Below are 115,343 nucleotides of genomic sequence, written 5' to 3'. Positions count from 1 at the left end.
TTATGATTCTATTGAAGAGATCTGGCCAGATTATCCAACAGATGATGACTACCTCTGGAATGAGGACGAATATTAAATTGACAACACGCAAAAAATAGGGAAAAGTCTCATTCATGAGGCTTTTTTTTTGCTTAAATTTGAACCCCTTTAAATAAAAAAACCAATATGAGTTTTTTAGATTCTGTATTAAAAGCTTTCGTCGGCGACAAGTCGAAGAAAGATGTTAAAGAAATACAACCCATAGTAAATAAAATCAAGGCTCTTGAGTCTGAATTTGAAGCGCTTAGCATTGATGAACTTAGAGCTAAGACTTCTGAATTCAAAGCAAAGATCGCTGAAGCAACCAAAGAAGTAAAAGAAAAGATAGCTTCTTTAAATATAGAGGCAGATGAAACTGATGATATCACCCGAAAGGAAGATATCTATGCTGAAGTTGATGCTCTAAAAGATAAATCTTACGAGATCTCTGAAGCTGTTCTAAATGAGATCCTTCCAGAGGCCTTCGCTACAGTAAAAGAGACCGCAAAAAGATTCGTAAATAACACTGAACTTAAAGTAAAAGCTTCAACTTTTGACCGTGAGATCTCGGCAGAGAAAGATTATGTTACTTTAGAAGATGATTACGCCATATGGAGTAATTCCTGGGATGCCGCAGGAAAGCCGGTGACCTGGGATATGATACATTATGATGTTCAGTTAATTGGTGGTGTTGCCATGCATCAGGGTAAAATTGCCGAAATGCAAACTGGGGAAGGTAAAACCCTTGTAGCTACCTTGCCTATGTATCTTAATGCACTAACAGGAAATGGGGTTCACCTGGTAACAGTTAACGACTACCTTGCAAAACGTGATAGCGCATGGATGGCACCAATTTTCCAGTTTCATGGTTTAAGTGTAGACTGTATAGATTATCACCGTCCTAATTCTGCGGCACGTAGAAAGGCTTATAATGCCGATATTACTTACGGTACCAACAACGAGTTTGGTTTCGATTACCTTAGGGATAATATGTCTCACGCACCAGATGATCTGGTACAGAGACCGCATAATTATGCCATCGTCGATGAGGTCGATTCTGTACTTATTGATGATGCTCGTACGCCCTTGATCATTTCCGGACCTGTGCCGAAAGGTGATACTCACGAATTTATGGAGCTTAAACCTGCGATAGCAAATATCGTAGAAGTGCAGCGTAAATACCTTGTTAAGGTTCTTGCAGATGCCAAAAAGCTTATTAAAGAAGGTGACACTAAAGAAGGTGGTTTTCAGTTATTGAGAGTTTATCGAGGTTTGCCTAAAAACAAGGCCCTTATTAAATTTCTGAGTGAGGAAGGTGTAAAGCAATTGCTTCAGAAAACCGAAAATCATTACATGCAGGACAACAACCGTGAAATGCCAAAGGTTGATGCCGAATTGTATTTTACTATTGAAGAGAAAAGCAACCAGATAGATCTTACCGATAAAGGGATTGAATTCCTTTCTGGTAAAGATGATCCGGATTTCTTCGTAATGCCTGAAATTGGAATGGAAATTTCCAAGATCGAGAACGAAGGCCTTGAACCTGAACAGGAGGCGGAAAAGAAAGAAGAACTTTTCAGGGAATATAGCGTTAAGAGTGAGCGTATTCACACTTTACGACAATTGCTTAAATCTTATACTCTATTCGAAAAGGATACCGAGTATGTGGTGATGGACAATAAAGTAAAAATTGTCGATGAGCAAACCGGTCGTATCATGGAAGGTCGTCGTTACAGTGACGGACTTCACCAGGCGATTGAGGCAAAGGAAAATGTAAAGATCGAGGATGCTACCCAAACTTTTGCTACAGTAACCCTTCAGAATTACTTCAGAATGTATCGCAAACTATCCGGTATGACGGGTACTGCGGTTACCGAAGCAGGTGAATTCTGGGAGATCTACGAGCTGGATGTTGTAGAAATTCCAACGAACAGACCTATTGCAAGAAATGACAAGGAAGATTTGGTTTATAAGACCAAAAGAGAAAAATATAACGCAGTTATAGATCATGTATCCGACCTTTCCAGCAAGGGAAGACCGGTACTTATTGGTACAACTTCAGTAGAGATCTCAGAATTACTGAGTCGTATGCTGAAACTTAGGAATGTACCTCACAATGTTCTGAATGCGAAAATGCATAAAAAAGAGGCTGATATTGTTGCCGAAGCTGGTGTATCTGGTATTGTAACGATCGCTACGAACATGGCAGGTCGTGGTACCGATATTAAGCTAAGCAAAGAAGTGAAGGAAGCCGGTGGTCTTGCGATCGTTGGTACAGAGCGTCACGACTCCAGACGTGTAGACCGCCAGTTACGTGGTCGTGCAGGTCGTCAGGGAGACCCAGGTAGCTCTCAGTTCTATGTGTCGCTGGAAGACAACCTGATGCGTCTCTTTGGTTCTGAAAGAATCGCTAAACTTATGGACCGTATGGGTCTTGAGGAAGGTGAAGTTATTCAGCACTCGATGATCTCAAAATCTATCGAGAGAGCGCAGAAGAAAGTTGAGGAAAATAACTTTGGTGTTCGTAAGAGGTTGCTGGAGTATGATGATGTGATGAACGCGCAGCGTGAGGTGATCTACAAACGTCGTTACCATGCATTATTCGGAGAAAGACTGCGTGTGGATCTTGCTAATATGATCTTTGATATTTCAGAATCTATTGCAGAAACGAACAAAGCTGCAGATGACTACAAAAATTTTGAATTTGAGCTGATCAGGAATTTCTCTATGAGTTCTCCTGTTTCAGAAGAAGAATTCAAAAAAATGAATGCTCAGAAGCTAGCTGGTGAGGTTTATAAAGCTGCCTATAAGCATTATGATGAGAAAATGTCTCATAATGCTGAGCGTGCCTTCCCGGTTATCAAGCAGGTTCATGAAGATGAGAGAAACAATTTCGAGAGAATCTCAGTTCCATTTACCGATGGCACTAAAACGCTTCAGGTTGTTACAAATCTTCAAAAGGCCTACGAGACAGAAGGTAAGCAACTTATCAAGGATTTCGAAAAGAATATTACTTTGGCTATTATTGATGACGCCTGGAAAACTCACCTAAGAAAAATGGATGAGTTGAAACAGAGTGTTCAGCTGGCCGTGCATGAGCAAAAAGATCCTTTATTGATCTATAAGTTTGAGGCTTTTGAATTATTTAAAGCTATGCTTGAAAATGTGAATCGTGATGTGATGTCTTTCCTTTTCAAAGGAGAAATTCCGTCAAGCGGAGCACCAAGTATTCATGAAGCCCGCCAGACGAAACAAAAAGAAAAAGTAGAAACCACTAAGGAAGATATACCTAATCTTGACGAAAGAGCTGCTCAAAGCAGGGCTGCGGGGAACACTCAGCGCCAGCAACCTGAGATCACGGAAACAATCGTAAGAGACCGACCAAAGATTGGTAGAAACGATAAAGTGACCGTCAAGAATGTGATGAGTGGTGAAAACAAGACCATGAAATTCAAACAGGCTATTCCACTTCTGGACAAAGGAGATTGGGTACTTGTAGATGAATAGACATTAGATATATTATAAAATTAAAAAGTCCTGAAGTTCATAGCTTCAGGACTTTCTTTATTCCGTCTAAATGAAATCATATTAAAACCGTCATGCTGAACTTGATTCAGCATCTTTCGTAAGACCCTGAATCAAGTTCAGGGTGACGTTATTCTCCTAAAATTAAAGCCGATAAATAAATCGGTACTAAACTAAGTATTGATAGTATTGATATAGAGTGTTTTTCTCAAACTAAATGCAGGACTGAGCCTGTCGAAGTCCGATTTGAATGTTCAATCTGGTTTGCCGAACTGAGTATAATTTCTAGAATACTCTTTCAGTTTTTCCCAATCCTTTTTTATAAGAGCCTCCTTCTTTTTTCTGCTCCAACCTTTGATTCGTTTTTCCAGATCTAATGCTAATTTAGGATCTGTAAATTGTTCTATCCACATCAACTTCACTGGTCTTCTTTTATATGTATACGCTTCCGGAAATTCACCCGAATTATGCTGATTCATTCTCTCTCCCAAATCTGAAGTCATCCCTACATAGTAAGAAGCATCACTGCACTTAAGAATATAAACCGTATACAATTTCATAATAATCCGTCAACTAAGCACTTCGACAGGCTCAGTGCTACAAATTCCTCTTTTTTACCATCCTGAACTTAAATAAGCATCACATATAGAGATCTTTAAATAAATTGAGGGTGAGGTTGATCATAAACCGTCATGCTGAACTTGATTCAGCATCTATCATAAGACCCTCAATCAAGTTCAGGGTGAGGTTATTCTCCTAAAATTAATTTAAATAATTAAATCGGTCCTTAGTTAAGTATTGATATAGAGTGTTTTTCTCAAACTAAATGCAGGACTGAGCCTGTCGAAGTCCGGTTTGAATTTTCAATCTGGTTTGCCGAATTGAGTATAATCTCTAGAATACTCTTTAAATTTTTCCCAATCCTCTTTTATTAAAGCTTCTTTCTTTCTTCTGCTCCAACCTTTGATTTGTTTTTCCTGATCTAATGCTAATTTAGGATCTGTAAATTGTTCTATCCACATCTTCACTGGTCTTCTTTTATATGTATACGCTTCCGGAAATTCCCCGGCATTATGCTGATTCATTCTCTCTCCCAAATTAGAAGTCATCTCTACATAGTAAGAAGCATCACTGCACTTAAGAATATAAACGAAATAGAATTTCATAATTATCCGTCAATAATGCACTTCGACAGGCTCAGTGCTACAACTTCCTCTTTTTACCAACCTGAACTTGGTTCAGCATCTATTTCGAGACCCTGAATTAAGTTCAGGGTGACATTAAAAAAAATTTAATCACAATTTGATTATCGTACTAATCTTCGGTTAATTCCTTACAACCTATACTCCCTGTCCATAAACCTTTTCAAAAAAGGAACCTGTAAAAAGAACAGCGCTACAAAGGCAATTGCATATTGCATAGTTCTGGAAAGATTGATCTTAGGCATATCAAAAAGATGCGGAAATTCGAAATCCAGGTAACTGGTAAAACCAGCAAAAGAAATGTCTGAATTCATATAAAATACTCCTATATTGGTAATAGCAAATACTGCCGCTATGGTCCACCAGACAGATTTTGAAATAAGAGGCTTATAAGGTTTGATCTCCGCATTTCTAGCCTCCACCTTCATCATTATTCGACTTTTAAAGTCTCCTGACGGCTTTTCAGTTCCTGCTTCATTCAGCAAGCTTTTCATCAGCCGGTCTTCCTTGTTAAATTGCTTTTCCATTTCTGTCTGATATTTCTGGTTTGATGTAGCTTTCTAATAACGAAAATAGCTTCTTCCTGCTACGATACAATTTAATTTTAATATTGTCTTCTGTAAGATCTGTCACTTTTGAGATCTCTTTCACAGATTGTTCTTCAAAATAAAATAAGGTAATGATCACTGCATCCTCTGCAGGTAATTCTGAAATGCATCTTTTAATAATCCCGGTCCTTTCTTCACTTAGCATGAATTCCAGTCCATTCTCAATATGATTTAAACTATCATCTGTGATCTCTTCATTAATCTCATACGCTCTATGACGTTTATTCATCTTAACCCTGTCTAAACTCTTATGGTAAACGATCCTGTATAACCAGGTGCTAAACTTCGCATCTCCTCTAAATGTTTTCAAAGAATCATAAGCCTTTATAAAACTATCCTGTGCAACCTCTTCAGCTTCCTCACTAACCTTTAAAATCCTGATCGCAATGGTGTACACAAAATTCTGATACCTATCTACCAGCTCTCCAAAGGCGCTGGTATCTCCTTCCAGAGTTTTATCTATTAAATATTGGTCAGAGTTTTTGATCATTATGTACTGTGACGACACTAATCGATGGTCGGTTACAAAAAGTTTCAAAATAAATTTACGCTTTTTTGTAACCGGTCTGGTACTCGTGGCGTCCTAATAGCAAACGAACATTATTTTCACATTAAAAACTAAGAAATCATGGGATCAGAAGTCATTGTATTACCAATCATTTTCGGAACAATTTTCGGAATATTTTATCTATACATTTCCGCTAGGAATCGGGAACGTCTTGCTCTTATAGATAAAGGAGCAGACGCAAGTATTTTTTATAGCAAAAAGAAACATGTAACTCCCATCTGGAAAGTTATTGTTTTAAATCTGGCTTTATTACTTGCTGGAATAGGTATTGGGATTTTTATTGCCAATTTACTCGTAATGAATATGGGTGTAGATGATGAGGTAGCATACCCGGGAACGATTTTTCTTTTAGCAGGTCTGGGATTATTCGCCGGGTTCTTCGCCACAAAAAAATTGAACGAAGACGCATAATCTACTTTTTAGGAATTTCATCACAGGACCGTTTGAAAAACTTTTTCAGACGGTCTTTTTTATTTTTTAATACGCTATAAACTTATTTTGCTAATTTTAACATTCAAACCAATCAATCAAACCAATGAAAAAGTATTCTATTGAAATTAAATGGGGGATCATCTTCAGCCTTGTATCTCTTGTTTGGATGTTCCTGGAAAAAGGCCTGGGATGGCATGATGAGAACATAGCCCAACACGCAATTTATACCAATTTCTTTGCAATAATTGCTATTGCACTGTATGTCCTGGCGTTACTGGATAAACGTAAGAATTATTTTAACGGAACAATGACCTGGACTCAGGGATTCATTTCGGGGATTGTGATAAGCATTGTAGTAGCTATTTTATCACCCCTGGCTCAATATGTAACTCATGAATTTATCACGCCAGATTATTTTGACAATGTGATAGCTTATTCAGTTGAAAGTGGTGCTATGACCCAGGAAGCAGCAGAAGAATATTTTAATCTAACTTCTTATGTAATCCAGTCTTTTTTCTTTGCTCTTGTGGTTGGTGTTGTTACCTCGGCTATAGTTGCATATTTTGTGAAGAAAAAATAAAACATATGAAGTTCGTCATGCTAAACTGGATTCAGTAGTTCAAATGTGAGACCCTGAAATAAATTCAGGGTGACGACTAAAACTAAAATTAAGCTTTTTCAGAATTTAATATAAACTCCTAAGAGATTTCTCAGTCGCTTTGCTTCTTCGAAATGACAAAAGTTTCGTAATCAAGAATCTCATCTTCAACACGTCATGCTGAACTTGTTTCAGCATCTCTACATATAGACCCTGAAATAAATTCAACGTTACCTAAAAATTTTGAAAGATTTAAAAGTAAAACCCAGGAGACTTCTCAGTCGCTTTGCTTCTTCGAAATGACAGTACTTTAATTAATGAGGTCATTTCGACCAACGGGAGAAATCTGATATGCAAGATTATTTTGTTTATATCGTCACTAATGAAAAAAGGTCAGTTCTATATATAGGAATTACAAATAACCTAAACATTCGGCTAGATCAACATTACAGGGATAGCGTCCATTCAAAACTTTCTTTTGCAGGTAAGTACAATTGTTATCATCTCATATATTTCGAAAAGTTCAACAATGCATCTGAAGCTATAATCAGAGAAAAAACGATTAAGAAGTGGAGAAGAGAAAAGAAATTAAATTTGATCGGGGACTTTAATCCTGAGTGGCAGTTTTTAGAAAGAGACATTTTATAAGGTAGATTTCTCAGTCGCTTTGCTTCTTCGAAATGACAGTACTTTTTACACCACTTAGGTCATTTCGACCATCGGGAGAAATCTGATGTGAAAGAATTTTAAATAATATACAGTAAAACTCCTAAGAGATTTCTCAGTCGCTTTGCTTCTTCGAAATGACAAAAGTTTCGTAATCAAGAATCTCATCTTAAACACGTCATGCTGAACTTGTTTCAGCATCTCTACATAAAGACCCTGAAATAAATTCAGGGTGACGTTGAAACCTGACTTAATAATCTTTAAATCTTCAGTAACAAATTAGGATCTGGACAGTTCTTTAAATAATTGTCCAGATCTTCTTTTTTTACCACTCCGGGAAAATCACCCGTAATACCTTTCATATTTTCCATGATCTGAAAATGTAAGTGTGGTGCATAATCACCATTTTCATCAAAATCTCCAAGCTCGGCTATCTTTTCACCCGCTTTCACTTCGTCACCTTCGTTTAGATCTACTAGTGAATTGCGCGAGAGATGTCCATAAAGCGTAAAAAAAGTTCTCCCTTTTTCTAAATGTTCCAGGATGATGGTTGGCCCGTAATCGCCAAAATTATCGTTATCCCTGAAGCTATGGATTGTACCCGACAACGGACTTATAATATCAGAAAAGGCAGGAACCCAGACATCAAGGCCTATATGTATATTACGATTAGCTTCAGTATTATTGAATAATTCGCTCCGGTTGTAAAGGGTGCGTAGTTCATTATATCCTCCATAGGCAGCTTTCGCCTTTCTATTCTTCAGGAACTCCCCTATGAATATGGAAAATGCTTCCGAAGAAGCAACCTCTAATCTTAGTAGATCTCTATTATTTTCTGAAAGATCTATATAAGCGTAATCCTCATTCTTATACTCCCCTCCTATTACCGGCGTGAAGCCTATCGTCAATTCATTAATAAAATCAGAAAAACTTTGCATGTCATTCAGCTTAAGGAGCCAAATGTAATGGCTAAGTTTTAATTTATCAATACATCACTAAAATTTGCTTTTATAGTGATATTAGAATTCCCTTCCCTGGATTTATTGTACCCATTAAGGATCTCATTATCATAAGACTTGGTAGATTTTAATTTCAAACCTGAAGGATGTTTAATTGAACTTTGCATTCCATTAAAATTGAAATTAAAGGCCGTATCTGGTACATTCAGCTCCAGATCACTGTTCTCCAGACTTATATTTAGAGTTTCAAACCCAGAACCAAGATTTTTGATATCAAGTTTTCCGAAGGACCCTGCAAGAACTCCAGTTTTCTGAAGTTCATTGATCACAACGTCACTGGAATTAGATTCCAGTTTGATGCTAACTACTTTATCCAGATTACAATTCTTAACGAAATCAGTAGAAAGCACACCGTAGTCCCAGTATGCTACCTTCACCGGAGTATAAGCCGCTTTTATATTCGTGTTTTTTCCAGAGATTCGGTTAGCTGAAAGCCGACTGTGAGAAAGGTCGGCCTTCAGGTTCTTTATATTACTCCCAAGTTTAAGCTCTCCATGGCGAACATTAAGTTCCAGTTTAGCATCTTTTGGGATCTTAAGTTTAATTGTCTTTTTAGATTTAACTCCTTTTCCATCTTCCATTATAAAGACGCGGTTTTCTCCACTTTCCATCTGAGCTTCAAATTGTTTTCCAAATTGCTCACCCCAGGCTTCCATTTTCTTACCGAACTCTTCACCCCAGGCCTCCATATCTTTTTCAAAATCTTTACCCCAAGCTTCCATCTTTACTTCATATTCTTTCTCCCATTTTTCAGAGTTCTTCTCCATTTTTTCAGCCCATTTCTCCATTTTCACTTCATATTCCTTTCCGAATTTCTTTTCAAAATCTGCTTCCCATTTTTCCAGGTATTTATCGCCATCCTTTTTATAAGCTTCGTAATCGAATTTCATACCCTTCATATCTTCTGCAAAACCAGGAGGAAGCGGGTTTTCAGCAATATTATTCAGAATAGGCCCAACCAGATTTTCCATTAAAGGCCCTAACATATCTGGCAATTCTGATAAAGATCCTTCAAGTGCGGCCATGTCTATATTCAAATCCATGTCCATATTATAGGTGCCACCACCAGATTCAATTCTTACACGATCGTTAGATGATGAAGTTTTGAGCTTCCAGTAGTCGAGTAATTTCTTAGTATTCTCTTTATCACCTGTATCCCCTTCGAGATAAGCTTCTATTTGTACCTCGTTCCTATCCCAGTTTTCGATGATGATATTGGTATGACGGGAATCGAGTTCTACATTCACATTAGCAGAGGTTTTATAGGTTTTACTCAACTTCTTAGTCTGAGCAAAACTACCCGCAGTGATAAAAAGCAGTGATAACATCACATATTTAAGCTTGATAGTTCTCATGTCTATTGTCTTTTGATTGTTCAATTTCGTTTAATTTCGTTTTCAATTTTTTAAGAAGATCCAGTCTCAGCTGTAAGTTCGCGATCATAGCCTCAACAGTTTCTTCATTAATACCGGTATCCTGAATTTCCGCATTCAATGCGATATATTCTTGATTCAGGGTTTCCAGCTTCTTCATAAATGCATCTATAAGTTCTTTGTTCTCTGGGGTCATATCCAGTTTAGCAAGTTGAATATTTACACTTGCCATATAATAGTCTTCTATCTTTTTAAATTCAGGAGAAACATCGCTCAACCTGTATTCATTAATTGGAACATTCGCTTCGTTCACAGGTTCTTCAGTTGGAGTTTCAACTATCTGATTTGTATTCTGAATCGGGTTATCTCCATTATTGAACAGGAAAAATGCACCAATTCCCAGGGCTACAACAATTACAGCAGCTATTTGAAGGAAACTGCTTAAATTCCTTTTCTTGCGCTTAACCGGTAAAGCTTCATTCAATTTAGCTTCAAACCTTTTTTGATGCCCCCTGCTAAGCTTTTCTTTTCCCACATGCTCCTCATTTCGAAACATTTCTCTAATATCCTGTCCCATTGCTTAATGTTTTAAGTTCTTCCTGTAGTTTTTTCTTTCCTCTATGTACTAATGTGCGCGAGGCTACCTGTGTTATATTCAATATTTCACTAATTTCCTCATGATCATAACCTTCTACCAGATAAAGCATCAAAGGATACTTATACTTCTCGGGTAGATTTTCCATTTTTTCTTTAACCTCTTCCACACCAATTCCGTCTTCAACCTGCCAGTTATTCTCATCTTCCTCCGTTCCCAGCGTTTGTTCGTTAATTGCAACCAGTTCCAGTTTCTTAGCTTTCAACTTATCTAAACACTTATTGATGACGATCCTTTTTAACCAGGCCCCGAAGGTAACCTCGCCATTAAATTGATGTAATTTTGCGAATGCCTTAATAAATGCTTCCTGCATTGCATCCTCTGCCTCCATAGAATCTTTCATGAATCTTAAGGCGACATAATACATCCCGTCACAATATTTGTTGTACAGCTTTAGTTGAGCCCTCCGGCTGTTCTGCTTACAAGCTTCTATTAGCTTATGCTGTATCAATTTTTTAGTTTTTGATGGGTTAGTTCACTTTAAAGACGAAACGAAAAGTCTCGCGTTGCAGAAATTCCGAAAAAAATTTCAGATTCAATACATATTCATACATTTAATGACAATAATCGGCTGATCATTTCGTTCTGGCCGGGTATTTGAAAAGCTAATTCAAAAAACATGAGCCGAAATACAAAGCTTATACTGAAAATTGGTGGAGCCATAATCTTTATTGGTCTGCTGGTAGGTTTTGTCTTAAGATATACTACAAAAGCTCACAGTCCTGAAGATACTTTAACCTACCAGAAAAAGGGATTGGAACTTGAAGTTTTTTATAATCGTCCCTATAAAAAGGAGCGCGAAATATTCGGGAATCTTGTCCCTTATAATGAAGTGTGGAGAACGGGAGCCAACGAAGCAACAACTTTTGAAACCAATAAGGATATACTCGTTGATGGCAGTGAATTAAAAGCGGGAAAATACACATTGTGGACGATACCAATGGCAGATAGCTGGAAAGTTATTTTCAATTCTAAAATGTATCCGTGGGGAATAAACCTGGATGAAGAAGCTTACCGTGATCCCCGGTTTGATTCTCTGGTACTGGAAAGACCAGTAGAGGAAATTGATACAAGCCTGGAACAATTCACCATTCTATTTGAGGAAAAAGGTGAATTTGTAAGTATGATACTCGCCTGGGATAACACCAGTGTTAGAGTACCTATAAAAAAAGAAGAGGCGCAAATTAGCACCTCTCCAGATCAATAATTTGAATAAAATTACTCGTCTAGAAGTAAGTTTAAAGTAACGTCTATATTGTCTCTTGTTGCCCTTGAATAAGGACAGATCTCGTGAGCTTCGTTTACCAGTTTCTCACCAGTCTCTACATCTACTCCTGGAATATATGAATCCAGGGTTACTGAAAGTTGAAGGTTACCAGATTCGGTTTGCCCAAGCTTAACTACCGCAGTAACGCTATAATCTCCAAGGTCTACTTTATGCTTTTTAGCAACAACTTCTAAAGCACTTCCATAACATGAAGAGTAACCAGCCCCGAAGAGTTGCTCAGGATTGGAGTAATCTCCACCTTCACCGCCCATACTCTTAGGCATTTTAAGTTCCATATCTATTATACCATCTTCACTACGTGTGCGACCGTTACGACCACCATGTGTAGTTACTTTAGTTTTATATAAATTCTTCATTGCGTAAAATAATTTAAGTAATTTAGTTTGTTTCAATATACCAAGCATTTAATGATGCCTGAAACAGCAATTCATAAATTTGTCATAAATATTCCACCCTATTTTGAGTAAAGAACAGCAAAAATCGGCCTTGAGCGAGTCTGAAAGTAAACCTACTTCAGGTAATGTAAATCCGGAATCTGCTAAAAAGATCAGGAATTTCAGAAAGAATAGATCCTCTGAGCAGGATCTACTGAAAGACCTGCTAAAGGGTAATAAAACAGCTTTAGGAAGAGGAATCACATTAGTAGAAAGCAATCAAAAATCTCATCAAAAACAGGCTGAATTTCTAATTGAAGGTGCTTTACCGCACGCGCATAAGTCTATTAGAATAGGGATAACAGGAGTGCCGGGCGTTGGAAAAAGTACTTTTATAGAAAGTTTTGGATCCTACCTTATAGACAAGGGTAAAAAGGTGGCTGTACTTGCCGTAGACCCTAGTAGTTCTGTTTCTCACGGAAGTATACTGGGAGACAAGACCAGAATGGAAAACCTGGTTACCAGGCAAAATGCATTTATCAGGCCTTCACCTAGCGGAGACTCTTTGGGTGGTGTTGCAAGAAAGACCAGGGAGAGCATTCTGCTTTGCGAAGCTGCCGGATTTGATGTGATCCTTATCGAAACTGTTGGTGTGGGCCAAAGTGAGACCACGGTGCATAGTATGACCGATTTTTTTCTATTATTAAAACTAGCCGGAGCCGGAGATGAACTACAGGGTATTAAACGTGGAATTGTTGAAATGGCAGATGCCATTGTGATCAATAAAGCCGATGGTGATAATCAAAAACCTGCCCGGGAGGCAAAACTTGAATTCAATAGAGCCCTACATTTATATCCTCCAAAAGAAAGTGAGTGGAAGCCCGAGGTAAAACTCTGCAGCGCACTTTATAATGAAGGTGTTTCTGATATCTGGCAGATGATCTCCACGTTTAAAAAGAAGGTAGACGAAAATGGATATTTTCAACATAATAGGCTGGAGCAGAACAAATTCTGGATGTATCAAACTATCAATGACTACTTGAAAAGCAGGTTTTATGAGGATCCTAAGATCAAAACTGCTTTAAATGAGCAGCTTGATTTGATCGAAAATAATAAGACTACCGCCTTCGCTGCTGCGAAGCATTTACTGAGCCTGGCCTAGGTCTTTCTTCAGGATTTTCTCTGTGAGATACTTTCTAAGTAAATGAAACAGGTATCCAAAAATTGCACCTATAAATATTCCAGTGATCACATCTCCTGGGTAATGCACTCCAAGGTATATTCTGCTATAAGAGACTACTACCGCCCAAATTAGTAGAAATACGAAAAGTTTGGGATAATGCTTTTTAAATAACAAGCTCAGGAATACTGCAACTCCTGTTGAGTTGGCAGCATGAGCTGAGAAATAACCAAATCTACCACATCTTTCAGCTACGAACCTGGCATATTCCATAACTCCTTCCTGCCGGCATGGCCTTGGTCTTTCAAAACCGTGCTTGAATAAATTTGCAAGCTGATCTGTTGCTGTGATCAATAAAGTCACCACTACCATGGTGATCAAAGTTGGTTTCCATCCAAATTTTCTGAATATCAGATAGAGCAATAATGCATAAAGTGGGATGGCCATCCATTTATCGCTTATTGCGACCCATAACCAGTCCCATGGCTCTGAACCAAGATTATTCAGAAATAAAAAAAGTTCCCTGTCTAATTCGGCTAATTTTTCCATTTAGTCGTCTTCGTATCGGTTTACCTCACGATCGTAAAACTCACTCGCCTGAATGATCAAACCTTCAGTCTCGCTGGATAATTCTTTCTCGTCTTCTTTATCGAAATCTTCGAGCCACTCTACCTCATCATCTTTCAGGTCAATAATAAAACGAGGGAATTCTGTATGAATCACGAAAATAGATTCCGGAAAATCTGTATTATCGCCTAGTATAAACTTTGGAAGTTCCATATATATGTTATTATGCTATTAATGTTTCTTTGGTTCGAATTAGTTTTCTGGTCAAATAATTAAAACGGAAATATAGTAATATTGCAGAGGATGTCAAGCCTGCCAGTAAACCAAGCCATATACCCATACTTCCCAATCTTTCTGCCTGTCCAAAATAGTAACTTACCGGGAAACCAATGATCCAGTAAGCAATGAAACAGATCACCGTAGGGATCTTAACATCCTGTAAACCTCTTAATGCGCCAAGTATCACTACCTGCATTCCGTCACTTAGTTGAAATATCGCTGCAATGATCAATAGCTGCGCGGCCAGGCTTACTACCTCAAAATTGTCTATATAAAACGCTGGCAAAATATCTTTTAGCAAAATAAACAATAGAGCAAAAACAGCCATTATAAGAAAGACCAGTAAAAAGATCGAAAAACTTATTCTTCTTAACTCTCTATAGGCTCTTAATCCCACCTGATTTCCTACTCTAATGGTTGCAGTAACACCAAGACCAACCGCGATCATAAAGGTCATGGAGGCGAGGTTTAAGGCTATTTGATTCGCTGCCTGCGGATTCGTCCCTAGATTTCCGGCTAAAAATACGGTTGCCGTAAAAATGGCCACTTCAAAAAGCATTTGTAAAGCAGTTGGAAAACCAAGTGATAGGATTCGCTTAAAAATTGACCATTTCAGCATTTCCTTTTTAGACCATTTGAAATATTCCACAAATTTGGATTTCCTTCTTAAGATCTCCCAAATGAACCATAGCATAAAGAATCTGGAGATCAAAGTTCCCCAGGCGGCTCCTTCAAGTTCCAGTCTTGGAAAAACCCATATCCCGTAGATGAGTAAATAATTGAATACTACATTTACAATATTTGCCAGTAAGGTTGCATACATGGCGTAGCGAGTTTGAGACAGCCCATCTGCGAATTGCTTAAATGCCTGAAATGCCATTAAGGGTAACATAGAAAGAGCAACAATATTAAGATAGGGAACAGCTAGTTCAACCACCTCAGCCGGCTGATCCAAATAATACAGAAGCGGTTTCGCAATTAATAACAAAATGAACAGCAACAATCCATTAATAGTGCTTAGAATAAGCCCATGATGAAAGTAACTTCTCCCGCCCTCAAGATCATCGGCACCATCGGCTTCAGCAATTAATGGAGTGATAGCGAATGAGAAACCTATTCCCATAGACATGGCGATAAACACCAAAGCATTACCCAGAGAAACTGCGGCAAGAGGAGCAGCTCCTAACTGCCCAATCATTAAATTATCTACCAATCCTACCATGACATGACCCAACTGGCCAAGCATTACAGGATATGCGATATTAAGATTTTTTCCGAATTCTTTGGTATATGCCGAAAATTGCAAAACTAAATTTTAAGTCTGCAAAGGTAGCCTCTTTAGATTTCTTTGAAAGCGATAAACTATAAATTCTTTAAGAGATGAAATAGTCTAGTCGGGCATCTCTACCGTTTCATTATTGATATTATCCAGACCGTACTTATCTACCAGATATATCAGGGAAGTCATCGTGGCAGCACCTAATTCAAGTTCCCTTTTATTCACCTTGTCAAACGTATCATTAGCCGCATGATGATAATCAAAGTATCGCTGAGAATCTGGTCTTAAACCGGCAAGAACCATGTTTCCACCTTTTAAAGGATTAATATCTGCTCCACCACCGCCTCTTTCAAAATAATGGATCAGGTAAGGCTTAAAAAGCCTTTTCCAGGACAGGATCTTTTTAAATTGAGTATCATTTGCTGTTATGCCAAAACCTCTTGGTGTAAATCCACCGGCATCACTTTCTAAAGCAAATACATGGTCTTCAGATTTTAACTTAGCAACTTCAGCATATTTGTTACCTCCTCTTAGTCCATTTTCCTCATTCATAAAAAGTACTACTCTAATACTTCTTTTAGGTTCATACCCCGTTTCCTTTAATAATCTTAATACTTCCATAGACTGAACCACACCTGCTCCGTCATCATGAGACCCATCTCCTAGATCCCAGGAATCGAGATGACCTCCTACGATCATGATCTCATTAGGGTATTTTGAACCAGTGATCTCTCCAATCACATTATAAGACTGAACATCCTCGTGTATTTCACAACTCATTTTAAAATATAGATCCAGGTCATTTTGAATCTTCAACATTCCACTTAGATATTGAGCATCGTTAGTTGATACTGCTGCTGCTGGAATTCTTTGATCATTTGGTAAATCTCCATAGCTCATCGCACCAGTGTGAGGTAAATCGTCCATTCTTAAATTCATTGACCTCACGATCACGCCTACTGCACCGTATTTTGCTGCTTCTTCGGCACCAGAATATCTCTGATCAACGCAGCCACCATAAGCTTCAAAAGTCTGGATATGATCCGCACGCATTGGCCTGTTATAAAAAACGATCTTTCCTTCAATATTCTCACGTCCATATTCCTTTAGCTGTTCAATCCCCTGAACCTCGATCACTTTGGCTTTTGTACCTCCGGCAGATGTCGCGATAGATCCACCTAAAGCCGTGATGTTTAAATTTCTTGTTTCTCCTGGAGCAGTTTGTACATAAGCAAATTCTCTTTCTCCACGAGTCCATTTAGGAACCATGACCGGTTGCAACCAAACCTTATCCAGTCCTAGATTTTCCAATTCTGCCTTTGTATATTCCACGGCCTGTTCAGCTCCATGGGATCCTGAAAGTCGACCACCAATTTCATTTGATAAATGATCTAACCAGGCATAGCTTTTACCATTTAGTAAAGACATGTCATAGATCTTTCTAATATTTAGAGAATCGTCAATTGAATTGGTTTGTGCAGAAATAGATATTCCAGAAAAAAGCAGAATAATGGCTATAAAAAATGATCTCATTAAAATTTCTTTTTGCTGCTAAATAACAGGTTTTTTTTTAGTTATGCGAATTAGATTTTTAATTCTTCTCCTGCTTTAGTTGCTCTCTATATTCGGCAATATTCTTTTTGATGGCAGGATCTAATTCAGGCTCTTTCACTTCCTTATATTTAGTCAACTCTTCAAATAATATAGTAGCCACCAAATGCCTGGCTGTATCTTTATCGTCTGCCGGGATTATATACCATGGAGCTTTGTTGGTAGAAGTTTTATTGATGGCTTCCTGGTAGCATTTTTGATATTCACCCCAAAGTTTTCTCTCCTTTAGATCACCTGGCGAGAACTTCCAGTTCTTACTTGGTTTATCAAGCCGTCGTAATAATCGTTGTCGCTGTTCTTCTTTTGAAAGATGAAGAAAGAATTTAAAAATGATCATTCCGTTATCGGCAATATGATCTTCAAATTCTCGTATATTCTCAAATCGCTGTTTCCAGAAATTTTCATCTACATCCTCTACCTTATCTATTCCCGGTAGATTTTCATTTAACAAATATTCAGGATGAACCCGGGTAACCAGAACATTTTCATAATGAGTTCGATTAAATACTCCAAATTTACCCCGCTCTGGCAAGGCTATATAGTGTCTCCATAAAAAGTCATGTTTCAATTCCTTTTCAGAGGGAACCTTGAAACTGTGCACAACTACTCCCCTACTATTAAAGTCTTTAAAAACTTCCCGAATAAGACTGTCTTTCCCTGCCGTATCCATACCCTGAAGACAGATCAAAACTGCATATTTCCCGAAGGCATACAATGTATCCTGCCAGTCACCAAGGTCCTTTCTTACCTCCTTCATCTTATCCTTGATCTCATCTTCAGATGCCTCAAGGTCTATTCTGGTTTTAGCTTTGGAGAGTTCAATTCTGGAAGTGACTTTAAATTGTGAGAGATCTATTTGCTTCATGATTTGATTTTCTAACACTAAATATACAATCTTTATAAAAGTTAATTTTTTTTATCTTCGCGATAAATACAATCAGCTTGGACAAACTAGAGAAAAAAGATATCGTCGATAAGGTAACAACGCTTCTAAAGGAGATTCCGTCTTCTATGGATATTGTAAAAAAAGGAGGGAATCGCGACGCCAGGTTTAGATATCTTGCTAATCATATGGTGGACAAGGCTATTGAAAAAGATGCGCTTATCGTCTCTGAAAATGGCCAGGGAATTGCCATTTTATTCAAAACCAGTAAGAAAGACGATAATATCTGGAAGGATCTCTGGGCTCAGCTTAAACTCGTAGCAAATGTTACCGGGATCAAGAATGCTCTTGACATCTTGAAAACTCAGAAATATATTAAGAATCAACGCCCACAGGAAGGTGAATACTTATACTGCTGGTTCTGGGGAATTCTTAAGGAATATCGCGGTGCAGATACGCAGGTAGGAAAAGAAATGAAAGATGTTTTCTTTAGAACTGCACATGACACCGGGCTGGAACTATATGCAGAAACCCGCGGTAGAACGAATGCTGTCGTTTACCAACGGGTTGGTTTTGAACTTTTCCACGAATGGGATCATCCTAGTGGTGACACTATGTATTTTTTAAAGTATGATCCTAAAAACCCTAGAAATTACAGGCCTTAAAATCTGCTTCCGAAGAGTTTTACATCATCTTCAGTGATTTCTTTACCTCCAAGTATGAAAAGGCGTTCCACTACATTTCGTAGTTCACGAACATTACCTCTCCATTCGCTTTCTTTAAGTACGTTTATTGCGTCCTGGGTGAACTCCTTTTTATTTGTACCCTGTTCACTGGCAATCTTTTCACTGAAATAATCTACGAGTAACGGAATATCATCTTTCCTATCTTTCAATGCAGGAACCTCTATAAGAATAACTGCCAACCTGTGGTAAAGGTCTTCTCTGAAGTTATTTTCTTCAATCTCCTTTTTGAGATTCTTATTGGTAGCAGCTACTACTCTAACATCCACTTTTATATCCTTATCACTACCAACCCTGGATATCTTGTTTTCCTGAAGAGCGCGCAGCACTTTTGCCTGTGCAGAAAGACTCATATCTCCAATTTCGTCAAGGAAGATCGTACCCTTATTGGCAGCTTCAAATTTCCCGGCTCTATCTTTGTTGGCTGAAGTAAAGGCGCCCTTTACATGACCAAATAATTCACTCTCAATCAATTCTGAAGGGATTGCAGCACAGTTTACTTCAATCATTGGCCCTTTAGACCTGTCACTCTTTTGATGTAACCAGTGGGCTACTAACTCCTTTCCCGTACCGTTTGGGCCAGTAATTAACACACGGGCATCTGTATGAGCTACTTTTTCTATCATATCCTTGATAGTATGGATAGCTTCAGATTCACCGATCATCTCGTAATTCTTACCTACTTTCTTCTTCAGCCTGGTATTTTCTACCACTAACTCTTTACGATCTAAAGCGTTTCTAACTGTATTAAGTAGCCTGTTTAGATCTGGTGGTTTTGAGATATAATCAAAGGCGCCAATTTTCATAGTGTTCACGGCTGTATCAAGATCACCATGACCTGAGATCATTACCACGGGGATTTCCGGTTTTATCTTCTTAACCGCCTCCAATACCTCAACACCGTCCATTTTCGGCATTTTGATATCACAAAGGATGAGGTCAAAATCTTCGTTTTTCACCAGTTCCATTCCGGCGAGACCATCTTCGGCTTCGGTTACTTCATAATCCTTACTTTCTTCTGAAAGTATTTTATTTAGCACTCTCCTTATGGAGGCCTCGTCTTCTATCAATAATATTTTTGCCATTAGAATATTGTAAATTTTAATCCGCTTCTACCGTAAAACGTATTGGTTTCATTTATTTTATAAACATCATCCTGATTTCTGTCTCTTAGCCTGATATCATTTCTAATCGTGTGCCCACCGTACACATAGAATTTTAAGTGATCTGTAATACTATACTCGTAGCCTATACCACTTAATACTATTGTCATTGAGATATTATCTACGATATTATCATTCCTGGTATTAGACGGAGTGGCATCAAAATTATTCTGAACATTGGCAAAAAAACCATCCAGAGTTACAAAGAGCTGAAATTCATGTTTATCGTTAAGGTAATATTTTAAATTAGATTTCGGTGTTCCTACAGCATAAGACCATTTTTCATCCCATCTTTTGTAATAATTTATAATAGGTAAAGGAAAAGGAAATCCAGTGGTAGTGGAATATTGCAATCCAAGGATTAGTCGCCAGGCATCATCATTAACCTCATCCTCCTTCGATTTTATAAAAATTACAGATCCTGTATATATAAGATCATCATTATCTATATAGCCTTCAGAAAAATTCGATGCGATCTTCACGCCACCATTGGTAGCAAACCTCCAGTCGTTTCCGAACTTAAAAGTATAACCCAGCGTAGCTGTGAACGATTGGAATCTATCGAGATCACTAGTATCAAAAGCTTCGGGATCTTCATATTTAAAATGAACATTCCTGTATTCTAAACTTGGAACCAGGTAAGACCCTTCTTTTTTCAACCTTACGGGAAGCGCTGCGAAAGCCCTTAATCTTCTAAATGAATTATCTGAATTTTTCTGAGGAAAATATGTGTACTCTAACCTGGCCAGGTCTGTAGACTGGGCAGCGGTACTCCACCCAATAAATGTTAACAGGCCAAGGATTATAAGATTACGCATTATCTTCATTTTCAAAATCGTCTGAATTCTGAGCATTATTAGGATAGAACATATGTACATCTCTTTGTGGGAAAGGAATAGTAATATTGTTCAACCTGAATTTATTATTGATCTTAAACCTTAGTTCACTTTTCACCTTAGGATCCACAAAACTGTCTGACACATAAAAATGAAGACCAAAAAGCAATGCCGAATCACCAAAATCTTCAAATAATACAAATGGTTCAGGTTTTTTAAGAATTCCTTTCTGTTCCCTTGCGCATTCTAACAGCACCTCCCTTACTCTTTCTACATCGCTCCCATAAGAAACTCCAACCTTAACCACTTCTCGCGTAGTTTTATGATTCTGAGTATAATTAAAAACGGTATCGCTTATGAATTTATGATTAGGAATAATCATTACTTTATCATCCCTGGTCAACGCACGAGTTGTTCTTAATTTTATTTCAAATACTCTAGCTACCCGACCATCCATTTCTATAACGTCACCCACTAGTAGTGATTTATCAAGAATAATAAATATGCCACCAATTACATCCTGGAAGAGTTCCTGTAATGCTAATCCAAGACCTACGAATAGTGCCGCAGAAGCGGTTAATAAAATAGTAACATCTACGCCGGTAGAACTTAAGGTGATAAGGATCACTACCACATAGACGAAGTATTTGATGAATTTAAAGACACTAATGAATTTCATTTTGTCTTCTTCCATCAGTTTTGAAGTGATAAAAGATCTAACGATCCTAAGTACTACACTTGTTACTAAAAAGGCCAGTACAATGATAACAATGAGACCAACTGTTATTTTTATTTCTTCACTACCTATGTTGTAACTAAATCCAGCATTCCAAATATCTTGAATTAGCCCCCAAATGTCCTGCTCAATTACCTCTGTAACTTTCTCTTTAGTTGATTGATCGTCCTGCATTCCTAATATTTAAGCCATTTATACAGTTCTTTATAAGTTGGTTTCTTACCATACATCAAAATTCCGACTCTATAGATCTTTGCCGATAACCATAATACTCCAAAATTAGTAGCTATTAATACGCTTATTGAAATAGCGATCTCCCACCATGGCACTCCAAACGGAATACGCATTAACATTACAATTGGCGAAGTAAGGGGAATAATTGAGAATATAGTCGATACAGTACCATGTGGATTTTCGACTACCGAAAAGAATCCTACATAAATTCCTAAAATCAAGGGTAAGATAATAGGAAACATAAATTGCTGGGTATCTGTTTCACTATCTACGGCAGCACCAATTGCCGCGTAAATGGCGCTATAAAGAAAATATCCGCCTATAAAGTAAATTAAAAAGAACCCAAGTAAACTTCCATAAGGTAATTTAAGAATATCAATTACCAGTTGATTAATTTCGGGTTGTGCGGCACCGTTAATAGCAGACGAAGCCGGTGTTTGAACATTCGTAGGATCTATACCTAAAAATGAAGAGACCCCAATTAGAAGTACTGTTCCCAGGATCACCCATACAGTAAACTGGGTAATACCAGCCAGTGAAGTTCCAAGCACCTTACCTAATAATAATTGAAAAGGTTTAACTGAAGAAACGATAATCTCAATGATCCTGTTTGTTTTTTCTTCGATTACACTTCGCATCACCATATTACCATAAATAATAATAAACATCATAAGAAGATAACCGGCTGCACCCCCAAAAAACATCTTGATATAATTAGACATTTTTGAACTCTGTTCCCCGGCGAAATTCTGAATGGCGACACTCACATCTGCTCTCGCTTTATCAATTTCTGAGACATCAATACCTTTAGCTATAAGCTGCTCCCGGGTTAATTTATCTGAAATGGTTTTTTCAATGTTTTCTATAGTTCCAAAGCCTGGCGTATCCTTTCCAAAGAACTCCACATCTGGTTTTCCAAATTGAGAATTTATTTCTGATATATGAATAAGACCGAAATACTCATTCTCTAATACTTCCTGCCTGGCAGATACTAATGATTTATCTGAATAATCCAGATATTGAACCTGCTCCCCATCTTTAAATTCTGCGGCGAACATTCCGCTTTCGTCATGTATACCTATGATCTTTTGCTCCGTACTGTTGAGCATGCTCAAATAAGCAATCAAAAGGATCATCCCAACGAAAATAAGCGGGCTCAAAAAGGTCATGACTATAAAAGTCTTGTTTCTAACCCTTGCCAGGTATTCTCTGTTTATTATTAGCCGGAGGTTACGCATTTTGAGTGACTGTTTTTATAAAAATATCGTTTACTGAAGGGATCACCTCTACAAAATGGTTGATCCTAGCCCTGGACAGCAGAAATTGTATCAGGTCGTTCGAGTCTTCATTTTCCCTCAATTTTATCGTTAGCTTAAGGTCTTCCTGAATGCTTTTGAACCTGGCGGGTCCGGTTTGAAACTTATCTTCCAATTCATTCAATAGGGCCAATTCATCTGCAGCATTTATTCCTACTTCATAGGTATTGGACTTATATTCCTTTTTGATCTCAGAAACTTTTCCATCCAGCAATTTATTCGACTTATGAATAAGAGCAATATAATCACATAATTCCTCTACACTTTCCATTCTGTGCGTCGAAAATAATATGGTTGCACCTTCATCTCTTAACTGAAGGATTTCATCTTTGATTAGATTGGCATTTACCGGATCAAATCCGCTAAAAGGTTCATCAAATATTAAAAGTTTAGGCCGGTGTAAAACGGTAATGACAAATTGTACCTTTTGAGCCATACCTTTAGAAAGTTCCTGGATCTTTTTATCCCACCATTCCTCTATATCCAATCTTTTGAACCAGTAACTTAATCGTTCTTTAGCTTCCGCCTTAGTTAATCCCTTAAGCCTGGCCAGGTATAAAGCCTGCTCACCAACTTTCATGGACTTATATAAGCCTCTTTCTTCAGGCAGATATCCAATATGAGCAATATCATTTGGGTGCAGCGGTTTACCATCAAGATAAACCGTACCCTCATCTGGCATGGTAATTTGATTAATTATACGAAGAAGTGTGGTCTTCCCGGCTCCATTGGGGCCTAGAAGTCCAAAAATACTTTCTTTGGGAATATTTATTGAGACATTGTTGAGTGCAGTAAAATTTCCGAAGCGCTTGTAGATATTCTCCGCAACCAAAAGATTTTCCATATAGTCATTTGAGAAGTGTTAAAGATATAGAAATACGAAGAGAGTTAAAGTCGATTAAGAAGATTTTATTATTTACAAAATATCCTAAAAAACAAAACCCACCCTTAATTAAATTAAGGATGGGAAAAAAATTGCTATGAAAAAGAAAAATTATCACTAAAAGACTTAGTGATTCTCAAATATATAAATTTTTTCTTAAAATTGGGTTTCTAAGAAAACATATCTTTAACTTTTTCAAAGAATGACTTATCGCTTTTTTCGGGATTTGGCTGGAAATTTTCATCCTCGGCCATCCTTTCAAAAAACTCTTTTTGCTCTCGAGACAGCGTTTTAGGAGTCCATACATTCACATGGACTAAAAGGTCTCCTTTACCGTATCCATTGATACTGCTTATCCCCTTACCTCTAAGTCTTAAAATTTTACCAGACTGCACACCTTCTTCGATCTTGATACGAACCTTGCCAGTTACAGTGTCTATTTCTCTGGAAGCTCCCAGTGCGGCTTCAGAATAACTTATATATAGGTCATAATGTAAATTATCACCTTCTCTTTGCAGGCTTGGATGTTCTTTTTCCTCTATAGCTACAAGAAGATCTCCGGGAATTCCATTGCCTGGAGCATCATTACCTTTTCCAGAAACCTTTAACTGCATACCATCTTCAACACCTGCAGGTATTTTAATCGAAACAGTCTCCTCTTTCATTACCAGACCTTGAGCATCTGATCCTTCAGGTTTTTGATCTATCATCTGGCCACTACCACCACAGGTTGTACATGGAGATGCTGTTTGCATCCTACCAAGAATGGTATTAGTAACTCTGGTTACCTGTCCCGTACCATTACATGTACTACAAGTCTTGTAAGTAGTCCCTGAAGCCTGTAGCTTACGTTTAACCTTTATCTTTTTCTCGCAACCATTGGCGATCTCTTCAAGATTAAGACTTACTCGTATTCTTAAATTACTACCCTTGGCACGTCGCTGACCGCCACCAAAGCCTCCAAAACCGGAGAATCCGCCGCCGCCAAAGCCGCCACCACCAAAGATATCACCGAACTGGCTGAATATGTCATCCATATTCATACCACCTCCGCCGCCGAAGCCACCGCCATCAAAGGCCTGGTGACCAAAACGATCATATTTGGCTCTTTTTTCCTGATTTCCTAAAACTTCATAAGCTTCAGCAGATTTCTTAAACAAATCCTCAGACTTAGAATCACCTGGATTTTTATCTGGGTGATGCTTTAAGGCCATTTTTCTATAAGCCTTCTTTATCTCTGCTGCTGAAGCGTCCTTACTTACGCCTAATATTTCGTAATAATCTTCTTTCATGTTGGGTTTTTACAAATTTTGTAAAAGCGATTCTTATTTTCCGGTAACTACTTTAGGATATCTAATGATTCTTTCACCTAGCTTATATCCAGGTTCCACCACATCAACTATCTTGCCTTTAAGATCATCTGAAGGTGCGGGCACCTGAGTAATTGCTTCATGTATCTCTGAATCAAAATCACTTCCCTGCTCCACTTCCATTCTCTCTAAACCTTTAGCCTTAAGAGTTTCCTTGAATTTATTATGGATTAATGCAATCCCTTTAAGTAGATTTTCATCACCAGATTTATTCAACTCATTCATTGCTCTGTCAAAATCATCCAGAATAGGCAGCATGGCTGTCATTACTTCCTGATTGGCAGTTTTAAACAACTCCAGTCGTTCTTTAGAAGTACGTCTCTTATAATTTTCAAACTCAGCAAAAAGTCTCAGAAACTTATCTTTTTCTTTCTGAAGATCTTCCTTTATAAGTTCCTCTTCAGTAAGCTCCTGTGCTTTCGTATCTACTTGCTCATCTGCATTTTCACCTTTTTCATCTACTTCATCGATGGCATTATCCATAACCTCTTCTACCTGGTCTTTAATATCTTTATTATCGTCTTTAGCTTTATCTTCTTTTCGACTCATTTCTTTTAAATTTACTTACACGCACTTCTGGTCAAATTCACTGCCAATTCATTTAAAATGTCAAAATGTCACAAGATTATTTTTAGTAAAAGTTTATGAATTGACGAACAGAAATCCTGTTACTTTTGCCGAAACTTTTAAAATCATTAATCTAATGAAAAGAATTTTTCTAAATGCATTTGTAATTGCAGGTCTGGGACTTGCAGTAACCGGATGTAAGAACAACAATAACGAAGCTGAAGTATCTGAAGAAAAAGAGGCAGCTATGGCTCAGGCTGAAACTATGGAATTCACGGTAGATACAGCTGAATCTATAATTGAATGGCAAGGTGAAAAACCAACAGGAACTCACACTGGTGTGATCAAAGTTGCCAACGGATCTTTTAAAGCGAACGATAGCATTATTGAAAGCGGAACTTTCGTGATCGATATGCAATCTATTGAAGTTACAGATCTTGAAGGGGATCAAAAACAAAACCTTGAAGCTCACTTAAAAGGAACAGTAGAAGGTAAAGAAGGTGACTTTTTTAATGTTACTGAATTTCCAAAAGCTACTTTCGAAGTAACTGGTATTACTGAAGAAGAAGGTCAGGCAATGCTACAGGGAAATCTTACTATAAAAGAAGAAACTAAGAATATCGCTTTTCCAGTAAGTATTTCTAAAGACGGTGAGAGCCTGCAGATAACTAGTGAAGAATTTACAATTGATCGTACAAAATGGAATGTGAACTACGGTTCTAAATCTGTATTTGATGGTCTTGGTGACAAATTCATCAATGATGATATTGCTTTAAAGATAAACCTGAAAGCTAAAAAAGCTTAGTTTATAATTTGAATCAAAGAAAAAAGACTGCCAATTGGCAGTCTTTTTTTATGTCTTTAAGTTAGATCTCCGAGGGCACGGGCTAAATTAGTATATTCAAAATTATAGCCGACCTCTTCTATTTTTTTACTACTCACAAGCTGACTTGAAAGTACTATTTGTGACATTTCTCCCAACAGAGCTTTAAGTGCAAATTTCGGAACATTTGGAAGCCAAACGGTTTTACCCATTTTTTTTGCCAGTTCGTTAGTTAATTCTTTATTAGTAACAGGATTTGGAGCTACGGCATTAAAAACCCCGGTTAGTTCATTTTCAATGGCATAAAGGAAAATTCCGGCGAGATCATTAATATGTATCCAGGATTGCCATTGTTTTCCGCTCCCTAAGGCAGCTCCCATGTTCAGAGAAATAGGTTTTTTGATCTTTTCAAGCATTCCGCCATTTTCTGCCAGAACCAAACCGACCCTAATTTTAGCAACATCAAGACCAAGGCCTTCAAATTTATCTGCAGATGCCTCCCATTTTCTAACAACCTCACCAACAAAATTATCTGCTTTCTCATTATTATCTTCGAAGTATAACTTCTCCAGAGAACTAGGGTAAACTCCAATGGCGCTGGCCGAAATGAAATTTTCAACCTGATTCATGTTAGCCTCTAAAGTTTTGTAAAGGAGAGCTGCAGTCTCGGTTCGACTTTTAATTATTTTACGTTTGTAGGATTCAGACCAGGGTTCTGCGATACTGGCCCCGGCAAGGTGAATGATGATTTTCACTCCTTCAATACAGCCTTTTTCAATTTCCTGAGTTTTAGGGTCCCAGTAAAATCCCTGGTAATCATCTTCCTTTTTGATCTTGGATTTACTGGTTGTAAGATAATTAACCTTGATTCCCTTATCACGACATAACTGACTCAGTTTGGAGCCGATAAGTCCCGTTGCACCTGTGATTAATACCCGCATATTTTTTCCTGTTAAGATACATAAGACATTACGGGTGCGCTGTATTTTATTAGAGGTTTAACTGGTTTGAGCCTGTTTTTTAACAGCCCTTAACATTTCTCGCTTGCCCGGTGGGCCGGGAAGTTTTTCAACCTGAAAACCTGTTGCAATCATTGCTCTCCTCACACTACCTTTTGCTGCGTAAGTAACTAATACTCCATTAATTTTAAGCGCCCTGTACATAATAGAGAATATATCTTCTGTCCAGAGTTCTGGTTGAACCCTGGCACCAAAAGCATCAAAATAGATTATATCAAAGGTGGTTATATCTTCTATTTCATCAAACTTCTTTTGCTGTTTTTCAAGACTGAAAAATTCTGAAATCTGAGAAATAGTTTCCCATGGTACCGTATGGATCTTTTGAAAAATCGCTTCCTTGTTTGTGGCCTGCGAAGCTTCCGGATAATTTAATTGCAAAACCTCTTCTGAAGATACTGGGTAAGCTTCTACTCCGGTATACCTGATTTTTTTTGATAATCTTTCAGATTCAAGAAAGGTGAGAAAAGCATTTAGACCCGTTCCAAAACCTATTTCTAAAATAGAAATTTCTTCAGTCTGAAAATTTTCTAAATAAAAATGAAGTCCCATTTTCAGAAAAACATGACGTGCCTCCTGAACTGCCCCATGCTTGGAATGATATTGCTCATTCCATTCTGGCAGGTGGATGGTCACCGAACCATCGTTGGTCTTTATGATCTTTCTTTCCAATTTATTGTTTTAGAAGAACACCATCAGCTAAAAATCCATAACTTTTACTAGGCTGAGATATAGCTTCGATCTCTTCTTCAGTTTTGCCTGCATCTTTGGCATAATGCTTCTGGTCTTCTACAGTTGTTTCCTCAATAAAGGCAAGACCTTCAACGATCACTTTATTCCCTTCAATATCTTTAGGAACAAAGAATCCATAATCTTTAAACTTTACCATTGGGTCCTCGTCTGTTTCTGGCAGATCAAGAGTCATCCAGCAACCTTTCATCTTGCAAACGCTGTTTACACTGGTAGTAAATTTTGCTGCAATAGTATCTCCAACCTTCAGCGAAGCAAATTTTTCTTTCATCTCCTCAGCGGTCAAACTATTTTCGGTCGTCATCTCTTTACCAAAACTCTTATATTGTTCTTGAGTTTCTTCCAACTGAGCCAGGTCTGGGTTTTTATCTGTTTTATTCTGTTTACATGAAACAATGCTGAAAACAAAAGCAAAAATAATTAGGAAGTTTTTCATAGTTATAGATTGTATAAGCCTTTAAGCTTCAAATTTACCAAAACTTTAGATTTTGATTCTGCTATTAATTAGGTAAATTTGTAGCTAATCTTAATTTTATGAAAAATCTCACTTCAATGATAGACATACAAAGATCTCCCAATTCTAAAATAAGCAATACTAATTTTGACAATCTTGTATTCGGGCAGGTTTTTACAGATCATATGATGGAGTGTGATTTTAAAGATGGAGAATGGCAGACACCTGTTATTAAACCATATGGTCCTCTTTCTCTAGAACCTTCTGCCAGAGTCTTTCATTATGGCCAGGCTGTATTTGAAGGGATGAAAGCATTTAAGGATGCCGAAGATAAGGTTTGGTTATTTAGACCTGATCAAAATTTTGAAAGAATAAACAAGTCTAGCGTACGTCTGGCAATACCTGAATTTCCAAAAGAGTATTTTTTTAATGCTCTTGAAGAATTACTTAAACTGGATAAAGACTGGATCAAGAAAGGTTTTGGTAACAGTTTATATATAAGACCTTTTGTAATAGCTACAGAAGCGGGAGTTTCCGCTTCAGCAGCAAAGGAATATAAGTTCATGATCATTTGCTCTCCGGCGCAGGCATACTACAGCGGAGAGGTTAGAGTAAAGTTTTCAGAAAAATTCAGTCGTGCTGCAGATGGCGGTGTAGGATTCGCAAAAGCTGCCGGTAATTATGGTGCTCAATTCTACCCAACAAATCTTGCTAAGGAAGAAGGTTTCCAGCAGATCATCTGGACAGATGCGAATACACACGATTACCTTGAGGAAGCAGGAACCATGAATATTTTCTTTAGAATTGGTGATAAACTGGTTACCGCACCTACAAATGACAGGATCCTAGACGGAGTTACCAGAAAGAGTGTTTTAACCCTGGCCGAAGAATTTAATATTGAAACTGAAGTTAGAAGAGTAAGCGTAAAGGAAATTATCGAAGCTGCAGAAAACGGAGAATTAAAAGAAATGTTTGGTTCTGGAACTGCAACCGTTATAAATCCTATCGTTGGATTTGGACATAAGGACAAAAAATTTGACTTACCTAAACTCGAAGATTCTTATGCTAAATTCTTTAAAGATAAATTGATGAAGATACAGTATAATGAAGCCGAAGATAAATTTGGGTGGAGATACGAAGTAAAATAAAAGATATTATCAAGTTTTTAAATCCCGGCCAGACCGGGATTTCTTATTTTGTAGAAAATATAATAGGAATACGGAATTCGCTATCATTTTCCTTTAGATCAGATGGGTTCGCTTTTTTTAATACTAGAAATCCTCTCTCACCATCTGCCATATCGAATTCTATTGTACCACTGAATTCTACGAATTCTGTTGTCATCCATTCACCTTCAGCTTTTATATAGCTTTCTGCTATCTTATTAGAATCCCTATCCTGGATCTCAACTGGTGAATCTGCTTCAAAAAACCAATTTCCCCTGGCTCTGCCTTTTATTTCGAGCGGAGATGTAACTTCCTCATCAAATAGAGGGGCTGTAACCTCAATAGCATCAGATTTTTCTGGTCTTTCTATTTCAATTAGAGGTTTCTGCTCCATTTTTTCTTCTGATGCTACAGGATCTTTATTTTGATCCCTGCAGGAAATATTCAAACTTAATAGAATCAAAGCGATAATAAATTTCATGTGTCTTTTTTTAATTAATTAAGATCTATTCACCTAGTACCTTCTCTATATCCGGCTTAAAATAATTTGGCCCTTTTAAAACCTTTCCATCTTCTCTGAAGATTGGCTTACCATCTGCTCCAAGTTTGCTCATATTACTGGACTGAATTTCATCAAAAACCTCTTCGATCTTATGTTGCATTCCATGCTCAATGATGGTTCCACAAAGAATATAAAGCATATCACCAAGGGCATCGGCCACTTCAGTAAGATCATTACTATCTGCAGCTTCCAGATATTCTTCATTTTCCTCTTTCATTAAATTGAATCGGAGTAAATTCTTCGCCTTTCCAAGGTTGGCAACCGGTTGCTCTTTGATACCCAGCCCGAAAGCTGAATGGAATTCTTTTACAGCGGCAATTCTTTTCTTCATATTATTTAAAGCTTTAAAAAGTTAACTTTGCATAAAAATAACTAAAATGTTTTCTACCGGACAGCTGATCTTTGCAGGTCTTTTTCTAATCGCATTTATTATCGTTATGATCTTTAGCTACAGAAAAGATATTCGCCTGCACAAAAAATATTATAAAGGGAGTATCTATGTTTTGATAGGATTTATAGTTTTTATCCTAATACTTTTCTTTTTAAAAACCAGGCTCAATCATTAGTTTCATAGGAATTAACTTACGTCCAGTTTCCTAATTTAATTATATTAGCACTACCTAATCGAAACCAAACATGAAAATCTTTAAATACCTTTTATTTCTTCTACTCATTTTTATTATTGGCGCATCTATTTATATAGCGACTAAAGATGGTAAGTTCCAGGTGGAACAAAAAGAAATGATCCTTGCACCACAAGAAGTAGTGTTTAATGAGGTAAATGATTTTACTACATGGAAGAATTGGGAACCATGGTCTCAGGAAGCCGATGACATGATCATTAATTATGGTGAAAAAACAAGCGGTGAAGGAGCTTCTTATTCGTGGAGCAGTGAAGAAATGGGTGAAGGTGAGATTGAAACGCTTAAATCTAACCCACATACTAGCATAGACCAGAAGATTACTTTCAAAACACCTTTTGGAGAATCCACCAGCGAAATTTACTGGGAGTTTATTAAGCAGGGAGACAGTACGATGGTAACCTGGGGAATGAAAGGTGAGCAAAGTTTCATGGAAAAAGCAGCTTTCGTATTTCAGGAGGAAAGCCTTAATGATATGATGCAACCTATGTTCGTTAAAGGTCTTGATAATCTTCAGAGGGTAATCAAAGAAAAGATGGAAACGTATTCCGTAAATATTGATGGGGTAACACAACACGGAGGTGGATACTACATGTATGTTACTACCGCCAGTAAAATTAGCCAGGTTTCAGAGAGAATGAGCAAGATGATCAGCGAAGTCCAGAATTATACGACCGAAAATAACATTGAAAAGGTTGGGAATCCTTTCATCTTATATAATCAATGGAATGAAGATGCCGGTACAGCAATTTATTCTGCTGCAATATTCACACCCAGCGAAGTTATAACTCCAGCTGAGAGTACAGTTCTTAATGGTTATATGCCAAATCAGCGAACTTTGAAGACTACCTTGAAAGGTGATCACGACAATTTAAAAGAAGCGTGGGATTCTTCATATTCTTATATCGAGGAAAATGGATTAGCAGCAGATAGTGAGGCCCAACCATTTGAAGTTTATATTACCGGCCCTAAGGATAATGCTAATCCTGCAAAATGGATCACCAATATTTACATCCCACTTAAGACGGTGACAGATACAGAAAATTAAATGATTAAAAATCTGATATTGGTATTTATTGGTGGTGGCCTGGGTAGTAGCCTTAGGTTTATTATTAGTAAATATCTTAACTCAGATCATCTGCTTCCTTATGGAACTTTTCTAGTTAATATAATTGGAAGCCTATTACTGGGTATGATTCTAGGATGGGCTCTAAAAACCAATTCACTAACCTCACCTGCTAATATATTGTTAGGTGTAGGTTTCTGTGGTGGTTTTACTACTTTCTCTACTTTCTCTTTCGAGAATTATTCTTTAATTAAAAGCGGAGATTATCTAAGTTTTTCTGTTTACTTCTTCGGAAGCCTTATTTTAGGAATTTTAGCAATTCTGGTTGGAATCCTTATTTCGAAACTGTTCTAATCAAGATATTAGAATCACACATTCTTAATTTTATCATTTTAAATTAAACACCCCTAAATTTTTAGGGGTGTTTAATTTTTATTTGATAAAAGTTATAAGACACCCCTATATTTTGGAGGGTAACATCATTTGATTTTATAAATTTAACCAATTCTTAATAATTAATTATGAAAAAAATTGAAGCAATCATTCGAAAATCAGAATTCGATGCAACCAAGGAAGCTCTTCATGCAATTGGTGTAACCTTTTTTAGTTACTGGGATGTTACCGGGATAGGCAATGAAAAAGTAGGTCATGTTTACCGAGGGGTAAGTTATAGCACCGCAGATATTCAGAGGAGGTACCTGTCTATCGTAGTAACTGAATCATTCCTTGAAAAAACGATCGAAACTCTTTTAGAAACTGCCTATACAGGAAAAGTAGGTGACGGGAAGATCTTTGTTTCCTCTATAGAGGAAGCTTATAGGATTAGAACCAAAGAAAAAGGAGCAGAATCTCTGAAATAAAATTATAAGAATCAACAAAAGAATGAAATTATGGATGGATTACTTACAGTAAATAATGTATGGATGATGATCTGTACAGCACTGGTATTCTTTATGCACCTTGGGTTCGCATTTCTGGAGATCGGTTTAACAAGACAAAAAAATACAATCAACATATTATTTAAAAACTTATTTATAATCACCGCAGGATTACTCCTTTATTGCTTATTAGGATTCAACCTTATGTATCCGGGAGAGTTTAATGGTTTTTTCGGTTTTGCCGGATTTGGCCTAAACAGCCCACTAGTTGATGGATCACTGGACCTAACTTACAATGAAGGCTACACTTACTGGACAGATTTTCTATTTCAGGGAATGTTCGCTGCAACTGCCGCTACTATAGTTTCGGGTGCAGTAGCGGAACGTATTAAACTGAATAGCTTTATGATCTTCGTAGTACTTTATATTGGTCTGGTTTATCCCATTGCAGGATCCTGGAAATGGGGTGGTGGATTCCTGGATGAAATGGGATTCTATGACTTTGCGGGATCAACATTAGTACATTCTGTTGGTGGATGGGCAGCGCTTGTTGCTATCTGGCTACTAGGCTCAAGAATTGGCAAATTTAAAGACGGTAAAATAGGAGCATTTCCAGGTCACAGTATGCCATTCGCCACTGCCGGGGTAATAATCTTATGGTTAGGATGGTTTGGATTTAATGGTGGTTCTGTATTATCTGCAGATCCGGAGCTTACTTCACTTACTTTAGTAACAACCTGTCTTGCTGCTGCGGCCGGAGGAGTATCCTCCTTTATATTCTCCTCATTGCGATATAAAAATTATGATATCACCATGTTCCTTAACGGAATATTGGGCGGGCTGGTAGGTATCACAGCTGGAGCTGATCAAATGTCTCCGACAGATGCAATTTTAATTGGAGCGATCGCAGGTGTTATTATTGTATTTGGTGTAGCTCTTATTGATAAAATTAGACTTGATGATCCTGTAGGAGCGGTAGCGGTGCATTTAATTTGTGGGATCTGGGGCACACTGGCTGTAGGGATCTTTGGAAACCTAGCTGGATTTGACCAGTTTCTCACTCAGTTCATTGGAGTTGCCTGCTATGCAGCAATTTGTATAGCTGGATCTTTTCTTATTTTCTATATACTTAAGGTCACACTGGGAATAAGGGTTTCAGCAAAAGAAGAAACTGAAGGCCTGGATATCCACGAACATGGAATGGATGCCTATCCAGATTTTGGAATTAAGCAGCACTAAACATAAGGCCTGTTAAATTAAAAAACGGAGCGTTTTGCAGAACGCTCCGTATAAAGTAACACCTTATAATAATCGATCATCGCAAGATCCACACAGTCGCTAAACTATTAGTTAAATCAAACTATTAATCGTTTTTATTATGAAAGCAATTACCACATCAAAATTAGTAAAAATTCTCTTTTTACTACCGTTTGCCTTTACCACTTCTATACTTTTTTCTCAGGAAGAGGAAGAAACTTCAAAATTTTCAATTAGCGGTAGCGTAGACGCCTATTTTAGAACAAATTTTAATGGATTAAATAAATCTGAAGAAATCATTGGAGGAGATCCAGTAGATCTTACCCCGGCTGCACCCGCAACATCTTTTGCCAATGACCCGGGTTTTGCCATAGGAATGGCCAATGTGATCCTTGGTTATGAAGGGGATAAAGTTGGTTTTGTAGCCGACCTTGTAATTGGACCGCGTGGTGAAGATGCAGTTTTCCTGTCTTCTCCCTCAGCAAATATTGTGAATCAGCTTTATGCTTATTATAAAGTGAATGACGGCTTAAAGTTTACCCTAGGTAACTGGAATACTTTTTTAGGTTATGAAGTGATCTCTCCAGCAGGAAATTTCAATTACTCTACCTCCTATATGTTTTCATATGGACCTTTTTCTCATACAGGATTCAAAGTAGATTTCAGTTTAAATGATAACTGGACAGGAATGCTGGCCGTAATGAATCCAACAGATTATACTGAATATAATCCTATAGGAAAATATACATTTGGTGGCCAGCTAGGTTATTCTAATGCCGTAGGCAGTGCCTTTCTCAATCTTATCTATGGTGAGCAATCCTTAACTGATGATGCCTTATTTCAGCTAGATCTAACCACTGGATGGGATCTTACTGATACTTTTTATCTTGGTTTGAATAGCACTTATCAATCCACTGATGGAGTTGGATTCTATGGAGCAGCCTTATATCCACAGTTAGCATTATCAGAAAATTTTGGATTAGGACTTCGGGCAGAATACTTTAAAGAACTTGAAGACGGCGGACCGGTTTATGGAGCCGATGTACGCTCTTTAGACTTTACCCTAACTGGAAGCTACACTTTGGGTGGACTTATAATCAAACCAGAATTTAGACTGGATAGTATTTCTGAAGAAGTATTCTTAGATAGAGATCTTGCTACAACAGATAATCTTGCTTCTTTTATATTAGCTGCCATCTATGCCTTCTAACTAATATTTATCAAATGATTTTACCCCGGCAAATATTTCAACTTCCAGATCATTCTCTTCGGGTGGTACGGGACAGGAATATTTGCCACTATAAGCACAGTAAGGATTATAAGCCTTATTAAAATCTATTAGCACTTCATTAGACTCTGGTATCCTTAGATCTATATATCTTCCTCCAGCATAAGTAGAATCACCATTGGTTAGATCTGTAAAAGGCAGAAAGAGATAATCAAAATATTCCGGATCCTGTACTAAATCCTGGTTCTGGTAAACATTCAGTTTAAGATCTTTTCCATTTAAACTAAAATACAGTTCTCCATATTTCACATATATCGGTAATCTTTCTGTACTGGTTTTCATCGCAAACGGGGGCTCTGATGGAGTTCTAACAAATTCAGCTTTCACGATATAGCTTGCATCAACCTCAAAAAAGTCGAGACCTTTGAATTCTTTCAGGTCTTTTGCTTCTAAGGGAGATTCTTTAGGATCTGCATATTCATGGTCCAACTCTTTCTGAAACTCTCTTGAACTTTTGATAAGTTCAGGTTCCTGAGCGATCAGTGTACCCTGAAAAATGATGATCAAAATTAAATTAAGGATATAAAAGTAGAATTTCATGTCATTTATTTTGCAGCCAATAAAATTAATAATAATACCATCTAAAATTAATTTAATTTTGAGCTCTCATCATTAACCATGAAGAATTTATTTAGGTCTTACTTTGAATCCTTTGGTGGCTTACGAAAGGAAATCTGGCTTTTATCGGTAATTACCCTTATTAACAGAGCGGGGACTATGGTAATCCCATTCCTGTCGTTATACCTAACTAAGAGCAGGGGTTTCTCTCTGGAGGAAGTAGGCTGGATCCTTACTTTTTTTGGCTTGGGTTCGGTGACTGGTTCATGGCTTGGAGGAAAAATGACCGATAAAATTGGGCATTATCGAACCATGGCGATAAGCTTAATTGGTTCATCGTTTCTTTTTGTTCTTTTACAATTCCCTGACTCTTTCTGGACCATTTGCCTGGGAATTTACCTGGTCATGACGGTGGCAGATATCTTTAGACCAGCAGTATTTGTAGCTATTAGCGCTTACAGTAAACCGCAGAACAGAACCAGGTCTGTAACTTTAATTAGGCTTGCCATTAATCTTGGATTTTCAGCGGGACCGGCACTCGGAGGAATAATTATCGCTACCGGTGGATACAGTGGCCTTTTTTGGGTAGATGGCCTAACTTGTTTAGCTGCAGGAATACTTTTATTAAAGCTTTTACATCCCAAGCGATCTATTCCTGAACCTGAAGAGATCATTGTAGATGCAAAAACAGCAATTAGCGACAGGCTCTACCTTGTTTTTATTTTTGCGATGATGATATTTGGATTCATATTTATCCAGTATTTTTCAACGATGCCCCTTTATTATGCTGAAAGTCATCAGTTAACTGAGCTTGAAATCGGCCTTTTACTTGGTCTTAATGGTTTAGCTATTTTCCTTTTTGAAATGCCTCTCATTAAATTCATGGAAAACAGAAAACATACCGCAACAGGTTATGTGATCCTGGGTACTTTACTCTCGGGACTTAGTTTCCTCGTAATAAATTTAACAGATTGGGTGGGTATATTAATGGTAGGAATGTTACTAGTAACCCTGGGAGAAATGATAGCTTTTCCATTTTCAAATAGCTTTGCCTTAAACCGTTCAGATGGTAAAAAAAGAGGTTCTTATATGGCTCTTTACAGTATCGCTTTTTCTGTGAGCCATATTTTCGGTCACAATTCTGGTATGCAACTAATAGATAGTTTCGGGTTTGAGATTACCTGGTACACCATGTTTGGTTTGGCTTTGTTTGCCTGTACGCTATTATTAATTCTAAATAGTTTGCTGAAGAAAGAATCTTCTGGTGTTCATTCTAATTAAAGAACTTAGACTCTCCAAGATATTTCTTAATAAGTTCGTTATACTCACGTGTAAACACAAGGTCCAATGCTCCTTCAATGTTATAAAGCGCATCCATATCTGTGAAACCCGTTTTTAAAAGATCTTCCAGATATAAAAGTGCAGTTTCCTGATCACCATCGGCTGAGGCCAGCGAGATGATCTTTAAATAAGCCTTCGGATCATTTTTATTTATCGCGGTGCGAAGAACGCTTACAAAGATTTTTATATCTATTGGCTCATTTGAATTTACGATATAATCAAACCTCCTCTTTGTTTTAAAATCTAGATAACCCAGAAGGCGATAGGCCATATTCGACTTAGCATCATTTGAACTTTCCTTAAGTTTATCAAACTCATCAACCTGATATGCCCACCAGCCTATATTCTGGAAGTTTGCTGTCCTGATATCTTCCATAAGTAAATAAGCATATTCAGACAGTAGCTCTTTTTCGAAACTGGTTGCTTTTTTAAAATCATTTCTTTGAGAACGGTATCCAGAACTTCCTTTGACCTCCTTCTTCTTATCATCAATTACATCTTCAAATCCGAAATCTTTATACTTCTCTCCCATCCTATCCAGTTTTTCATAGGCCTCATAATATTTACGGGTTCTTCTAAGAGTTTCTGCGTACGTCATTTCATTTTCAAAAAGATTCTGAATAAAAACAGGCTCACTCTTACGTTTACCAGAATTGATGGCTTCTAAAGTAAAACCGGTCATAGCATTAGAAACAATCTGGGCACTAGGCCACTCATTCTCTTTACCATCAAAATAATAAACATCCGTAGGAAAATCCATATCGTCGTAAAACCTCACATAATCTTCAATTTCATAGATCATATAATCCTTTTTTCCGGCCAGACCAATGAACATATATGGATTGTTCTTATCTATATATGCTTGATTAATAAAGGAATTTCCGATAGCCATTATCCCGGCCGTATTCCTGTAAATATGTGCCAATACTGAACTTACCTGAGCACCTTCTCCCATACCTGCGGTATAAACCTGACCCGCATCTACCGGCAATGTCTGTAAAACTCCATTCATCATAGCGGTAGCGATTTTTATGATACTATCAATAGGTTTAGCCTTTAGATCAATATTAGAAGAAGCTATTAAATATTTCTGATTTTCTGCCCCTAGCCTGAATAAGCTGGCAGTTTTATTCCCACGCCCTAACGGATCAAAAGTGAAAATTATTGGCCATTCTTTATCTGGAGTGTAATCCCGTGGGGTATACAGTGCGTAGGTTTCATCTGGTTCACCGGGTATAGGCAGAGAATCTGTAACTCCTCCTTTGGTGATTCTGTATTCCTGTGCATTTAAATTGACCATGGCAAAAACAGCCATAAACCCTAATAAAATTTTTTTCATAAATAGAGAAATAGATTTAAATATATGAATTGCATCATTAATTATTCCATAAAAAAACCCACAAATATAATTTGCGGGTCTATGCTATAATAAAACTAATAAATATTCTATTTCTTAACTGGCTGGTATTTCATTTTTGGCTTATCTGGAAAAAATAATTTTGCCATTAAGGAAATTATAAGCAGATCTGCAAAAATCAGGAACATCACTCTTATCACCTCTATTCCCGAAAACGACAAACCGGTAAATCCAACTAATCCAGTTATTAGTGCTAACACTAAAAATAATAACGCCTTCTTTTTCATATCTTGATTTTTACTTCCAATTTTAAAACAAATTTAGGTACAGATAAGACGTATTAATCATAATGAAATTACAATTAATTCCAATTTAACTAAAAGAAAAATAGGTTGATAATCAGGTGTTAATATTACACCCTAAATTGGCCATTTTAACAATTGCCTAATTGAGTGTAATCACATTATTTTAAGAATATCAGGGGTTAAAACTACTGTTTTATTCAACATTAGAAACTATTGGTGCGTCTTTTATCACATCAGATAAAACTATGTGAGTACGGGTTTCACCGTAAGTAATTAATTTATCAATAAGTTTTTCCAGATGTACCTGATCCTTTAATATCACCTCCATAATGATATTTTCATTTCCTGTTATTCTATAGCAATTCACAACTTCCTTATATGTTTTCACGGTTTCCAGAAAAGCTTTTAATCTCCCAGTAAATGCCCTCAGGGTAATTATGGCACGTAATTGATATCCTGTTTTTTGATGAGCTAGATTCACCTTGTAAGATTCTATGACGCCATTATCTTCCATTTTCCTTACTCTCTCAGCAACCGCTGGAGATGTTAAACCAACTTTCCTTCCCACTTCCGAGAACGAAATCCTGGCATTTTTTTGTAGTTCCTGCAGAATTGCCCAATTTAATTTATCCAATATATTTAAAGTTTAAAATCCTAATTAATTTAATTTTTAAATATAATTATTAAATTGAATTTAAAATACAAAGCAAGATGAATATTTAGCTTAGTAAATTAGAGTAAAATTTGCAGGTGAAATATTTTTCAGGAAATAAAGAAGGAGGAAATTCAGCTTTGTATTTTAAAGCCCAGGAGATCATGCAGATTTCCCGGCGCATTTCAGACTATCTCGTACCCGATATGGCTGTTTTAAATGAAAGCGGAACAGAAGATCAAAGCATATATTTTACAGGAGATATTATTAGAAACTCGCATTCTCTTATTTTAAATATCAATAAGGCCGAAACAGAGTTTTTTCAGGATTCCAGGATGCAGTATGTTGCCAGTGTAAGCAGGCTTACTGAAAGGCTTTATAAAAGTTGCGAAAGGCTTGAATATGTGAGTAGCAACGGTCGTGATTTTTTAGTCGTTCTAAGAAAAGAGATCCAAAGATTTAGGAAGCTGCAAAGAGTCTGGAGACTTTCATTGTAGATAAATTATATAAATAAAAAACCCGGATTTTGAATCCGGGTTTTTTTATGCCTGTAAATCTTATTGAATCCAGATCTCGCTTCGTATCGGGATATGTGATTCGCACAGCTTTCACAAAAGTGAAAGCTGGCTCTCTGTTTACATATTTCTTCTATACTGTCCTCCTACTTCGAACAGGGCATGTGTGATCTGTCCTAAAGAACAAACCTTGGTAGCCTCCATGAGTTCTTCAAAAAGATTATCATTATTCACCGCAGCTTTCTGAATTCTCTCAAGAGTTTCATCGGCTTTAGATTCTTTTGCTTTATGCAAGGTTTCTAAAGTTTTAATCTGAGCTTCCTTTTCATCTTCTGTAGCTCTAATCACTTCTCCAGGAGTAACCGTTGGAGAACCTGTAGAACTTAGGAAAGTATTCACCCCAATGATAGGATAATCTCCATTATGCTTTAATGTTTCGTAGTAAAGGCTTTCTTCCTGAATCTTACCACGTTGATACATGGTTTCCATAGCTCCTAAAACTCCACCTCTTTCGGTAATTCTATCAAATTCAGTAAGTACTGCTTCTTCCACAAGATCTGTAAGTTCTTCAATAATAAATGATCCCTGGATAGGATTTTCATTTTTGGTTAGACCTAATTCCTTATTTATGATCAGCTGAATTGCCATTGCTCTTCTTACTGAAGCCTCTGTAGGAGTTGTAATGGCCTCATCATAAGCATTTGTATGCAGTGAATTACAATTGTCGTAGATCGCATAAAGTGCCTGAAGCGTAGTTCTAATATCATTAAAATCTATCTCCTGAGCATGTAATGATCTACCTGAAGTCTGGATATGATACTTCAACATTTGAGCACGAGAATTCGCACCATATTTATGTTTAAGTGCTTTAGACCAGATCCTTCTGGCTACACGGCCAATTACAGCATATTCCGGATCTACCCCGTTAGAAAAGAAGAAAGATAAATTCGGCCCGAATTTATTGATATCCATTCCACGGCTTAAGTAGTATTCCACGTAAGTGAATCCGTTTGCCAGGGTAAAAGCCAGCTGCGTAATTGGATTTGCTCCCGCTTCAGCGATATGGTATCCTGAAATGGAAACGGAATAGAAGTTTCTTACCTTCTCTTCGATGAAATATTCCTGAACATCACCCATTAATCTTAGAGCAAATTCAGTAGAGAAAATACAGGTATTTTGGGCCTGATCTTCTTTAAGAATATCTGCCTGAACCGTTCCACGAACCACGCTGATAGTTTCAGCCTTTATCTTTTCATAAACATCCTTTGGCAATATTTGATCTCCGGTTAATCCTAATAACATTAATCCCAGACCATTGTTCCCTTCCGGAAGATCACCTTTATAAGAGGGACGATCTATATCATTATCATCATAAAGTTCTTTCAGCTTAGCTTCTACTTTATCTTCGAGTCCGTTTTCCTTGATATATTTTTCACAGTTCTGGTCTATCGCCGCATTCATAAAAAACCCAAGCAACATAGGCGCAGGACCGTTTATGGTCATGGAAACCGAAGTCATCGCATCTGCCAGATCAAAACCAGAATATAATTTCTTGGCATCATCCAGACAGCAAATAGATACTCCTGAATTACCAATTTTACCATAGATATCTGGACGGTGATCTGGATCGTTACCATAAAGTGTAACCGAATCGAACGCTGTAGAAAGACGTTTTGCTGGAAGTCCAGCACTTACGTAATGGAACCTTCTATTTGTTCTTTCTGGTCCACCTTCACCAGCAAACATCCTTGTTGGATCTTCTCCAGTTCTTTTAAAAGGATATAATCCTGCGGTATATGGAAATTCACCAGGAACATTCTCCTGAAGACACCATAATAGAATATCTCCCCAAGCCTTATATTTAGGTAAGGCCACCTTAGGAATTTGAGTATGGGATAAAGACTCACTATGAGTGTCTATTTTAATTTCTTTATCGCGAACTTTAAAGCTATAAACAGGATCCCTGTACTTTGTTACTTTATCGTTCCAGGCCAGGATCATTTCCCAGTTATAAGGATCAAGATCCATTTTGATCTTGTCGAATTCAGCAAAAAGCAACTTTAGAAAGTCAGACTGAGAATCCTCAGCTACTTCATAGATCTCATCTTGATCTATTCCATTCTTGCTTAAATATTTATGTTGATCCTGTCCGAATTCAGTTTTGATGCCGGCAACAGTTTCAATGGTTTTGAAAATACCATAAAGTCTTTGCGCCACATCAACCTGGGAATTCGCTTTTTCATCATAACCCCTATTATTTTCAGCAATTTCAGAAAGGTAACGGGTACGTTTTGGAGGGATCACAAAGATCTTCTCGCTCATTTCTTTCGAAATTTCGAAAGTTGAGGAAAGTCCGGACCTGGTCTTTTCTTCAACCTCATCCATGATACTTTTATATAAAGTATTCATTCCCGGATCGTTGAATTGAGATGCGATGGTTCCAAAAACAGGAAGTGTTTCAGCATCTGAATGCCATAACTGGTGATTACGCTGGTATTGTTTTTTAACGTCCCTTAGTGCATCCTGTGCTCCTCGTTTATCAAATTTGTTGATCGCTACAAGATCTGCAAAATCAAGCATATCGATCTTTTCCAACTGAGTAGCGGCACCAAATTCCGGCGTCATCACGTAAAGTGAAACATCAGAATGATCTAATATCTCAGTATCACTTTGACCAATTCCAGAAGTTTCCAGAATAATAAGATCATAACCTGAAGCTTTAAGGACATCTACTGCCTCAGCCACATATTTAGAAAGTGCAAGGTTCGCCTGTCTCGTTGCCAGTGAACGCATATAAACGCGTTCATGGTTAATAGAATTCATTCTAATTCTATCTCCAAGAAGTGCTCCACCTGTTTTCTTTTTAGATGGATCTACAGAAATAATCCCAATATGCTTATCTGGAAAATCCATTAGAAATCTGCGGACTAGCTCATCAACTAAACTTGATTTTCCTGAACCTCCAGTACCAGTAATCCCAAGAACTGGGGTAGTCGCAGTTTCAAAAGATCCTTTATCAAAGAATTTATCAAACTCTTCATGTCTGTTTTCGGCAAGTGATATTAGCCTGGAAATAGTATTTACATCTTTTTTCTTCAGGTTCTCAGAAACCTTATCTGAATTTTTAAGATCTGGAACCTCATTGTCTACTCGTTTGATCATATCATTGATCATCCCCTGCAGACCCATTTCCCTACCATCATCTGGCGAGTAGATCCTGTCTATCCCGTAATCCATCAATTCCTTGATCTCTTCAGGAAGGATCACTCCTCCTCCACCTCCAAAGATCTTGATATGTGCTGCACCTTTTTCATTTAGCAGATCATACATATATTTGAAGTATTCTGTATGCCCACCTTGATAAGAGGTCATGGCTATAGCCTGTGCATCTTCCTGAATCGCGCAATTCACGACTTCTTCAACACTACGATCATGGCCAAGATGAATTACCTCAACTCCGGTTGCCTGAATGATTCGACGCATTATATTGATCGCTGCATCATGCCCGTCAAAAAGCGAAGCGGCAGTTACAATTCTTATTTTATTTTTAGGTTTATAGGGATTTTGTTGTTCCATTTCTAATTCAAAGTATTATTTGGAGCAGCAATTTACGAAAATTGTAAAAGTTAGCAGGCTTCTTTAAGAATTGAATAATAATAAATTCCCGGAAAATTAAATAGCTGAAAAAGTTTAAATTTAAAAGATCAAATACTCTAAATGTCTAAAGTTACGCTGCTTATTCACTGTCCCGACACTTCTGGAATTATCTCTGCCGTCACATCTTTCTTTTATGAAAAGGAAGGTAATATTATCTATATAGATCAATATGTGGATGTAGAGAATAAGATCTTTTTTATGCGGCTGGAAAGTGAATTTGAACATGATTTAGCAATTGAAGATTTCCGGGATGAATTCAATCGAGAACTGGGAACCCCTTATAATATGCACTGGGAAATTTTTACAAGTGGGTCTAAACTACGAATGGCGCTTTTCGTTTCTAAATATGACCATTGTTTATATGATATCCTGGGTAGGTATAAATCTGGAGAATTGAACATAGAACTTCCAATGATCATAAGCAATCATGATGAGCTTCGTCCTATCGCTGAAAGTTTTGATATTCCTTTTTATCATATTCCTGTAAAAAAGAATAAAAAAGCTGAAGCAGAATCCAGACAATTGGAATTGCTGCAAAAAGAGCATATAGACTTTATAGTTCTGGCGCGCTACATGCAGATCGTTTCAGAAAATTTAATTTCTGCATACCCTAATCAAATCATTAATATTCATCACTCCTTTCTCCCGGCTTTTGCGGGAGCAAGACCCTATCATTTTGCATATAAAAGTGGAGTTAAAATAATTGGAGCCACCTGCCATTATGTGACTGGTGAACTTGATGCCGGCCCAATCATTGAACAGGATATCAGCAGAATTTCACATAGTCACTCAGTTAAAGACCTTATTTTAAAAGGTAGAGATCTGGAAAAGATCGTTCTAGCCAGGGGTATAAAACTGCATCTGGAGCGAAAAACACTGGTTTATAATAATAAAACCATTGTTTTTATATAGACAATTTTTTAAGACTGAAATTCAATCATAAATCTATTTAGGTTTTAAATAACTTTTGTAAAAATCTATTTAATACTACTCTGCTTATATTTGAAAAAATTACTACTTATGAAAAAGATCCTCGCCTTCGCATCCATTTTGATATTAACCTCATGTGCCGAATTACAGAGTATTGCCTCGCAACTACCCCAGGAATACGGAGTAACCGACGCCGAAATTAGTTCGGGCTTAAAGCAGGCTCTTGAATTCGGGATAGACAAAGAGGTTAGTAACCTGGCCAAGGAAGATGGCTTTTTTACGAATGAACTGGTAAGAATTGGCTTACCCCCTGAACTTAAGAAAGTAGATAAAACCCTAAGAGACGTTGGGTTGGATGCATTAGCAGATGAAGGCTTAAAGGTCCTAAACCGGGCTGCAGAAGATGCCGTAGGAGAAGCAATTCCAGTATTCGCCAGTGCGGTAAAAGGAATCACCTTTGCAGATGCCCGAAACATTTTATTGGGAGCAGACAATGCTGCCACAGTATATCTTTCAGCTAAAACGGAACAGGAACTTTATACCAGATTCAATCCTATAATTAGTAATTCCCTGGATAAAGTTGGTGCGACTCAAGTTTGGAAAAATATAATTCAGAAATACAATTCTCTTCCAATAACGAATAATGTAAATCCAGACCTTCCAGATTATGTAACTAATGAGGCATTAGAAGGAGTTTTTGTTATGATAGCCAAAGAGGAGAAAGATATAAGAAACACTCTATCAGCAAGAACCACAAATCTTCTAAGAAAAGTCTTCGCCGTGCAGGATTAACATGCTATTTTCTTACATACCATAATATTTTAACACTTTCCAGTCTATAGCATCACTTTTTTAAAACAACCTTAACTAGATGTTATTATTCTCTATAGGCCAAGCGCCTTAGCTTTGTGCACTGTAGAAATGAGTGATGAAGAATGATAGATTAAAATTTAATATGTTTAGAATTTTCGAAAATAAAACACGTGAAGAGCGCCTTTGTGAAAAATACTCAAGGTTAATGCAACGCGCTTATAAAATTGCCCTTTTTGACAAAGAAAAAAGTGATAGATTAAATTCAAGAGCGAAAAAAATTATGGCCGAGTTAAGAAGAATGAATTGCAATTTAATCGAACCTAAAGGTGAAACTGCTTAAAATAATCCATCGCTTCTAAGAGTCGGCTACCATACCAACTGAAATATTCTCCATTTACAATTTCAACTTCCTGGACAAATTCATCAAATAGAGAGATGTGTTCTTCTTTAAAAGGAAATGGTTCAGATGACAACATACAAAGGTCTAACTTTAGATCTTCTACTTCACTTAAATTTGTCTCAGGATATCTATCAACCTCAAATACATTCCGAAATTTATTTAATTTGAGCATTTCATTAATAAATGTGCCCTGTCCCGCTACCATCAAAGGTTTATTCCAAATGAAATAAGCTACCCGTCTTTCATTAGAGTTTTGAACCAGTTTTCTTAAACTTTCTTCTTTCTTCCGGACTGAATCAACCATCGTGGTAGCCAACTCTATACAATTGAATATCTGGCCATAATCACGCATTAGACTGTAAGCATCCTCCAGAGTAGCAACATCTGAAACGTGTACCGGAGCTATTTTTTCCAGCTCTTCCACCATTTCTTTTGTATTTTCTTCCTTATTACAAAGAATAATATCTGGTTTAAGCTCTTTTACTTTACGAAGATTAACCTTTTTTGTGCCACCAACCCTGGTTTTCACTTTTAATAGGTGTGCCGGATGCACACAAAAATGCGTGATTCCCACTATAGAATTTTCCAGACCAAGATCAACAAGAAGTTCTGTCTGGCTGGGGACAAGAGAAACTATTCTTTCGGGAGTGGCTTTCAGTTCAATTTTTCTATGTAATTGATCCTGAATTTTCATAGACTAGCTTTATAATTTTTCTAATTCCAGCGCCATCTGATTTTGCATAGCTTCAGCTTTAGCACCGGCTATCTCATCAAAATTTGAAGAATCTGAGGCATAAATAATCTTTCGGGAAGAATTTACCAGAAGGCCTACATTTTTAGTAATCCCGTATTTACAAACTTCTTCAAGGCTACCTCCCTGGGCTCCAACTCCAGGTACCAGTAAAAAGTTTTCTGGAATTATCTTTCTTATATCAGCAAGGTATTCAGCTTTTGTTGCGCCTACAACGTACATAAGGTTCTCAGAATTATTCCATTCTTTTGATGTTCTAATCACTTTTTTATAAAGATCCTCGTCACCCGTTTTTAAAGTTTGAAAATCGAAAGCACCTTCATTTGAAGTAAGGGCCAGTAAAATAGTATGTTTATTTTCAAATTCAAGAAAAGGCTCTACTGAATCTTTTCCCATATAAGGCGCTACGGTAACCGAATCAAAACCAAGATCGTCAAAAAATGCTTTAGCATACATTCTGGAAGTGTTTCCAATATCTCCTCGCTTAGCATCGGCTATGGTATAAAGATCGGGATATTCAGAATGAAGATAATTGATGGTCTTTCCTAAAGCCTTCCAACCATCAACACCCATTGCTTCATAAAAAGCAATATTAGGTTTGTAGGCAACACAAAATTCGTGGGTTGCATCTATAATGGCTTTATTAAAACTGAACACAGGATCTTTCTCAGAAAGTAAATAGGTTGGAATCCTCTCAAGATCGGTATCTAAACCAACACATAAGAATGATTTCTTCTTAAATATTTGCTGAGTAAGCTCCTGTGAAGTCATAAAATATTATAGCTTTTGATTTATAGGATATCAGAGTTCTCCTTAAGCTTTTCTGTGTTTTCTGCCAGTTGTAACTCGTCTATAATCTTTTGAATATCACCGTTAATGATGTTAGAAAGATCGTAAAGAGTCAGGTTTATCCTGTGATCTGTAACTCTACTCTGCGCATAGTTATAAGTTCGGATCTTTGCACTACGGTCACCACTAGAAACCATAGAGTTCCTTTTGGCAGCATCGGCTTCCATTTTCTTCGCAAGCTCCATTTCGTAAAGTCTTGAACGAAGTACACGGAAAGCTTTTTCCTTGTTCTTATGCTGTGATTTCTGATCCTGACACTGAGCTACTAAACCTGTTGGTTCGTGGGTAAGTCTTACTGCTGAATAGGTTGTATTCACCGACTGACCACCAGGTCCTGAAGAACAGAAATAATCTATTCTTACGTCCTTAGGATCTATCTGCACATCAAATTCCTCAGCTTCTGGCAAGACCATAACGGTAGCTGCGGAAGTATGTACACGTCCCTGAGTTTCTGTTTGAGGTACACGCTGAACACGGTGAACTCCAGCTTCAAATTTCATGGTTCCGTATACATCCTCGCCTGAAACTTCAAAGATCATTTCTTTGAAACCTCCACTTGTTCCTTCACTAAAGTCAACAATGTTATGACTCCAGCCTCTACTCTCAACATACTTGGTATACATACGATAAAGGTCACCTGCAAAGATACTTGCCTCATCACCTCCGGTTCCGGCTCTAATTTCCATCACCACATTCTTACCGTCTTCCGGATCTTTAGGTATAAGCATCATTCTAATCTTATCCTCAAGCTCGGGAAGTTGCCCTTTAGCCTCTTCTAATTGAAGCTTTGCCATTTCGGTCATTTCAGGATCGCTGCCGTCTGAAATTATCTCTTCAGCTTCCTGAATATTTTCGGTCAGGCTAACATATTTCTCACGCTCGTCCATCAAGGCCCGAAGGTCTTTGTATTCTTTATTTAATTCAATATATCGCTTCTGGTCTGATATTACATCCGGCTGAATAATCAAATCGTTCACCTCATCGAACCGCTGTTTTACGATATTAAGTCTCTCAATCATATATTACTACTGAATTTAGGATAGCAAATTTACGATAATTTGCCTGAAATTTCAGAGAAAGCTTTAAAGGCTTTCTAATTCTGTAACAGCCTCATGGCTTCTCGCGAATGTAGCAAATTTAACCAGTCCGGCTACACCGAGAATATAAAAAATCCTGTCGGGAAAATAAAATTCGTAAAATTCCAGATAGTAAGCAATGAAGGATGTAATATCGGAAAAAACCAGGCACAGGGTGGCTGCAGTGTAGTAGAAAGAGGTTGTATTAGAATACCGATTACTATAAGAAATTGCGGCAATAACAAGCGTTATCATAGAAATTCCGTAAGCATAGAAAAGAATATTCAAGAACGGATATACAAATTTCGCCGGCACCATATCTACAAGCATAAATAACATACCCAGATTAAGAATAAAAACAATGAAGAAAATGATCTTTTGAAATAAACTGCTTTTAAGATTCTTAAGCTCAGGCACTACAACAAAAGCCAATAGTAAATAGGCTGAAATTCGCATTAAAAAAGTCACGGAACTGGCGATAGGATTTTCGTAGTAAAACAATAAAACATCAGAACAAATGAACAGGCAAAAGGCACTCATTATTTTTGCACTTAAGCCTCCCTGCCATATTAGCACAATGAATAAAAGGCCTGTAGAAAGAAGACGTGCCCAGCGGCTAGCATCCTGATCGAATTCAAAGATCACAAAACAATTAACAAGAAGTAACCCCAGCGTAATTGCGGGTAGTAGTTTTTTGGATAACATTCTAATTTTTGATTGGTTGTGTGATAACTACGAAAATATTAAATGACTGGTTTCCTCATTCGCATTATCCTCTTCAGGAACAGATTTCACGTAGCTATATAACATTCGCAGCTCTGAAGATGGCAGTGATTTTAAATAATGGCAAAGAAGATTTGTGACACAAAAAGGTTGGTATAGTAAACCCGTCATTCGATTGCGCAGAGTCATGGATAAACCTTGATTTTGTATAATTAATTCCGTTATAATTATACAGGGTACCAGCATACTTCCTTATAAATTTAAAAACTGAGCGTAATTTTTGTGACTCGTAAGATTCTGCATCTTCAGTTATAATAAGAGGAGACAAACCCAGGTTTAAATATGATAAACCTTCGTTTTTAAATTGTTTTATGGCTTCCACCATAATTGCATAATAAATACCTTGTTTAAATTCGGGGCTTGACCTTGAAATATCGGGAACATACCCGGCGCATTTTCCATTTTCAAAAATAGGACTGAATATTATATAAGCCAGGAGATTACCTTCAGCATTGTAAGCACAAAATGTTCTTGTTTCCTTTTCAAAATATGGATATGTTCTAACGAGAAATTTTATTTCACGTTCTTTAACCTGCCTTGTACTTAACCATTTCGAGGAAATGGAGTCAAAATTGTCCTCGAGTGGATTTTCAATAATTTCAATACCCTGTTTGGCCGCCTGGTTGCAGGCTGTTCTAATAACCTGTTTTCTTTTCCCGCTAATTTTCCATTGTTGAAGGTCTATCAACCTTTCATTTCCAATTTGCGTTGAGTAAAAATTAAATTCCTCATGTAATAATTCTGCAAATTTTCTGGAAACCTGAACAAAAGAAACTCTTTTATATTGATTCAGGAAATCTGCAATCAATTTCACCTGAAATTCTCTGTCCTGAGATCTATAAATAGGATCTGCCAATACAAAATGACAGCCATGCTTTTTGATATAAGAGACTAAGCCATATTCATGTTGAAAATATCGCATTTCAGGCTGAAGTATGGAATAATGCATACTAGACCCTTTACTGTAGGGTTTAATATAGTTTTCAAAGATCTGAAGATGGGTTAACGCCATATAATTCTAGGTTTCAATTTAAAAAACATTATCTCCAGACAATAAAAGTCATTACCAACCTAATCTAAAGACTGATCTTCATTCTTTAATTCTCCGCAACCACGACTGGATTAAATGAGATCAGGAAAAAGTTGGAAAGAAATCTTAAGAGGGTAAAAAAATTCCCTAATTATATTCAAATATCCCTTGAGCGCTTTTGATAGTTAGCTTTTTAGAATCTGAAGCTTCTACTCTACCTATAATTTTCGCATCTACATTAAAAGATCTGGAGATCTCAATTATCTCTTCAGCGACATTCTCATCAACGTATAGCTCCATACGGTGCCCCATATTAAAAACCTGATACATTTCTTTCCAGTCGGTTTTGCTTTCCTGCTGGATCAACTTAAAAAGCGGAGGAGTATCAAAAAGATCATCCTTTATAATATGATTTTCATCTATGAAATGAAGGATCTTGGTTTGCGCACCACCACTGCAATGCACCATTCCATCTATCTTTTCATTTCCAATATCCTTAAGGATCTTCTTAATTATAGGAGCGTATGTTCTAGTTGGTGACAACACTAATTTCCCGGCATCAATAGGACTATTTTCCACAGCATCTGTAAGTTTTTTTGTCCCGGAATAAACCAATTCTTCTGGAATCGAACTATCGAAACTTTCAGGAAATTTTTCTGCTAATACTTTTGAGAAAACATCATGACGCGCAGAAGTAAGACCATTGCTCCCCATTCCGCCGTTATATTCCTTTTCATAAGAAGCCTGACCAAAAGAAGAAAGTCCCACGATCACATTCCCGGGCTTGATATTAGCATTATCTATCACCTTAGCTTTCGGCATTCTGGCGGTTACCGTAGAATCTACAATTATAGTCCTTACCAGGTCACCAACATCTGCAGTTTCACCTCCGGTTGAGTGAATTTCAACTCCAAAATCTTTCAACTCTGAGATCAATTCTTCTGTACCATTAATTATTGCTGAAATTACCTCCCCCGGAATCAAATTCTTATTCCGGCCAATTGTAGAAGAAAGTAAAATATTATCAGTAGCTCCTACGCAAAGCAGATCATCTATATTCATGATCAAAGCATCCTGGGCTATTCCCTTCCAAACCGAAATATCTCCGGTTTCCTTCCAGTACATATATGCAAGAGAAGATTTTGTACCCGCACCATCGGCATGCATGATCAAACAATGATCTTCACTACCGGTTAAATGATCTGGAACGATCTTACAGAAAGCCTTTGGGAACAATCCTTTATCAACATTTTTGATTGCATTATGCACATCTTCTTTTCCAGCTGAAACACCTCTTCCTGAATATCGTTTACTTACTTCTTTACTCATGACTTTTTCTTAGAGGTTTCAAAGATAATTAGTTTAAACAGTTCTAGTAAATAATCGGGATAATTTAAAATAAAAAGCCACGCTTTAGGGGCGTGGCTTTTTAAATTTCAGTTTAACATCAACTTATTTAGTAAACAACATTTCTCTGTATTTTGTCAATGGCCAAAGTTCATCGTCCACTAATAACTCCAGTTTATCACAATGGTATCTTATTTCTTCAAAATAAGGTTTGATGTCATCACAATAAGCAAAAGCTTTTTTCTCTACATCCTCAATTTTATTAGCGATTTTTCTGGCCTCAATCATCGCATTCACATTAGAGTTAATGCTGGCAATATGTGCAGAAATACTTTCTATGATCTCTAATTGTTCTTTAGCATGTCTGGTATACTCTTCTCCATAGATCGCCTTTAAACCCGTAACGTTCTTAATAAGAATATTCTGGTAGCGGATTGCTGTTGGAATCACATGATTTCTGGCTATATCCCCAAGAATACGTCCTTCTATCTGGATTCTCATGGCATATTCCTCAAGTTCGATCTCATGACGAGCTTCGACCTCTGTTTTATTCATTACCTCCAGCTCTTTATACAAAGAAATCGTCTTCTTACTAACTTGAGCTTTTAGTGCCTGCGGAGTGGTTCTGTTATTACTTAGACCGCGTTTCTTAGCTTCTTTTTCCCAGGCTTCTCCATAACCATCACCTTCAAATCGAATTTTTTTAGATTTTTTGATGTATTCTCTAAGAACATTGAAAATAGCATCATCTTTCTTCATCTTCTTATCCTTGATAAGCTTATCTACCTCAACCTTAAAGTCCTTAAGTTGTTTGGCAACGATACTATTTAATACCGTCATTGCATTTGCACAGTTAGCAAGCGAACCTACCGCACGGAATTCAAATTTATTCCCGGTAAATGCAAAAGAAGAAGTTCGGTTTCTATCGGTATTATCACGAAGAATTTCCGGTATCTTACCAACTACGTTTAACTTTAGATCTGTTTTTTCCTGTGGAGAAAGCTTTCCGTCAGTAACTTTTTCAAGTTCATCCAGTACCTTAGTTAACTGCGAACCGATAAATACCGAAATAATTGCTGGCGGAGCTTCATTTGCCCCTAAACGATGGTCATTAGAAGCACTGGCGATACATGCTCTCAATAATTCCTCATTATCATAAACTGCCTTGATGGTATTTATAAAAAAGGTTAAAAACTGAAGGTTCTTCATTGGAGTTGAACCCGGTGAAAGCAAATTTGTACCGGTATCTGTTGCCAGAGACCAGTTATTATGTTTACCACTACCATTAATTCCGGCAAATGGTTTCTCATGCATTAATACAGCTAAATTGTGTCTTTCCCCAACTTTCTTCATCACATCCATAATAAGGGAGTTATGATCTACCGCAAGGTTTGCCTCTTCAAAGATCGGGGCCAACTCAAACTGATTAGGAGCCACCTCGTTGTGACGCGTCTTCACCGGAATACCCAGTTTCATACATTCAATCTCAAGATCCATCATAAAAGAAATAGCTCTTGATGGGATTGAACCAAAATAGTGATCGTCTAATTGCTGTCCTTTAGCTGGGGAGTGTCCTAGAAGGGTTCTACCTGTTAAAGTGATATCAGGTCTTGAAGCTACGAGAGCTGAATCTATTAGAAAGTATTCCTGCTCCCATCCAAGAGTAGCATTTACTTTCTTTACATTTTTGTCAAAATATTTTGCCACATTTGTCGCTGCATTATCTACTGCCTGTAGCGCTCTCAATAATGGAGTCTTATTATCCAGTGCTTCTCCTGTATAGGAAACGAAAATAGTTGGGATACAAAGCGTAGTTCCCCATATAAATGCTGGTGAAGTTGGATCCCATGCGGTATAACCACGGGCTTCAAAGGTGTTTCTAATTCCACCACTTGGGAAACTGGAAGCATCAGGCTCCTGCTGTACCAGCTGGCTACCTCCAAATTTTTCAATCGCAAGACCTTCTGATAAAGGCTCAAAGAAAGAATCATGTTTCTCTGCAGTAGTTCCAGTTAATGGTTGAAACCAGTGAGTATAATGAGTCACTCCTTTAGAAATGGCCCATTCTTTCATTCCCGTAGAGATATGATCGGCTACGTTACGGTCAATTTTCTTTCCCGTACGCATAGCTTCCGTTACATTTTCAAAAGCTTCTTTCGTAAGAAACTGTCTCATTACAGTTTCATTAAATACATTACTGGAGAAAATCTCTGATCTTCTTGCAGGCTCAGTAATTTTAAGAGGCTTACGGTTTAAAGTTTCTTTTAAAGCTTGAAATCTTAAAGTTGACATATAGAATTTTTTAGTTGTATTCTTTTTGATAAAGATTTGGCGTATAACTGATTAGAAATCGCCAGAATCGCACAATTTTTTTGTTTCAAGTTGCGAATATAGGATATATGTATTAAAAATTGAAGATTCAATCTCTAAAAAATTACAATTTTTTGAATTTACCCCATATTTTTACAGGGGCAACATAAAAATTAACTCAATTTTAATTTTTGACACCCCTTAAATGAAGGGGTTTAAGATTAAATTAATATTTTTAGGCAATTTGCGGGTAATTTAAACCTTCATTATTGAACTCTAAGGCCCAACATTAGCACCTCTGGCTGGGTAGATGTTAACCTGCACAAAAGACGCGAAGCAAAACCAGGTTCGAATCTTACGTAAGTGATAAACTTGCGAACTCTTTTACAAGCGACCTTAATTATGTAATAACAGACCGTCGAGCTTCCATCTATATCGAAAAGGGCTTAATAGATGGCTGGATAATAGGATAAAACAGGTTCTAGGCAGATCCTTATAAGTATACCGCAAGGATTATTAAATCTATTGAGTATACTCCAGTTCCTGTGAACACATAATTATACTATACCTGGAAAAGAAAAAAAAGCGATCGGTATAGGGTGGTCTTTTATATAAACGCCAGTAAAATAAATACGGAATATCCAATAAGTAATACAAATCCCTCTTTACGACCCATTTCAGAATATTTTGGTATAAGAAGCATTGGCAGCAGGATAAATGCGATACCTAGCATCCAGAACATATCGTTGCTCAAAATCTGGGAAGACCCAACTACGATTGGCTTTATCAAAGCCGTAAGCCCTAATACGGAAGCAATATTAAAAATATTGGACCCTATAAGGTTACCCAGCGAAATTGCTTTCTCCTGTTTTATTGCCGCAATAAGTGATGCTGCAAGTTCAGGAACACTGGTCCCTATAGCAATTACAGTAACCGAAACCACTCTTTCGCTAATTCCTAACTGCGTAGCAAGATCTACAGCTCCCATTACTAAAAGTTCTGAACCACCCCATAGTGCAAATATTCCGATTAATAGCCAGAGACTCATTTTAAAACCTCGAACATCTCTTAGAGATTCATCTACTTCTTCAACTACAACCTTATCTTTTCTTCTTGAACGTTTGATGAGCAGAAAGAGATATCCTACTAAACCTAATAGCAATGCTCCTCCTTCTATCCTGGTTAAGGTATTATCACTCAAAAGGAAGAAGTATAGCACAATTGAAAAAACCATCATTACCGGCCAGTTGATCCTGTAAAAATCACGATCTACCATCAAAGGAGAGATCATAGCAGTTAAACCTAACACTAAGCCGATATTAGCAATATTAGAACCAATAACATTTCCCAGAGATATATCTGAAAAACCATCAATGGCTGCCTGAAGGCTCACTAATAACTCTGGAGCCGAAGTAGCAAAAGAGACCACCGTAAGCCCAATAACCATTCTGGAAATATTGAGCTTAAGAGAAAGAGCCACGGAAGATCTTACCAAAAACTCTCCTCCTATTACAAGTAAAACAAAGCCAACAAGTAAGTAAACAATGCTCATAAAACAATTTTTGGCGAAGATATAAGAAATGCCTCAAATAGAAGACAGAATAAAAACAACTACTTTTATAGTTAACTAACTATTTTTTTCGTTATATTTGAAATCAACTAATATGAAAGTTAATTTTCTATGGAGAAACTTACCAATAAAGAAGAGGAGATCATGAGAGTTCTTTGGGAACTCGAAAAAGCTTTTGTGAAGGAGGTAATGCCAGCGATAAAAGATCAAAAGCTTCATTATAATACTGTTTCTACAATTATTAGAAAACTGGAAGAAAAAGGATATGTATCTCACAAAGCATTTGGAAAAACCCATCAGTATTTCCCAATTGTTTCAAAAGAGAAATACAGGAAGCAGTTCATGAATATGGCCACTAAAAGATTCTTTGATAATTCCTTTAAGAATGTGGTGTCCTATTTTGCTAAAGAGGAAAAGATAAGCGCGAAGGAACTTAGAGAGATCCTGGATATTATCGAAAACGAGGAGAAATAATGGAAAGTTTTTTGGTCTACATACTTAAAGCCTCTGCCCTTCTGGGCATATTTTACCTGAGTTATTTATTCTTGCTTAAAAGAGAAACTACTTTTCAATTAAACAGAAAATTTTTGATCTCCGGTTTATTTGCCTCTATCTTTCTACCCTTAATATATTTTACGAAAAAGGTATATATAGAAGCCAACCGGGTCCCTTTCGATTTTTTCACCACACCTACTGAAAGTACGGCAGTTCCAATGCACACACCTACAGACTGGTGGTCTATTGCAGGCATGACTTATATCGTCATCACAGGTTTTTTCATCTTTAGATTATGTCTTCAACTTGGTTCTGTCTTAAAAATATTACTTTATAATAATACTAATAAACATGCCGGATTAAAATTCCTGGAGTTTTCTACCAACCAGCTTCCATTCTCGTTTTTCCATTATATAGTTTATAATCCAGCTAAGCATTCTCAAAAGGATCTGGATCTCATTCTGGAACATGAAAAAGTACATGCCAGGCAGTTTCATTCTGTAGATATCATACTAGTAAATCTTATTAGTTGTTTTTTCTGGTTCAACCCTTTTGCGTGGCTTTATAAAAGATCTGTGGAGCAAAACCTGGAATTTATTGCCGATAGGGAAACGGTAAATAACAAGGCCGAAATCAAAGAATATCAGCATGCGCTGGTAAAAGTTTCTATCGCCGATCTAAGACCGGCACTTACTAATCATTTTTATCAATCATTTATCAAAAAACGAATTCTTATGTTAAACAAAAAATCATCAACCCAAAGCCCTGCATGGAAGTTAAGCCTTGTAATGCCCCTACTCCTTGCTTTCATGCTTCTATTTAATGTAAAGACTGAAGCTCAAATTGTTCCACAGGAAGCAACCGAAGAAACTACCGAGCTAGCTGAAGAAACAGAAATAATTGAAATTCAGGAAGAATTTGAAGAAGAAAAGGAAATTGAGATCGAAGAACATCAGGAAACCGACGAAGTTATAGAAATAATTGCCGGTGAGGAACCAAAAAAGGTCCACATTATTGAAATTGACAATAGTAAAAAAAGAAATCCGGAAATGATGATCGGTGCAGATCCTCTTTATGTAATAAATAATAAGGAGTACAAATCTTCCAGACTGGAAAATAAATATATTGCTTTAAATTCAAGATTGAATTTTATTCCGGCTTCTGAAGCCATAAAAAGATATGGAAATAAAGGAGAGAATGGTGCCGTTATTATCCCGAATGGAACCATCATAAAGAATTTTGACAAAAAATTGAAAGAGGCCCAGGAGCTATCTAATGATTTTAGTGGAAAATTTCTTTCTGTAGGAGATAATGGAAAACCTTCTATAATCGAAATAAGGTCTTCTAAAAATTCTAATGAAGCCTATATTCAGCCTCATCAATTGCGATCGAACAATGTATCGGGTAAATTTAAATACATCAACACATCAAATGCTTTTTCACCTAAAAGTGATTATCAAATAATGGGTGGTTCTAACTCTAGAGTTTTTACAAATTCCCCAAAAGTGAAAGTTCGCTCTATAGGTCCATCTTCAGCAAATAGTGCCAGGGTAATAGAATGGAAGACCAGGTCAAAAAATAATTCTCAAGCCGTATGGATTCAAAAGGATTCTAATAAAGTAGTTGTCAAGACACAGGATAACACACCGCTATATGTGGTTGATGATGAGGTTATGGGAGAAGATTTTATTGTTAATTCCATCAAACCCGAAGAGATAGCTGCCATCAACGTACTTAAAGGTGATAAGGCAATTGAGAAATATGGTAAGAAAGGAAAAAATGGGGTCATCGAACTTCACACAAAAGCGTCCGGATATAAAGTCACAAATAAAAAACCTGAAGCTGTAGTATTCGGGGTTAATAAAGATTTTTCCGATTCTGATTTAGAATCGCTTAAAGAAAATATCATGGAATCTACGGGTACTAAAGTGCAATTTTCAGGTATTCAAAGAAATTCAAATAATGAAATAATAAAAATCGAAGTTTCAGTTGAAAATGGTGATCAAAAAGCTTCCGCAAACTGGGATGATACCAACGGAATTCCGAAGATCAGCATTGGATTTTCAGAAAAGAAAGGAATCTTTATAAGGACTTTCTAATTACCTTATAAAATAAATAAAAGCCGCAGTGATGCGGCTTTTGTATTTTTCTAACAAACTGAACTCTAATATTTTGATATATTTGGTTTCAAACCAGCCAATATGAAAAAGCAAATCTTTAAAGCTTTAGCTAAACTAAACCAAAAAATATTGCCTAGTTATTCCAAAAAGGGATTAGACCTGCAAAAGGCCAGTAAAGTTCAAATGGCTATTATTGGGTGGAAACTCTGGGTCACGAAAAATTCCCTGGACTAAGAGTATTTGATCAAAGAGGAAACATTGTAATCTGAGATCTTTTCAATCCCATTTAGGAATTCCAGCTCCACCAGGAAATTGCATTGAACGATCTCTCCCCCACACTTTTCAATTAACTTACAGGCAGCTGCAGCCGTTCCACCTGTGGCCAGTACATCATCATGTAATAGGATTCTTTCACCTTTTTTTATCGCATCTTCATGAATTTCTAAAGTATCACTACCATATTCCAGATCATAGGTTTTTGTATGTGTTCTATGTGGCAATTTCCCAGGTTTTCGAACAGGTATAAAACCGGCATTCAATTTTTCAGCCAGAAGCGTTGCAAAAAAAAATCCTCGGGATTCTATACCTACAACTTTATCTATGTTGGTATGAGGCAAATTCTGCATAAATAATCTTACGGCCATTCTCATCGCTTCCGGATCTAAAAGAAGCGGCGTAATATCCTTATAACTAATCCCTTTTTTGGGGAAATCTATAATATTTCTAACGTAGGGTTCTAAATTCATATATATGTGCTTTAAACAGTGACTGCATGGTTTAGATAGTTTCTAAAAGGCAACATCTCTTTATAAACTTTTACTAAGTGTTCCTGAAAATCATCTCTTAAGATCTGCTGTTTGGTTAAGTCATGTGTCACAGCAAAGGTTTTATTTCTCAAGAGTTCTATATATCTATGATCATTATCATATCCTTTTGGAGATGTCTTTAATTTCTCTTCCTCGATCAGTGCACCAAAGGTATCTCGAAATGATTTTTTATTCAATATTTTCAGGAATTCTTCTCCATTATAATCTATAGCAGCTCTAATACTATCCAATAGTTCTTTTCGTGGCCTGTAAAAACCGCCGGCTACAAAACATTCATTAATACCTATATGTATATAAAAATCTCCTTTGCCTTTCTCCTTATCTAATCCGGCACCAAAATGATCTTTATAAACAGGTTTATTGGGATGGAACAATAAATTATTATTGATCCTGTTAATTGCCTGCTTACCCGTAGTTGGCACATATTCGGGGTCTATTTTCGCAAGTTTAATATCCAACTCGTTTAACCATTCAATATAAAAATCCCGAACCTCATGGTAAAGTTTTCTATGCTCATCCATCCATTCCTTATTATTATGGCGATTGAGTGCGTGAAGGAATTCAAATAATTCTGAAAAGCTCATTTTTTTCTTTTAAAGATATTAAACTAGAGGTGAAACTTAAGAACACTAAACTTTTATCTCGGTCTAGTAACGAATAACAAAATACAGGTGTTTGACATTCAGTCATTTGAATCCATTATAAACCCGATATAGTTAATAGATAAGATCATTTTCGATTAAATTGATGTAGTTAACCAAAAAACCATATCAAGATGAACTTTAAAAAACTGGGAGCAGATATTTATATTCCAACAAAGGATTCAAATTCTCTTAAAAATATACATAATATAAAATTCAATTATTATCTCTCTAGCCGGATGAATGGGAATTTAATTGATCTTGATATAACTTCTAAAATTTTTAATGTTGATAAGATATATGTTCGAAAATCATGTTATCGTATAAAAATTGGAAAGTTAGAAGACTGTGTTAAGTCTAATATTATAGATCACATGAAACAGTTAGGAATGGATGAAAGCAATATTCCACAATCTTTGCTTAACACCAGAATCGCTAAACGTAAAGACCGACTTTTTAATAGTACTATTTAAACTAATAATTATATATCCCTTCTGTAAAAAAACCCCGTCTCTTAAAGGCAGGGTTTCTTGGTTATTAACTCATTCCCAATATTAAGCTGTGAACACTTTAATTTCAATTCACTAGTTTACAGTTGATTATGATATATTTTCATCTCCAAAATAACTCAGAAAATTAATATTATAAATAATTAAGAAACATTACTTTTGCACAAATTTATATTTTCCTTAACACAACAAAAAACAAACATGAAACGACTACTACTGCTATTTACAATAGCATTACTAACAAATCTTTCAGCTACCGCACAGGTAACTACTGCTGAGATTAGCGGAGACGTTTTTTACGAAGAGAACACCCCTCTACCCGGGGCAAATGTTACCGCAGTTCACACCCCAACAGGAACTACTTACGGTGCAGTTACAAATTTTGATGGTGGCTTTAACCTTTTAAATCTTAGAGTTGGTGGGCCTTACAAGATATCTGTAAGTTATGTTGGATTTAAAACTTCAGTACTTGAAGGTGTAGAGCTGAATCTTGGACAAACCTTCAACGTGGAAATTGAAATGGTTTCAGATGCTACTCAACTTGATGCTGTAGTTATTAACGCATCAAAGAACCAGATCATCAATTCAGATCGTACTGGTGCTGAAACAAATATTGGAAGAAGAGAATTAAAATCCCTCCCAACTATTTCCAGATCAGCTTCAGATTTCTACAGATTAGAGCCAACAGCTTCCAGCAATGGATCTTTTGGAGGGAGAAATGACCAGTTCAACAACTTCAGTCTTGATGGATCTATTTTCAATAACCCTTTTGGCTTAGATGCTGCCACTCCTGGTGGACAGACGAACGCACAACCAATTTCTCTTGACGCAATAGACCAGATCCAGGTTTCTACCGCGCCTTATGATGTTACTCAAGCTGGTTTTACCGGAGCTTCTGTTAACGCGGTCACTAAAAGTGGTACTAACGAAATTGAAGGTACTGTTTACGGTTTCTACCGTGATGAAAATATGACCGGAGATAAAGTTGGTGGAGATGATATTATCGTACCAGACCTTAAACAGGCTCAGTATGGTTTTAGCATTGGAGCTCCAATTATAAAAGATAAACTTTTCGTTTTCGCTAACTTCGAGAAAGATGATCGTGAAGATCTAGGTTCTAACTTCGTTGCTAGCAGACCTGGTTTAACCGGTTCTAACGTTTCTAGAGTTTCTGCTGAAGATCTTGATTATGTTTCTTCTCAATTATCTTCATTAGGATATGAAACCGGAGCTTACGAAGGCTACACACACGAAACTTCTTCTACTAAAGGTATTTTAAAACTAGACTGGAATATAAACCAGAAGCATCGTTTGGCGTTTATATATAACTTTCTTGACGCTTCACGAGATCTTCCGGCAAACCCTGAAGCAATTGGAAGAAGAGGTCCAGACCTTACTACACTTCAATTTAGAAATTCAGGATATGAGATCAATAACAAGATCGATTCCTGGTTGGTTGAATTAAATTCTAATTTCGGAAATAACATTTCGAATAAATTCCAGGCCGGTTATACATTTTTTGATGATAGCCGTGATCCTTTTTCTGCTCCTGCACCTCCTATCAACATTCAACAAAATGGTGTTCGTTATATCGTGGCGGGACATGAGCCATTTTCTATCAACAACAGGCTTGAACAACACGTGTTGCAGATAACTAACAACCTTAACATGGTTTCAGGAAATCATACCTTTACTTTTGGAGGTAGTTTTGAAAGATTTGATTTTGATAACTCTTTCAACCTTGGCACTTATGATTATGCAGGAAATACTGATCAGGGAACAGGACCTGTGAGTACTTTCTTTGATGCTTTTACCAGTGTAAGAATAGATCCGAATAGCCCGGGAGGTTCTTTTGAGGAAGCTATTAATAATGGTACTATTGCAGCTGCCTTAAATAATGCTCAGAATGTATTTGAAAATAATAACTCGAATGACAGCTGGGCTTTAGCCGAAACAACGGTTGGTCAATTAGCATTTTATGCACAGGATAAATGGAAGATCACAGATGACTTCACTTTTACTTATGGTCTAAGAGTAGACAAGCCATTATATTTTGATACTAAAGATAAAATCCAGGAAAATATTGATCGCCTTGCGGGAGGAACCTTCCCTAACGGTGATTATCAGCCAGAGATCACTTACTTTAATGAGGATGGCGATCCTGTAAAACTTAACAGTTTAGAACTTCCTAACAACGATCTACTTTGGTCTCCAAGACTTGGATTTAACTGGGATACTTTCGGGGATAACAAATTACAAATTCGTGGTGGTACCGGAATATTTACAGGTAGACTTCCATTTGTATGGATTGGGAACCAGGTAGCTAACCCGGCTTTCTATTTCTACCAGACTACAGCGCCAGACTTTAAGTTCCCACAGGTTTGGAGAAACAGTTTAGGTGCAGATTACAGATTCGAAAATGGTCTTGTAGCAACAACAGATCTTATTTATACTAAAGATCTCAATGCACAAATGGTTAGAAACTACGGACTTTCCACTCCATCTGGCTCTTTAAATGGAGTAGACAACCGTCCTGTTTATTTAGATAGTGATAAAGCGGTAAACGAATTTGGAGGTCCAAACAACGCTTATGTATTTACCAATACAGATGTTGGATACTCTTTCAACTGGTCTGTAAAACTTGCTAAAAGCTTTAAAAAGAATTTTTACGCGAGTATTGCATACAACTACCTGAAATCTGAAGACGCGAGTTCTCTTGATGCTGAGATCTCAAGTGATGCTTATGACAGAAATCCTGCTTTAGGAAATGTAAATGCTGCCGTAAGTACACCTTCTAGATATGGAGATAAACACAGAATCGTTGGTCAATTAAACAAAGAATTTAACTACGGAAAAGATAACCGCTGGAGAACGTCTATAGGTGCATTCTACGAGTATGCTCAAGGTGGTAGATTCTCTTATACTTATTCTGGAGACATTAACAATGACGGATCTGTTTTGAATGACCTTATTTATATTCCTTCTCAGTCTGAACTTGAGCAATATACCTTTACAGGTACGCCTGCAGAGCAGGAATCGCAGAGACAGGCTTTCGAGCAGTTTATTCAGCAGGATGAATACCTAAGTGACAATCGTGGTGATTATGCTGAAAAGTATGGTATCCTTAGCCCATGGAGAGGGAGATGGGATGTGAAAATACTTCAGGATTATAATTTTAAAGTTGGTGAAAAGACGAATACCATTCAGTTGAGTCTTGATATCCTGAACTTCGGAAACTTATTGAATTCTGATTGGGGAGTAATTCAAATCCCGGTTAACGATCAACCTATTGGCGTAACTGTAGACGAGAACAATTCTCCTGTATATACATTTGGCAATCAAAGCAGAACATTTGCTAATGATTTCAGCTTGCAATCAAGATGGCAGGCCCAGGTTGGATTACGTTATATTTTCTAAAACAATCTAACAACCAAAAATTTAAAAGCAGCCTTAGAAATAAGGCTGCTTTTTTTATTTCATCTATCAAAAAAATAAAATCTACATATTCAAAGGACATTTTTTATCTTTAAGAGTAAACTTCTAGAACTTTCCTCATGAACCAATGGGCATTACAAATAGACAGGATCACTGGTGATTTTATAAATTCATTCAGTGTACTTTCTGAAGAGGACTTAAACTGGAAACCCTCACCAGAGGTCTGGAGCATTGCTGAAAATATTGACCACCTTATTACACTCAATAAAACCTACTTCCCCATTTTTGCCAAATTAAATAAGGGCAACTATAAACTACCGTTTATTGCCAGGTTTGGTTTCGTGGTTAGCTTCTTCGGAAATATGATCTTGAAATCTGTACAGGCAGATAGAAAAAAGAAAACTAACACATTCCATATCTGGAAACCTTCAAAAAGGAGTTATAAGAAAAGTATCCTTGGCCGTTTTGAGGAACATCAATCGAAATTTAAGCAGGAGATCCATTTAGTTGAAGACAGAATAAAAGAAAATGCGGTGATCTCTTCGCCGGCCAATAAGAATATTGTTTATAAACTTGAAACCGCCCTGGATATTCTCGTTACCCACGAAAAAAGACATTTTGAACAGGCCAGTGAGATTTATGCACTTCTAAAGAACAAGAAAGGAATGAGTGGATAATCGCCAGAACATTGATGATATTGTAAATTTTAATGTAATAATTACTCCTTAGCATGAAAAATCTTAGTCTATTTATCATTCTTCTCCTTTTAAACCTTCCCGCTATTAGCCAGACTCCTGAAGAGAAACTAGCCGGGCTGGGAATAGATCTGCCTGAAGTATCTCAACCGGTGGCTAATTACGTGAAATGGCGTAAAGCTGAAAACCTGATCTACCTAGCTGGCACCGGTAGCGATGTAAAGGGTAAATTAGGTAAAGATCTCACAGTTGAGCAGGGTTACGAAGCATCACGAGAAACAGGGATTAAAATTCTTGCTACTTTAAAGGCTGCCTGTGGTGAACTAAGTAATATCAAGCAATTTGTAAAGGTACGCGGGATGGTAAACTCCACACAAGATTTCTATGATCAGCCCAAAGTGATCAATGGATTTTCAGACCTGATGGTTGAAGTATTCGGAGAAAAGGGCAAACACGCCAGGGCGGCAGTAGGTCATTGCTCCTTACCTTCAAATATAGCAGTAGAAATTGAAGTTGTGGTAGAATTATACTAAAGTTGATCTTCTACGATCTTCTTTAAACCTGTAATAACATACTCTTAAACTTATACTAAAATATTGGGTTTTGTTTAAGCCTAGGACTACCTTGTGCAAGTTATTACGCATCAAAAAAATTAAGAATATAAAAGCTTAAACACCTGATATTGTTGACTTTTTATATTTTTAATAAAAAATCTATTGTAGCATCATTTAATTATAATAACAATTCCTACGTCTAAACAAAATTTAAATTTTCAAAATATTCCTCTGAATTTAGAACAAACTTTAAACGATCTACCTGTTCCGGTTTTAATTTGCGACAGGGAAGGCAGAATTACATTTGCCAATAAATCTTTTGATCAAATTTCCTATCATAAAAATAATACTGGTAGATCTTTATTAGAAGAAAATACTTTAGAATTTCTAGATGCATCTGGCAACGAAATACCTGCTGAAAGATCACCTATCGCAGAGATCATATCTCTGAAAAAAGCAACAGGAAAAGTAAAGGTCTACCTGAAAAAAACCGAGGATTATTCATATACAATGGCCGCTACCATCCATAAAGGTACGGATGGCTCAGTTCTAGCGTATCAATTTAATTTTTCCCCTCAATATCATTCAGAAAAAAGATTTTTAAAAAAAAATACACTTTCTGCTATTGTTGAATTCTCTAATGATGCTATTATCAGCAAGGATCTTAACGGAATTATCACCAGCTGGAATAGAGGTGCTCAAAAGATCTTTGAATATACTGAGAAAGAAGTGATTGGGAAACATATTAGTATTCTTATCCCCGAATCCAGGTTACATGAGGAAGATCTTATTTCCAATACTATTAAAAGCGGAAAATCTCTAAATCATTTTGAGACCGTAAGATTTAGCAAATCGGGAAAGAAAATCCCCCTTTCTTTAACCGTCTCGCCGATAAAAAATGATTTTGGTAAAATAATAGGTGCTTCTAAAGTAGCCAGAGATATATCAGATCGTGTAAAAGGTGAAGAAAAGCACGCCAGGCTTTCGGCTATAGTAGAATCATCAGACGATGCAATTATAAGTAAAGACCTTAATGGAGTAATTACCAGTTGGAATAAAGGAGCAAGAAGAATTTTTGGGTATTCAGAGAAGGAAGTCTTAGGTAAATCCATTACTATTCTAATTCCTGAAGACAGGATGGATGAAGAAAAACAAATTTTAAGTAAGATCCATGCGGGACTTAGAATAGACCATTTTGAAACTATAAGACAAACAAAAGCTGGTAAGAAAATTCCAATTTCTGTGAGCGTTTCGCCACTAAAGGACAGACATGGTAAAATAATTGGCGCCTCTAAAATTGCCCGGAATATAGAAGAACAAATAAAATCCAAGAAGAAGATAGAAGGCTATGTTGAGAAACTCCGTATACTGAATTCGGTAGGCAAGGATATTTCAACCAAATTAGATTTAAAAACAGTACTACAAAAAGTGACCGATGCTACTACAGCATTATCGGGTGCAGAATTCGGAGCATTCTTTTATAATTCCGAGGCAGATTCAGGAGAATCTATGATGTTATATACTCTTTCTGGGGCTCCCAAGGAGGATTTTGAAAAATTAGGGATGCCAAGACAAATTGGTGTTTTTCAGCCTGCCTTTTCAGGCCAGGGAATTATAAGAGTAGATGATCTTACAGCAGATAAGCAATATGACCATAATCCCCCACATTACAGAATGCTCAAAAGATATTTAAATGTAACCAGTTATATGGCCATCCCGGTAATTTCTACTTCAGGCAGCATAATTGGAGGTCTTATATTTGGACACCCGGAAAAAGCAGTATTCAAAAAAGAACATGAGATAATGGTTAGAAACATTGCCGCACAGGCAGCAATTGCTCTTGACAATTCTCAGCTGTTTGAAAAAGTTAAATCCCTCAGTGAAAAGAAAGATGAATTTATAGCGCTGGCTAGCCATGAATTAAAGACCCCGCTAACTACGATCAAAGGTTACCTGCAATTTCTGGAGAATAAAATTGAAGAACCACGAACTAAATTATTTCTTACCAAAACTTTAGATCAGGCTAATCGTTTAAACAACCTTATTGATGATCTATTGAATATGTCCAGGATAGAAGCCGGGAAATTACAATTCAATTATGAAAGGTTTGATATTAAAGAATTGCTTCAGGAAATGTGTGAAACATTTAATTATACAGAAGGCAGCCATCAACTAATTTCAGAATTTGGAGATGATCCAGTCTATGTAAAGGCCGACAAACAAAGAATTGAACAGGTCCTGAATAATTTGCTGAATAATGCTGAAAAGTATTCTCCTAATGCCGATAAAATTTACCTGAAACTGAAGAATGATAACAAAAAGGCGACGGTTACCGTCGAAGATGAGGGACTTGGGTTAACTCCTGAACAACAGCAAATGGTATTTAGCCGGTTTTACAGAGCAGAATCCACAAAAGGCATCAATGGATTAGGGCTTGGCCTATATCTTACCAAACAGATCATAGATAGTCACAGTGGTGAACTGGCCGTTAAAAGTGAAGAAGGTAAAGGTTCAGAGTTCTATTTTTCTCTGCCTTTAGACCTGTAATTTTATAATTTGAGATCGAAGCATTTAACAAAGATTTTCAATATTCAACTTTTTGAGGGCATATATTTGACCTAATTATAATATAAATGAAAAAGATTTTTTTAGTAGAGGACGATCATGGATTACGAGATCTAATTTCCTTCTTACTAACTGATAAGAATTACGATGTCGAAGCCTTTTCTAATGCCACAACTTTTGAAAAAGGCATCGAAAATGGAGATCCAGATCTTATTCTAATGGATATCATGCTCCCGGATGGAAACGGTGTCGAACTCTGTAAAAATCTAAAAGAATCTAAAGACAAAAAAGTAATTCCTGTTCTACTAATGTCTGCACATGCAGACCCCAATATCGCCGATAACTCTGGAGCCTGTGACTTCATTAAGAAACCCTTTGATATAGAGGAGTTATACGAGCGCATCGAAAAGCATACCGGATAATTTAAAATCCTATATAGTCGCCAGGTCATAGCAGTATCTTTAAATTAACAGGTTTCTGCCTTAACTGCTAGACTATTTTTACCTCAACTATAAATAAATTCTAATTTTACAGAAAATAAAAAAAGTCCGCACTTTCGTGCGAACTTTCTAAATTTTGTGACCTCGCCAGGATTCAAACCTGGAACCTTCTGAGCCGTAATCAGATGCGCTATTCAGTTGCGCCACGAGGCCTTTTAAATACCACTCTGCTGTTCTGCAAAGCGGGTGCAAATATATATCTTTATTGTAAAAGTAAAAACCATTTTGGTAAAAAAATAAATAAAAAAAGGCGGCAACTGCCACCTTTTTAAAAGTACCCTGTTAATAATGATTTTTAGTATAGGTAGTTTAAGGCTGTAACATCATTTGATCCAAATTCTCCGTCCTCATTTGCTCCAAAACAAGCTAACATTAATGAAGTTGAATCATAACCTGTTGGGGTGCCAGGAATGTGTACTGCTCCATCTGGATCTGCATTTTCTCCAGATTGCCCGCAGCTCTGTCTACTGAACCAGTCTGTATGACGAAGGCCAACTGAATGCCCGATCTCGTGTGTTATTACGTGCTCGTTGGTGTTGGTACTATAAGCTTCCATACCAGAGAAAATCTGTACGTATTTATACGGATTTCCATTACTAGGGAATCCAGCTACACCACCGGCCTCTCCGTTAGGATTTTGATATACAACGATATCATATGGAGAATAATTTGTACCAAAAGTAAGTGTAAATGTAATTCCCAGATTTAAGGCATTATAGTTATCTATAGTCCACTGGAGGGCAGTTCTTTGCTTATTAGTTAAAGACTGAGAACCACCGGTATAACCTATCACATTTACTGTTCTGGGGGTACTAACTAAATTGTATGTACGGTATTGCTTATTTGTAATAGAAGTTGAAGACATGGTGCGCATTTGATCTTCAGTCATTACAATATCACCTTCTATAAGATAGTTTTCGGTAAAACTCCCATCGGGCAATAACATGTTATTTTTTTCTACATGTTTAGAGTTAAAATTAAGGCTGGCAACTTTTTTTCTAATTTGACTGGAAACATCCTGGGTTTCCTGTACTGATTCAACTTCAGGTTGATCAGATACCTGCTCTTTTTCGCAGGAAGGCATGATGACAACAGCCAACATTAGGGTGAATAATTTAATTGTTTTCATAAGTAGGTTAATATTTTTAGGGTACTTAGAAAAACAATCTAAATAAATTATTAATGGAATACTAAAATAAAAGGTTAAATTGTAAGAATTTTCTTAATAAATTTGCAATTTATCATACAATTTCTGCACTTAATCCTGCATCCAGAATTTTAGAACAACGTGGCTTCAATTCTTCGTAAGGACCGGTCTTAACCGTGCATTTACCCTTATAGTGTACGAGTATAGAACATTGCTCTGCCTGCTCTGGAGTATGCTCACAAGCGGAAATAAGGGTTTCTATTACGTGATCGAATGTATTATAATCATCATTATACAATACGATCTCATTCTGCTTTTTCTTTTTGGTCTTCCTTTCGACCTTTTCTAACAATTCTTCTTTCGTGCTCATCTTCTAAAAATTCATTTTCAACATTGGTCAAAGATACAAATTATGATAAAAACCTTAGCGTGAAAACTTTGCAGCCACCCATTCGTTTCTTTCAAAATGCTCTATATATCGTAAACCAAGATCTTTGCAAGCTTTTTGCATTTCTGGTAAATCGTTCTCATAAAATCCGCTGAGGTATATATCTCCATCCTTTTTTAGACACTTTTCATAAATAGGTAGATCACGCAAAAGAATATTCAGGTTAATATTCGCAATGACTGTATCATATTCTCTCCCTTCTAACAATTCAGCACCACCTTCTTCTACATTGATATGCTCACAATCATTTCTGGAAATATTCTCCAGTGTATTCACATAACACCAATTATCTATATCTATAGCATCAATGGTTTTAGCTCCCTTCATAGCGGTAAGTATAGCCAAAACACCGGTGCCGGAGCCCATATCTAAAACAGATTTTCCTTCCCAATCATTTTTTAGAATATGCTGTATCATCATATGAGTTGTTGCATGATGCCCGGTACCGAAAGACATTTTTGGTTCAATAACAATATCAAACCGGGTATCTGGCTTTTCATGAAAAGGAGCTCTTACGCTGCAAATATCATCTACAAGAATTGGAGTAAAATTCTTCTCCCATTCTTCATTCCAGTTTATCCTTTCGATCTCCTTTTGATCATAAGAGATCTTAAAATCATTAGATTGTAGAATATGAACCCCGGCCAGTATATCCTCTTCATATTCCTCTTCAGGAATATAAGCTGTAATACCGTCATCATTTTCTACAAAACTTTCAAATCCAAGATAACCAAGTTCAGCAATAAGAATTTCTGAAGCCGGCTGTACCGGATCTATGGTAAAATGGAATTCATAATAATTTCCGCCCATTTCTAAAATGAATTAACGATCTCTACAAAATCAACAGCATTGAGACTGGCTCCTCCAATTAGACCACCATCAACATCTTTTTTCGCAAATATTTCCTTTGCATTATTAGGCTTTACGCTTCCGCCGTATAGAATAGAAGTGCTATCTGCCACTTCTTTACCTACATTTTTATTCAATAGATTTCTAATATGCTTATGCATTTCCTGAGCCTGCTCCGGGCTAGCAGTTTCTCCTGTCCCTATGGCCCATACCGGCTCATATGCCAGGATAATGTTTTTCCATGAACTTTGCGGAAGATCAAATAGCCCCTCTTTCAATTGCTTTTCTACGAGATCAAAATGTCTATTATTCTTTCTATCCTCTAATTCTTCACCAAAACAAAATATCACCGTCATCTCATTCTCTATCGCTGTCTTCACCTTTTTTGCCAGGATCTCTCCGGTTTCATTAAAGTAAGCGCGACGTTCACTATGCCCAAGAATGACTGTAGTCACTCCTATACTTTTAAGCATTGCTGCAGATATTTCACCCGTAAAAGCACCACTCTCACTCTCGTGCATATTTTGCGCAGCCACAATAACAGGAGTATCTTTTAGAGCCTGAAAAGTTGGATAAAGGTTAGTGAAAGAAGGCGCTACCATAACGGTAGCTTCTGGCTCCTTTACCATCTGAAGTTTTAATTTACCTAATAACTCTTCAGTTTCGGCAAGATCATTATTCATTTTCCAGTTTCCGGCAACTATTTTATCTCTCATGATTTTATGTTTTGGTTCATTAGTATTGATACTGAATTAACCTTTTCAGCATTAACAACAAATATAAGTAAAGGAGGTGTGATCGACTCTTAAACCAAAGCCAAACCTTATATTTTTAGAAAGTTTCTAAAGACTTCCGGGTTTTATTTATAATTCGATATCTGAAGCATCGAACCAGTGTTTTTTCTGGGTTATTGTACCCTGATTAAGCACCAGGAATCCAGGGTTAGATCTAACTATAGTTTTTAAAGCAGTTTCGTCTGTCTGATAAAAATCGAAGTTTAGACCAAATTCTTTCTTTAATTCCTGCTGAAATTCTGGTCCAGATGCGGTAAGACCAATTACCTTATAACCTTTTTGCAAGGCTTCCTCGCTCAAGGATTTAACTGCTGCATAACCATCTTTTTCTGTAGATCTTAGATTATAAGTAACGATTAATAGTACTTTATCTGTATTCAATACCTCATCTGTAATATCACCTTCTTCGCCTTCTATCACAAAATCGTGGATTGGCGGAATGGCATTTTCTCCAGTTTGTGAAGTTTCTACTCCAATAAATTCTCCCTCAATCTGGGGATAAGCGCCATTATTTTCAATGATCTTTTCTTCTCCATTAACATTGAATTTCCAGCTATAAACCACCTCCGCTTTTTCTGAACCTTCTGGCAATTTCATTTTTTCAGGAATATTATTGCCGATCTTATAGGGCCTGAAATCCAGCATTGGCAGATGCATAAGCACGTAATAACAGAACGCAAAACTGGCCATAAATGAAGCGAAAATCACCCACTTATGATATTTTACCGGGAATATTGGGTTAATATATTTTTCATTGAAGAAAATAATAAGGATTAAAACAAGAAGAATAATATCCTTATAGAAAGACTCCCATGGTGTTAGCGGAATTGCATCACCAAAACAGCCACAATCTGTCACTTTATTAAAATATGCTGAATAAAATGTAAGGAAAGTGAAAAATATAATCATCACCAGTAAGCTCCATTTAGTGAACCTGGGAGCATATCCTATAAGCAGCATAATCCCCAAAACCATTTCAAATATCACTAAAAGTATCGCGATGATAAGTGCAAAGGGAATAAGGAATGGGATATCCAGTACAGGTTCGCTAAAATATTCCTGCAATTTGTAAGAGAAACCAACCGGGTCATTCAGTTTAATGAATCCTGAAAAAATAAAAAGAACTCCCACCAGAATTCTGGCTATACTTACAATTGCTTTCATATTATCGTTATTTAGCTGCAGACTTGGCTTCAGCTTCGCTAAAATGGATCATAGCGAAAACCGAATAATTTATCATATCCTGGTAATTGGCGTCTATACCTTCACTTACCAGTGTTTTACCTTTATTATCTTCAATTTGCTTTACTCTTAGAAGCTTCTGAATAATGAGATCTGTCAAAGAGCTTATACGCATATCACGCCAGGCTTCGCCATAATCGTGATTCTTATTCATCATTAACTCTTTGGTCTCAAAAATCTTTTCATCATACAACTTGATGGCATCTTCAGGTGTTAGATCTGGCTGATCTGCAATTCCTTTTTCCAACTGAATAAGAGCCATCACAGAATAATTTATGATGCCTATGAATTCTGACTGCTCATCCTCTTCTACCTTGCGCACATCGCTCTCCTGCAGTTGTCGTATCCTCTGAGCTTTGATAAAGATCTGATCTGTTAAAGACGGCAGTCGAAGAATTCTCCAGGCACAGCCGTAATCTTTCATTTTATTAAGAAACAAACTGCGGCAGCCTTCAATTACCGCGTCATATTGTTTTGAGGTATCCTGCATGAAGTAGATGTAATTTGCGTAAATTTCGGGCAAATATTTCAGATAGTCAAAGTTAATTTCCAGACCATCAAAAAACCTAAAGCAAAATATGCTCATTAACTGCAAAGGAAATCTTATAGATCTCACTCAACCAAAAGTGATGGGGATCCTTAATATTACGCCAGATTCCTTTTACAGCGCAAGCCGTTCTACTTCAGATATGGAAATTCTGAAAAGTGCCGAAAAAATGCTGGCCGAAGGTGCTACCTTCTTAGACCTTGGTGCTTATAGCTCGAGACCGGGTGCAGATGACATTCCTGTTGAAGAGGAATTGAAAAGAATGATACCTGCTATAGATCTGATCCTTAAAGAATACCCTGATGCTATACTGTCTATTGACACTTTTAGAGCGGAAGTTGCTGAGAAAAGCATAACATCTGGAGCTTCCATCATCAATGATATTTCAGCAGGAAAACTGGATGAGAAAATGCTACCTATAATTGCTAAATATCAGGTTCCATATATCATGATGCATATGAAAGGAACTCCGCAAACCATGAAAGATCTTAATGAGTACGATGATCTTATGGCCGACGTTTTATTTTACTTTTCAGAAAGAATAAAAGCAGCAAGAGACCTGGGAATAAACGATATAATTATAGATCCCGGCTTTGGATTTGCAAAAGATATAAGTCAGAATTTTGAACTTTTATCTAAACTAAAATTATTCAGGAATCTGGACCTACCACTATTAGCAGGCGTTTCAAGAAAGAGTATGATCTGGAAAAAATTGGAAATTTCGGCAAACGAAGCCCTTAACGGAACCACAGTTCTTAATACAACCGCCTTATTGAAAGGCGCTAATATTCTTAGGGTGCATGATGTGAAGGAAGCAATAGAATGCATCAAATTAACCAACGAATTGACAGACTAATTTTAGTTTTTCTATTTTTACATAAAACCCCCGCAATTTGGACATCATAGATCTTCGAATTCTCGATATCCTGGATATTGTTTTTGTAGCCCTGCTACTCTACTATGTATATAAACTGGTTCGTGGCACGGCAGCCGTAAACATTTTTATAGGCATCGTTGTAATATACCTGGCCTGGCTATTAACCCAGTTACTACAAATGGAACTGCTTAGCAGTGTGCTGGGTGAATTTATCGGCGTTGGAGTATTTGCTCTTATTGTTGTATTTCAGCAGGAGATAAGGAAATTCCTTTTAATGATAGGTTCTACCAATTTCACTCAAAAGGGTCGATTTTTTAGAAGTTTTAAGTTCAGCAGGGACGACTTTGAATCTAAAATAGATATAGATGCGATTATAGATGCCTGTGAAACCATGGGCAAAACCTATACCGGTGCATTAATGGTGATCCAGAAGAATAACAAACTTGATTTTGTAAAGAATACAGGAGATAAAATGAAGATCGAACTTAACCAGCCAATTATTGAATCGATCTTTTTTAAGAACAGTCCGCTCCACGATGGCGCCATGGTGATCGAAGAAAATAAGATCACTGCGACCAGGGTGATATTACCAGTTTCAAACGATCGCTCTATTCCTTTAAGATTTGGATTAAGACACAGGGCTGCTGTAGGGATTACTGAAAAGACCGATGCCCTTGCCTTAATAGTTAGTGAAGAAACGGGGCAAACTTCTTATGTAAAAGACGGGCAGTTCGTAATGTTTGAGACCTTAGATGAACTAAAAGAAAAATTGAAAGAAGACCTTAGCTAACCCTATAAGCATGTTTTGCAAAAATTGTGGACAATCCATAAAAGCTAACGATAAGTATTGTTCAGAATGTGGAGCAAGGATCATTGAAGGCAGGCTAACTGTTTCCAAGTTATCTGGAGAATTCATGCAATCATTCTGGAGCATGGATTCCAACAAGCCATTACTTACTTTTTTAGATCTATTCCGGAAACCTATCCAGGTTATTGATGGTTACATTCATGGTCTTAGAAAAAAATATATCAATCCCTACGGTTATTTTACTATCGCCTTAACCCTTACGGGTTTATACACTTACATCAATCTTAATTATTTTCCTGAATATCTAGAGAGCAGCGGCATTAACGCTAATGTTGAGGATCATGACATTTCGAAAGAGGTTACAACTAAGGTGCTGGAGCATATTAATTTAATAACCTTTATCTTCATTCCGCTAATCACCTTAATATCCAGGTTCATTTTTTTACGGATCAAAAAATATAATCTGGCTGAACATTTTATTATCCATCTATATGCATATTCTCACGTACATATCATCACTTCCCTTATAGTACTGGTTTCTTTTGTAGATGAAAGAGCATATAAACTCTCTAGTTTAATAAGTATACCTATTTACATTATTTACTATTCTGCGCTTTTTAAAAGACTATATAGCCTTAAACTCTGGAAAGTTATTTTGAAGACAGTTCTTTTCCTGATCTTAATGGGAATCGTGATTGCGGTAATAAGTATAAGCCTGCTATATTTTTATCTGAAAGATTACCAGGCGCAGGGAATTTAATTAAAGTGCTTCTTCGGCTTTAAACTGCACTTCGTAAAGCTTTCTGTAATAACCATCGGTTACTTTTAGCAATTCCTGATGATTACCAATCTCAACGATCTTACCCTCATCCATGACGATGATCTTATCTGCCTTTTTTATGGTAGCAAGCCTGTGAGCTATAACAATGGAAGTTCTACCTTCTGTTATCCTGTCTGTCGCATCCTGGATAAGCTGTTCACTATATGAATCAACCGAAGAGGTAGCTTCATCCAGTACTAATATACTTGGGTTGCTTACATATGCCCTTAGAAAAGAGATCAATTGACGCTGACCTGAGGAAAGCATTGCACCTCTTTCTTTTACATTATAATAATAGCCATTGGGTAAGGAACTAATAAACTCATGTATCCCGATTCTTTTTGCGGCCGTTATAACATCCTCATCGGTAATATCTGGATTGTCCAGGTTAATATTATTCATGATAGTATCAGCAAAGAGGAACACATTCTGCAGCACTACCGCTATTTGAGCTCTAAGAGATCTTAGCTTGATATCCTTTACATTTGTCCCATCAACCAGGATAGATCCGCTGTCTATTTCGTAGAATCTGCTCAAAAGATTTATTATGGTAGATTTCCCTGCCCCGGTTGCCCCAACGATAGCTACGGTTTCACCTTCTTTCACGTTAAAAGAAATCCCCTTCAATACCTCTTCATCATCTACATAGCTGAAACGAACATCTTTAAATTCAATTTCTCCACGAAGATTATCGATCTCGAGAGTTCCTTTATCTTCAATACTTGCTTCAGTATCTATTACTCCGAAAACACGGTTTGCCGCGACCATTCCCATTTGCAGGGTATTGAATTTATCGGCAATTTGTCTAAGCGGTCTGAAAAGCATTTGAGACAATTCAATAAAAGCCACAATAATACCTAAAGACATTTCATCACCAGCAACCACCCGAAGTCCGCCAAACCACACAATTAAACCTATGGTTATTGAAGTAGACATTTCAGCGATTGGGAAAAATATGGAGTTATACCAAACTGTTTTCACCCATGCTTTTCGATGCTTATCATTTATCTCCTTAAAATTAGCATATTCGGTCTTTTCCCGGGTAAATAGCTGAACGATCTTCATACCGGTAATTCGTTCCTGCACAAAAGTATTCAGGTCTGCCACCTGGGTTCTTACCTCTTCAAATGCAAGTTTCATTTTCTTCTGAAAAACCCGGGTCGCATAAAGTATAAATGGTAGTACAGTAAGAACCAGCAATGTCAATTGCCAGCTTTTATAGAACATTACTCCAAGAACAACCAGCATTTTCAAGAGATCACTTATGATCATGAAAAGTCCCTGGCTAAAAATACTCGATATGGTTTCTATATCACTCACGGCCCTGGTAACCAGCCTTCCTACAGCCGACTTGTCGTAATACTTCATTTTGAAGCCAAGCATATGCTCAAAAAGCTTCACCCGAATATCACGTACAACTCCTAACCCCAGCCAATTTGCATAATAAATGAAACAAAACTGAAAGACCACCTCGAGGACTAAAACGCCCAGCATAAGACTTACATAATAAATAAGACTTTCAAAATCTGAAGTTAAAAGTGCATTATCTATAGTTTCCTGTAAAAGTATAGGTCTAAGAACGGCAAATAAAGAAACCAGTACCGCAGCAACACCAACAAAATAAAAGATACGCTTATAGGGATTTGTATATTTAAGCAATCGCTTAAATAGATCCATATCAAATGCATTTCCCGTCTTTGTTGCCATTTATTTTATTCTAATATTTTCAGGATATTCTATCCTGGTTAAATATAAACCATGAGCAGGCACCGAAGTTCCAGCTTTGCCCCTATCTTCACTTTTAATAACCTCATGAATATGAGAAACAGGATATTTATTCTGACCTATTTCTATGAGTGTTCCAACCACAGCACGAACCATATTCCTAAGAAATCTGTCGGCAGTAATATGAAAAACCAACTTGTTATCCTCTACTTCCCATTTAGCATGATCTATTCTACAGTTATAGGTCTTTACATCTGTTCTGCTTTTGGAAAAACTTCTAAAGTTTGAATAATCATATAATACCTGGGCGGCCTCATTCATTTTTTCAATATCCAGATCGTGCTTTAGAAACCAGGCAAAATCTTTTAAAAAAGGATTCTTTTCCTGAACGATATAATATTCATAGCTTCTAGAAACAGCATCAAATCTTGCATGAGTATCTCCCTGCACCTGAAATATCTCTGAGATTGCTACATCTTTGGGAAGCATAGAATTCAGCTTATACTTTAATAATGTAGTATCAATTTCCTCTTCAGCATCAAAATGAGCGAACATCTGTTTGGAGTGTACTCCGGCATCTGTTCTACCAGCACCAACAATATCGATCTTAGAGCCAAGGACCTTACTTAAATTCTTTTCCAGAACTTCCTGTACTGTAATAGAATCAGGTTGATTTTGCCAACCGTGATAAGCCTTTCCAAAATATGAGAGTTCTATAAAATACCTCAAGCTCCGCTTTCTTTTTATATTAGCGAAATGCAAAGATAAGGCAATTATACCGAGGAAAAAGCCTTTAACCTGGCATCCTTTGTTAAACGAATTTTAAATATTTACCCCGATTTGAAAAAGATACTTCTACTTAGTGATACCCATAGCCATATAGACGATAGGATAATTCATTATGCTGGTGAGGCAGATGAAATATGGCATGCAGGAGATATTGGTGATCTTGCAGTAACCGACAAACTCGAAGCTTTAAAACCTTTAAAAGCTGTATATGGAAATATTGATAATGCTACTATAAGAAAAGAATTTCCATTGAATAATAGGTTTATGTGTGAAGAAGTAGATGTATGGATCACTCACATTGGTGGATATCCAGGAAGATATTCTCCGGCTATTAGAGAGAATATCAGACAAAATCCACCGAAGATCTTTATCTCTGGCCATTCTCATATTCTTAAAGTAATGAATGATAAAAATTTGAATTTACTTCATATGAATCCAGGCGCTGCAGGCAAGCAGGGCTTTCATAAGAAAAGAACCATGCTAAGGTTTAAGATAGACGGTAAAGCCATTAGCGACCTGGAGGTTATAGAATTAGAATAACAACAGGCATCAAAAACCCGAATATTTCGCATTAAAAAACCCGAAGCTTTCACTTCGGGTTTTTCACGCACTAATACTACTAAGATTATAGGCTTATCGTAATCGATCTACAGATTTTACGAGATCTTCGTCCTTTTTGATGGCCTTATTAGCCAAAACAATAAAAACGATAGAAATAATAGGAAGAAACATCCCAATACCCTTCTCTGAAATATCCATCTCTCCAGGTAAAGTTAGAGACCAATAAACAAACACTCCTAGTAAAAAAAGGTTCAATATTATATTCAAACGACCCAGTACAAACTGGAGTTTTCTATTCTTAAACATAAATATGCTCACCAGGGAAATTGCAGCTGAAGCCAGAAACATTCCAAACGCTATAAGTACATCCTGAGCATAAACAGACTCGCCTGCAGAATTCTCCCAAAGTGAAAATACGAAAATAAGTCCTGCACTCACTACAGCAGCTAATAATAAGTAAATAGTTTGTATTCTTTGAAGCATATTTCTTGCAGTTGCGGCACAAAAATAAAAGATTCTTTTTAGAATTACAGTCTAAAAGTTTAAAATAAAGTTGTATTATTGCAAGAACATTTCGTAACCCATTCAATGTTGGTTACTTAAGTCTCCAAACTTTTTGTTCTTCTTCGAGAAGTTTTTAAAATCAATCCAAACGAAAATTATTTTAACGCATACATGTTTGAAATTTCAGAATTAAAAGCTAAAAAGCTTCCTGAACTTAAGGAAATCGCTGAGACCCTGAACGTTCCTAAGTACAAGACTTTAAAAAAACTAGATTTGGTGTATCAGATTCTGGACTACCAGGCATCAAATCCTAAAAAAGTGAAAGAAGTTCTAACCGACGATAACCAGGAGCCGGCTAAACAAGAGCAGAAAAAACCTGCGAAAGTAGGTAGCGAAAAAAGACCTCCAAGGTCTTCAGCACCTTCTAGACCTCCTCACTCTAAGCCTTCAGGAAAAGACTCCTCATCTAATAAACAAAAGGATGACAGCAAGAGCAATAATCCTCAGGTTAAAAACAACAATAGAGACAGAAATCAGTCTAATAAAAAAGACACTCGTGGTAATCGCAATGACGATAGAAACGATAATCGTAAGGATAACAGAAATGATAATCGCAACGATAACCGTAATGACCACAACAAAAAAAATAATGGTAACCGCGACAACAGAAATCGTTACCGCGAGCCAGATTACGAATTCGACGCTATCATAGAGAGCGAAGGAGTTCTGGATATCATGCAGGATAATTACGGTTTCCTAAGATCTTCAGATTACAACTACCTTACTTCACCAGATGATATTTATGTATCTCAGTCACAGATTAGACTATTCGGTCTTAAGACAGGTGATACGGTACAGGGGCAAATTAGACCACCAAAAGAAGGTGAGAAATATTTCCCTCTTATTAAGATCAATAAAATTAACGGACTTGATCCGCAGGTGGTAAGAGACCGTGTTTCTTTTGAACACCTTACCCCTCTTTTCCCTAAAGATAAATTCAATCTTGCTGAAAAGCAGAGTTCAATTTCTACAAGGGTTATGGATCTTTTTGCTCCAATTGGTAAAGGTCAGCGTGGTATGATCGTTTCCCAGCCTAAAACTGGTAAAACGATGTTATTGAAGGATATCGCTAATGCAATTGCAGCGAATCATCCTGAAGTATACCAGATCGTACTATTAATTGATGAAAGACCTGAAGAGGTTACCGATATGCAACGTAATGTAAAAGGTGAGGTTGTTGCCTCAACTTTTGACAAGGAAGCACACGAACATGTTAGAGTTGCAAATATCGTACTTGAAAAGGCTAAGCGTTTGGTAGAATGTGGTCATGATGTAGTAATACTTCTTGATTCTATTACCAGACTCGCCAGAGCTTATAACACCGTACAACCAGCAAGTGGTAAGGTATTAAGTGGTGGTGTTGATGCAAACGCTTTACACAAACCGAAAAGATTCTTTGGAGCAGCTCGTAATATAGAGAACGGAGGTTCGTTATCTATTATAGCAACTGCCCTTACTGAAACTGGTTCTAAGATGGATGAAGTGATCTTCGAAGAATTTAAAGGAACCGGTAATATGGAACTTCAGTTAGACAGAAGAATCTCAAACAGAAGAATTTTCCCTGCGATAGACCTTGTTTCTTCAAGTACGCGTAGAGATGACCTTCTCCTGGATGATAATACCATACAACGTATGTGGGTGCTTAGAAAATATCTTGCAGATATGAATCCTGTAGAAGCTATGGAATTCATCAACGATAAGATAAGGAACACCAGAAACAATGAAGAGTTTTTAATCTCCATGAACGGTTAAAATATACTGTTAAACCCTACTTATAAAAAGCCGGAAGTAAATCTTCCGGCTTTTTTAATATATAATATCATTGAGAATTTCCTTCTGTGTTTCTCAAGACATTTCCCTGAGTAATTATTAAAAATGAGAAGCTGAAACAAGTTCAGCTTGACGTGATGAGACAGATTTTTTCAGAATAAAAAAAGCCTCATCTTTCGATGAAGCTTTTAGAGCGAGAGACCGGGTTTCCTTCGACTTGGCTCAGGACAGGCTTCTCACCCTGCGATATTATTCTTAGAAATTTCAGACATAAAAAAAAGCCCCATCTTTCAATGAAGCTTTTAGAGCGAGAGACCGGGTTCGAACCGGCGACATTCAGCTTGGAAGGCTGACGCTCTACCAACTGAGCTACTCTCGCCTAACGCTGCAAATATAGGCTGAAACAATTCCAAATTCCAAAAAAAATTACAGCTTTTTTAAAAAATGATATCCTCTTATAATATATCCCAGATTCATATAAAATTTATGAGATCCAAAATTTTCTACATAGCTATTCAACTCTATTGTCTCACAGTCTTTTGAGGCCGCATATTGATGAATAAACTCGAATAATGACTTACCTATACCCTTCCCCTGTAATTCCTCCTCAATAAAAATATGATCTACCTCACAGGATCTTCCGGCATAATGCCTGGTCATAAACCAGAGCCCAAATACGCCAATTAATCGATTCTCTAAATATATACCGAAACATTCGTAATTCTGATCAAACATTTCCAGCAATCTTTCCTTCAATATCTCTTCTGATGGTGGTTGCTTATAAAGTTTTTTCAAAAAGGGCAAAACAGCCGCGGAATCTTCCTTTAAAATCTTGTTAAATGCCACTTGCATGATTCTGTTTTCTGCTAAAATAGTCATATTTTTAGCCTAGACTTATAAAAAAGTAAACACTCATAAATGGACTTCATGAAAAATAAAACCGGAAAGATTCAGGATTTAATAGATAATAAATTATTAGAAAAAAGAAAGATTTACATGTGGGGTGAGGTTAGTGATAAAACCGCCAAATATGTAATAGACAGGTTAGAATATCTTGATCTTGAAGGGGAAGGTGAAATTCAGCTATTTATTAATAGCCCTGGCGGTTATGTTACAGATGGATTTGCTATTTATGACACGATCATGAGCCTGGAATCACCGGTTTCTACAATTTGCACGGGATTAGCTGCTTCCATGGGATCTATACTACTTTCTGCCGGTAAAAAAGGAAAAAGGTTTATCCAACCGCATGCAAAGGTAATGATACACCAACCAAGCGGAGGTGCAAGAGGTCAGGCATCTAATATAGAGATCGCAGCGGCAGAGATCTTAAAGACAAAACATCTAAGTGCGGAGATCCTGGCAGAGAATTGTGGCCAGACCGTGGAGAAAGTATTGAAAGATTTTAACCGCGATTACTGGATGGATGCTAAGGAATCGATGGAATACGGAATTGTTGATGGTATCTATAAAAGATAATCATGGAAATAAAGCATAAGGAAAATCATAGCCGCGGAATGTTCTATATCGAGAACGAAAAAGGACTTATTGGTGAACTCACCTATCACAAAAGCGGAGATAATGTTCTAACAATAGATCATACCGAAGTGAAACGGGAGATGGAAAACCAGGGCATAGGCTCACGCCTTATAGAAAAGAGCGTGGAATATGCACGGGAACATCAATTAAAGATAGATCCGCTCTGCCCGTTCGCCGAAGTAAAGTTCGACGAGAACAAATCTTATTCAGACGTTAGAGCTTAGATAAAGTTCTTTCTACTCAACATAAACCAATTATGAGAAGCCCCTCCTGCTTAATTGTATTGCTATGCCTGTTCCTTATTTCTGGGTGTAAAAATGACCAGGAGGAACCAGGCATTGAACAACGCAATGAAGTTGAAGAAGTAAGAGATCTAACAGATTCTGGAGAAATTGAAGATTTTTTTGATGACCAACCTGAGGAAGAGAAAAAGATCTACAATATTCAACTAGTTAAGGGGTTTTATAAGGAAAATGACTACGAACCTGTATGGAATAATAGAGATTTAAGGGAAGACCTGTTCAGAAATATCGAAAGTATTGAGGAAGAAGGCTTATTCTATGAAGATTATCATGGAGAAGAACTTCAGAAATTATTAAGCTCTTTAGATACGAATACCGAAGAGGAGAATAATTTACTGGAAATTCTGCTTACAGATTCCTTTATACAACTTTCTCAAGATCTCGCTACCGGGAAGCTAAATCCAAAAGAGATTTATGAGATCTGGGGTACACCATTGAACCAAGTAGATCCAACAGCACTATTAAAAAAGGCGATTTCTGATTCAAATATAGATAAGGCTCTGGAATCGCTTAAACCTAAACACATAGTTTACCAGGGCTTAAAGAATGCCTTAAAAGAATTCAAAAAAACTGATTGGCGTAACGCTCCGGCTACGAAGATCAAGGATGGCAAACTAATCAAGCCCGGTGAATCTGATGAAAGGATCTTTTCGGTAACCAAAAGACTCTCCGAGCTTGGTTATTACAAAGGAAGTATCGACTCTACAAATACAAAGTTCAATGACAGCATTCAGAATGCATTGAAAAAATTTCAAAAGGATCACGATCTGCAAATCGATGCGCTCCTGGGAAACGCGACCATCAAAAACCTCAATTTCACCAAAGAAGACCGCCTAAACCAGCTCTTAATAAATATGGAAAGATGGAGATGGTATCCCAGAGATCTTGGGGATCATTACATCATTGTGAACATTCCAAATTATGAACTAAGTGTTGTAAAAAATAATGATACTATAAGAACTCATAAAACAATGGTAGGAACCGATGTTAGAAAGACACCTATATTTTCAGATGAAATTGATTATATAATCTACAATCCAACCTGGACCATTCCCCCTACTATTAAGAAGAATGATGTTATTCCCGGAGCGAGAAGAGACGCCGGTTATCTTAAAAGAAAAAATCTAAATGTTTATGATGGTTCTGGCAATATGCTAGACCCTGCAACAATTGACTGGTCTTCTTCAAAAGCCTTATCCTATACCTATCGTCAACCTGCGGGGCCATCCAATCCTTTAGGTGTCGTGAAAATCATTTATCCAAACGAGTATTTGATCTATTTACATGACACACCCTCTAAGAAGCTTTTTGAAAACAATGCAAGGGCTGAAAGTTCAGGCTGCGTGCGAGTGCAGGACGCCTTGGGTCTCGCTGAATATCTTATTAACGACCAGGATAAATATGACAGTAAAAAGATTGATGATATCCTGAAGTCTCGGAAAACAACCCAAATTGCCCTAACCCAGAAGGTACATGTGCATCATTTCTACTGGACTGCATTTCAAAAAAAAGATACCATCAAATTTATTGATGATATCTATGATCTTGATTCAAACCTATGGGAATTACTTAAGCCCGAAGCTTAATTTATACATTTAAAAATTCAGAAGTAGAAAGATAGTTTTCATTATTCTTATGAATGTAAACTACAGACTTTCCTTTTATTTTATTGATAAGATCCTTAGCTATTTTATTAGGAACTGCCGGGCAACCATAACTTCTACCCAGTCTTCCTACTCTTTTAATAAAGGAAGGTTCAGCATAATCTGCTCCATGGATCACCACGTAACGTTCACGTGCCTTTGAATTGAAATCTTTCTCCATTCCATCTATAAACAAAGAAAGTCCATTCTTTCCATAATAAGTTTCACCAGTCACATAAAAACCTAGAGAACTCTGATGAGAATTTGGTGTATTAGAAAAGTTATTCGCGAATTCACCTCCAGTGTTTTTACCGTGAGCCACATAAGTATTAAAAACAACATCCTGCGTATCCATATTCAGGATCCACATTCTCTTTTTCTTAGAAGAAAGGTTGAAATCAATTACGGTAAGCAATGGATTAGAAACTTTTCCAGCTTCGTCTAATTTCATATAACCACTAATTGCCTTTTCGAAAACAGACAATTGGGGCATGGTAGAATTTTTTAAAGAAAAAGTTTCATATATCTCAACCACTTTTTCTTCAAATGATTTTTTCACTTCAATAGTAACAGGGATTTCCTCAGTAAAGTTGGAATTTTTAGAATTGTTGATCTCTGCGGTGCTACTAAAAGCAAATGAGAAAATTAACACTCCAACAACTGTAAGGATTCTATACTTCATATAATATCTTTTTTTTCAATTTCTGTTAATAAAAACCAAAAGCCTTGCCAACATACGAAAATTCGAAAAGAATTTTAAAATATGCCGAACTTTAACATTTTGAGGATTTATTTTACTTGTAATGAGTAATTTAATAGGCACCACAAGAGTTTTTATTAAACGTCGAGAATCCTCAGTTATTTTATTTCCTTAATATTTAAATGTTAAATTTTTATACATCCAATTGAATATGCGATTAGAAAAATATGTTAAAGCCTCATATAGCTGAACTTAAGGCTTTGAAAATTCTAATTAACCGGTTCACATTACCTTGATAATCTCATATTTCATACTCAAATAAGTCCGTGATTATACAGGAAAACTTAAGTCAACTATAAATAGTTTTAATAAAACATTATACTCCGTTGCTCTGGCATTACATTCATTTGTCTTTATCTTTAACCCCAAACTTTTTGCACAGATGAATAAGAAAGTCCTATTAATGATTTTGGATGGTTGGGGAATTACTCAAAACAATGAGGTTTCTGCTATTGCCAAGGCAAATACACCATTTATGGATTCCTTGCCAGATAAATTTCCCCACGCGATTCTACGAACAGATGGAATGAATGTAGGACTACCAGAAGGTCAAATGGGAAATTCTGAAGTTGGACACATGAACCTTGGTGCTGGCCGAATTGTTTATCAGGATCTTGTAAAGATCAATATGGCTGTTGAAAAGGATACTCTTAAAGATGAACCTGTTCTGGAAGCAGCCTTAAATTATGCCGTAAAAAATAACAAACCAGTTCATTTTATGGGATTGGTAAGTGATGGTGGAGTTCATTCACACATTAACCATCTTAAGGGATTATTATCTGCTGCTGAAAAATTAGGCGTAGAAAAAAAATATGTACACGCTTTTACTGATGGTCGTGATGTAGACCCGCATTCTGGAAAAGGCTTTATTGAAGATCTTCTTCCCCATCTTAAAGCAACAAATTCTGAATTAGCCTCTGTAATTGGTAGATATTATGCGATGGATAGAGATAAAAGATGGGAACGTGTAAAACAAGCTTATGATCTAATCGTCAAAGGCCAGGGAGAAGAAACGACCGATGCTATTTCTGCTATACAGAAGAGTTATGATGATGGTGTAAGTGATGAATTTATAAAACCTATCGTACTAACAAAAAACGATGGCACTCCTGTTGCAACCCTGAATGAAAAGGATGTAGTTATCTATTTCAATTTCAGAACAGATAGGGGAAGACAACTTACTCAAGCTTTATCCCAGGAAAATTTCCCGGAATTTGATATGAAAAAACTTACCTTATACTATGTCACAATGACTAAGTATGATGATAGGTTTGAGAATATTAATATCATTTTTCAAAAATCTAATATCAAGGCAACTCTGGGAGAAGTACTGGAATATGAAGGCAAAAAGCAGATTAGAATTGCTGAAACAGAAAAGTACCCTCACGTAACATTTTTCTTTTCTGGAGGTAGAGAAGAACCATTTAAAGGTGAAAAAAGGATCATGTGCAATTCACCAAAAGTTGCCACGTATGATCTTCAACCTGAAATGAGTGCTTATGAAATTAAGGATAAGATCGTACACGAGATCGATAAAGAATCTGCAGATTTTATTTGTTTGAATTTTGCGAATCCAGATATGGTTGGTCATACGGGAGATTTTGATGCGGCGGTTACGGCTTGTGAAACTGTAGACACTTGCGCTAAAGAGGTTGCAGAATTGGCTTATGAACATGATTATTCAGTAATTATAATTGCCGATCATGGCAATAGTGAAGTAATGAAAAACCCTGATGGCAGTCCAAATACAGCACACACTACCAACCCGGTGCCACTTATTTTAATGGATAAAGATGTAAAAAGTATAAAAGATGGTAAGCTGGGTAATATTGCTCCGACTATTTTAAAACTTATGGGAATATCTCAACCAGATCTAATGACCGAAGATCCTTTAATTTAAATGCTATGAATAAATTTTTGATCCTGCTTGCAGTATTAACTATTAGCTGTGGTAATACGGTAAGTAAATCTAACAGTGATAATGAATTGAATATTGAAGATAAATCAACCAATTTCCAGGATGATATGCTTTTAGGCGAATTCCATAAAGAAGATTTGCAGCAAAAGCCTTTTTCATCATGGTTTAAACCTCGTTATTCAGATTTTTCTCCACAAACAGAGGCTATGGAAACCATAAAGGAAAATATAGAGGATTACGAGATCAAGGTTCTTATGGGTACCTGGTGTGGAGATAGCAAAAGAGAAATACCTAAGCTTTTAAAAATTCTTGATAATTCAGATTTTAATTATAAGAATATAGAAATGATCGCTGTGGACTACAATAAAACAACTCCTTCTAAAATTGAAGAAGAATTGAATGTGCATCGAGTTCCAACTATTATTTTCTACAAGGATGGAAAGGAAGCGAACAGGTTTGTAGAATATACGCAGGAAGAAACCCTGGAGGAAGACATTGCCAAGATCGTGAGTGGAGAAACGTACAAAAATTCCTACGCAGACTAACTTAAAGCCCAGCTTAATACTCAAATTAGAAAATATTAACTAATTTCGCATTATGCCTAATTCTCTTACGCTAGCAGTTGATTTTGACGGGACTATAGTAGAGAACAGATTTCCTGAAATAGGAAAACCTATACTTTTTGCTTTCGAGTCCTTGAAAAAATTACAGGAAGAAGGCCACCGCCTTATATTATGGACCTATCGAAGTGGGGAAAAACTCGACGAGGCGGTTGAATTCTGCAAAAAGCACGGATTAACCTTTTATGCGATTAATAAAAGTTATCCTGAAGAAGAATTTGATCAAACTATAAGCAGAAAGATACTTGCTGATATTTTTATTGATGACCGTAATCTTGGTGGTTTAAAAGGTTGGGGGGAGATCTTCCAGATGCTTAGCAATGAAAGGCTTCCAAAGAAAGAAAAGAAAAAGAAAAGATCCGGTTTATTCGGAAGATTGTAATAAAGACTATGATAATACCTAAATCCAGAGAAGAAATAGAATTAATGCGTGAAAGCGCACTGATAGTTTCAAAAACTTTAGGCATGCTTGCTCCAGAGATAAAACCCGGAGTGACCACTTCGCACCTGGATAAGTTAGCAGAGGAGTTTATAAGAGATAATGGAGCCGTTCCAGGATTCCTGGGATTATATGATTTCCCCAATTCTTTATGTGTAAGCCCCAATGCGCAGGTTGTTCATGGCATACCAAATGATACTCCTTTAAACGAAGGAGATATTATTTCTATAGATTGCGGAGCTATAAAAAATGGCTTCTACGGTGATCACGCCTATACCTTCGAGGTTGGTGAAGTTGCACCTGAAGTAAAAAAATTACTTGAAGTCACTAAAGAATCACTTTACGTGGGAATTAGAGAATTCAAGGCCGGGAATCGTGTCGGAGATGTTGGTTATGCGATCCAGAAATTTACCGAAGATCATGGCTACGGAGTGGTTAGAGAACTTGTAGGTCATGGCTTAGGAAAGACCATGCATGAAGATCCTGAAATGCCTAATTATGGCAAAAGAGGACGAGGAAAAAAGTTTGTAGAAGGCATGGTAGTAGCAATAGAACCTATGATTAACATGGGTACCAAAAGAATTAAACAATTGCCAGATGGCTGGACAATACTAACCGCCGATAATAAGCCCAGTGCCCATTTTGAACACGATGTTGCGCTTGTTGACGGTAAACCGGAATTACTATCTACATTTAAATACATTTATGAATCCTTAAATATTAATACTAAAGAAGAAGACGAATTTAGAGCAAAAGTTTATGATTAAAAGTTACAGACAGGAAATCTGGAAAACCCTACACAAAGATTCCTGGGAAGACCGCTTTATCTATGAAGTCTCAAATTTCGGAAGAATGATCAGTTATCTGAAAAATCCCGATGGAGACCTAATGAAAGGCGGAAAAGTAGGTGGATATTTAAACTTCGCGGTAAAATTGAAGAATGGAAAACACAAGACGTATTACATTCATCGCATTATTGCTGAAATGTTTTTAGAGAAGAAAGAAGGTGATATGTACGTGATTCACAAGAACTTTGTGAAGAACGACAATCGCGTTTCTAATTTGGCTTGGGCCACCAAAGACGAATGGGTCCAGCATCAATATAACAGTCCTAAAGTTAAGGAGAACAAAGAGAAGAGGAGACTTAGAAAAGTGACTTCCTATTCCAAGTTAACCTATGCACAGGCTGTGATCCTAAAGAAAAAACTTTTAGATCCCGAAAGAAAAACCCGTATCAGAGTGCTTGCAAAGCAATTTGGAGTATCAGAGATGCAATTGTATCGTATAAAATCGGGTGAAAACTGGGGAGATATCGAAGTATAGAGAATGAGTAATCTTTTTAAACTGGCCTTAAATTCAATTCCCAGGCCTGTTCTTATTAGAATGAGTTACCTGGTAAGGCCGTTTTTAAAGATTTATCTTAAAGGCTCTCGATATACCGATCCCATCGATGGGAGCGGTTTCAGGAAGTTTTTACCTTACGGTTACGAGAATCAGCGGGAAAATGTTCTTTCCCCTTCTACCCTCTCCCTCGAGAGGCATAGACTCTTATGGCTTTATCTGAAAGATGAAACCGAGTTCTTTAATAAGGATCTCAAAGTGCTTCATTTTGCACCTGAACAGGCTTTTTATAAGCGATTCAGAAAATTAAATAATCTGGAGTATACTACTACAGACCTTAATTCGCCACTGGCAGATGTAAAGGCAGATATTTGTGATCTTCCTTTTGAAAATGATAGTTTCGACTTTATTTTATGCAACCACGTTCTGGAACATATTCCTGATGACACCAAAGCGATGCAGGAGCTTTACAGAATTTTAAAGCCCGGCGGTACTGCCATATTACAGATTCCGCAGGAATTAGACAGGGCTGAAACGTTTCAGGATGATTCAATAACAGATCCTAAGGAAAGAGCTAAGATATTTGGCCAGTATGACCATGTAAGAGTATATGGAAGAGATTATTTTGACAAGTTAAGAGCAATAGGCTTTCAGGTTGAAGAAGTTGATTATACTTCAATTCTTTCCGAAGCTGAAATAGATAAATATTGTCTGGCAAAGGGAGAGATAATTCCTGTTTGCCACAAAAATTAATTACTCCGCCAGGTTCTTTTCAAATCCAGGAGTACTGAAAACTTCCGTTTTTCCATCTTCTGTTGAATACATAATATACACTTCAACATTCTCCAGCTTTTCTAAAACTTTCTTTGTTCGCTCAAGACCTAAGGCCATAAAAGCGGTGGCATACCCATCGGCAAGCATACAATTCTCAGCAAGCACGGAAGCACTTAAAAGATTACTTCGTTCTGCTTTACCCGTAATCGGGTTGATAGTGTGAACATACTTCTGACCAGTAATAGAATCTTCCCGGTACTTTCTATAATTCCCAGAAGTTGCCATTGCAGCATTTGACAATTTGACTTTAGCCTGATAGCTGTTAGCCTTTCTCATCTTATCAGGGTGGTCTATTCCAACGATCCAACTATTTCCACTATCCATATTCTCACCTTTTGCCCTGAGTTCTCCTCCGAGTTCGATAAGGTAATGATCAACCCTTTCAGATTCCAGGTATTCGGCTATAACATCTATGGCATAACCCTTGGCTATGGCATTAAAATCCAGATAAACTGAAGGATCTTCTTTATGAATACTTCTATCTTCTTTAATATTGATCTTATCAAAACCGACAAGATTTATCAAAGAATCAAGTTTCACGCTATCTATCTTTTTAAGCCATTTTCCCGGACCAAAACCGTAAGCATTAACAAGAACACCAACTGTTGGATCAAAGAATCCATCAGTCTCTTTATATATCCTCTCTGATGCACTGAACACCTTTACAAAGTGCTCATCTACTATAACGGTCGTATCTCCCCTGTTTATTCGGGATATATCAGATTTAGTGATATAAGTACTCATGGAAGAATTGATCTCATCCATGATACTATCCAGTGATCTTTCAAATTCCAGTTTATCATCGGAAAAATAACGAACCATATAAGTGGTACCCAGAGCTTCGCCCTGGTATGTATGACTCTCTATTTCATTTCCCTTTTCGCAGGAAAACAGAAGCAAGTTTATTGCTAATATTGATATTATTTTTTTCATATTTAAAATTCCTTCCAGCCTGAATAGTTCACGATATAATCTTCATCGCTGGTAATTGGTTTATCATAATCTGAAGAATTAGCCAGTCCTACAGCTGCGTAAAAAGTGCGCGCATTAAATTTTTCAGCATGTTCCTTTATATCTTTCATAAAAGCAGGATCAAAGGCTGAAGGATCATCGGGATATTCAATGGCCCTTACGATGACAAAATGAAGTTTAGTCTCCTTAAGAGCTACAAACTGAGGATTCCGCTTCAGTTTACTGTTCACTCCAAGAAATTCATATCCATTATCTTCAAGATCTTTCCCCACAATATTCATGGCAAGATTATGTAGTTCCTGTTCGGTTAATTTCGGCATGAGATAAAGATAAAAATTAGCTAGTTGAAATTAGCTTTTCGTCAAGCAGAACTTATTTCAGCCTCTCAATTAAATTTTAAAAAGAGATTCTGAAATAAATTCAGAATGACGATCAATATTTATTAAAGGATCTTTGTAAGAACAAAAAATCCCGCCGAAGCGGGATTGTATTTATTATCCTCCAAAGTCATCAAATCTGATGTTCTCCGGCGGAATTCCGAAGTCCTCTCCCATCTTCTGAACGGCTTTGTTCATCAATGGAGGTCCACAGAAATATAATTCAATTTCTTCTGGTTCTTCATGGTGTGATAAATAGTTATCTATCACTACCTGGTGAATGAAGCCTACGAATCCGTCACCTTCATCGTCAAGATTAGATTTTACTTTCCAGTTATCTTCTTCAGCCGGCTCAGAAAGGGCCAGGTAAAATTTGAAATTAGGGAAGTCTCTTTCTAATGCTCTAAAGTGTTCTGTATAGAATAATTCACGTTTAGATCTACCACCATACCAGTAAGTTACTTTTCTTCCAGTCTTCAAGGTTCTGAAAAGGTGGTACAGGTGAGATCTCATAGGTGCCATTCCGGCTCCCCCACCAACATAAAGCATTTCAGCATCACTTTCATTGATGAAGAATTCACCGTAAGGTCCGGAAATAACTACTTTATCTCCTTTTTTCAACCCGAAGATATAAGATGAAGCAACCCCAGGGTTCACATCCATCCAACTATCCTTAGCTCTATCCCATGGCGGAGTAGCGATACGAACATTCAGCATGATCTCACGCCCTTCTGCAGGATAAGAAGCCATAGAGTAAGCTCTTTCTACGGTCTCAGGGTTTTTCATCACTAGTGGCCATAAATTGAATTTATCCCACTCAGCTTTAAATTTATCTGGAGTTTCGTGCTCTTCAGGGTGCGCTGTAATATCCATATCTTCAAATTTCACTTCCGTCTTAGGAATTTCAATTTGAATATAACCTCCGGCTTTATAATCCATTGGTTCTGGAATCTCTACAACAAATTCCTTAATGAAGGAAGCAACGTTATAGTTTCTTACTACGGTAGCATCCCATTTTTTAATTCCGAAAACCTCTTCAGGAATCGTAATTTTCATGTCCTGCTTAACCTTCACCTGGCAACCAAGTCTCCAACCGTCTGCGATCTCTTTTCTGGTAAAGTGAGGTTCTTCAGTAGGAAGAATTGCACCACCACCATCTTCAACGATACACTTACACTGGATACAAGTTCCACCTCCACCACAGGCAGAAGGAAGGAATAGTTTATTATCACCAAGAGTTGAAAGTAAAGTTCCACCAGAACCTACTTCGATATCTTTTTCATTATTAACATTAATAGTTACTGGCCCTGACGGGGTCAACTTTGCCTTGGCTCCTAAAAGGATAGAGACCAACAACAAAATAAGAACTAAGAATACTACTACACTCGCTATTATAACTGTCATAATCTTTCTTTTCGATTATAATTTAATTCCCATGAAACTCATAAATCCAAGTGCCATTAAGCCGGTAATGATAAAAGTAATACCAAGACCTTTTAATGGTGCAGGAACATTTGAGTATGCAATTTTTTCTCTGATGGCTGCAATTGCTAGAATTGCCAAGAACCATCCAATTCCACTACCTAAACCATAGGTAACCGCTTCAGAAATTCCTCCAAAATCTTTTTGCTGCATAAATAGCGAACCACCAAGGATCGCACAGTTTACCGCAATAAGAGGAAGGAAAATACCTAAAGCACCATAAAGTGCAGGAGCGAATTTTTCAACGATCATCTCTACCAGCTGAACCATAGAAGCGATTACCGCGATGAACATGATGAAACTTAGAAAACTAAGATCCACATCTGCATATTCAGCACCTAACCAGCTAAGAGCCCCAGGCTTTAAAAGATAATTGTCCAGTAAAAAGTTAATTGGTACAGTTACAAGCAATACGAATATTACCGCAGCACCTAAACCAACAGCTGTCTTTACAGTTTTTGATACCGCCAGGTAGGAACACATTCCCAGGAAATAGGCGAATATCATATTTTCAATGAAAATACTTCTTACAAATAGATTAACTAATTCCATTTTTTATACTTTTTTGCTGTTCAGCTATTAGTTTGCTTCGATTAGTTTACGGTTTCTTGCACGTTGTATCCAGATAATGACACCTACTACAATAAGAGCCATTGGAGATAGCAACATTAAACCGTTATTTTCATATCCCAGTGAATAAAGACCGGTAGATTCAGCAATTGTAGCTCCTTTATGTCCAAGAACTTCAAATCCGAATAATTTTCCTGAACCTAAAAGCTCTCTGAAAAATGCTACGATTATAAGGATCAAACCGTATCCCGCAGCATTACCAATACCATCAAGGAAAGATTTATAAACACCGTTACCAAGAGCAAAGGCTTCCAGACGTCCCATTACAATACAGTTAGTAATAATAAGACCAATGAAAACCGAAAGCTGTTTACTTACATCATAAGCATAAGCCTTCAAAATCTGATCTACAAGAATTACCAGGGATGCAACCACTACAAGCTGAACAATAATCCTGATCCTACTTGGAATAAGGTTACGCAGCATAGAAATGATCATGTTACTAAAAGCCATAACCGCCATAACCGCAATTGCCATTACTACTGCAGGTTCTAATTGAACCGTAATTGCCAGTGCCGAACAGATACCTAATACCTGTACCGTAATCGGGTTATTATCGTCTAAAGGATCTGATAATAATTTTCTATTCCCTTTGGATAGAAAATGCTCTTTTTCTTCAGAATCTGAAAGAAAAAGGATCATCTCCTGCTTCTTCTCTTCCTCTTTAGCAGAGTTAAATTGTGTGTCTTTAGCCATAATTATTTTATTGCTACTTTAATATCCTTTTGCTTTTCGAAATAAGGCAAATAACGCTTAAGTCTTTCAGAGATCATATCTGAAACACCATCTCCGGTAATTGTCGCTCCGGAAATCGCGTCTACTTTATTATCATCCTTATCTGAAGCATCTATATTTCCTTTTACAACAGAAACACCAACAAGGTTTCCGCTACCGTCAAATATCTTCTCTTCTTCAAAAGCCTCTTTGAACCACTGCTTTGTGATTTCAGCACCAAGTCCCGGAGTTTCTCCAAGGTGATCGAAAGTTGCTCCTTTAATAGTATTTATATCGTCTTTAATCGAGATATAACCGAAAATCGCATTCCATAGACCGTTACCTCTTAATGGTACGATATAGAATTTCTTTCCTTCAACTTCAGCGATATATAATGGAAATACCTGCTCATTTACATCCTTCTTAAGCTCTTTTGCTAAATCTACTTTAAAGGCATCTACAGATTCGTCTACCTGACCATTCTCATCTAAAGCAAGCTCTTCAATTATATATTGGTTGTAAAGCTTTTCAGCACCAGGTCTGTCGGTTTCAATTCCAACAGTAGCAAGAATATTCTGCATTTTTTCCTGACGTACGTTTTCCTTCTGAGTTGGCTGAAGTGATGTCGCAGTAAAAGCAAGTACTGCAGCAACTACAACCACCATGATAATGGCGAACATAAAAGTATAGCCATTACTATTTGTTTTATTTACTGATTTCTCTTCCATAACTATGCTGTTTCTACTTGAGGATTAGCACTCTTAAGTCTCTTCTTCCTTCTATTGATATTGGCCTGAATCACGTAGTGATCTATTGTTGGCGCAAAAACATTCATTAAAAGAATTCCAAGCATTACACCTTCAGGATAGGCCGGGTTAAATACACGAATCATTACTGAAAGGAATCCTATCAAAAATCCGTAGATCCATTTACCCTTCATAGTTTGTGCTGCAGAAACCGGATCTGTAGCCATAAAGACTATACCGAATGCAAGTCCACCTACTATAAGGTGTAAATACCATGGGAAATTTGTAAGGGCATTTCCTTCTATTCCTAATGAAGGAAGGGCGTTAAAAATAAGTCCCATAACTGCCGCACCAATAAAGGCACTTAGAATAATTCTCCAGCTACCAACCTTGGTTAGTACCAGAAGTAAAGCTCCTGCCAGAATACATATTACTGAAGTCTCGGCGATCGAACCTGGGATCACACCTGAAAACATATTCATTGCAGAATATGATACATCAGATCCTGAAGCTAGAGTACCTAATATAGTTTCTCCTGAAACTGCATCCACTTCATACGCATTACTTACCCAAACGGTGTTACCCGACATGAATGTTGGATATGCGAAGAATGCAAAAGCACGGGCAGTAAGCGCAGGATTTAAAATGTTCATTCCGGTTCCACCGAAAGCTTCTTTACCAATAAGCACTGCAAATACTACAGATAATGCTACCATCCATAATGGGATATCGATAGGCATGATCATAGGTATAAGCAATCCTGTTACAAGGTAACCTTCGTTCACTTCGTGACCTCTAAAAATGGCGAAAGCGAATTCAATACCAAGACCTACCCCATAGGATACAGCGACCATTGGTAAAATTTTCATTGCACCATGAAGAAAAGCATCTAACGTAGTAAATGACTCTCCTAACTGAGAATAATACTGGTATCCTCCATTCCACATTCCGAAGATAAGCGCCGGAACTAGAGCAAGAACAACGGTGATCATTGTTCTCTTAAGGTCTACTGCATCACGAATGTGTGCACCTTTTTTGGTTGTATGATTGGGAGTAAAAAGGAAAGTATCCAACGCGTTGATCGCTGGGGCATACTTTTCTAATTTCTGACCTTTATTAAAAGGCTCCCTGATTTTATCTAATCTTTGTCTAATCCATTCCATAGTTCTACAGCTTTTTAACCTACTTCAGTGATCATTAAATCCAGACCTAACCTAATTACTTCCTGAATTTCAATTTTAGAAGTATTTACGTATTCAACTAGTGCGAAATCTTCAGGAGCTACTTCATAGATCCCAAGATTTTCCATTTTTTCGATATCTCCAGCCATACAAGCTTTAATAAGCTGCATAGGATAAATATCCATAGGAAGCACTTCTTCCATTTCTCCAGTTACCACTAATGCACGCTCTTCACCATTTAAATTGGTAGTAGGTGCGAATTTCCTTTTAGGGAATAACCAGGATAGGGAAGTTTTTGAATTAGAGTGAATATTGTTATAAGTAAAAGGTAACCATCCAAAAATTCTGTAATTATTACCTTCAGGGATCAAAGTAACCTCATTATCAAGGAAACCAACATATTGGTTATTGGATAATTGAGTACCTGTTAATACGTCACCAGAAATAATACGAACATTATCTGAAGCCTGACCTATAAGGTCTGCAACATTAGCACCAATGATTCCTTGATAGTATTTTCTATCACTTGCCTCACTACCTGTTACAGCTATAGTTCTTTCTGCTCTGTATTCCCCGGTTAAGAATAGATTACCAATAATAGCAACATCTTCTACTCCAACCGTCCATACTCTTTCACCTCTATTAATAGGATCCAGTTTATGAATTTGAACACCTACATTTCCTGCAGGATGAGCTCCACTCACGTGATGTAATTCAACGCCCTGAATATTCTTAAGATATTCAGCTGAACTATCATCTACAGATAAATGAACCTTTCCAGGAGTTAATTTTCTAAGGGCATTAATCCCTTCCTGAAATGCATCGACCTTATCTTTAATGATAAAACCTTTATCTGCTGCAAGAGGTGCTGTAGAAACCGCTGAAATAAAAATAGCTTTTGGAGTGTCCTTTGGATCAGCAACGATATCGTAAGGTCGCTGAATGATAAAAGCACCACAACCGCTTTCAAGAATTCTCTCTTTTACATCTACAGCTTCGGCTTTTGAAGCGTCTAACTTACCAAAATCACGGTAAGCATCTTCAGCATCTGCCTCAATGATGATTTCAAGGATCTTTCTTTTATCTCCTCTTTTAATTTCTTTAAGCACACCGCTTACAGGTGTAGTAAAGCGAATTTGATCTGTATATTTTGAATAGAATATTTCATCACCGGCAAGAAGTTTTGCTCCTTCTTTAACAACCATTTTAGGTACTACAGTGTGAAAATCTGGCGGTTTGATCGCATAGGTTTTTGATCTTGGAGCTTTAACAAGCTCTTTTTCCGCCTCCCCTTCTAATCGCAGAGATAATCCTCTTTTAATTCGAATGTCTTTTGACATAGGATGGAGTGTATGTTAAAATTTTTAGTTTAAAGTCGTGCAAATTTATGAATTTTCACTCCATTTATCCCAAGAATTATTAGAATTTTACTTTGGTCAACTGTTAAATTAAATTGATGGAAAATGCTTATTTCTGTTAACTTTGTTTTATATAAATTTTATGAGAGCTTTTCTTTTATTTTTATTTATCACAGGATTCACCCTCTCAGGATGGTGCCAATCTGCTATTGAAACCCCTGCACCACCTTTTATAAGAACGATTGTTTTCCAGGGAAGTTCACCAGAAAATCAAGGGAATCCCATTGTTAGATTAGGCAGTAGATTAAGCCTTAGTTTTGATGATATTATAGGAGATGAAGCCGACTACTACTATACCATCGAACATTTTAACTTCGACTGGAGTCCCAGCCAGCTTAGTAAGAATGAATATCTCGAAGGATTTGATAATGTAAGGATCATGGATTTCACAAATTCTCTGAACTCCTTACAACCTTATACACATTACGAATTAACCATCCCTAATAGGAATGTAATGGGAATAAAGGTTTCAGGAAATTATCTTTTAAGCGTTTATAATAGCAACCGTGAGCTTGTATTCTCCAGGAAATTCATGGTGTATGAACCGCTTGCACAGGTTACTGCCGAGGTTAAAAGATCAAGAGACCTTAATTTTATTGATGAAAAGCAGGTGGTAAACTTCAGTATTGATTCTCCTGATCTCCTATTGAAGAATCCTGAACAAAATGTAAAAGTTAGCCTCGTACAGAATAATAATTTTAAACTGGCTGTACACGATCTTAAACCACAGTACACTATTGCCAATGAGCTAATTTACAGGTATGATACAGAATCCTCATTTTGGGGAGGCAATGAATTTCTTCAGTTTGACAATAAGGAAATTAGAGTAACAACTTCAGACATTTCCTCTGTAGAACTTAGTGACCTTTACCATCATTATTTATTCCTGGATTTCACTAGAAAAAATGAACCCTATACCTACAATCCAGATATTAACGGAAGTTTTGTAGTTAGAAATATACAGGCTCAAAATTCAGATATTGAAGCAGATTATGTCTGGATACATTTCCGCCTGAAAAATTATGATATAGTTGAAAATGCTGAAATTCATCTTTACGGAGGATTCAATAATTTTGAACTAGATAAGAGTACATTGATGACCTATAATGAAGAAACCGGTTACTATGAAGGCGCCAGGTTATTTAAACAGGGTTATTATAATTATAAATATGTACTTTTAAACAGCGACGGCAGTCTGGATGACGGATTTATAAGTGGAAATTTTGATGAAACTGAAAATCTCTACAGCATCCTTGTATATTATCGTACGCCCGGAGCTCGATATGATCGTATGATTGGTGTTGGATATACAAACTCTGAGATTATTCGAAACTAATATTTTTTCCTGATGCTGGAAAAAAACAATAAAAGAGATATATCATACAATTATCGGGGTGAAACCTGTTTAAATTGCGAGCTTCCACTCGAAAAAAGCGACCATTTCTGTCCTAATTGCGGTCAAAAGAACAGCACTAAAAAACTAAATTTTAGCGATTTCTTTATTCAATTATTTTCCGGTCTTTTCAATTACGACTCCAGGTTTCAAAGAACCGTAAGGGTCATGTTATTTAGTCCTGGTAAAATTTCTAAGGATTACGTTAACGGAAAAAGGATACGTTATGCCAATCCATTCCAATTCTATTTAAGCGCCTCGATCATCTTCTTCCTGGTTGCTGGATTATCTGATAATTTTGAAGGAATCAACTTTGAAAATCAGAATAAAGCCATAGATGATGGGATTACCAAAATTCAACAGGACAGCTTAATGCAGGCTCAATTAAAAGAAATTTCAGCATTAAAAAATAATAATATTGAGGTTGATTCAATAATTAATAACGTTGCTAAATCCAGGAAAAGCAACGATAAATCTTACCAGGATATTTATGTGCCTCAGGAAAAGCTGGACACAATGAATAACCTCAACAGAATTGGAACAAAACTTCAAATATTTCATAAATACTTTAAAGAGACCCGGATTACTTCAGAAGAAGAAGCGTTGAAAGAGCTGGAATATGATGAAACAGGCTGGAATAAATTCCTGTATCAAAGAGCCATGAGATTTGATCTTTTCTATACCAATCCCAAGCTTTTTGCTGATTATCTCATAAATAAATTACCGTTCATTATATTTTTCTATTTACCGGTATTTGCTTTATTTATCTGGCTTCTATATATAAGGAGACCGTTTAATTATATGGAGCACCTGATTTTTGCCTTCCACGTGCAAACCACTCTTTTCGTCCTATACATCATAGGTTTTTCTATTGATCATATACTTAAATCTGATGTTGGTTTTTTCCTGGCCAACGGAATATTCATTTTCTACCTGTATAAGTCGATGAGGAATTTTTATGGTCAGGGACGTGTTAAAACGATTTTAAAGTTCATATTACTCAACATAATATTTTTTACATTAGCTACAATAGCATCAATTATCGCGGTAATTGTTTCATTTTCAATTTTCTAAAATGACCCAGCAGGTTACAAAAGGCATAAAAATTTCAGTTGAAACTCATTTCGAGGGAATGTTCTACAAGAACTATAAGATGCACTATGCCTTTGGATACAGGATTACTATTGAAAATCAAAGCAATGACTCTGTTCAGCTAAAATCACGCTTCTGGGAAATAAAAGATGTACTTAACCAAACCGAAACCGTTTCAGGTGAAGGTGTGATCGGGAAACAACCGGTTTTAAAGCCTGGTGAAATTTACACCTATCAAAGTGGATGCCTTTTAACCGGTCCATTTGGAGCAATGAAAGGTCATTATAATATGGTCAATTTCACAACCCAGAAGAAATTCAATGTTAATATTCCATCTTTTAAACTTAGTGCGACTTACGCTTTAAATTGAAAATATTCCTCAGTATATTCTTTAGTTCTCAAATTCTCATAGCTAAACCTCAGCTCATTGGTTGAATTTTGAACCTGGCTTATACTTTGGGTTTTCAAAAACCCCCGATCTATGATTAGATCAAATTCCTTACTTCCTTCACCGGCATTATGATGAAAATCAAGAAGAGTCTCAGAAGAAAAACCTTTTGACTGTTTCAAATCTTTAAACCACTTTTTTCTAAATCCTTTCATCTCTTCACTATATAAAGGAGAGGAAGACCAGATATGTTCCTTTAAAGGCAATTTTGAAACCTTTCGGTTTTCACCGTCCCAAAGAAGTTCGTAGAATATCAAGCCATTGTGCCAGTCTACAATGATCATGGTAAAAGGCTCTATATCCTGAAAATCATATTCCTTAAACATCTTTTTCAATTCCTTTTTGCTCAAAAAATCCTTAACAACTACTCCTCTGCTCTTTCTATATTCCGACCTTCGAACATGAGGTTTTTCAGCACCATTCATCAAGCAGATACATCTAAGATGTTCACTGATTCCAATCCAGGTTCCACCGGCTTCTTCATCTTTCGGAAAAAATAATCTGGCGTCTTTATAAACTTCTTTTTGTGGAGGCAGGGTTTTTCTACTTACTGCTTCATCCCGGTTCGAGGTAAGTATAAAACCGGTCAATGAATCTGGATGTGGCACTAAAGTAATGGTACACATGGGTGAATTTCAAAATTTTAAGGAAAATTACAAAAAAAGTTAAGCTTTCGTGAAGGGTAGTTTCTTCTTCTTCAATACCGCTTTATTTTTTTACCTTTATCGCTATTAAATTACAATCGAAAAAACAAAAATAATATTTATGGGAAAAGGATTTTTTCACGTTCCTGTAGCAGTTAACGAGGAAGTTAAAAGTTACGCACCAGGAACCCCAGAAAGAGAGGAAGTTTTACTTACTTACAAGGATCTATGGAATGCCAATACCGAGGTTCCACTTTATATCGGGTCTGAAGAAGTAAAAACCGGAGATACTAAAACAATAAATCCTCCACACGACCACAAACATGTTGTGGGGACCTATCATATTGCTAAGAAAGAGCATGTTGAAAAAGCAATCTCAGAAGCTTTAGAGGCTAGAAAAAAATGGTCTAAATTAGAATGGGAACAACGCGCCGCTATTTTTCTTAAAGCAGCCGATCTTATCGCCGGACCTTATAGACAAAAAATGAATGCCGCAACTATGATTGGGCAGTCAAAAAATATTTACCAGGCTGAAATTGATGCTGCTGCAGAGATCTGCGATTTCCTTCGATTTAATGTCGAATACATGTCAGATCTATACAATGAACAACCAATATCCTCAGATGGGGTTTGGAACCGTGTAGAGTACAGACCTCTTGAAGGTTTTGTTTATGCAATTACTCCATTTAACTTTACTGCTATTGCAGGGAATCTACCTTCAAGTGCAGCTCTAATGGGAAATGTTGCTGTTTGGAAACCAAGTGATAGTCAAATGCTATCTGCACAGGTGATCATGGAGGTGTTTAAAGAAGCTGGTCTTCCAGCCGGAGTGATCAATATGGTAAATGGTGATCCAGAAATGGTTACTGATACCGCTCTGGCAAGTCCAGATTTTGCAGGAATTCATTTTACAGGTAGCACTGATGTTTTCAAAGGTATCTGGGAGAAAATTGGTAAAAACATTCACAATTACAAAACTTACCCAAGAATCGTTGGTGAAACCGGAGGAAAGGATTTTATCCTGGCTCACCCAACGGCTAAGGCAAAACATGTCGCTACCGCAATTTCTAGAGGTGCTTTTGAATATCAAGGGCAAAAATGTAGTGCTGCCTCACGTGTTTACCTACCTAAGAGTCTCTGGCCAGAGATCAAGGATTTTGTAGTTGAAGATGTTGAGTCATTCAAAATGGGATCTCCAGAAGATATGACCAACTTCATCAATGCGGTTATTCATGAAGGCGCTTTTGATAAACTGGCTAGTTATATAGACAAAGCCAAGAAAGATAAAAATGCTGAAATCGTAGTAGGTGGAAATTATGATAAGACTAAGGGTTATTTTATTGAACCTACCGTTATTCTTACTACAGATCCTCATTACACTACTATGGAAACTGAACTCTTTGGACCTGTAGTTACTATCTATGTATATGACGATGATAACTTCAATGAAGAAAAATGGGCAGATATCTGCGAAACGGTAGATAATACAAGTATTTATGCGCTTACCGGGGCAATTATATCCGGAGACCGTTATGCTGCAGCTCAAGCTACAGATTTACTTCAGAATGCAGCTGGTAACTTCTATATAAACGACAAACCAACTGGTGCAGTCGTAGGCCAACAACCATTTGGAGGAGCCAGATCAAGCGGTACTAATGATAAAGCTGGATCTAAAATGAATCTAATGAGATGGATCTCAGTAAGATTGATCAAAGAAACATTTGTGCCGGCAACAGATTACAGATATCCATTTTTAGGAGAATAATCTAAATAGTCATACGATTATTTAAAGCCATCTTTCGAGATGGCTTTTTTTATGAAATACTGACACCCAATTATTTAAAAAACCAGGCTAAAATTTGTGTAAGTTTTATCGACTATAAACGTTTTTTAGCGAAAAATTAGCATTTTTAAAGTTTTTTCCTTTAAATTTATTAACTATTTCACTTGCATTCAGTTACTTGTGGTATAGTTTTATTACCCCGGCCCCACATTTGCATTACCCCGATTTATTTACCCTACACGCTGTATTACTGTTTTTAAACCTTAACAACTATGGGGAAAAAATTACTATTGAAGGTATTTGCATTTTGTGTTCTTTTTTTTATTCCACTTATTGGATATACACAGTGCACCCCTTCTGTCATTAATATCACCAATAATTCGGAAAGTTCTATTTGCGAAGAAGAAAGCATTAGTTTCAGCTCAACTGTGACTCCTTCTAACCCATCTGTGGCTTATACTTATCAATGGCAAGTTCAGCTGAATGGTGGGACTTGGACCGATATTTCTGGGGCAACGAGTTCTAGCTTATCTAATTATGATGCGCCCATTGGTAATAATAAATTCAAGTTAGTAGTAGGATACTGTGGAGGTACATCAGAATCTGGAGTAACTGAAAGTCCAGCATCTTCAACAATTATCGTTTATGAAAACAAAACCGGAACGGTTTCTATTTCAGCTAATAAGACCAATGTTTGTCCCAATGAGCAACTAAACTTTACCTCATCTCCCACCAATCATGGAGGATCAGGTGCCACTTACGAATGGAGATTGCTTAACAATAATAGCATCTTAAGTAATTCAGCTACTTTCTCCTCTACTTCGATCCCTGATGGCGGGCAGGTTAAACTTTTTATGACCTCTTCCGTTCCCTGTGTAGATCCATTTGAGAGCAACACCATTACGATAACCCATAAAAATGCTGCGCCGGCTACTCCTTCCGCTATTATCGTAGTTGATGATCCAGGCACTTTTTGTCCAAATAGTAATTATACCTTTCAGGTGACTTCAGATCCTTCGGCAACTGAATATATCTGGTCTTTACCAAACGGATGGTCAGGAACAAGCTATTCAAATTCTATAAATATTACTACAGGCTCTGTTGCCAGCGGAACTATTTCTGTCCAGGCAAAGAACAGTTGTGGAACAAGTACTGCTAGTACGTTAAATGTAGATGTAGGCCCCGGCAAACCTGCAATCCCTGATCCAATTTCAGATCCCGGGCTTATCTGTCCTGGTGATGACGTTAGCCTTTCTATCCCCGCTGTCACAGGAGCTACCAGCTACACCTGGACTGTTCCAGGAGTTTTTACAGGATCCAGCACTACAAATTCTGTAACAATCAGCGGATTTTCAGCAGGCGAAAGCGGATCAATTTCCGTAGTAGCCAATAATGAATGTTCAAGCAGTGATCCAAGAAGCATTTCTCTAACTGTAAATGACCCCATACCTCCTACTCCCGGAACTATTACTGGGAATACGGTGGTGTGCCCGGTTAGTGATGCCGAATATTCGGTGACCGCAGTACAATATGCCGATACTTATTCCTGGTATCTGGATGGAAATCTTATTAGTGGTCAAAATAGCAGAACTGTAACGATAAATCTTGGAACAAATAACACAGGATCTGATGTAACAAAAGTAGTGAGTGTTATCGCAACGAATGAATGTGGTGACAGTTCTTCGGCACAAACTCTTAATGTAACAGTTGATAATGGAACTCCAGATAATATTTCCATAGCTTCCAATCCCAATCAAACTGCTTTTTGTGAAGGAGCAAATGGAATTATCTTTAGCGTTCCTGCCGATACAAAAGTGGATACATATAATTGGTCTGTTCCCACGGGATGGTCCATCATCTCGGGCCAGAATACCTCACAAATCAATGTTACGGCCGGAAATTTTGGTCAGGATGGTAATATTTCAGTGTCTGCCTCCAGTGAAGACGGATGTGGAAGTAAGAATACTTCGTTTGCCGTTACAGTTAAGAATCCAGTTCCCACTATTAGTGGTAATATTACGGGGCAGAATGCAGTTTGTGCGAATTCCACCAATCTCATGTATGAGGTACCGGCTGCACAGTATGCGACAAGTTATACATGGACCTTGCCGAATGGATGGACAACAGTGAGCGGGGGATCCACCAATTCTATCAGCGTTAATGCAGCCGCTATAACGGGTACCGGTACAATTAGCGTAGTGGCTAATAATGAATGTGGCAGCAGCACTCCTAAAACTTTAAGCGTTACATCTACCAATTCAGCACCAGCCACCCCAGGAACAATCACTTCAACTGATAATAGTTTCAATAACAATCCAAACGTTTGCCCCCCTGTAAATGGAATACAATTCACAGTTCCTGCAGTTACCGGTGCTACAACTTATGAATGGCAAATGCCAACGGGATGGTCAATCACAGACGGACAAGGTACAAGAACAGTTACCATTAATTTCAGTGCATCCCAGAATTACAACAACTCAGAAAATTTAAGGGTGCGAGCTGGAAATGGTTGTTACTGGAGTGGATGGTCTAGTCCATATGCAATAAATATTGATGATTATATTTTAACCGATCTCGGCCCTGATATAACACTTTGTAAAACTGCAACTGGCTCTCAAACTATTAGCGCACAAATTGTATTTGGAAGTTCCAAATTCAAAGCAAGTGATATCACTTTAATAAATAGCACAGACAATTCTAGCCGGGGATTTAGCTCTCTTGGAAATGGAAATATTAATAGCCCTTTCAATATAACGTTCACACCAAACCAGGCTGATAAAGATAATGGGCAGGTAACCCTCAGCATGACAGCTCCGAAACCAAGAGGAAATTCTTCCTGTGGTACGGGACAGGATTCGATGACAATATTTTTCCGGGATACTCCCACCGCCAGTATTTCCGGGACTACAGAAATATGTTCCGGCACTGCTACCAATATTACATTTAACGGAACGGCTAATGCCATTGTTACTTATAAAGTTAATAACGGCGCGAATCAGACTGCTACTCTTAATAATAGTGGAACGACTACTGTTAATACCGGAAATTTAACTTCTACAGCCACTTATTCTTTGGTAAGTGCGGCTTATGCCGATAACCCGACATGTTCTCAAAATGTTAGCGGTTCGGCTGTTGTAACAGTGAATCCTAATCCAACTGCTTCAATTACTTATCCTGCAACATCATTCTGTAATTCTGACAGCTCTACATATACTGTTAATCTCAGTGGAACAGCGACTTATACTGGTGGCAGCTATTCAGACAACGGACTAGGTGTAGCTTCAAACGGTAGTTTCTCTCCTTCGGGTTTGGATGCCGGAGAATATACTGTGACCTACAATATTCCGGATCCGCTAAATTGTGGATTTAATTCTACTTCTGTGACTACTACGGTAACTATTTATGATGCAGTACTCCTTACTTCCCAGCCATCTGCTTCACGGGTGTGCGAAGGTGATAATACCAGCTTTAGTGTATCGGCTACCGGGGATGAACTATCCTATCAATGGTTTAAAGGAAGCGTGGGATCTGGGACTGTAGTTTCCGGTGCTACTTCGAATGTTTTAAATCTCTCAGCGGTTGATGTTGCCGATGCGGGGGAATATTATGTGGAAGTGAGTGGGAATAGTATATGCTCAACTGTTAGTTCTTCTGAAGTTTCATTGACGGTTGATGACCCTATTGCTATTACAGGACCAGATGCTTCGGAATCCTGTATAGGCAGCGATGCTTCTTTTTCTGTAACGGTAACACCAAATGGCGAAACTTTTGACTATACCTGGAGAAAGGATGGTACGCCGATTAGTGGGGCTGCCAACTCCCCTACTCTGTCTTTAACAGGATTAAGTCTTTCCGATGCCGGGGATTATGATGTGGTGGTGAGCGGCACAAATGGATATACTTGTTCTTCTGAAACTTCTACTATTGCAACATTATCAATTAATGAAATTCCAGATGCCGATATTTCTTATGATGAGCCGTTTTGTAATTCGGATACTACCATCTACGTCCCGTCTATAACCAATGGTGTGGGGGCTTACGAAGGCGGAACTTTCTCTTCTTCAACTGGATTAGATATCGATCCGGATTCCGGAGAAATAGATCCCTCTGCCAGTACACCTGGAGAATATACTATATCCTATACTATTGATGCAGTCGGGGGATGCAACGAGATAGTGATCAATGATATTGAGGTTACTATTACGTCAGCTCCTACCGCTTCTTTTGCCTTTACCGGTGATCAGATCAAATTCTGTAACGGGGATACTTCATCTTATATTCCTTCTCTAAGCGGAAGCGGTACTTATACAGGTGGTTCGTATTCCGCAACCGGGGGACTATCTATAAACTCTTCTACCGGTGAATTTTCACCAGATGGAACTGATGCAGGCGATTACACCATCATCTATACTATTCCTACATCTGAAGGTTGTCTTACCCAAGATGTGTCTCTAGATATTACAATATTCGACCAGGTTGAAATAACTTCTGAGCCATTTAGCGTTGCGGTTTGTTCAGCTAACAACACCCAACTTGAAGTAGCAGCTGCAGGACCTAATTTAAGTTATCAATGGCATAAAGACGGCAACCCGATTTCAGGGGCGACTTCTGCAATATATCAGATCAACTCAGCATCTATTGCAGAGGATGAGGGTGAATACTTTGTTGTTGTGAGCGGTGAAAATGCTTGTAATGATGTTACCTCTGAAACTGTAACTGTATCGGTAGACGAAAATATCGTGGTAACTACTCAACCTCAACCCCAGGAAGGTTGCGAAGGTGGAGAAATCAGTTTATCGGTAGTGGCAACAGCTTCAGGGGGTAATCCTAGTTATCAATGGAGAAAAGATGGAATCGACATAGGTGGAGCAACCTCTGCAACCTTGCTTATTGAGAATGCTCAACTTTCAGATACGGGGGAATACGATGTGGTTATAGATGGACCTGATGGGTATGCCTGTGATCTAGGATATTCTGAAAGTGTCACCGTAACCGTTAACGAAGCTCCGGTAGTTGAAGCAGGCAATCCTATTAACGCCTGCTCCACTGATGGAACTGTAGCTATAGGTGGCGATGCTTCCGCTTCAAATTACGCAGCTTTGGAATGGAGCACTTCCGGAACAGGAACTTTTGAAGACGCCAATGCTTTAAACACAAATTATATTCCCGGATCAGGCGAAACAGGTGAAGTAACCCTTACTTTGAATATTCAGGGAAAAACGGGTTGTTCTGAGGTATCAGACACTGTAATTGTGAATATAAGCAACCTACCGGTGATCAACACCTTCGAGTATTCTCAAACAGAATTCTGTGTCTCTATTAATACCCCGCAGCCTCCTAATCTAAATATTTCAAATGCTACTATTAGTGATGGCACATTTAATTATTCAGGGGATAACGGCAATATTCTGGACATTAATGTCACCAACGGAAACATAAACCCATCTGGGAGTGATCCTGGTGATTATACAATAACATTCGAAATCCCTTCAGATGAAATATGCGAAGCGGTTTCAACCACATTTGATGTTACTATCGGAGATCTGCCTGTAGCAGTTTTCAATTATATCGAATCAGCTATTTGTAAAGACACCCGAACAACCAATCCAACTTTAAAAGTAGATGATACAGCCCTACCACATACTGACGTTGATAATTTTAGCAGTACCACAGGACTCGTTTTCCTAAATTCAGAAACTGGAGAAATAGATATAGATGCTAGTAATGCCGGAAATTATATAATTACCAGAACCGTAGACTATTCAGGCGCAAATGAAGATGGTTGTAATCCTGTAACTGCAACATTTGAAATAGATATATATGACAAACCAATTCCAGATTTTGCTTATGGAAGTTCAGGAGAATATTGTGCTGATGAAAGCGATCCTTCGCCAACATTAATCACTAATGCGGTAATTGGAGAATTTAGCTTTACCAGTAATAATGGAGGCAATCTTTTAATTGATTCTAACACCGGAATTATCGATCTCGACGCCAGCGATCCAGGAACTTATACCGTGCGAAATACTGTTGATTATGATATAGATAGTTGCGAGGAAGTTTATTTCGATTCTGAAATCACGATTTTTGAAAAAAAGAATCCGGCATTTAGCTACACCCAGGATTCATATTGTGAGACAGAGAATATAGCTACGGTTACTCCTGGTTTTACTCCTGGAGGGACTTTTAGCAGCAATACCTTAAGCAGTGATCACCTAAATGAGACTACTGGAGAGATAATTTGGGATCATACTACCAATGATCTAACCGGAAGTCATATAATAACATATACGATACCTATTAATGGAACCTGTGAAGCTGAAAGCTATGAATTTACTATTATCATTGATGCTGTACCAGAAGGAGGAGAAGCACTTTGGGCAACAAATAATGATCGATTATTTCTTACCTGTGAGAACCCTGCTCCTGGCTATGCCAGCAGACTAAATCTTACTGGATATACCGGAAGTGTAATAGGTTGGGAATATCGTGGTGTTTCAGATAATTCCTGGCAATCCATTAATGGCACTACAGATTATCTTACCGCTCAAGAGATTGAAAGTGTGATCACGGACGAAACTACCGCTTTCAGGGCATTAATAGCTAATAATTCCTGTAATACCGGAATTTATTCAGAGCCAGCTATGGTTAGTGTAATCGAAGCTGATATTAAGCCAACTCCGGTAGAGGTTGATAAAGAAGTTATTTGTATTGGTGATGAGATTACATTAACCTCAGAAACCGGTTATAGTTCAGAAGGAGGAAATTTCGACGGCGGAGCTTTTGATAATGCAGGTATAAAAAATCACGGATGGAATTTCACAAATCCTAACGGAGGCTCCAATGATTTTGATTCTGCCGCAAATAATGGTCGGGCAGATCACTGGTTAAGAATGAACCCACATGGAAATAATCCGAATGCCAATGAAAAAGTGTATAATTCCAACATACCTTATAATGGCAGTGGAACTTTAATTAACTATAGGACGTGGAGTGGGAATGCAGGAAATAAAGGTTTTGCTCTCGTTACCGGCAATAATAGTTCTTATATGGAAACTCCAGTATTTTCATTAGGTGGGCTTGATGAAGCAATTTTAACCTGGGACCAGGCCTATAATTTAACAGATGGAGCTACGATAATAGTTGAAATTTCCACAGATGGAGGAGCAACATATCCTACGGCTATTAATGATCCTAATATAGAATTTACTGATGAGGATATTCTATATTATTTAGTTGGAGATGGAACTACAGGAACTGGAAGAAGCGGTAATTTTGAACATTTCGGGGAAGGATTAGAGGATATTAACCAAATGAACATCAACCTTGGTAGCTACCTTGGCCAGAGCAATCTAAGACTTCGTTTTACTTATATAGGAACCGTAGATGGAGATGTATGGGCAGTGGACAATATTGAAGTGCCGGAAGGTCCCCAGGATATTTTATTACAATGGTACTATGATGATGATCTTACCGATCCAGATAGTTATTTAGAACCTATAGGAGTTGTAAATCAATATACAGTAAACTTTATTCCTCGTAAAATTGGATGGAATGACTTTGAAGTACAGACAAGAATTATATTAGATAGCAACGGTGATGAATGTCAAAGTGTAGATAATTTTGAAACTATTCGAGTTTGGGCATTTGATAGATATACTACAACTGTTGAAGCGCAAGTAGGTGCCTGTGGAAGTTTGGATATTCAATTAAACGCCACAGTAACGGCAGAATATCAAGCTAAAACAATCACTGAATATCCAACTTTGGATGGTTATGAAGGTAGCTGGAGAGTTGAAGATTTAAATGGTCAAGAAATAACTACTGGATTTACTCTTACCAATCAGGACTCTTCAACTGGATTAGATCCTATTGAAGATCCTAATTCAATTTTCAGTGCTGAAAACTTAGGCGATTATAATTTCAAGTGGGTGTTGACTCCTACGGCTTTAGATGAGGATGGAATTCTATTAGACAACTCTGGTTGTCCACCTGTAGAAAACCCGAATAATGTCACACTAATAGATTGTACTACCCTCGATTTTGATGGTGATGATGATTATATTGATCTAGGAAATAATTACAACGGAAACTTTTTTATTGAAGCCTGGATTAGACCTTTTGATAGACCACTAGATGACGGTTCAGGAGATACAAATGCCTCTACGGGAGTTATTTTTAGTAGTTCAGGATTTGAAATAAGCATGGATAATCTTGGTTCGAAGGTTTCTAAAAACGGTAGATGGTATCACATAGCGGTTTCTAACAGCGGTAGTCTTTGGGTAGATGGTATTCCTTCTGGAAATATATCAGTAAACGGTTCTGGAATTAATAATACCAGCATTGGAGCAAGATACAATGCTAATACCAAAACAACTTCAAATCATTTTTCAGGTTGGATCGATGAATTAAGAATTTGGAACGGAAATTCTGCTCCAGAGCTTAAGGAATTGAGGTTTATGATGAATCAGCGTATAAAGCTGAATGATGCAGCAACTGCAGGAACACTAATAGAAGGAGAGGTAGTTCCAAACCTTGATAATGGAGATGGATATAGTAGTTATTATACTGACGGAGCTCATAATTTAGATCAGGATGGAGATAAGTTCTATAATCAAACCTGGGGTGATCTGGCCGGATATTATAGATTATATTCCGATAATCCTGATCCAGCTAATTTAGTGGAATGTGCAACATTTGACGATAATCTAAAACCTATAGCAGGTTATACCCCAGACCATTCGATCAGCAAGATTCCAGGAAGATTAGTAAATATCACTACAGACCAGGAAAACACCTCTCCTACTCCATATTGTTCAGGTGTAGACGGTACATGGGCAAATGCAAATACGTGGGCACGACCAGCAGTTTGGGATTTCCCGAATAGTGTTTACAACGGAACAGCAATTGATTGGAATATTGCCAGAGTAAATCATAATATTACCTCAGATTCCAAAGAGATAATTATGCTTGGTTTATTATCTGAAACTCCTGATGTATTATTGAGTATAAACGGTAATCACCCTATCAGATTAACCCACTATTTACTACTTGATGGAAATATGGATCTTGTTGATGACTCGCAGTTACTACAAGATCATGGAAGTATTTTAGACAATGCGAGTAGGGGTTGGGCAGAGATAGACCAGGAAGGAAGAATGAGTAGTTTTAATTATAATTACTGGACCAGTCCCTTCAGTACACAGAGAAATGACAATAATACGGGCTTTGAAGTCCGGGATATTTTAATGGATGGTTCAAATAAAAATAACCCAAAAGGAATTAATTTTCAGGATGGTTATTTTGTTGCAGATGGAGCTAAAACGAATCCAATAACTATAAGTAATTTCTGGATCTGGGATTTTAGAGGTGGAGATGCAGATATTTATGGAGACTGGTTGTATTTAGGATCAGATTATCCAGAGATTGTTGGTGCAGGATTTACCATGAAAGGAACCACAGGCTCTGCCAGCCTTGATGCCACTCAAAGATATGTTTTCAGAGGTAAGCCTAATAATGGTAATATACCTACCGGTGAATTGTATTTACAGAGCAATCAGAATTACCTTGTTGGTAACCCCTTCCCATCTGCTATTGATGCATACAAATTCTTAGAAGATAATATTACAAGTGGACCAAATGGTTCTGGTAGCAATGAGAGTAGCGAAAATGTTTTTAATGGTACTATTTATTTCTGGGATCATTTTGATGGTTACACGCATATATTAGAAGAATATATTGGTGGGTACGCCACTCTTACGAAAATAGGTAGTGCACCCGCTATATCAAATGATTGGAGAATTACTGGTGGTTCAAATAGTGTATTACCGCAAAGATATATTCCTGTTGCACAAGGCTTTTTCTTGAATAGTGCTCCCGTAGCTGGATTCACTTTTGGTGGAGATATTATTTTTAATAATACTCAGAGAATTTTTGAACCTTTAGGCAGTGAATCGATATTCTTACAGCAAGAAGATATCGGGAAAAAAGAAAAGAGCACTACTAATTCAAATTCGAGTAATGATACTCGAATGAAAATAAGGGTCAAATTTGAATCGCCAAAAGGTTATCACCGTCAGATTCTGGTAGCAAGTGATCCCAATACATCTAATGGCTTTGATATTGGATATGATGCACCACTTATAGAAAATAATGTGGAAGATATGTACTGGTGGTTTGGAGATCATGGTTTTGTGATCCAGGGTGTACCAGATTTTGAAAAAGAACAGGTTTTACCATTGGCTATTAAAACGAATGCCGGAGGTGAATTCAAAATAAAAATAGATGAGACTGAGAATTGGCCTTCTAGTAAAGAATTATATTTAAAAGATAGATTGTTGGATACCGTACATGACATCTTAAAGGAAGATTATGTTACAAAAACAGATAATGCAGGTGAAATTACAGATAGATTTGAATTAGTATTTTTCAAACAGCAAGACCAGAATCCAGATCCAATAATTCCAGATCCTGAAGATATAGTGGATCCTAACCCTGATGACCTTCCTTATATCGACAACCTGGTTGGAATTAGTTATAGCACCTTTAGTAAACAGATCAAAATTTCAAACTTCGATCTTGTCAACGTGGATAAGGTCATGGTCTTTGACATGGGAGGTAAATTGATCCAGGTATTTGACGAATTACCAACCATAGAAGAGATCCGTTTAGGAATGCAACCAGTACGTTCTGGAATTTATATTGTAAAAGTGATTGGCGAACAGGGTGTTACAGATAAAAAGATCATCATTAAATAAATACAAGAAATAAATCTTTTCGATGAAAGGTGTTATTTCACCGATTAAATGCATGTTATTTGATTGATTTTAAACTACTTACACAGAATTTTTCATTTTAAAATTAGGTGAGTATAAGAATTATATTCTACTTTTACGTTCGTAAAATTAGTCTAGTACCCCCATGCCTAAACCTACCTCTGGACCCCGAATCCAACATGTATTGACTTTATTACTTATTTTTCTTACGCTCTCCTTATGGACAGATGGGAATTTATTTGCGCAACAAATATCGATTAATGTCAATTCTGAAAATCCTACATGTTCCAATTCTTCTGATGGCTCCATAGACCTTAGCATTTCGGGAGGATCAGCTCCATATTCCTATTCCTGGGAGGGCCCTAATGCAAATACAATTACCACTCAAGATCTCAACAATTTGGTAGCCGGAAGTTATACAGTAACAGTTACAGATGATAATTCCCTAACCGCTAATAAAGCTATCTCTCTAAATTTTGTTGATAATTTGGATCCAGATGTACAGACACAAAATATTACTGTGTATTTAGACGCAGCTGGCAAAGTAACTATCTCCGAAGATGCTATCAATGATGGATCTACAGATGCCTGCGGGATTAATTCTTTTGATACAAACATTACTGAGTTTGATTGCTCCAATATAGGTTCAAATGTCGTAATCCTAACCGTAACAGACGTCAACGGCAATACTGATACTGCAACCGCAACAGTTACAGTTGAGGATTCAGAAAGTCCAACTGCCAATGCTCAAAATATATCAGTTGAACTCGATAGCAACGGGCAGGCTACCATAACAGCTGAAGAAATTAATGATGGTTCGACCGATAATTGCTCCATTAGCACTTTAAGTCTTAGTAAAACCGATTTTGTCTGTAATGATGTAGGCTCAAAT

At 37.2% G+C, this 115,343-nt stretch carries 111 protein-coding genes, 2 tRNA genes and 1 pseudogene (1 of these 114 only partly in view); 51 read left to right on the top strand and 63 right to left on the bottom strand.

The annotated features are described in order from the left end of the window. Together G530_RS0115960 and secA are read left to right on the top strand one after the other, a co-directional pair. Positions 1-76, top strand: the end of a protein-coding gene (locus G530_RS0115960; RefSeq protein WP_013070580.1) for a DUF2795 domain-containing protein. The gene continues 146 nt to the left of window position 1, outside the view; 76 of the gene's 222 nt are visible here — the last part of the coding sequence; its start codon lies off the left edge, out of view; it ends in the stop codon at positions 74-76. Between the two features lie 89 nt (positions 77-165). Next, positions 166-3,525: a preprotein translocase subunit SecA gene (secA, locus tag G530_RS0115955; RefSeq protein WP_026935481.1), complete on the top strand. Its 3,360-nt coding sequence runs from the start codon at positions 166-168 to the stop codon at positions 3,523-3,525. Between the two features lie 272 nt (positions 3,526-3,797). Here secA and G530_RS0115950 read toward each other — a convergent pair whose 3' ends face one another. From G530_RS0115950 to G530_RS0115935, 4 genes are all read right to left on the bottom strand, one after another. Next, complete coding sequence (locus tag G530_RS0115950) at positions 3,798-4,103, bottom strand: GIY-YIG nuclease family protein (protein WP_026935480.1); 306 nt, start codon at positions 4,101-4,103, stop codon at positions 3,798-3,800. A 303-nt stretch (positions 4,104-4,406) separates the two neighbouring features. Further along, the gene (locus G530_RS0115945; protein WP_026935479.1) at positions 4,407-4,709 is read right to left on the bottom strand and encodes a GIY-YIG nuclease family protein; all 303 of its coding nucleotides are present in this window, start codon (positions 4,707-4,709) and stop codon (positions 4,407-4,409) included. Positions 4,710-4,876: 167 nt separating this feature from the next. After that, positions 4,877-5,272, bottom strand: a complete 396-nt coding sequence (locus tag G530_RS0115940; RefSeq protein WP_026935478.1) for a hypothetical protein — start codon at positions 5,270-5,272, stop codon at positions 4,877-4,879. After that, a complete protein-coding gene (locus tag G530_RS0115935; RefSeq protein ID WP_026935477.1) occupies positions 5,256-5,843 on the bottom strand; it encodes an RNA polymerase sigma factor in 588 nt (195 codons plus the stop codon). The genes G530_RS0115940 and G530_RS0115935 overlap by 17 nt, the downstream gene beginning before the upstream one ends. A 138-nt stretch (positions 5,844-5,981) precedes the next feature. Here G530_RS0115935 and G530_RS0115930 point away from each other — a divergent pair, with 138 nt between their 5' ends. The 3 genes from G530_RS0115930 to G530_RS0115920 all read left to right on the top strand — a co-directional run bounded on the left by G530_RS0115930 (position 5,982) and on the right by G530_RS0115920 (position 7,599). Beyond that, positions 5,982-6,332 (top strand): DUF6249 domain-containing protein, encoded by a 351-nt coding sequence (locus G530_RS0115930; protein WP_026935476.1) that lies wholly within the window; start codon positions 5,982-5,984, stop codon positions 6,330-6,332. A gap of 124 nt (positions 6,333-6,456) precedes the next feature. Beyond that, the gene (locus G530_RS0115925; RefSeq protein ID WP_026935475.1) at positions 6,457-6,933 is read left to right on the top strand and encodes a DUF4199 domain-containing protein; all 477 of its coding nucleotides are present in this window, start codon (positions 6,457-6,459) and stop codon (positions 6,931-6,933) included. Between the two features lie 369 nt (positions 6,934-7,302). Continuing rightward, complete coding sequence (locus G530_RS0115920) at positions 7,303-7,599, top strand: GIY-YIG nuclease family protein (protein WP_026935474.1); 297 nt, start codon at positions 7,303-7,305, stop codon at positions 7,597-7,599. Between the two features lie 278 nt (positions 7,600-7,877). Here the strand turns inward: G530_RS0115920 and G530_RS0115915 are convergent, their stop codons facing one another. The 4 genes from G530_RS0115915 to G530_RS0115900 are packed head-to-tail and all read right to left on the bottom strand — an operon-like array spanning position 7,878 to position 11,115. Then, positions 7,878-8,555, bottom strand: a complete 678-nt coding sequence (locus G530_RS0115915; RefSeq protein ID WP_026935473.1) for a peptidoglycan DD-metalloendopeptidase family protein — start codon at positions 8,553-8,555, stop codon at positions 7,878-7,880. A gap of 38 nt (positions 8,556-8,593) precedes the next feature. Next, entirely contained in the window at positions 8,594-9,991 is a 1,398-nt protein-coding gene (locus G530_RS0115910) for a hypothetical protein (RefSeq protein ID WP_026935472.1), read from the bottom strand. Next, positions 9,972-10,586, bottom strand: a complete 615-nt coding sequence (locus tag G530_RS0115905; RefSeq protein ID WP_026935471.1) for an OST5 family protein — start codon at positions 10,584-10,586, stop codon at positions 9,972-9,974. Before G530_RS0115905 ends, G530_RS0115910 begins: the two co-directional genes overlap by 20 nt. Then, positions 10,570-11,115: an RNA polymerase sigma factor gene (locus G530_RS0115900; protein ID WP_026935470.1), complete on the bottom strand. Its 546-nt coding sequence runs from the start codon at positions 11,113-11,115 to the stop codon at positions 10,570-10,572. The genes G530_RS0115905 and G530_RS0115900 overlap by 17 nt, the downstream gene beginning before the upstream one ends. A 168-nt stretch (positions 11,116-11,283) precedes the next feature. Here G530_RS0115900 and G530_RS0115895 point away from each other — a divergent pair, with 168 nt between their 5' ends. After that, positions 11,284-11,871 carry a DUF2911 domain-containing protein gene (locus G530_RS0115895; RefSeq protein ID WP_026935469.1) on the top strand — a complete coding sequence of 196 codons (588 nt, stop codon included), beginning with the start codon at positions 11,284-11,286 and terminating at the stop codon, positions 11,869-11,871. A gap of 11 nt (positions 11,872-11,882) precedes the next feature. Here G530_RS0115895 and G530_RS0115890 read toward each other — a convergent pair whose 3' ends face one another. Then, positions 11,883-12,308 (bottom strand): organic hydroperoxide resistance protein, encoded by a 426-nt coding sequence (locus G530_RS0115890; RefSeq protein WP_026935468.1) that lies wholly within the window; start codon positions 12,306-12,308, stop codon positions 11,883-11,885. A 103-nt stretch (positions 12,309-12,411) separates the two neighbouring features. Here G530_RS0115890 and meaB point away from each other — a divergent pair, with 103 nt between their 5' ends. Beyond that, entirely contained in the window at positions 12,412-13,488 is a 1,077-nt protein-coding gene (gene meaB / locus G530_RS0115885) for a methylmalonyl Co-A mutase-associated GTPase MeaB (RefSeq protein ID WP_026935467.1), read from the top strand. Here the strand turns inward: meaB and G530_RS0115880 are convergent. The 5 genes from G530_RS0115880 to G530_RS0115860 form a co-directional block, all read right to left on the bottom strand. Continuing rightward, positions 13,471-14,055 (bottom strand): phosphatase PAP2 family protein, encoded by a 585-nt coding sequence (locus G530_RS0115880; RefSeq protein WP_026935466.1) that lies wholly within the window; start codon positions 14,053-14,055, stop codon positions 13,471-13,473. The genes meaB and G530_RS0115880 overlap by 18 nt on opposite strands. After that, positions 14,056-14,286: a hypothetical protein gene (locus G530_RS0115875; RefSeq protein WP_026935465.1), complete on the bottom strand. Its 231-nt coding sequence runs from the start codon at positions 14,284-14,286 to the stop codon at positions 14,056-14,058. 10 nt (positions 14,287-14,296) lie between these two features. After that, positions 14,297-15,658: an MATE family efflux transporter gene (locus G530_RS0115870; protein WP_026935464.1), complete on the bottom strand. Its 1,362-nt coding sequence runs from the start codon at positions 15,656-15,658 to the stop codon at positions 14,297-14,299. Positions 15,659-15,742: 84 nt separating this feature from the next. Next, positions 15,743-17,164, bottom strand: a complete 1,422-nt coding sequence (locus G530_RS0115865; RefSeq protein ID WP_035716636.1) for a M20/M25/M40 family metallo-hydrolase — start codon at positions 17,162-17,164, stop codon at positions 15,743-15,745. A 58-nt stretch (positions 17,165-17,222) separates the two neighbouring features. Further along, positions 17,223-18,107 carry a PPK2 family polyphosphate kinase gene (locus tag G530_RS0115860; protein ID WP_026935462.1) on the bottom strand — a complete coding sequence of 295 codons (885 nt, stop codon included), beginning with the start codon at positions 18,105-18,107 and terminating at the stop codon, positions 17,223-17,225. 77 nt (positions 18,108-18,184) lie between these two features. On the opposite strand from G530_RS0115860, the gene G530_RS0115855 reads away from it, so the two are divergent. Beyond that, positions 18,185-18,790 carry a hypothetical protein gene (locus tag G530_RS0115855; protein WP_026935461.1) on the top strand — a complete coding sequence of 202 codons (606 nt, stop codon included), beginning with the start codon at positions 18,185-18,187 and terminating at the stop codon, positions 18,788-18,790. Here the strand turns inward: G530_RS0115855 and G530_RS0115850 are convergent. The 7 genes from G530_RS0115850 to G530_RS0115820 form a co-directional block, all read right to left on the bottom strand. Further along, the gene (locus tag G530_RS0115850) at positions 18,787-19,953 is read right to left on the bottom strand and encodes a sigma-54-dependent transcriptional regulator (protein ID WP_026935460.1); all 1,167 of its coding nucleotides are present in this window, start codon (positions 19,951-19,953) and stop codon (positions 18,787-18,789) included. The two genes, G530_RS0115855 and G530_RS0115850, sit on opposite strands and share 4 nt — an antisense overlap. After that, positions 19,953-20,849, bottom strand: coding sequence for a DUF6268 family outer membrane beta-barrel protein (locus tag G530_RS0115845; protein WP_026935459.1), 897 nt, complete (start codon positions 20,847-20,849; stop codon positions 19,953-19,955). The genes G530_RS0115850 and G530_RS0115845 overlap by 1 nt, the downstream gene beginning before the upstream one ends. Further along, the gene (locus G530_RS17135) at positions 20,842-21,777 is read right to left on the bottom strand and encodes a mechanosensitive ion channel family protein (protein WP_035716635.1); all 936 of its coding nucleotides are present in this window, start codon (positions 21,775-21,777) and stop codon (positions 20,842-20,844) included. Before G530_RS17135 ends, G530_RS0115845 begins: the two co-directional genes overlap by 8 nt. A 2-nt stretch (positions 21,778-21,779) precedes the next feature. Next, a complete protein-coding gene (locus G530_RS0115835; RefSeq protein ID WP_026935458.1) occupies positions 21,780-23,075 on the bottom strand; it encodes an ABC transporter permease in 1,296 nt (431 codons plus the stop codon). Then, a complete protein-coding gene (locus G530_RS0115830) occupies positions 23,068-23,997 on the bottom strand; it encodes an ABC transporter ATP-binding protein (RefSeq protein ID WP_026935457.1) in 930 nt (309 codons plus the stop codon). Before G530_RS0115830 ends, G530_RS0115835 begins: the two co-directional genes overlap by 8 nt. A 209-nt stretch (positions 23,998-24,206) precedes the next feature. After that, entirely contained in the window at positions 24,207-25,328 is a 1,122-nt protein-coding gene (gene dnaJ / locus G530_RS0115825) for a molecular chaperone DnaJ (RefSeq protein ID WP_026935456.1), read from the bottom strand. A gap of 33 nt (positions 25,329-25,361) precedes the next feature. After that, positions 25,362-25,955, bottom strand: coding sequence for a nucleotide exchange factor GrpE (locus tag G530_RS0115820; protein WP_026935455.1), 594 nt, complete (start codon positions 25,953-25,955; stop codon positions 25,362-25,364). Positions 25,956-26,109: 154 nt separating this feature from the next. On the opposite strand from G530_RS0115820, the gene G530_RS0115815 reads away from it, so the two are divergent. Beyond that, the gene (locus G530_RS0115815) at positions 26,110-26,778 is read left to right on the top strand and encodes a YceI family protein (protein WP_026935454.1); all 669 of its coding nucleotides are present in this window, start codon (positions 26,110-26,112) and stop codon (positions 26,776-26,778) included. Between the two features lie 56 nt (positions 26,779-26,834). Here G530_RS0115815 and G530_RS0115810 read toward each other — a convergent pair whose 3' ends face one another. The 3 genes from G530_RS0115810 to G530_RS0115800 are packed head-to-tail and all read right to left on the bottom strand — an operon-like array spanning position 26,835 to position 28,998. Next, positions 26,835-27,737 (bottom strand): TIGR01777 family oxidoreductase, encoded by a 903-nt coding sequence (locus G530_RS0115810; protein ID WP_026935453.1) that lies wholly within the window; start codon positions 27,735-27,737, stop codon positions 26,835-26,837. 57 nt (positions 27,738-27,794) lie between these two features. Next, positions 27,795-28,484 (bottom strand): tRNA (5-methylaminomethyl-2-thiouridine)(34)-methyltransferase MnmC2, encoded by a 690-nt coding sequence (gene mnmC2, locus G530_RS0115805; protein WP_026935452.1) that lies wholly within the window; start codon positions 28,482-28,484, stop codon positions 27,795-27,797. Position 28,485: 1 nt separating this feature from the next. After that, positions 28,486-28,998 carry a DUF4920 domain-containing protein gene (locus G530_RS0115800; protein WP_026935451.1) on the bottom strand — a complete coding sequence of 171 codons (513 nt, stop codon included), beginning with the start codon at positions 28,996-28,998 and terminating at the stop codon, positions 28,486-28,488. Positions 28,999-29,096: 98 nt separating this feature from the next. On the opposite strand from G530_RS0115800, the gene G530_RS0115795 reads away from it, so the two are divergent. Continuing rightward, positions 29,097-30,164: a branched-chain amino acid aminotransferase gene (locus tag G530_RS0115795; protein WP_026935450.1), complete on the top strand. Its 1,068-nt coding sequence runs from the start codon at positions 29,097-29,099 to the stop codon at positions 30,162-30,164. A gap of 43 nt (positions 30,165-30,207) precedes the next feature. Here G530_RS0115795 and G530_RS0115790 read toward each other — a convergent pair whose 3' ends face one another. Both G530_RS0115790 and G530_RS0115785 read right to left on the bottom strand, forming a co-directional pair. Next, positions 30,208-30,663, bottom strand: coding sequence for a Gmad2 immunoglobulin-like domain-containing protein (locus G530_RS0115790; RefSeq protein ID WP_026935449.1), 456 nt, complete (start codon positions 30,661-30,663; stop codon positions 30,208-30,210). 25 nt (positions 30,664-30,688) lie between these two features. After that, on the bottom strand, positions 30,689-31,075 hold the full coding sequence (locus G530_RS0115785) for a pyrophosphohydrolase domain-containing protein (RefSeq protein ID WP_026935448.1): 387 nt from the start codon (positions 31,073-31,075) through the stop codon (positions 30,689-30,691). 46 nt (positions 31,076-31,121) lie between these two features. Here G530_RS0115785 and G530_RS0115780 point away from each other — a divergent pair, with 46 nt between their 5' ends. The 6 genes from G530_RS0115780 (at position 31,122) to G530_RS0115755 (ending at position 35,796) form a co-directional block, all read left to right on the top strand. Beyond that, positions 31,122-31,310: a hypothetical protein gene (locus G530_RS0115780; RefSeq protein WP_026935447.1), complete on the top strand. Its 189-nt coding sequence runs from the start codon at positions 31,122-31,124 to the stop codon at positions 31,308-31,310. Positions 31,311-31,380: 70 nt separating this feature from the next. Further along, on the top strand, positions 31,381-32,433 hold the full coding sequence (locus G530_RS0115775; protein WP_026935446.1) for an SRPBCC family protein: 1,053 nt from the start codon (positions 31,381-31,383) through the stop codon (positions 32,431-32,433). Positions 32,434-32,436: 3 nt separating this feature from the next. Then, the gene (gene crcB / locus G530_RS0115770) at positions 32,437-32,805 is read left to right on the top strand and encodes a fluoride efflux transporter CrcB (protein WP_026935445.1); all 369 of its coding nucleotides are present in this window, start codon (positions 32,437-32,439) and stop codon (positions 32,803-32,805) included. Between the two features lie 167 nt (positions 32,806-32,972). Then, positions 32,973-33,311: a P-II family nitrogen regulator gene (locus G530_RS0115765; RefSeq protein ID WP_026935444.1), complete on the top strand. Its 339-nt coding sequence runs from the start codon at positions 32,973-32,975 to the stop codon at positions 33,309-33,311. A gap of 30 nt (positions 33,312-33,341) precedes the next feature. After that, entirely contained in the window at positions 33,342-34,568 is a 1,227-nt protein-coding gene (locus G530_RS0115760; RefSeq protein WP_026935443.1) for an ammonium transporter, read from the top strand. A 139-nt stretch (positions 34,569-34,707) separates the two neighbouring features. Beyond that, complete coding sequence (locus G530_RS0115755; protein WP_026935442.1) at positions 34,708-35,796, top strand: porin; 1,089 nt, start codon at positions 34,708-34,710, stop codon at positions 35,794-35,796. On the opposite strand, the gene G530_RS0115750 is transcribed toward G530_RS0115755, so the two are convergent. Next, on the bottom strand, positions 35,797-36,414 hold the full coding sequence (locus tag G530_RS0115750; RefSeq protein WP_035716633.1) for a DUF1684 domain-containing protein: 618 nt from the start codon (positions 36,412-36,414) through the stop codon (positions 35,797-35,799). 78 nt (positions 36,415-36,492) lie between these two features. On the opposite strand from G530_RS0115750, the gene G530_RS0115745 reads away from it, so the two are divergent. Continuing rightward, positions 36,493-37,713 (top strand): MFS transporter, encoded by a 1,221-nt coding sequence (locus tag G530_RS0115745; protein ID WP_026935440.1) that lies wholly within the window; start codon positions 36,493-36,495, stop codon positions 37,711-37,713. On the opposite strand, the gene G530_RS17130 is transcribed toward G530_RS0115745, so the two are convergent. From G530_RS17130 to G530_RS0115730, 3 genes are all read right to left on the bottom strand, one after another. Next, positions 37,706-39,112 carry a hypothetical protein gene (locus G530_RS17130; RefSeq protein WP_051199823.1) on the bottom strand — a complete coding sequence of 469 codons (1,407 nt, stop codon included), beginning with the start codon at positions 39,110-39,112 and terminating at the stop codon, positions 37,706-37,708. The two genes, G530_RS0115745 and G530_RS17130, sit on opposite strands and share 8 nt — an antisense overlap. A gap of 107 nt (positions 39,113-39,219) precedes the next feature. Beyond that, entirely contained in the window at positions 39,220-39,417 is a 198-nt protein-coding gene (locus G530_RS0115735; RefSeq protein ID WP_026935439.1) for a DUF1328 domain-containing protein, read from the bottom strand. A gap of 211 nt (positions 39,418-39,628) precedes the next feature. After that, entirely contained in the window at positions 39,629-40,069 is a 441-nt protein-coding gene (locus G530_RS0115730) for an Lrp/AsnC family transcriptional regulator (protein WP_240472179.1), read from the bottom strand. Positions 40,070-40,185: 116 nt separating this feature from the next. On the opposite strand from G530_RS0115730, the gene G530_RS0115725 reads away from it, so the two are divergent. Further along, positions 40,186-40,584 (top strand): hypothetical protein, encoded by a 399-nt coding sequence (locus G530_RS0115725; protein WP_026935437.1) that lies wholly within the window; start codon positions 40,186-40,188, stop codon positions 40,582-40,584. 138 nt (positions 40,585-40,722) lie between these two features. Here the strand turns inward: G530_RS0115725 and G530_RS0115720 are convergent, their stop codons facing one another. Beyond that, entirely contained in the window at positions 40,723-44,178 is a 3,456-nt protein-coding gene (locus G530_RS0115720; RefSeq protein WP_026935436.1) for a methylmalonyl-CoA mutase family protein, read from the bottom strand. Between the two features lie 141 nt (positions 44,179-44,319). Between G530_RS0115720 and purU the strand changes: the two genes are divergently transcribed. From purU to G530_RS0115705, 3 genes are all read left to right on the top strand, one after another. Beyond that, positions 44,320-45,171 carry a formyltetrahydrofolate deformylase gene (gene purU, locus G530_RS0115715; protein WP_026935435.1) on the top strand — a complete coding sequence of 284 codons (852 nt, stop codon included), beginning with the start codon at positions 44,320-44,322 and terminating at the stop codon, positions 45,169-45,171. Positions 45,172-45,279: 108 nt separating this feature from the next. Next, on the top strand, positions 45,280-45,981 hold the full coding sequence (locus G530_RS0115710) for a DUF4197 domain-containing protein (RefSeq protein WP_026935434.1): 702 nt from the start codon (positions 45,280-45,282) through the stop codon (positions 45,979-45,981). Between the two features lie 136 nt (positions 45,982-46,117). Further along, positions 46,118-46,342, top strand: coding sequence for a Lacal_2735 family protein (locus G530_RS0115705; RefSeq protein ID WP_240472178.1), 225 nt, complete (start codon positions 46,118-46,120; stop codon positions 46,340-46,342). On the opposite strand, the gene G530_RS0115700 is transcribed toward G530_RS0115705, so the two are convergent. From G530_RS0115700 to G530_RS0115665, 8 genes are all read right to left on the bottom strand, one after another. Next, positions 46,323-47,096: an ABC transporter substrate-binding protein gene (locus G530_RS0115700; protein ID WP_026935432.1), complete on the bottom strand. Its 774-nt coding sequence runs from the start codon at positions 47,094-47,096 to the stop codon at positions 46,323-46,325. The two genes, G530_RS0115705 and G530_RS0115700, sit on opposite strands and share 20 nt — an antisense overlap. Before the next feature lie 9 nt (positions 47,097-47,105). After that, on the bottom strand, positions 47,106-47,924 hold the full coding sequence (gene pyrF, locus G530_RS0115695) for an orotidine-5'-phosphate decarboxylase (protein ID WP_026935431.1): 819 nt from the start codon (positions 47,922-47,924) through the stop codon (positions 47,106-47,108). 20 nt (positions 47,925-47,944) lie between these two features. Beyond that, positions 47,945-49,021, bottom strand: a complete 1,077-nt coding sequence (gene prfA, locus G530_RS0115690) for a peptide chain release factor 1 (RefSeq protein ID WP_026935430.1) — start codon at positions 49,019-49,021, stop codon at positions 47,945-47,947. 63 nt (positions 49,022-49,084) lie between these two features. Further along, on the bottom strand, positions 49,085-49,783 hold the full coding sequence (locus G530_RS0115685) for a hypothetical protein (protein WP_026935429.1): 699 nt from the start codon (positions 49,781-49,783) through the stop codon (positions 49,085-49,087). Between the two features lie 94 nt (positions 49,784-49,877). Next, the gene (locus tag G530_RS17125) at positions 49,878-50,873 is read right to left on the bottom strand and encodes a DUF2156 domain-containing protein (protein WP_051199822.1); all 996 of its coding nucleotides are present in this window, start codon (positions 50,871-50,873) and stop codon (positions 49,878-49,880) included. A gap of 165 nt (positions 50,874-51,038) precedes the next feature. Further along, a complete protein-coding gene (locus tag G530_RS0115675) occupies positions 51,039-52,220 on the bottom strand; it encodes an AIR synthase related protein (RefSeq protein ID WP_026935428.1) in 1,182 nt (393 codons plus the stop codon). Between the two features lie 123 nt (positions 52,221-52,343). Beyond that, positions 52,344-54,530: a glutamine synthetase III family protein gene (locus G530_RS0115670; protein WP_026935427.1), complete on the bottom strand. Its 2,187-nt coding sequence runs from the start codon at positions 54,528-54,530 to the stop codon at positions 52,344-52,346. Between the two features lie 625 nt (positions 54,531-55,155). Next, positions 55,156-56,100, bottom strand: a complete 945-nt coding sequence (locus G530_RS0115665) for a calcium/sodium antiporter (protein WP_026935426.1) — start codon at positions 56,098-56,100, stop codon at positions 55,156-55,158. A gap of 129 nt (positions 56,101-56,229) precedes the next feature. Here G530_RS0115665 and G530_RS0115660 point away from each other — a divergent pair, with 129 nt between their 5' ends. The 3 genes from G530_RS0115660 to G530_RS0115650 all read left to right on the top strand — a co-directional run bounded on the left by G530_RS0115660 (position 56,230) and on the right by G530_RS0115650 (position 58,967). Then, the gene (locus tag G530_RS0115660) at positions 56,230-56,592 is read left to right on the top strand and encodes a BlaI/MecI/CopY family transcriptional regulator (RefSeq protein ID WP_026935425.1); all 363 of its coding nucleotides are present in this window, start codon (positions 56,230-56,232) and stop codon (positions 56,590-56,592) included. Continuing rightward, positions 56,592-58,712, top strand: a complete 2,121-nt coding sequence (locus tag G530_RS0115655) for a M56 family metallopeptidase (protein WP_026935424.1) — start codon at positions 56,592-56,594, stop codon at positions 58,710-58,712. Before G530_RS0115660 ends, G530_RS0115655 begins: the two co-directional genes overlap by 1 nt. A 102-nt stretch (positions 58,713-58,814) precedes the next feature. Further along, complete coding sequence (locus tag G530_RS0115650) at positions 58,815-58,967, top strand: hypothetical protein (protein WP_026935423.1); 153 nt, start codon at positions 58,815-58,817, stop codon at positions 58,965-58,967. Here G530_RS0115650 and G530_RS0115645 read toward each other — a convergent pair. Both G530_RS0115645 and G530_RS0115640 read right to left on the bottom strand, forming a co-directional pair. Continuing rightward, complete coding sequence (locus tag G530_RS0115645; RefSeq protein WP_026935422.1) at positions 58,964-59,479, bottom strand: adenine phosphoribosyltransferase; 516 nt, start codon at positions 59,477-59,479, stop codon at positions 58,964-58,966. The genes G530_RS0115650 and G530_RS0115645 overlap by 4 nt on opposite strands. 11 nt (positions 59,480-59,490) lie before the next feature. Next, a complete protein-coding gene (locus tag G530_RS0115640) occupies positions 59,491-60,144 on the bottom strand; it encodes a DUF2461 domain-containing protein (RefSeq protein ID WP_026935421.1) in 654 nt (217 codons plus the stop codon). A 191-nt stretch (positions 60,145-60,335) separates the two neighbouring features. Between G530_RS0115640 and G530_RS0115635 the strand changes: the two genes are divergently transcribed. The 7 genes and pseudogenes from G530_RS0115635 to G530_RS0115605 all read left to right on the top strand — a co-directional run bounded on the left by G530_RS0115635 (position 60,336) and on the right by G530_RS0115605 (position 68,381). After that, the gene (locus G530_RS0115635; RefSeq protein WP_026935420.1) at positions 60,336-60,674 is read left to right on the top strand and encodes a hypothetical protein; all 339 of its coding nucleotides are present in this window, start codon (positions 60,336-60,338) and stop codon (positions 60,672-60,674) included. A 237-nt stretch (positions 60,675-60,911) separates the two neighbouring features. Next, positions 60,912-64,127, top strand: coding sequence for a TonB-dependent receptor (locus tag G530_RS0115630; protein ID WP_026935419.1), 3,216 nt, complete (start codon positions 60,912-60,914; stop codon positions 64,125-64,127). Between the two features lie 137 nt (positions 64,128-64,264). After that, positions 64,265-64,822 carry a DinB family protein gene (locus G530_RS0115625; RefSeq protein WP_026935418.1) on the top strand — a complete coding sequence of 186 codons (558 nt, stop codon included), beginning with the start codon at positions 64,265-64,267 and terminating at the stop codon, positions 64,820-64,822. A gap of 53 nt (positions 64,823-64,875) precedes the next feature. Beyond that, on the top strand, positions 64,876-65,373 hold the full coding sequence (locus G530_RS0115620; protein ID WP_026935417.1) for a RidA family protein: 498 nt from the start codon (positions 64,876-64,878) through the stop codon (positions 65,371-65,373). A 198-nt stretch (positions 65,374-65,571) separates the two neighbouring features. After that, positions 65,572-65,703: pseudogene (locus G530_RS17950) on the top strand (hypothetical protein); the annotation flags it as partial. A 201-nt stretch (positions 65,704-65,904) separates the two neighbouring features. Continuing rightward, a complete protein-coding gene (locus G530_RS17120; RefSeq protein ID WP_051199821.1) occupies positions 65,905-67,941 on the top strand; it encodes a PAS domain S-box protein in 2,037 nt (678 codons plus the stop codon). An 86-nt stretch (positions 67,942-68,027) separates the two neighbouring features. Next, positions 68,028-68,381: a response regulator transcription factor gene (locus G530_RS0115605; protein WP_026935416.1), complete on the top strand. Its 354-nt coding sequence runs from the start codon at positions 68,028-68,030 to the stop codon at positions 68,379-68,381. Positions 68,382-68,538: 157 nt separating this feature from the next. Here the strand turns inward: G530_RS0115605 and G530_RS0115600 are convergent. From G530_RS0115600 to G530_RS0115570, 7 genes are all read right to left on the bottom strand, one after another. After that, positions 68,539-68,612 (bottom strand) — tRNA-Arg (locus tag G530_RS0115600). 142 nt (positions 68,613-68,754) lie between these two features. Beyond that, positions 68,755-69,588 (bottom strand): M57 family metalloprotease, encoded by an 834-nt coding sequence (locus tag G530_RS0115595; protein WP_026935415.1) that lies wholly within the window; start codon positions 69,586-69,588, stop codon positions 68,755-68,757. Between the two features lie 112 nt (positions 69,589-69,700). After that, entirely contained in the window at positions 69,701-69,976 is a 276-nt protein-coding gene (locus G530_RS0115590) for an ATP-dependent Clp protease adaptor ClpS (protein ID WP_026935414.1), read from the bottom strand. 54 nt (positions 69,977-70,030) lie between these two features. Then, positions 70,031-70,864 carry a 50S ribosomal protein L11 methyltransferase gene (prmA, locus tag G530_RS0115585; RefSeq protein ID WP_026935413.1) on the bottom strand — a complete coding sequence of 278 codons (834 nt, stop codon included), beginning with the start codon at positions 70,862-70,864 and terminating at the stop codon, positions 70,031-70,033. 2 nt (positions 70,865-70,866) lie between these two features. Continuing rightward, positions 70,867-71,619 carry a triose-phosphate isomerase gene (gene tpiA, locus G530_RS0115580; protein ID WP_026935412.1) on the bottom strand — a complete coding sequence of 251 codons (753 nt, stop codon included), beginning with the start codon at positions 71,617-71,619 and terminating at the stop codon, positions 70,867-70,869. A gap of 147 nt (positions 71,620-71,766) precedes the next feature. Beyond that, positions 71,767-72,861, bottom strand: a complete 1,095-nt coding sequence (locus tag G530_RS0115575) for a BT_3928 family protein (protein WP_026935411.1) — start codon at positions 72,859-72,861, stop codon at positions 71,767-71,769. A gap of 7 nt (positions 72,862-72,868) precedes the next feature. Next, positions 72,869-73,429 carry a DUF1599 domain-containing protein gene (locus G530_RS0115570; RefSeq protein ID WP_026935410.1) on the bottom strand — a complete coding sequence of 187 codons (561 nt, stop codon included), beginning with the start codon at positions 73,427-73,429 and terminating at the stop codon, positions 72,869-72,871. Between the two features lie 88 nt (positions 73,430-73,517). Between G530_RS0115570 and folP the strand changes: the two genes are divergently transcribed. The 3 genes from folP to G530_RS0115555 are packed head-to-tail and all read left to right on the top strand — an operon-like array spanning position 73,518 to position 75,931. Then, entirely contained in the window at positions 73,518-74,342 is an 825-nt protein-coding gene (gene folP / locus G530_RS0115565) for a dihydropteroate synthase (RefSeq protein WP_026935409.1), read from the top strand. A gap of 37 nt (positions 74,343-74,379) precedes the next feature. Beyond that, positions 74,380-75,153 (top strand): diadenylate cyclase CdaA, encoded by a 774-nt coding sequence (gene cdaA / locus G530_RS0115560; protein ID WP_026935408.1) that lies wholly within the window; start codon positions 74,380-74,382, stop codon positions 75,151-75,153. A 10-nt stretch (positions 75,154-75,163) separates the two neighbouring features. Further along, positions 75,164-75,931 carry a DUF3667 domain-containing protein gene (locus G530_RS0115555; RefSeq protein WP_026935407.1) on the top strand — a complete coding sequence of 256 codons (768 nt, stop codon included), beginning with the start codon at positions 75,164-75,166 and terminating at the stop codon, positions 75,929-75,931. On the opposite strand, the gene G530_RS0115550 is transcribed toward G530_RS0115555, so the two are convergent. Together G530_RS0115550 and truA are read right to left on the bottom strand one after the other, a co-directional pair. Continuing rightward, positions 75,932-77,698, bottom strand: a complete 1,767-nt coding sequence (locus G530_RS0115550) for an ABC transporter ATP-binding protein (RefSeq protein ID WP_026935406.1) — start codon at positions 77,696-77,698, stop codon at positions 75,932-75,934. Then, positions 77,699-78,445: a tRNA pseudouridine(38-40) synthase TruA gene (truA, locus tag G530_RS0115545; RefSeq protein WP_026935405.1), complete on the bottom strand. Its 747-nt coding sequence runs from the start codon at positions 78,443-78,445 to the stop codon at positions 77,699-77,701. A gap of 111 nt (positions 78,446-78,556) precedes the next feature. On the opposite strand from truA, the gene G530_RS0115540 reads away from it, so the two are divergent. Continuing rightward, the gene (locus tag G530_RS0115540; protein ID WP_026935404.1) at positions 78,557-79,045 is read left to right on the top strand and encodes a metallophosphoesterase family protein; all 489 of its coding nucleotides are present in this window, start codon (positions 78,557-78,559) and stop codon (positions 79,043-79,045) included. 93 nt (positions 79,046-79,138) lie between these two features. Here the strand turns inward: G530_RS0115540 and G530_RS0115535 are convergent, their stop codons facing one another. Further along, complete coding sequence (locus G530_RS0115535; protein WP_026935403.1) at positions 79,139-79,549, bottom strand: DUF4293 domain-containing protein; 411 nt, start codon at positions 79,547-79,549, stop codon at positions 79,139-79,141. 192 nt (positions 79,550-79,741) lie between these two features. Here G530_RS0115535 and rho point away from each other — a divergent pair, with 192 nt between their 5' ends. After that, positions 79,742-81,382: a transcription termination factor Rho gene (gene rho / locus G530_RS0115530; protein ID WP_026935402.1), complete on the top strand. Its 1,641-nt coding sequence runs from the start codon at positions 79,742-79,744 to the stop codon at positions 81,380-81,382. Positions 81,383-81,706: 324 nt separating this feature from the next. Here rho and G530_RS0115525 read toward each other — a convergent pair. Both G530_RS0115525 and G530_RS0115520 read right to left on the bottom strand, forming a co-directional pair. Beyond that, positions 81,707-81,779: transfer RNA gene (locus tag G530_RS0115525), tRNA-Gly, on the bottom strand. Between the two features lie 47 nt (positions 81,780-81,826). Next, positions 81,827-82,279: a GNAT family N-acetyltransferase gene (locus tag G530_RS0115520; protein ID WP_084519494.1), complete on the bottom strand. Its 453-nt coding sequence runs from the start codon at positions 82,277-82,279 to the stop codon at positions 81,827-81,829. Positions 82,280-82,327: 48 nt separating this feature from the next. Here G530_RS0115520 and G530_RS0115515 point away from each other — a divergent pair, with 48 nt between their 5' ends. Genes G530_RS0115515 through G530_RS17115 form a run of 3 tightly spaced genes read left to right on the top strand, consistent with a single transcriptional unit; the run spans position 82,328 to position 84,827 of the window. Further along, positions 82,328-82,879, top strand: a complete 552-nt coding sequence (locus G530_RS0115515; RefSeq protein ID WP_026935400.1) for a ClpP family protease — start codon at positions 82,328-82,330, stop codon at positions 82,877-82,879. Between the two features lie 2 nt (positions 82,880-82,881). After that, positions 82,882-83,163: a GNAT family N-acetyltransferase gene (locus G530_RS0115510; protein ID WP_026935399.1), complete on the top strand. Its 282-nt coding sequence runs from the start codon at positions 82,882-82,884 to the stop codon at positions 83,161-83,163. 32 nt (positions 83,164-83,195) lie between these two features. Then, positions 83,196-84,827: a L,D-transpeptidase family protein gene (locus G530_RS17115; protein ID WP_051199820.1), complete on the top strand. Its 1,632-nt coding sequence runs from the start codon at positions 83,196-83,198 to the stop codon at positions 84,825-84,827. A 1-nt stretch (position 84,828) separates the two neighbouring features. Here the strand turns inward: G530_RS17115 and G530_RS0115500 are convergent, their stop codons facing one another. Next, positions 84,829-85,566 carry a murein L,D-transpeptidase catalytic domain family protein gene (locus G530_RS0115500; protein WP_026935398.1) on the bottom strand — a complete coding sequence of 246 codons (738 nt, stop codon included), beginning with the start codon at positions 85,564-85,566 and terminating at the stop codon, positions 84,829-84,831. 460 nt (positions 85,567-86,026) lie between these two features. On the opposite strand from G530_RS0115500, the gene gpmI reads away from it, so the two are divergent. Genes gpmI through G530_RS0115470 form a run of 6 tightly spaced genes read left to right on the top strand, consistent with a single transcriptional unit; the run spans position 86,027 to position 90,715 of the window. Then, positions 86,027-87,544: a 2,3-bisphosphoglycerate-independent phosphoglycerate mutase gene (gpmI, locus tag G530_RS0115495; RefSeq protein WP_026935397.1), complete on the top strand. Its 1,518-nt coding sequence runs from the start codon at positions 86,027-86,029 to the stop codon at positions 87,542-87,544. A 5-nt stretch (positions 87,545-87,549) separates the two neighbouring features. Continuing rightward, the gene (locus G530_RS0115490; RefSeq protein WP_026935396.1) at positions 87,550-88,107 is read left to right on the top strand and encodes a TlpA family protein disulfide reductase; all 558 of its coding nucleotides are present in this window, start codon (positions 87,550-87,552) and stop codon (positions 88,105-88,107) included. A 52-nt stretch (positions 88,108-88,159) separates the two neighbouring features. Beyond that, positions 88,160-88,564, top strand: a complete 405-nt coding sequence (locus G530_RS0115485; RefSeq protein WP_026935395.1) for a BT0820 family HAD-type phosphatase — start codon at positions 88,160-88,162, stop codon at positions 88,562-88,564. A gap of 8 nt (positions 88,565-88,572) precedes the next feature. Continuing rightward, the gene (gene map / locus G530_RS0115480) at positions 88,573-89,388 is read left to right on the top strand and encodes a type I methionyl aminopeptidase (protein ID WP_026935394.1); all 816 of its coding nucleotides are present in this window, start codon (positions 88,573-88,575) and stop codon (positions 89,386-89,388) included. Further along, positions 89,381-89,944 (top strand): HNH endonuclease signature motif containing protein, encoded by a 564-nt coding sequence (locus G530_RS0115475; RefSeq protein WP_026935393.1) that lies wholly within the window; start codon positions 89,381-89,383, stop codon positions 89,942-89,944. Before map ends, G530_RS0115475 begins: the two co-directional genes overlap by 8 nt. A gap of 3 nt (positions 89,945-89,947) precedes the next feature. Continuing rightward, the gene (locus tag G530_RS0115470; protein WP_026935392.1) at positions 89,948-90,715 is read left to right on the top strand and encodes a class I SAM-dependent methyltransferase; all 768 of its coding nucleotides are present in this window, start codon (positions 89,948-89,950) and stop codon (positions 90,713-90,715) included. On the opposite strand, the gene G530_RS0115465 is transcribed toward G530_RS0115470, so the two are convergent. From G530_RS0115465 to G530_RS0115430, 8 genes are all read right to left on the bottom strand, one after another. After that, positions 90,716-91,729 carry an FAD:protein FMN transferase gene (locus tag G530_RS0115465; RefSeq protein WP_026935391.1) on the bottom strand — a complete coding sequence of 338 codons (1,014 nt, stop codon included), beginning with the start codon at positions 91,727-91,729 and terminating at the stop codon, positions 90,716-90,718. A gap of 2 nt (positions 91,730-91,731) precedes the next feature. Then, entirely contained in the window at positions 91,732-92,088 is a 357-nt protein-coding gene (locus tag G530_RS0115460; RefSeq protein ID WP_026935390.1) for a hypothetical protein, read from the bottom strand. A gap of 174 nt (positions 92,089-92,262) precedes the next feature. Next, the gene (gene nqrF, locus G530_RS0115455) at positions 92,263-93,549 is read right to left on the bottom strand and encodes an NADH:ubiquinone reductase (Na(+)-transporting) subunit F (RefSeq protein ID WP_026935389.1); all 1,287 of its coding nucleotides are present in this window, start codon (positions 93,547-93,549) and stop codon (positions 92,263-92,265) included. 15 nt (positions 93,550-93,564) lie between these two features. Beyond that, positions 93,565-94,179 carry an NADH:ubiquinone reductase (Na(+)-transporting) subunit E gene (gene nqrE, locus G530_RS0115450; protein ID WP_026935388.1) on the bottom strand — a complete coding sequence of 205 codons (615 nt, stop codon included), beginning with the start codon at positions 94,177-94,179 and terminating at the stop codon, positions 93,565-93,567. A gap of 27 nt (positions 94,180-94,206) precedes the next feature. Beyond that, complete coding sequence (locus G530_RS0115445; RefSeq protein ID WP_026935387.1) at positions 94,207-94,953, bottom strand: NADH:ubiquinone reductase (Na(+)-transporting) subunit D; 747 nt, start codon at positions 94,951-94,953, stop codon at positions 94,207-94,209. 2 nt (positions 94,954-94,955) lie between these two features. Beyond that, a complete protein-coding gene (locus G530_RS0115440) occupies positions 94,956-95,699 on the bottom strand; it encodes a Na(+)-translocating NADH-quinone reductase subunit C (protein ID WP_026935386.1) in 744 nt (247 codons plus the stop codon). Between the two features lie 2 nt (positions 95,700-95,701). Beyond that, positions 95,702-96,880, bottom strand: coding sequence for an NADH:ubiquinone reductase (Na(+)-transporting) subunit B (locus G530_RS0115435; RefSeq protein WP_026935385.1), 1,179 nt, complete (start codon positions 96,878-96,880; stop codon positions 95,702-95,704). Between the two features lie 14 nt (positions 96,881-96,894). Then, positions 96,895-98,238: a Na(+)-translocating NADH-quinone reductase subunit A gene (locus G530_RS0115430; RefSeq protein WP_026935384.1), complete on the bottom strand. Its 1,344-nt coding sequence runs from the start codon at positions 98,236-98,238 to the stop codon at positions 96,895-96,897. A gap of 160 nt (positions 98,239-98,398) precedes the next feature. Here G530_RS0115430 and G530_RS0115425 point away from each other — a divergent pair, with 160 nt between their 5' ends. The 3 genes from G530_RS0115425 to apaG are packed head-to-tail and all read left to right on the top strand — an operon-like array spanning position 98,399 to position 101,171. Further along, positions 98,399-99,652 (top strand): type IX secretion system plug protein, encoded by a 1,254-nt coding sequence (locus G530_RS0115425; RefSeq protein WP_026935383.1) that lies wholly within the window; start codon positions 98,399-98,401, stop codon positions 99,650-99,652. A 12-nt stretch (positions 99,653-99,664) separates the two neighbouring features. Next, positions 99,665-100,783 (top strand): DUF3667 domain-containing protein, encoded by a 1,119-nt coding sequence (locus G530_RS0115420; RefSeq protein WP_026935382.1) that lies wholly within the window; start codon positions 99,665-99,667, stop codon positions 100,781-100,783. Between the two features lies 1 nt (position 100,784). After that, on the top strand, positions 100,785-101,171 hold the full coding sequence (apaG, locus tag G530_RS0115415; RefSeq protein WP_026935381.1) for a Co2+/Mg2+ efflux protein ApaG: 387 nt from the start codon (positions 100,785-100,787) through the stop codon (positions 101,169-101,171). Here apaG and G530_RS0115410 read toward each other — a convergent pair. Continuing rightward, on the bottom strand, positions 101,156-101,875 hold the full coding sequence (locus G530_RS0115410; RefSeq protein WP_026935380.1) for an NRDE family protein: 720 nt from the start codon (positions 101,873-101,875) through the stop codon (positions 101,156-101,158). The two genes, apaG and G530_RS0115410, sit on opposite strands and share 16 nt — an antisense overlap. A 139-nt stretch (positions 101,876-102,014) precedes the next feature. On the opposite strand from G530_RS0115410, the gene pruA reads away from it, so the two are divergent. From pruA to G530_RS17105, 3 genes are all read left to right on the top strand, one after another. Beyond that, positions 102,015-103,658, top strand: coding sequence for an L-glutamate gamma-semialdehyde dehydrogenase (pruA, locus tag G530_RS0115405; protein ID WP_026935379.1), 1,644 nt, complete (start codon positions 102,015-102,017; stop codon positions 103,656-103,658). 290 nt (positions 103,659-103,948) lie between these two features. After that, positions 103,949-114,433 carry an Ig-like domain-containing protein gene (locus tag G530_RS17110; RefSeq protein ID WP_035716629.1) on the top strand — a complete coding sequence of 3,495 codons (10,485 nt, stop codon included), beginning with the start codon at positions 103,949-103,951 and terminating at the stop codon, positions 114,431-114,433. A 202-nt stretch (positions 114,434-114,635) separates the two neighbouring features. Beyond that, a partial coding sequence (locus tag G530_RS17105; protein ID WP_205619203.1) for a SprB repeat-containing protein occupies positions 114,636-115,343 on the top strand: 708 nt, incomplete at its 3' end.

This window comes from Christiangramia echinicola DSM 19838, assembly GCF_000423065.1.
Lineage (GTDB): Bacteria > Bacteroidota > Bacteroidia > Flavobacteriales > Flavobacteriaceae > Christiangramia > Christiangramia echinicola.
The sequence above is the reverse complement of the archived record's forward strand: the minus strand, read 5'-3'. Positions and strand labels throughout refer to the sequence as shown.

Coding starts and splice junctions, on each gene's coding strand:
- G530_RS0115875 (WP_026935465.1), bottom strand. CDS start 14,286: ATGGAACTTCCAAAGTTTATACTAGGCGATAATACAGATTTTCCGGAA.
- G530_RS0115920 (WP_026935474.1), top strand. CDS start 7,303: ATGCAAGATTATTTTGTTTATATCGTCACTAATGAAAAAAGGTCAGTT.
- G530_RS0115800 (WP_026935451.1), bottom strand. CDS start 28,998: ATGAAAAACTTCCTAATTATTTTTGCTTTTGTTTTCAGCATTGTTTCA.
- G530_RS0115475 (WP_026935393.1), top strand. CDS start 89,381: ATGATTAAAAGTTACAGACAGGAAATCTGGAAAACCCTACACAAAGAT.
- G530_RS0115650 (WP_026935423.1), top strand. CDS start 58,815: ATGAAAAAGCAAATCTTTAAAGCTTTAGCTAAACTAAACCAAAAAATA.
- G530_RS17130 (WP_051199823.1), bottom strand. CDS start 39,112: ATGAAAAAAATTTTATTAGGGTTTATGGCTGTTTTTGCCATGGTCAAT.
- G530_RS0115860 (WP_026935462.1), bottom strand. CDS start 18,107: ATGAAGCAAATAGATCTCTCACAATTTAAAGTCACTTCCAGAATTGAA.
- G530_RS0115760 (WP_026935443.1), top strand. CDS start 33,342: ATGGATGGATTACTTACAGTAAATAATGTATGGATGATGATCTGTACA.
- G530_RS0115945 (WP_026935479.1), bottom strand. CDS start 4,709: ATGAAATTCTATTTCGTTTATATTCTTAAGTGCAGTGATGCTTCTTAC.
- G530_RS0115625 (WP_026935418.1), top strand. CDS start 64,265: ATGAACCAATGGGCATTACAAATAGACAGGATCACTGGTGATTTTATA.
- G530_RS0115490 (WP_026935396.1), top strand. CDS start 87,550: ATGAATAAATTTTTGATCCTGCTTGCAGTATTAACTATTAGCTGTGGT.
- G530_RS0115410 (WP_026935380.1), bottom strand. CDS start 101,875: ATGTGTACCATTACTTTAGTGCCACATCCAGATTCATTGACCGGTTTT.
- G530_RS0115925 (WP_026935475.1), top strand. CDS start 6,457: ATGAAAAAGTATTCTATTGAAATTAAATGGGGGATCATCTTCAGCCTT.
- G530_RS0115500 (WP_026935398.1), bottom strand. CDS start 85,566: ATGAAGTATAGAATCCTTACAGTTGTTGGAGTGTTAATTTTCTCATTT.
- map (WP_026935394.1), top strand. CDS start 88,573: ATGATAATACCTAAATCCAGAGAAGAAATAGAATTAATGCGTGAAAGC.
- G530_RS0115810 (WP_026935453.1), bottom strand. CDS start 27,737: ATGCGGGTATTAATCACAGGTGCAACGGGACTTATCGGCTCCAAACTG.
- G530_RS17110 (WP_035716629.1), top strand. CDS start 103,949: ATGGGGAAAAAATTACTATTGAAGGTATTTGCATTTTGTGTTCTTTTT.
- G530_RS0115435 (WP_026935385.1), bottom strand. CDS start 96,880: ATGGAATGGATTAGACAAAGATTAGATAAAATCAGGGAGCCTTTTAAT.
- G530_RS0115660 (WP_026935425.1), top strand. CDS start 56,230: ATGGAGAAACTTACCAATAAAGAAGAGGAGATCATGAGAGTTCTTTGG.
- G530_RS0115460 (WP_026935390.1), bottom strand. CDS start 92,088: ATGCCGAAATTAACCGAACAGGAACTACATAATCTTGCCATGAATATT.
- G530_RS0115700 (WP_026935432.1), bottom strand. CDS start 47,096: ATGAAAATTCAGGATCAATTACATAGAAAAATTGAACTGAAAGCCACT.
- G530_RS0115420 (WP_026935382.1), top strand. CDS start 99,665: ATGCTGGAAAAAAACAATAAAAGAGATATATCATACAATTATCGGGGT.
- G530_RS0115785 (WP_026935448.1), bottom strand. CDS start 31,075: ATGAAGAAAAGAATTGCCGCTGTAAAAGAATTCCATTCAGCTTTCGGG.
- G530_RS0115865 (WP_035716636.1), bottom strand. CDS start 17,164: ATGAGATCATTTTTTATAGCCATTATTCTGCTTTTTTCTGGAATATCT.
- G530_RS0115755 (WP_026935442.1), top strand. CDS start 34,708: ATGAAAGCAATTACCACATCAAAATTAGTAAAAATTCTCTTTTTACTA.
- G530_RS0115445 (WP_026935387.1), bottom strand. CDS start 94,953: ATGGCTAAAGACACACAATTTAACTCTGCTAAAGAGGAAGAGAAGAAG.
- G530_RS0115665 (WP_026935426.1), bottom strand. CDS start 56,100: ATGAGCATTGTTTACTTACTTGTTGGCTTTGTTTTACTTGTAATAGGA.
- G530_RS0115575 (WP_026935411.1), bottom strand. CDS start 72,861: ATGAAAGCAATTGTAAGTATAGCCAGAATTCTGGTGGGAGTTCTTTTT.
- G530_RS0115815 (WP_026935454.1), top strand. CDS start 26,110: ATGAAAAGAATTTTTCTAAATGCATTTGTAATTGCAGGTCTGGGACTT.
- G530_RS0115705 (WP_240472178.1), top strand. CDS start 46,118: ATGAAGAATGATAGATTAAAATTTAATATGTTTAGAATTTTCGAAAAT.
- G530_RS0115880 (WP_026935466.1), bottom strand. CDS start 14,055: ATGGAAAAATTAGCCGAATTAGACAGGGAACTTTTTTTATTTCTGAAT.
- G530_RS0115515 (WP_026935400.1), top strand. CDS start 82,328: ATGAAAAATAAAACCGGAAAGATTCAGGATTTAATAGATAATAAATTA.
- nqrF (WP_026935389.1), bottom strand. CDS start 93,549: ATGACAGTTATAATAGCGAGTGTAGTAGTATTCTTAGTTCTTATTTTG.
- G530_RS0115750 (WP_035716633.1), bottom strand. CDS start 36,414: ATGAAATTCTACTTTTATATCCTTAATTTAATTTTGATCATCATTTTT.
- secA (WP_026935481.1), top strand. CDS start 166: ATGAGTTTTTTAGATTCTGTATTAAAAGCTTTCGTCGGCGACAAGTCG.
- G530_RS0115720 (WP_026935436.1), bottom strand. CDS start 44,178: ATGGAACAACAAAATCCCTATAAACCTAAAAATAAAATAAGAATTGTA.
- prfA (WP_026935430.1), bottom strand. CDS start 49,021: ATGATTGAGAGACTTAATATCGTAAAACAGCGGTTCGATGAGGTGAAC.
- dnaJ (WP_026935456.1), bottom strand. CDS start 25,328: ATGAAAGAAGATTATTACGAAATATTAGGCGTAAGTAAGGACGCTTCA.
- G530_RS0115675 (WP_026935428.1), bottom strand. CDS start 52,220: ATGAGTAAAGAAGTAAGTAAACGATATTCAGGAAGAGGTGTTTCAGCT.
- G530_RS17115 (WP_051199820.1), top strand. CDS start 83,196: ATGAGAAGCCCCTCCTGCTTAATTGTATTGCTATGCCTGTTCCTTATT.
- folP (WP_026935409.1), top strand. CDS start 73,518: ATGCTCATTAACTGCAAAGGAAATCTTATAGATCTCACTCAACCAAAA.
- G530_RS0115550 (WP_026935406.1), bottom strand. CDS start 77,698: ATGGCAACAAAGACGGGAAATGCATTTGATATGGATCTATTTAAGCGA.
- G530_RS0115915 (WP_026935473.1), bottom strand. CDS start 8,555: ATGCAAAGTTTTTCTGATTTTATTAATGAATTGACGATAGGCTTCACG.
- G530_RS0115485 (WP_026935395.1), top strand. CDS start 88,160: ATGCCTAATTCTCTTACGCTAGCAGTTGATTTTGACGGGACTATAGTA.
- G530_RS0115890 (WP_026935468.1), bottom strand. CDS start 12,308: ATGAAGAATTTATATAAAACTAAAGTAACTACACATGGTGGTCGTAAC.
- G530_RS0115710 (WP_026935434.1), top strand. CDS start 45,280: ATGAAAAAGATCCTCGCCTTCGCATCCATTTTGATATTAACCTCATGT.
- G530_RS0115555 (WP_026935407.1), top strand. CDS start 75,164: ATGTTTTGCAAAAATTGTGGACAATCCATAAAAGCTAACGATAAGTAT.
- G530_RS0115950 (WP_026935480.1), bottom strand. CDS start 4,103: ATGAAATTGTATACGGTTTATATTCTTAAGTGCAGTGATGCTTCTTAC.
- G530_RS0115465 (WP_026935391.1), bottom strand. CDS start 91,729: ATGAAAAAAATAATATCAATATTAGCAATAAACTTGCTTCTGTTTTCC.
- G530_RS0115685 (WP_026935429.1), bottom strand. CDS start 49,783: ATGTTATCCAAAAAACTACTACCCGCAATTACGCTGGGGTTACTTCTT.
- G530_RS0115745 (WP_026935440.1), top strand. CDS start 36,493: ATGAAGAATTTATTTAGGTCTTACTTTGAATCCTTTGGTGGCTTACGA.
- G530_RS0115430 (WP_026935384.1), bottom strand. CDS start 98,238: ATGTCAAAAGACATTCGAATTAAAAGAGGATTATCTCTGCGATTAGAA.
- G530_RS0115735 (WP_026935439.1), bottom strand. CDS start 39,417: ATGAAAAAGAAGGCGTTATTATTTTTAGTGTTAGCACTAATAACTGGA.
- G530_RS17125 (WP_051199822.1), bottom strand. CDS start 50,873: ATGGCGTTAACCCATCTTCAGATCTTTGAAAACTATATTAAACCCTAC.
- G530_RS0115470 (WP_026935392.1), top strand. CDS start 89,948: ATGAGTAATCTTTTTAAACTGGCCTTAAATTCAATTCCCAGGCCTGTT.
- G530_RS0115895 (WP_026935469.1), top strand. CDS start 11,284: ATGAGCCGAAATACAAAGCTTATACTGAAAATTGGTGGAGCCATAATC.
- G530_RS0115940 (WP_026935478.1), bottom strand. CDS start 5,272: ATGGAAAAGCAATTTAACAAGGAAGACCGGCTGATGAAAAGCTTGCTG.
- G530_RS0115595 (WP_026935415.1), bottom strand. CDS start 69,588: ATGAAAACAATTAAATTATTCACCCTAATGTTGGCTGTTGTCATCATG.
- G530_RS0115425 (WP_026935383.1), top strand. CDS start 98,399: ATGAGAGCTTTTCTTTTATTTTTATTTATCACAGGATTCACCCTCTCA.
- G530_RS0115520 (WP_084519494.1), bottom strand. CDS start 82,279: ATGACTATTTTAGCAGAAAACAGAATCATGCAAGTGGCATTTAACAAG.
- G530_RS0115835 (WP_026935458.1), bottom strand. CDS start 23,075: ATGCGTAACCTCCGGCTAATAATAAACAGAGAATACCTGGCAAGGGTT.
- nqrE (WP_026935388.1), bottom strand. CDS start 94,179: ATGGAATTAGTTAATCTATTTGTAAGAAGTATTTTCATTGAAAATATG.
- G530_RS0115845 (WP_026935459.1), bottom strand. CDS start 20,849: ATGCGTAATCTTATAATCCTTGGCCTGTTAACATTTATTGGGTGGAGT.
- G530_RS0115645 (WP_026935422.1), bottom strand. CDS start 59,479: ATGAATTTAGAACCCTACGTTAGAAATATTATAGATTTCCCCAAAAAA.
- rho (WP_026935402.1), top strand. CDS start 79,742: ATGTTTGAAATTTCAGAATTAAAAGCTAAAAAGCTTCCTGAACTTAAG.
- G530_RS17120 (WP_051199821.1), top strand. CDS start 65,905: ATGGCCGCTACCATCCATAAAGGTACGGATGGCTCAGTTCTAGCGTAT.
- G530_RS0115830 (WP_026935457.1), bottom strand. CDS start 23,997: ATGGAAAATCTTTTGGTTGCGGAGAATATCTACAAGCGCTTCGGAAAT.
- G530_RS0115630 (WP_026935419.1), top strand. CDS start 60,912: ATGAAACGACTACTACTGCTATTTACAATAGCATTACTAACAAATCTT.
- G530_RS0115535 (WP_026935403.1), bottom strand. CDS start 79,549: ATGCTTCAAAGAATACAAACTATTTACTTATTATTAGCTGCTGTAGTG.
- G530_RS0115640 (WP_026935421.1), bottom strand. CDS start 60,144: ATGAGCTTTTCAGAATTATTTGAATTCCTTCACGCACTCAATCGCCAT.
- G530_RS0115590 (WP_026935414.1), bottom strand. CDS start 69,976: ATGAGCACGAAAGAAGAATTGTTAGAAAAGGTCGAAAGGAAGACCAAA.
- G530_RS0115655 (WP_026935424.1), top strand. CDS start 56,592: ATGGAAAGTTTTTTGGTCTACATACTTAAAGCCTCTGCCCTTCTGGGC.
- G530_RS0115570 (WP_026935410.1), bottom strand. CDS start 73,429: ATGCAGGATACCTCAAAACAATATGACGCGGTAATTGAAGGCTGCCGC.
- G530_RS0115790 (WP_026935449.1), bottom strand. CDS start 30,663: ATGAAATTTATTATCGCTTTGATTCTATTAAGTTTGAATATTTCCTGC.
- G530_RS0115930 (WP_026935476.1), top strand. CDS start 5,982: ATGGGATCAGAAGTCATTGTATTACCAATCATTTTCGGAACAATTTTC.
- G530_RS0115780 (WP_026935447.1), top strand. CDS start 31,122: ATGTTTTCTACCGGACAGCTGATCTTTGCAGGTCTTTTTCTAATCGCA.
- prmA (WP_026935413.1), bottom strand. CDS start 70,864: ATGGGCGGAAATTATTATGAATTCCATTTTACCATAGATCCGGTACAG.
- gpmI (WP_026935397.1), top strand. CDS start 86,027: ATGAATAAGAAAGTCCTATTAATGATTTTGGATGGTTGGGGAATTACT.
- pruA (WP_026935379.1), top strand. CDS start 102,015: ATGGGAAAAGGATTTTTTCACGTTCCTGTAGCAGTTAACGAGGAAGTT.
- pyrF (WP_026935431.1), bottom strand. CDS start 47,924: ATGACTTCACAGGAGCTTACTCAGCAAATATTTAAGAAGAAATCATTC.
- apaG (WP_026935381.1), top strand. CDS start 100,785: ATGACCCAGCAGGTTACAAAAGGCATAAAAATTTCAGTTGAAACTCAT.
- G530_RS0115820 (WP_026935455.1), bottom strand. CDS start 25,955: ATGAGTCGAAAAGAAGATAAAGCTAAAGACGATAATAAAGATATTAAA.
- G530_RS0115910 (WP_026935472.1), bottom strand. CDS start 9,991: ATGAGAACTATCAAGCTTAAATATGTGATGTTATCACTGCTTTTTATC.
- G530_RS0115620 (WP_026935417.1), top strand. CDS start 64,876: ATGAAAAATCTTAGTCTATTTATCATTCTTCTCCTTTTAAACCTTCCC.
- tpiA (WP_026935412.1), bottom strand. CDS start 71,619: ATGAGAGATAAAATAGTTGCCGGAAACTGGAAAATGAATAATGATCTT.
- G530_RS0115635 (WP_026935420.1), top strand. CDS start 60,336: ATGAACTTTAAAAAACTGGGAGCAGATATTTATATTCCAACAAAGGAT.
- purU (WP_026935435.1), top strand. CDS start 44,320: ATGTCTAAAGTTACGCTGCTTATTCACTGTCCCGACACTTCTGGAATT.
- G530_RS0115795 (WP_026935450.1), top strand. CDS start 29,097: ATGAAAAATCTCACTTCAATGATAGACATACAAAGATCTCCCAATTCT.
- G530_RS0115850 (WP_026935460.1), bottom strand. CDS start 19,953: ATGGCAAAAATATTATTGATAGAAGACGAGGCCTCCATAAGGAGAGTG.
- G530_RS0115510 (WP_026935399.1), top strand. CDS start 82,882: ATGGAAATAAAGCATAAGGAAAATCATAGCCGCGGAATGTTCTATATC.
- G530_RS0115670 (WP_026935427.1), bottom strand. CDS start 54,530: ATGTCAACTTTAAGATTTCAAGCTTTAAAAGAAACTTTAAACCGTAAG.
- G530_RS0115775 (WP_026935446.1), top strand. CDS start 31,381: ATGAAAATCTTTAAATACCTTTTATTTCTTCTACTCATTTTTATTATT.
- G530_RS0115905 (WP_026935471.1), bottom strand. CDS start 10,586: ATGGGACAGGATATTAGAGAAATGTTTCGAAATGAGGAGCATGTGGGA.
- G530_RS0115605 (WP_026935416.1), top strand. CDS start 68,028: ATGAAAAAGATTTTTTTAGTAGAGGACGATCATGGATTACGAGATCTA.
- G530_RS0115765 (WP_026935444.1), top strand. CDS start 32,973: ATGAAAAAAATTGAAGCAATCATTCGAAAATCAGAATTCGATGCAACC.
- G530_RS0115440 (WP_026935386.1), bottom strand. CDS start 95,699: ATGGAAGAGAAATCAGTAAATAAAACAAATAGTAATGGCTATACTTTT.
- G530_RS0115935 (WP_026935477.1), bottom strand. CDS start 5,843: ATGATCAAAAACTCTGACCAATATTTAATAGATAAAACTCTGGAAGGA.
- G530_RS17135 (WP_035716635.1), bottom strand. CDS start 21,777: ATGCAGGACGATCAATCAACTAAAGAGAAAGTTACAGAGGTAATTGAG.